This is a genomic window from Streptomyces sp. NBC_01341 (assembly GCF_035946055.1).
Classification (GTDB): domain Bacteria; phylum Actinomycetota; class Actinomycetes; order Streptomycetales; family Streptomycetaceae; genus Streptomyces.
In genome coordinates this window covers 4,055,580-4,170,922 of the sequence record NZ_CP108364.1, presented here as the reverse complement: position 1 = coordinate 4,170,922, position 115,343 = coordinate 4,055,580, and the positions used below count along the sequence as shown (strand labels likewise).

The 115,343-nt window shown below is 70.4% G+C and carries 99 protein-coding genes, 1 tRNA gene and 3 rRNA genes; 30 read left to right on the top strand and 73 right to left on the bottom strand.

Annotated features, from left to right (window positions below):
* Positions 1–77 precede the first annotated feature (77 nt).
* From OG206_RS18460 to OG206_RS18405, 12 genes are all read right to left on the bottom strand, one after another.
* Positions 78–1,124, bottom strand: coding sequence for a lysophospholipid acyltransferase family protein (locus tag OG206_RS18460; protein ID WP_327117420.1), 1,047 nt, complete (start codon positions 1,122–1,124; stop codon positions 78–80).
* A 16-nt stretch (positions 1,125–1,140) separates the two neighbouring features.
* Complete coding sequence (locus OG206_RS18455; protein ID WP_327122320.1) at positions 1,141–2,211, bottom strand: NAD-dependent epimerase/dehydratase family protein; 1,071 nt, start codon at positions 2,209–2,211, stop codon at positions 1,141–1,143.
* A 225-nt stretch (positions 2,212–2,436) separates the two neighbouring features.
* The gene (locus OG206_RS18450) at positions 2,437–2,535 is read right to left on the bottom strand and encodes a 30S ribosomal protein bS22 (RefSeq protein ID WP_003948845.1); all 99 of its coding nucleotides are present in this window, start codon (positions 2,533–2,535) and stop codon (positions 2,437–2,439) included.
* Positions 2,536–2,646: 111 nt separating this feature from the next.
* Positions 2,647–2,859 (bottom strand): helix-turn-helix domain-containing protein, encoded by a 213-nt coding sequence (locus OG206_RS18445; RefSeq protein ID WP_014046653.1) that lies wholly within the window; start codon positions 2,857–2,859, stop codon positions 2,647–2,649.
* Between the two features lie 128 nt (positions 2,860–2,987).
* Entirely contained in the window at positions 2,988–3,803 is an 816-nt protein-coding gene (locus OG206_RS18440; protein ID WP_327117418.1) for a phosphatase, read from the bottom strand.
* 76 nt (positions 3,804–3,879) lie between these two features.
* A complete protein-coding gene (locus OG206_RS18435) occupies positions 3,880–5,052 on the bottom strand; it encodes an acetoin utilization protein AcuC (protein WP_327117416.1) in 1,173 nt (390 codons plus the stop codon).
* Positions 5,021–6,226, bottom strand: coding sequence for an MFS transporter (locus tag OG206_RS18430; RefSeq protein ID WP_327117414.1), 1,206 nt, complete (start codon positions 6,224–6,226; stop codon positions 5,021–5,023). Before OG206_RS18430 ends, OG206_RS18435 begins: the two co-directional genes overlap by 32 nt.
* Before the next feature lie 42 nt (positions 6,227–6,268).
* Complete coding sequence (locus OG206_RS18425) at positions 6,269–6,916, bottom strand: HAD family hydrolase (RefSeq protein ID WP_327117412.1); 648 nt, start codon at positions 6,914–6,916, stop codon at positions 6,269–6,271.
* A gap of 72 nt (positions 6,917–6,988) precedes the next feature.
* Positions 6,989–7,105: ribosomal RNA gene (gene rrf, locus OG206_RS18420) — 5S ribosomal RNA — on the bottom strand.
* A gap of 79 nt (positions 7,106–7,184) precedes the next feature.
* Positions 7,185–10,309, bottom strand: a 23S ribosomal RNA gene (locus tag OG206_RS18415).
* Positions 10,310–10,605: 296 nt separating this feature from the next.
* Positions 10,606–12,131: ribosomal RNA gene (locus tag OG206_RS18410) — 16S ribosomal RNA — on the bottom strand.
* Together the 16S, 23S and 5S rRNA genes form the textbook arrangement of a ribosomal RNA operon.
* Before the next feature lie 657 nt (positions 12,132–12,788).
* Positions 12,789–13,781, bottom strand: a complete 993-nt coding sequence (locus OG206_RS18405) for a GlxA family transcriptional regulator (protein WP_327117410.1) — start codon at positions 13,779–13,781, stop codon at positions 12,789–12,791.
* A 74-nt stretch (positions 13,782–13,855) separates the two neighbouring features.
* Between OG206_RS18405 and OG206_RS18400 the strand changes: the two genes are divergently transcribed.
* Positions 13,856–14,440 (top strand): cysteine hydrolase family protein, encoded by a 585-nt coding sequence (locus OG206_RS18400; RefSeq protein WP_327117408.1) that lies wholly within the window; start codon positions 13,856–13,858, stop codon positions 14,438–14,440.
* Positions 14,441–14,444: 4 nt separating this feature from the next.
* Here the strand turns inward: OG206_RS18400 and proC are convergent, their stop codons facing one another.
* From proC to OG206_RS18370, 6 genes are all read right to left on the bottom strand, one after another.
* Positions 14,445–15,254, bottom strand: a complete 810-nt coding sequence (gene proC, locus OG206_RS18395; RefSeq protein WP_327117406.1) for a pyrroline-5-carboxylate reductase — start codon at positions 15,252–15,254, stop codon at positions 14,445–14,447.
* 71 nt (positions 15,255–15,325) lie between these two features.
* A complete protein-coding gene (locus tag OG206_RS18390) occupies positions 15,326–16,084 on the bottom strand; it encodes an ABC transporter permease (RefSeq protein ID WP_327117404.1) in 759 nt (252 codons plus the stop codon).
* Positions 16,081–16,863, bottom strand: a complete 783-nt coding sequence (locus OG206_RS18385) for an ABC transporter ATP-binding protein (protein WP_327117402.1) — start codon at positions 16,861–16,863, stop codon at positions 16,081–16,083. The genes OG206_RS18390 and OG206_RS18385 overlap by 4 nt, the downstream gene beginning before the upstream one ends.
* A gap of 64 nt (positions 16,864–16,927) precedes the next feature.
* Positions 16,928–17,716 carry a class I SAM-dependent methyltransferase gene (locus tag OG206_RS18380; RefSeq protein ID WP_327117400.1) on the bottom strand — a complete coding sequence of 263 codons (789 nt, stop codon included), beginning with the start codon at positions 17,714–17,716 and terminating at the stop codon, positions 16,928–16,930.
* Between the two features lie 48 nt (positions 17,717–17,764).
* The gene (locus OG206_RS18375; protein WP_327117398.1) at positions 17,765–18,304 is read right to left on the bottom strand and encodes a hypothetical protein; all 540 of its coding nucleotides are present in this window, start codon (positions 18,302–18,304) and stop codon (positions 17,765–17,767) included.
* A 34-nt stretch (positions 18,305–18,338) separates the two neighbouring features.
* Complete coding sequence (locus tag OG206_RS18370) at positions 18,339–18,653, bottom strand: SH3 domain-containing protein (RefSeq protein WP_327117396.1); 315 nt, start codon at positions 18,651–18,653, stop codon at positions 18,339–18,341.
* 124 nt (positions 18,654–18,777) lie between these two features.
* Between OG206_RS18370 and OG206_RS18365 the strand changes: the two genes are divergently transcribed.
* Complete coding sequence (locus tag OG206_RS18365; RefSeq protein ID WP_327122319.1) at positions 18,778–20,928, top strand: serine/threonine-protein kinase; 2,151 nt, start codon at positions 18,778–18,780, stop codon at positions 20,926–20,928.
* Between the two features lie 36 nt (positions 20,929–20,964).
* On the opposite strand, the gene ilvD is transcribed toward OG206_RS18365, so the two are convergent.
* The 4 genes from ilvD to OG206_RS18345 form a co-directional block, all read right to left on the bottom strand.
* Positions 20,965–22,815, bottom strand: coding sequence for a dihydroxy-acid dehydratase (ilvD, locus tag OG206_RS18360; RefSeq protein ID WP_327117394.1), 1,851 nt, complete (start codon positions 22,813–22,815; stop codon positions 20,965–20,967).
* 137 nt (positions 22,816–22,952) lie between these two features.
* The gene (locus OG206_RS18355; protein WP_327117392.1) at positions 22,953–23,576 is read right to left on the bottom strand and encodes a TetR/AcrR family transcriptional regulator; all 624 of its coding nucleotides are present in this window, start codon (positions 23,574–23,576) and stop codon (positions 22,953–22,955) included.
* Positions 23,573–24,397 carry a sugar phosphate isomerase/epimerase family protein gene (locus OG206_RS18350; protein WP_327117390.1) on the bottom strand — a complete coding sequence of 275 codons (825 nt, stop codon included), beginning with the start codon at positions 24,395–24,397 and terminating at the stop codon, positions 23,573–23,575. The genes OG206_RS18355 and OG206_RS18350 overlap by 4 nt, the downstream gene beginning before the upstream one ends.
* A gap of 82 nt (positions 24,398–24,479) precedes the next feature.
* Positions 24,480–25,427 (bottom strand): Ppx/GppA phosphatase family protein, encoded by a 948-nt coding sequence (locus OG206_RS18345; RefSeq protein ID WP_327117388.1) that lies wholly within the window; start codon positions 25,425–25,427, stop codon positions 24,480–24,482.
* Between the two features lie 32 nt (positions 25,428–25,459).
* Between OG206_RS18345 and OG206_RS18340 the strand changes: the two genes are divergently transcribed.
* On the top strand, positions 25,460–26,302 hold the full coding sequence (locus OG206_RS18340) for a hypothetical protein (RefSeq protein WP_327117386.1): 843 nt from the start codon (positions 25,460–25,462) through the stop codon (positions 26,300–26,302).
* 90 nt (positions 26,303–26,392) lie between these two features.
* On the opposite strand, the gene OG206_RS18335 is transcribed toward OG206_RS18340, so the two are convergent.
* Positions 26,393–28,135, bottom strand: a complete 1,743-nt coding sequence (locus tag OG206_RS18335; protein WP_442805863.1) for a BACON domain-containing protein — start codon at positions 28,133–28,135, stop codon at positions 26,393–26,395.
* A gap of 186 nt (positions 28,136–28,321) precedes the next feature.
* Here OG206_RS18335 and radA point away from each other — a divergent pair, with 186 nt between their 5' ends.
* Together radA and disA are read left to right on the top strand one after the other, a co-directional pair.
* Positions 28,322–29,734, top strand: coding sequence for a DNA repair protein RadA (radA, locus tag OG206_RS18330; protein WP_327117382.1), 1,413 nt, complete (start codon positions 28,322–28,324; stop codon positions 29,732–29,734).
* Positions 29,735–29,814: 80 nt separating this feature from the next.
* The gene (disA, locus tag OG206_RS18325) at positions 29,815–30,939 is read left to right on the top strand and encodes a DNA integrity scanning diadenylate cyclase DisA (RefSeq protein ID WP_327117380.1); all 1,125 of its coding nucleotides are present in this window, start codon (positions 29,815–29,817) and stop codon (positions 30,937–30,939) included.
* A 174-nt stretch (positions 30,940–31,113) separates the two neighbouring features.
* Here disA and OG206_RS18320 read toward each other — a convergent pair whose 3' ends face one another.
* The gene (locus OG206_RS18320) at positions 31,114–31,938 is read right to left on the bottom strand and encodes a hypothetical protein (RefSeq protein ID WP_327122318.1); all 825 of its coding nucleotides are present in this window, start codon (positions 31,936–31,938) and stop codon (positions 31,114–31,116) included.
* A 261-nt stretch (positions 31,939–32,199) separates the two neighbouring features.
* Here OG206_RS18320 and OG206_RS18315 point away from each other — a divergent pair, with 261 nt between their 5' ends.
* The 5 genes from OG206_RS18315 to cseC all read left to right on the top strand — a co-directional run bounded on the left by OG206_RS18315 (position 32,200) and on the right by cseC (position 36,613).
* Entirely contained in the window at positions 32,200–33,102 is a 903-nt protein-coding gene (locus OG206_RS18315) for an A/G-specific adenine glycosylase (protein ID WP_327117378.1), read from the top strand.
* Between the two features lie 181 nt (positions 33,103–33,283).
* Positions 33,284–33,868, top strand: a complete 585-nt coding sequence (locus tag OG206_RS18310; RefSeq protein WP_327117376.1) for a SigE family RNA polymerase sigma factor — start codon at positions 33,284–33,286, stop codon at positions 33,866–33,868.
* The gene (locus OG206_RS18305; protein WP_327117373.1) at positions 33,856–34,560 is read left to right on the top strand and encodes a hypothetical protein; all 705 of its coding nucleotides are present in this window, start codon (positions 33,856–33,858) and stop codon (positions 34,558–34,560) included. Before OG206_RS18310 ends, OG206_RS18305 begins: the two co-directional genes overlap by 13 nt.
* A gap of 11 nt (positions 34,561–34,571) precedes the next feature.
* Entirely contained in the window at positions 34,572–35,279 is a 708-nt protein-coding gene (gene cseB / locus OG206_RS18300) for a two-component system response regulator CseB (RefSeq protein WP_327117371.1), read from the top strand.
* The gene (gene cseC / locus OG206_RS18295) at positions 35,276–36,613 is read left to right on the top strand and encodes a two-component system sensor histidine kinase CseC (protein WP_327117369.1); all 1,338 of its coding nucleotides are present in this window, start codon (positions 35,276–35,278) and stop codon (positions 36,611–36,613) included. Before cseB ends, cseC begins: the two co-directional genes overlap by 4 nt.
* A gap of 102 nt (positions 36,614–36,715) precedes the next feature.
* Here the strand turns inward: cseC and OG206_RS18290 are convergent, their stop codons facing one another.
* Entirely contained in the window at positions 36,716–38,296 is a 1,581-nt protein-coding gene (locus OG206_RS18290; RefSeq protein WP_327117367.1) for an MDR family MFS transporter, read from the bottom strand.
* Between the two features lie 132 nt (positions 38,297–38,428).
* Between OG206_RS18290 and OG206_RS18285 the strand changes: the two genes are divergently transcribed.
* The gene (locus OG206_RS18285) at positions 38,429–39,013 is read left to right on the top strand and encodes a TetR/AcrR family transcriptional regulator (protein ID WP_327117365.1); all 585 of its coding nucleotides are present in this window, start codon (positions 38,429–38,431) and stop codon (positions 39,011–39,013) included.
* 25 nt (positions 39,014–39,038) lie between these two features.
* Here OG206_RS18285 and OG206_RS18280 read toward each other — a convergent pair whose 3' ends face one another.
* The 3 genes from OG206_RS18280 to OG206_RS18270 all read right to left on the bottom strand — a co-directional run bounded on the left by OG206_RS18280 (position 39,039) and on the right by OG206_RS18270 (position 44,750).
* A complete protein-coding gene (locus OG206_RS18280; protein WP_327117363.1) occupies positions 39,039–39,761 on the bottom strand; it encodes a M23 family metallopeptidase in 723 nt (240 codons plus the stop codon).
* A 671-nt stretch (positions 39,762–40,432) separates the two neighbouring features.
* Complete coding sequence (locus tag OG206_RS18275) at positions 40,433–41,701, bottom strand: LAETG motif-containing sortase-dependent surface protein (protein ID WP_327117361.1); 1,269 nt, start codon at positions 41,699–41,701, stop codon at positions 40,433–40,435.
* Between the two features lie 520 nt (positions 41,702–42,221).
* A complete protein-coding gene (locus OG206_RS18270) occupies positions 42,222–44,750 on the bottom strand; it encodes an ATP-dependent Clp protease ATP-binding subunit (protein ID WP_327117359.1) in 2,529 nt (842 codons plus the stop codon).
* Between the two features lie 440 nt (positions 44,751–45,190).
* On the opposite strand from OG206_RS18270, the gene OG206_RS18265 reads away from it, so the two are divergent.
* Positions 45,191–45,778, top strand: coding sequence for an SCO3374 family protein (locus OG206_RS18265; RefSeq protein ID WP_327117357.1), 588 nt, complete (start codon positions 45,191–45,193; stop codon positions 45,776–45,778).
* Here the strand turns inward: OG206_RS18265 and OG206_RS18260 are convergent.
* The 10 genes from OG206_RS18260 to OG206_RS18215 form a co-directional block, all read right to left on the bottom strand.
* Positions 45,757–46,092 carry a histone-like nucleoid-structuring protein Lsr2 gene (locus tag OG206_RS18260; RefSeq protein ID WP_327117355.1) on the bottom strand — a complete coding sequence of 112 codons (336 nt, stop codon included), beginning with the start codon at positions 46,090–46,092 and terminating at the stop codon, positions 45,757–45,759. The two genes, OG206_RS18265 and OG206_RS18260, sit on opposite strands and share 22 nt — an antisense overlap.
* Before the next feature lie 144 nt (positions 46,093–46,236).
* Positions 46,237–46,854 (bottom strand): amino-acid N-acetyltransferase, encoded by a 618-nt coding sequence (locus tag OG206_RS18255; RefSeq protein WP_442805862.1) that lies wholly within the window; start codon positions 46,852–46,854, stop codon positions 46,237–46,239.
* 9 nt (positions 46,855–46,863) lie between these two features.
* The gene (locus tag OG206_RS18250) at positions 46,864–47,298 is read right to left on the bottom strand and encodes a BlaI/MecI/CopY family transcriptional regulator (protein WP_327117353.1); all 435 of its coding nucleotides are present in this window, start codon (positions 47,296–47,298) and stop codon (positions 46,864–46,866) included.
* Between the two features lie 100 nt (positions 47,299–47,398).
* Positions 47,399–47,578, bottom strand: a complete 180-nt coding sequence (locus OG206_RS18245; RefSeq protein ID WP_327117351.1) for a hypothetical protein — start codon at positions 47,576–47,578, stop codon at positions 47,399–47,401.
* 70 nt (positions 47,579–47,648) lie between these two features.
* Positions 47,649–48,236 carry a hypothetical protein gene (locus OG206_RS18240; RefSeq protein WP_327122316.1) on the bottom strand — a complete coding sequence of 196 codons (588 nt, stop codon included), beginning with the start codon at positions 48,234–48,236 and terminating at the stop codon, positions 47,649–47,651.
* 140 nt (positions 48,237–48,376) lie between these two features.
* On the bottom strand, positions 48,377–49,174 hold the full coding sequence (locus OG206_RS18235; RefSeq protein ID WP_031091045.1) for a type III pantothenate kinase: 798 nt from the start codon (positions 49,172–49,174) through the stop codon (positions 48,377–48,379).
* Positions 49,174–50,220: a carboxylating nicotinate-nucleotide diphosphorylase gene (gene nadC, locus OG206_RS18230; protein ID WP_327117347.1), complete on the bottom strand. Its 1,047-nt coding sequence runs from the start codon at positions 50,218–50,220 to the stop codon at positions 49,174–49,176. Before nadC ends, OG206_RS18235 begins: the two co-directional genes overlap by 1 nt.
* Before the next feature lie 2 nt (positions 50,221–50,222).
* The gene (locus OG206_RS18225; RefSeq protein ID WP_327117345.1) at positions 50,223–51,989 is read right to left on the bottom strand and encodes an L-aspartate oxidase; all 1,767 of its coding nucleotides are present in this window, start codon (positions 51,987–51,989) and stop codon (positions 50,223–50,225) included.
* Positions 51,986–53,002, bottom strand: a complete 1,017-nt coding sequence (panC, locus tag OG206_RS18220) for a pantoate--beta-alanine ligase (protein WP_327117343.1) — start codon at positions 53,000–53,002, stop codon at positions 51,986–51,988. The genes OG206_RS18225 and panC overlap by 4 nt, the downstream gene beginning before the upstream one ends.
* Positions 52,999–53,976, bottom strand: coding sequence for a Rossmann-like and DUF2520 domain-containing protein (locus OG206_RS18215; RefSeq protein WP_327117341.1), 978 nt, complete (start codon positions 53,974–53,976; stop codon positions 52,999–53,001). Before OG206_RS18215 ends, panC begins: the two co-directional genes overlap by 4 nt.
* 168 nt (positions 53,977–54,144) lie before the next feature.
* On the opposite strand from OG206_RS18215, the gene OG206_RS18210 reads away from it, so the two are divergent.
* A complete protein-coding gene (locus tag OG206_RS18210) occupies positions 54,145–55,365 on the top strand; it encodes a threonine aldolase family protein (protein WP_327117339.1) in 1,221 nt (406 codons plus the stop codon).
* 22 nt (positions 55,366–55,387) lie between these two features.
* Here the strand turns inward: OG206_RS18210 and OG206_RS18205 are convergent, their stop codons facing one another.
* Entirely contained in the window at positions 55,388–55,546 is a 159-nt protein-coding gene (locus OG206_RS18205) for a hypothetical protein (RefSeq protein WP_327117337.1), read from the bottom strand.
* A 104-nt stretch (positions 55,547–55,650) separates the two neighbouring features.
* Between OG206_RS18205 and OG206_RS18200 the strand changes: the two genes are divergently transcribed.
* On the top strand, positions 55,651–56,763 hold the full coding sequence (locus OG206_RS18200) for a helix-turn-helix domain-containing protein (protein WP_327122315.1): 1,113 nt from the start codon (positions 55,651–55,653) through the stop codon (positions 56,761–56,763).
* A 9-nt stretch (positions 56,764–56,772) separates the two neighbouring features.
* Here the strand turns inward: OG206_RS18200 and OG206_RS18195 are convergent, their stop codons facing one another.
* Both OG206_RS18195 and OG206_RS18190 read right to left on the bottom strand, forming a co-directional pair.
* Positions 56,773–57,444, bottom strand: coding sequence for a response regulator transcription factor (locus OG206_RS18195; RefSeq protein WP_327117335.1), 672 nt, complete (start codon positions 57,442–57,444; stop codon positions 56,773–56,775).
* 17 nt (positions 57,445–57,461) lie between these two features.
* The gene (locus OG206_RS18190; RefSeq protein WP_327117333.1) at positions 57,462–58,670 is read right to left on the bottom strand and encodes a sensor histidine kinase; all 1,209 of its coding nucleotides are present in this window, start codon (positions 58,668–58,670) and stop codon (positions 57,462–57,464) included.
* A 96-nt stretch (positions 58,671–58,766) separates the two neighbouring features.
* Here OG206_RS18190 and OG206_RS18185 point away from each other — a divergent pair, with 96 nt between their 5' ends.
* A complete protein-coding gene (locus tag OG206_RS18185) occupies positions 58,767–59,765 on the top strand; it encodes an SAM-dependent methyltransferase (RefSeq protein ID WP_327117331.1) in 999 nt (332 codons plus the stop codon).
* Positions 59,762–60,904, top strand: coding sequence for an NADH-quinone oxidoreductase subunit D (locus OG206_RS18180; protein WP_327117330.1), 1,143 nt, complete (start codon positions 59,762–59,764; stop codon positions 60,902–60,904). Before OG206_RS18185 ends, OG206_RS18180 begins: the two co-directional genes overlap by 4 nt.
* Before the next feature lie 27 nt (positions 60,905–60,931).
* On the opposite strand, the gene OG206_RS18175 is transcribed toward OG206_RS18180, so the two are convergent.
* From OG206_RS18175 to OG206_RS18160, 4 genes are all read right to left on the bottom strand, one after another.
* Positions 60,932–61,960, bottom strand: coding sequence for a hypothetical protein (locus OG206_RS18175; RefSeq protein ID WP_327117328.1), 1,029 nt, complete (start codon positions 61,958–61,960; stop codon positions 60,932–60,934).
* 104 nt (positions 61,961–62,064) lie between these two features.
* Entirely contained in the window at positions 62,065–63,045 is a 981-nt protein-coding gene (locus OG206_RS18170) for an ABC transporter substrate-binding protein (protein ID WP_327117326.1), read from the bottom strand.
* 50 nt (positions 63,046–63,095) lie between these two features.
* Positions 63,096–63,770, bottom strand: coding sequence for an ABC transporter permease (locus OG206_RS18165; protein WP_327117324.1), 675 nt, complete (start codon positions 63,768–63,770; stop codon positions 63,096–63,098).
* A gap of 3 nt (positions 63,771–63,773) precedes the next feature.
* Positions 63,774–64,493 carry an ABC transporter permease gene (locus OG206_RS18160; RefSeq protein ID WP_327117322.1) on the bottom strand — a complete coding sequence of 240 codons (720 nt, stop codon included), beginning with the start codon at positions 64,491–64,493 and terminating at the stop codon, positions 63,774–63,776.
* A gap of 141 nt (positions 64,494–64,634) precedes the next feature.
* Here OG206_RS18160 and OG206_RS18155 point away from each other — a divergent pair, with 141 nt between their 5' ends.
* The 6 genes from OG206_RS18155 (at position 64,635) to OG206_RS18130 (ending at position 69,060) form a co-directional block, all read left to right on the top strand.
* Complete coding sequence (locus OG206_RS18155) at positions 64,635–65,810, top strand: betaine/proline/choline family ABC transporter ATP-binding protein (RefSeq protein ID WP_327117320.1); 1,176 nt, start codon at positions 64,635–64,637, stop codon at positions 65,808–65,810.
* A 195-nt stretch (positions 65,811–66,005) separates the two neighbouring features.
* Entirely contained in the window at positions 66,006–66,866 is an 861-nt protein-coding gene (folP, locus tag OG206_RS18150) for a dihydropteroate synthase (RefSeq protein ID WP_327117318.1), read from the top strand.
* A complete protein-coding gene (locus OG206_RS18145; protein WP_327117316.1) occupies positions 66,863–67,345 on the top strand; it encodes a nuclear transport factor 2 family protein in 483 nt (160 codons plus the stop codon). The genes folP and OG206_RS18145 overlap by 4 nt, the downstream gene beginning before the upstream one ends.
* A 193-nt stretch (positions 67,346–67,538) precedes the next feature.
* Positions 67,539–67,898 (top strand): dihydroneopterin aldolase, encoded by a 360-nt coding sequence (gene folB, locus OG206_RS18140; protein ID WP_327117314.1) that lies wholly within the window; start codon positions 67,539–67,541, stop codon positions 67,896–67,898.
* On the top strand, positions 67,895–68,506 hold the full coding sequence (gene folK, locus OG206_RS18135; protein ID WP_327117312.1) for a 2-amino-4-hydroxy-6-hydroxymethyldihydropteridine diphosphokinase: 612 nt from the start codon (positions 67,895–67,897) through the stop codon (positions 68,504–68,506). The genes folB and folK overlap by 4 nt, the downstream gene beginning before the upstream one ends.
* 68 nt (positions 68,507–68,574) lie before the next feature.
* A complete protein-coding gene (locus OG206_RS18130; RefSeq protein ID WP_327117311.1) occupies positions 68,575–69,060 on the top strand; it encodes a DUF3180 domain-containing protein in 486 nt (161 codons plus the stop codon).
* A 60-nt stretch (positions 69,061–69,120) separates the two neighbouring features.
* Here OG206_RS18130 and OG206_RS18125 read toward each other — a convergent pair whose 3' ends face one another.
* The 7 genes from OG206_RS18125 to dacB all read right to left on the bottom strand — a co-directional run bounded on the left by OG206_RS18125 (position 69,121) and on the right by dacB (position 77,205).
* Positions 69,121–69,471 carry a VOC family protein gene (locus tag OG206_RS18125; RefSeq protein ID WP_327117309.1) on the bottom strand — a complete coding sequence of 117 codons (351 nt, stop codon included), beginning with the start codon at positions 69,469–69,471 and terminating at the stop codon, positions 69,121–69,123.
* Between the two features lie 106 nt (positions 69,472–69,577).
* A complete protein-coding gene (gene folE, locus OG206_RS18120) occupies positions 69,578–70,183 on the bottom strand; it encodes a GTP cyclohydrolase I FolE (protein WP_327117307.1) in 606 nt (201 codons plus the stop codon).
* Positions 70,184–70,366: 183 nt separating this feature from the next.
* Positions 70,367–72,415, bottom strand: coding sequence for an ATP-dependent zinc metalloprotease FtsH (ftsH, locus tag OG206_RS18115; RefSeq protein WP_327117305.1), 2,049 nt, complete (start codon positions 72,413–72,415; stop codon positions 70,367–70,369).
* A gap of 210 nt (positions 72,416–72,625) precedes the next feature.
* Positions 72,626–73,165, bottom strand: coding sequence for a hypoxanthine phosphoribosyltransferase (hpt, locus tag OG206_RS18110; RefSeq protein WP_277335916.1), 540 nt, complete (start codon positions 73,163–73,165; stop codon positions 72,626–72,628).
* 97 nt (positions 73,166–73,262) lie between these two features.
* Positions 73,263–74,336 carry a tRNA lysidine(34) synthetase TilS gene (gene tilS, locus OG206_RS18105; protein WP_327117302.1) on the bottom strand — a complete coding sequence of 358 codons (1,074 nt, stop codon included), beginning with the start codon at positions 74,334–74,336 and terminating at the stop codon, positions 73,263–73,265.
* 190 nt (positions 74,337–74,526) lie between these two features.
* Positions 74,527–75,672 (bottom strand): zinc-dependent metalloprotease, encoded by a 1,146-nt coding sequence (locus OG206_RS18100; RefSeq protein WP_327117300.1) that lies wholly within the window; start codon positions 75,670–75,672, stop codon positions 74,527–74,529.
* Positions 75,673–75,720: 48 nt separating this feature from the next.
* Positions 75,721–77,205, bottom strand: coding sequence for a D-alanyl-D-alanine carboxypeptidase/D-alanyl-D-alanine endopeptidase (gene dacB, locus OG206_RS18095; protein ID WP_327117298.1), 1,485 nt, complete (start codon positions 77,203–77,205; stop codon positions 75,721–75,723).
* An 86-nt stretch (positions 77,206–77,291) separates the two neighbouring features.
* On the opposite strand from dacB, the gene OG206_RS18090 reads away from it, so the two are divergent.
* Positions 77,292–77,786 carry an inorganic diphosphatase gene (locus OG206_RS18090; protein ID WP_018959738.1) on the top strand — a complete coding sequence of 165 codons (495 nt, stop codon included), beginning with the start codon at positions 77,292–77,294 and terminating at the stop codon, positions 77,784–77,786.
* Positions 77,787–77,982: 196 nt separating this feature from the next.
* Positions 77,983–79,695, top strand: coding sequence for a threonine/serine ThrE exporter family protein (locus OG206_RS18085; protein ID WP_327117280.1), 1,713 nt, complete (start codon positions 77,983–77,985; stop codon positions 79,693–79,695).
* A gap of 58 nt (positions 79,696–79,753) precedes the next feature.
* Here the strand turns inward: OG206_RS18085 and OG206_RS18080 are convergent, their stop codons facing one another.
* Positions 79,754–81,166, bottom strand: coding sequence for a DedA family protein (locus OG206_RS18080; RefSeq protein WP_327117279.1), 1,413 nt, complete (start codon positions 81,164–81,166; stop codon positions 79,754–79,756).
* Between the two features lie 147 nt (positions 81,167–81,313).
* Between OG206_RS18080 and OG206_RS18075 the strand changes: the two genes are divergently transcribed.
* The 3 genes from OG206_RS18075 to OG206_RS18065 are packed head-to-tail and all read left to right on the top strand — an operon-like array spanning position 81,314 to position 83,797.
* A complete protein-coding gene (locus OG206_RS18075; protein ID WP_327117278.1) occupies positions 81,314–81,679 on the top strand; it encodes a YbjQ family protein in 366 nt (121 codons plus the stop codon).
* A gap of 53 nt (positions 81,680–81,732) precedes the next feature.
* Complete coding sequence (wrbA, locus tag OG206_RS18070) at positions 81,733–82,356, top strand: NAD(P)H:quinone oxidoreductase (protein ID WP_327117277.1); 624 nt, start codon at positions 81,733–81,735, stop codon at positions 82,354–82,356.
* A 16-nt stretch (positions 82,357–82,372) separates the two neighbouring features.
* Positions 82,373–83,797 carry a glutamate decarboxylase gene (locus OG206_RS18065; protein WP_327117276.1) on the top strand — a complete coding sequence of 475 codons (1,425 nt, stop codon included), beginning with the start codon at positions 82,373–82,375 and terminating at the stop codon, positions 83,795–83,797.
* Between the two features lie 29 nt (positions 83,798–83,826).
* On the opposite strand, the gene OG206_RS18060 is transcribed toward OG206_RS18065, so the two are convergent.
* The 4 genes from OG206_RS18060 to OG206_RS18045 all read right to left on the bottom strand — a co-directional run bounded on the left by OG206_RS18060 (position 83,827) and on the right by OG206_RS18045 (position 87,500).
* Positions 83,827–84,468: a PadR family transcriptional regulator gene (locus OG206_RS18060; protein WP_327117275.1), complete on the bottom strand. Its 642-nt coding sequence runs from the start codon at positions 84,466–84,468 to the stop codon at positions 83,827–83,829.
* Positions 84,469–84,485: 17 nt separating this feature from the next.
* Positions 84,486–85,040, bottom strand: a complete 555-nt coding sequence (locus OG206_RS18055; protein WP_327117273.1) for a DinB family protein — start codon at positions 85,038–85,040, stop codon at positions 84,486–84,488.
* An 84-nt stretch (positions 85,041–85,124) separates the two neighbouring features.
* Positions 85,125–86,582, bottom strand: a complete 1,458-nt coding sequence (locus OG206_RS18050; protein WP_327117271.1) for an aldehyde dehydrogenase family protein — start codon at positions 86,580–86,582, stop codon at positions 85,125–85,127.
* A 54-nt stretch (positions 86,583–86,636) separates the two neighbouring features.
* Complete coding sequence (locus OG206_RS18045; RefSeq protein WP_327117269.1) at positions 86,637–87,500, bottom strand: helix-turn-helix domain-containing protein; 864 nt, start codon at positions 87,498–87,500, stop codon at positions 86,637–86,639.
* Positions 87,501–87,859: 359 nt separating this feature from the next.
* Between OG206_RS18045 and OG206_RS18040 the strand changes: the two genes are divergently transcribed.
* The gene (locus OG206_RS18040) at positions 87,860–88,402 is read left to right on the top strand and encodes an ATP-binding protein (protein WP_327117267.1); all 543 of its coding nucleotides are present in this window, start codon (positions 87,860–87,862) and stop codon (positions 88,400–88,402) included.
* Positions 88,403–88,531: 129 nt separating this feature from the next.
* On the opposite strand, the gene OG206_RS18035 is transcribed toward OG206_RS18040, so the two are convergent.
* The 4 genes from OG206_RS18035 to OG206_RS18020 all read right to left on the bottom strand — a co-directional run bounded on the left by OG206_RS18035 (position 88,532) and on the right by OG206_RS18020 (position 93,445).
* Positions 88,532–88,774, bottom strand: a complete 243-nt coding sequence (locus tag OG206_RS18035; protein ID WP_327117265.1) for a DUF397 domain-containing protein — start codon at positions 88,772–88,774, stop codon at positions 88,532–88,534.
* A gap of 406 nt (positions 88,775–89,180) precedes the next feature.
* The gene (locus tag OG206_RS18030) at positions 89,181–91,256 is read right to left on the bottom strand and encodes an FUSC family protein (protein WP_327117263.1); all 2,076 of its coding nucleotides are present in this window, start codon (positions 91,254–91,256) and stop codon (positions 89,181–89,183) included.
* 55 nt (positions 91,257–91,311) lie between these two features.
* A complete protein-coding gene (locus OG206_RS18025) occupies positions 91,312–92,487 on the bottom strand; it encodes a DUF2786 domain-containing protein (RefSeq protein WP_327117261.1) in 1,176 nt (391 codons plus the stop codon).
* Positions 92,488–92,515: 28 nt separating this feature from the next.
* The gene (locus tag OG206_RS18020) at positions 92,516–93,445 is read right to left on the bottom strand and encodes an NADP-dependent oxidoreductase (RefSeq protein ID WP_327117259.1); all 930 of its coding nucleotides are present in this window, start codon (positions 93,443–93,445) and stop codon (positions 92,516–92,518) included.
* A 234-nt stretch (positions 93,446–93,679) separates the two neighbouring features.
* Here OG206_RS18020 and OG206_RS18015 point away from each other — a divergent pair, with 234 nt between their 5' ends.
* Positions 93,680–95,386 (top strand): bifunctional 3'-5' exonuclease/DNA polymerase, encoded by a 1,707-nt coding sequence (locus tag OG206_RS18015; protein ID WP_327117257.1) that lies wholly within the window; start codon positions 93,680–93,682, stop codon positions 95,384–95,386.
* Between the two features lie 181 nt (positions 95,387–95,567).
* Positions 95,568–96,623: a DUF2804 domain-containing protein gene (locus OG206_RS18010; protein ID WP_327117256.1), complete on the top strand. Its 1,056-nt coding sequence runs from the start codon at positions 95,568–95,570 to the stop codon at positions 96,621–96,623.
* A 248-nt stretch (positions 96,624–96,871) separates the two neighbouring features.
* On the opposite strand, the gene OG206_RS18005 is transcribed toward OG206_RS18010, so the two are convergent.
* From OG206_RS18005 to OG206_RS17950, 12 genes are all read right to left on the bottom strand, one after another.
* Positions 96,872–97,756, bottom strand: a complete 885-nt coding sequence (locus OG206_RS18005) for a sulfurtransferase (protein WP_327117254.1) — start codon at positions 97,754–97,756, stop codon at positions 96,872–96,874.
* A 141-nt stretch (positions 97,757–97,897) separates the two neighbouring features.
* Positions 97,898–97,971 (bottom strand) — tRNA-Thr (locus tag OG206_RS18000).
* Between the two features lie 98 nt (positions 97,972–98,069).
* On the bottom strand, positions 98,070–99,599 hold the full coding sequence (locus OG206_RS17995) for an alpha/beta hydrolase (RefSeq protein ID WP_327117252.1): 1,530 nt from the start codon (positions 99,597–99,599) through the stop codon (positions 98,070–98,072).
* Positions 99,600–99,743: 144 nt separating this feature from the next.
* Positions 99,744–100,949 carry a DNA polymerase III subunit delta' gene (locus OG206_RS17990; RefSeq protein WP_327117250.1) on the bottom strand — a complete coding sequence of 402 codons (1,206 nt, stop codon included), beginning with the start codon at positions 100,947–100,949 and terminating at the stop codon, positions 99,744–99,746.
* Between the two features lie 199 nt (positions 100,950–101,148).
* Positions 101,149–104,253: a dTMP kinase gene (gene tmk, locus OG206_RS17985; RefSeq protein WP_327117248.1), complete on the bottom strand. Its 3,105-nt coding sequence runs from the start codon at positions 104,251–104,253 to the stop codon at positions 101,149–101,151.
* Between the two features lie 146 nt (positions 104,254–104,399).
* A complete protein-coding gene (gene topA, locus OG206_RS17980) occupies positions 104,400–107,270 on the bottom strand; it encodes a type I DNA topoisomerase (RefSeq protein WP_327117246.1) in 2,871 nt (956 codons plus the stop codon).
* 279 nt (positions 107,271–107,549) lie between these two features.
* A complete protein-coding gene (locus tag OG206_RS17975) occupies positions 107,550–107,747 on the bottom strand; it encodes a hypothetical protein (RefSeq protein ID WP_327117244.1) in 198 nt (65 codons plus the stop codon).
* A 267-nt stretch (positions 107,748–108,014) separates the two neighbouring features.
* Positions 108,015–109,538: a DUF7059 domain-containing protein gene (locus tag OG206_RS17970; RefSeq protein WP_327117243.1), complete on the bottom strand. Its 1,524-nt coding sequence runs from the start codon at positions 109,536–109,538 to the stop codon at positions 108,015–108,017.
* Positions 109,539–109,729: 191 nt separating this feature from the next.
* Positions 109,730–110,362, bottom strand: a complete 633-nt coding sequence (locus OG206_RS17965) for a small secreted protein (RefSeq protein WP_327117241.1) — start codon at positions 110,360–110,362, stop codon at positions 109,730–109,732.
* 282 nt (positions 110,363–110,644) lie between these two features.
* A complete protein-coding gene (locus tag OG206_RS17960; protein ID WP_327117239.1) occupies positions 110,645–113,098 on the bottom strand; it encodes a sodium-translocating pyrophosphatase in 2,454 nt (817 codons plus the stop codon).
* 516 nt (positions 113,099–113,614) lie between these two features.
* Entirely contained in the window at positions 113,615–114,082 is a 468-nt protein-coding gene (locus tag OG206_RS17955) for an NUDIX hydrolase (RefSeq protein ID WP_327117238.1), read from the bottom strand.
* A gap of 732 nt (positions 114,083–114,814) precedes the next feature.
* Positions 114,815–115,264 (bottom strand): ATP-binding protein, encoded by a 450-nt coding sequence (locus OG206_RS17950; RefSeq protein ID WP_327117236.1) that lies wholly within the window; start codon positions 115,262–115,264, stop codon positions 114,815–114,817.
* Positions 115,265–115,343: the final 79 nt, after the last annotated feature.

Genomic DNA, 115,343 nt, shown 5'->3' with positions numbered 1-115,343 from the left:
CCGTGCGTGAGGGGCCGCCCGGACCGGGCGGCCCCTCACGCCGTGCACGGGCGCCGGGCGTCAGAAGAAGACGGAACTCAGAAGAAGACGGAACGCCGCTGCACCAGCAGCTTGTACAGCGTGTGCTGGATCTGCTCCCGCACCTGGTCGGTCAGGTTGAACATCAGCATCGGGTCCTCGGCAGCCTCGGGCGGATACCCGTCCGTGGGGATCGGCTCCCCGAACTGGATCGTCCACTTCGTCGGCAGCGGCATCATCCCGAGCGGCCCGAGCCACGGAAACGTCGGCGTGATCGGGAAGTACGGGATTCCCAGCACGCGGGCCAGGGTCTTGGAGTTCCCGATCATCGGGTAGATCTCCTCCGCGCCCACGATCGAGCACGGCACGATCGGCACGCCGGCCCGCAGCGCCGTGGAGACGAAACCGCCCCGCCCGAAGCGCTGCAGCTTGTAGCGCTCGCCGAACGGCTTGCCGATGCCCTTGAATCCCTCGGGCATCACCCCGACGACCTCGCCCCGCTGGAGCAGCCGCTCGGCGTCCTCGGCACACGCCAGCGTGTGCCCGGCCTTCCTGGCCAGCTCGTTGACCACCGGCAGCATGAACACGAGATCCGCGGCGAGCAGCCGCAGATGACGCTTCGCAGGGTGGTTGTCGTGCACCGCGACCTGCAGCATCAGCCCGTCGAGGGGCAGCGTCCCGGAGTGGTTGGCAACGATGAGTGCCCCGCCGTCGGACGGGATGTTCTCGATGCCCTTCACCTCGACCCGGAAGTACTTGTCCGCCAGCGGGCGCAGCACCGACATGAGGACCTGGTCGGTCAGCTCCTCGTCGTAACCGAACTCGTCGACGTCGTAGTCACCCGTGAGCCGCCGCCGCAGAAACGCCAGTCCACCCGCGACCCGCCGGTCCCAGCCGCCCCCGGGAGCCTCTCTGCCGCTCCGGGAGGCCGCACCGGAGGCCTCGGCGGCCCCTCCGGGCACCTGGCCTCCCGGAAGGGCGCTCACGGGCGCGGGGACGGCCGTCGCGGGCGGCTGTACCCGGCCGCCGGGCACCACACCTCTGCGCCGCCCCGCGCCGGAGCGCGATCGGTCGTCGTCGAACGGAATGACCTTGGCGTCCGCCATCGTCGGTCGCGCTCCTCTACCTGGCGCCGTGAGTCGAATGTGTCGTACCGGCCCGTCCACCTGCGAGCGGCAGTTCGGCCAGTCTGCCGACCGCCCTGCCCACCCGGTCGGGCGGCAGCAGCCCCGGCCCCCTGCTCCGAGCGAACTCCGCGAACGTCTCGGCGGTGGTGAACTTCGGGCGGAAGCCCAGCGTCTCGCGCATCTGCACGGTCGAGACGACCCTGCCGTGGGTGAGCAGACGGATCTGCTCCGGGGAGAAGTCGGTCATGCCGATCGTACGGAGCGCCGATCCCACCCAGGTGACGGCCGGCAGCAGCAGCGGCACGGTGGGCCGCCCCAGCCGCCGGGAACACTGCGAGAGCAGCAGCACCCCGTCGCCTGCGATGTTGAAGGTGCCGCTGTTCAGCGTCCCGCGCCGGGGTTCACGGGACGCGATCTCCAGTACGTCGACGACGTCGTCCTCATGGACGAACTGGAGCCGGGGGTCGTACCCGAAGACCGTCGGCAGGACCGGCAGCGTCAGGTAGTCGGCGAGCGGCGAATCCGGCTCAGGTCCCAGGATGTTGGCGAACCTCAGCACGCACACGGCCACGTCGGGCCTGCGTCGCGCGAAACCGCGTACGTACCCCTCGACCTCCACCGCGTCCTTGGCGAACCCGCCGCTGGGCAGGGACTTGGGCGGGGTGGTCTCGGTGAAGACCGCGGGGTCACGTGGCGCGGAGCCGTACACGTTCGTACTGGACTTCACCACGAGCCGCTGGACGGTCGGGGACTTCTGGCAGGCACCGAGCAACTGCATGGTGCCGATGACGTTGGTCTCCTTGACCGTCGTCCGGCCCGCCGCGCCGGGCGCCTTCGCGGACACGTCCAGGTGGACGACCGTGTCGACGGAATGCTCGGCGAGGACCCTCGCGATCGCGGACTGCCGGATGTCCGCCGTGACGAATTCGGCGTCACCCAGCTGGTGCGCGGGCGCGACCGCGTCCACCGCGATCACCCGGTCCACACCGGGATCACGCTGTATCCGCCGCACGAAACGGCCTCCGAGCTGCCGGGCCGCGCCTGTGACGAGCACGATCTTCCCCAAGATCAGCGCCTTCCGTCGTTCGATCACCGAGCGGGGTCTTCCCCTGGCCGTCACCGTAGTCGGTGGACGTTGCCCTGTGACGACCCCAGGCTGGCTTTCCCGAACCGATGACCGGAATACCACCGGAACCGCACAACACCACCCCCTCGGGCACAGCCCCGGAACGCGCCGAGGCCCTCCCGCCGGATCGGCGGGAGGGCCTCGAAACTCACGAACAGCGTTCGCTTACTTCTTGTTGCGACGCTGAACGCGCGTGCGCTTGAGCAGCTTGCGGTGCTTCTTCTTGGCCATCCGCTTACGCCGCTTCTTGATAACAGAGCCCACGACTACCCTCGCTCACTTCTTCTTCACTGGTGCGGGGCGTCTGGGCCCACACGACCTACGTCGGCCTAGCCTACCCGCCACTCGGTGAGGGGCGTAATCCGAGGGCGACGGTCAGGCCGACTCCACCCCCACGAAGGACTCGCGGAGATACTCGTGAACCGCTTGCTCCGGGACCCGGAAGGACCTTCCCACCCTGATCGCGGGCAGATGACCACTGTGCACCAAGCGGTACACGGTCATCTTCGACACCCTCATGACCGAGGCGACTTCCGCCACGGTCAGAAACTTGACCTCGTTGAGAGGCCTCTCGCTGCCAGCAGCCATGACCCACCTGTACCTTCCGCACGAGACGCGCACCGGCTTCCCCTCCGGTGACTCTTCGTCGTTGTGCGCTCACTCCCCAGATTAGGGGCGGGTGATGCGAGTGGGGAAGAGGTGAGACGATCGGCCGCCTACTGGGACAGACAGGCCCTATTGAGCACATACCGTGTGAGAGGCCGGTAGTAGTCCGACCGCACGGCGTCATCAAGCGGAACGGCGACGGACACCAGCCCCTCCGCCTCACCCACGAACAACGCCGGGTCGTCCGTGTCGGCCAGACCGATGGCCTCGATACCCAGCTGACCTGCGCCGCAGACCCAGCCGTGGTCCCCGACCACGAGCTCCGGCAGCACCCCGCCGGCCCCCACCGCCTCCTCCAGCACGGCCCGAACCGGCAGCGGGGAATGGGTATGTGCGCCGGTCGCACTCCCGGGGACCCGCACGCCCGGTTCGCGCACCAGCGCGACGCCCCGTACGTAGTCGAGGTGGTACGTGCGTACGCCAAACCGGGTCGTTATGTCGACACATCGGCCCTGCGCCGGGGTGAGCACCATGCACCCCGCCGCCGACATGGCGTCTGCCAGCCCGGCGTAGAACCCGAGCAGCCGGTGCGGGTGTCCCGTGCCGAACAGCACGGGTGCCCGCCTCTCCGCCGCCCCGGACAGCCGCTCCGCGAACGCGTCCAGCGCGGCCACCGTCCGCTCCGGATCGATCACGTCCGGCCCCGAGACATGGCCGGGATCACCCGAGACCCCGCACTTCTCCGCCATCAGCCCCAGCAGGTCACGCTCCCGCCACGCCCGGCCGGGATCGAGCCCGAGCAGGACCCGGGGATCCCGCGCCGCGAAAAGCCGGTAACTCCGCAGACTGGTCTCCCGCGGCGTCGCCACGGGCCCGGCGAGCCGGGCCGCCAGCAGATGAGCGCGTAACGCTCCGGTGCTCAACACCCTCCCGATGCTGCCGCACCCACGGCGCCCCGGGGCCGGAACCCCGATCGTGCCCCACAGTTGGCGTAACCCGCACTCAGGCCAGCAGCCCCCGCAGCGGAAACGCCGCACGCCTCGTCGCCAGCACCGCCTGGTCCAGCCGGTCCGCCGGGTCGTACCCGCCCTCCCACGGCTGCCACGACGGCTCACGGCCGTCCGTCATCCGCCAGGGGCCCAACTGCCGCGTCCTGGCGTACACCTCGTCCCGCCACGACGACGGGATCACCGCCTCCGGATCCACCGGCGCGTGCGCGGCGATGCCCACCAGGTGGGTCCAGGACCGCGGCACCACGTCCACCACCGCGTAACCGCCCCCGCCGAGCGCCACCCAGCGGCCGCCCTCCACACAGGAGTGCGCCAGATCGTGACACGCCGTCATGATCTCCCGCTGGGCGTCCAGCGACACCGCGAGATGGGCCAGCGGATCCTCGAAATGCGTATCGGCACCGTGCTGCGTCACCAGCACCTGCGGCCGGAAATCCGCCAGCAGTTCGGGCACGACCGCGTGGAACGCCCGCAGCCACCCCGCGTCGCCCGTACCCGCCGGCAGAGCCACGTTCACCGCACCGCCCTCACCCGCGCCCTCACCGGTCTCCTCCGGCCACCCCGTCTGCGGGAAGAGCGTGCGCGGATGCTCGTGCAGCGAAACGGTCAGGACCCGGGGGTCCTCCCAGAACGCCGACTGCACCCCGTCACCGTGGTGGACGTCCACATCGACGTACGCCACCCGCTCCGCGCCCAGTTCGAGCAGCCGGGCAATGGCGAGCGCCGGGTCGTTGTACACACAGAAACCCGACGCGCTGCCCGGCATCGCGTGGTGCAGCCCGCCGGTGAAGTTCACGGCGTGGGCGCTCTCCCCCTGCCACACGGCCTCCGCGGCGCCCACCGAGAGCCCCGAGATGAGCGCCGACGCCTCGTGCATCCCCGCGAAGGCCGGATCGTCGACCGTCCCCAGCCCGTACGCCGGGTCGGCCGTACCGGGGTCGGCGGAAGCCGCCCGGACCGCCTGGACGTAGTCCTCGCGGTGCACCAGCCGCAGCGTCGAGTCCCCGGCGGCCTTGGCCGACCGGACGTCCACCGCCGCGTCCAGACCGAAGGCCCGCACCAGCCCCATCGTCAGGTCGAGTCTGACCGGGTCCATGGGATGGCCCGCCCCGAAGTCGTACCCCGTTACTGCCTCATCCCACATCAGCCGCGCGCGCCCGCTCATGCCCGCCACCGTATCGGGCGGGCTCCGCACCGAACGACCGGGCGTACACGAGCGTCGCCAGCACCAGCACCATGGGCACGAGCATCGCGCCCCGGTAGCTCCACGCGTCCCCGAGAGCCCCCACGAGCGGCGACCCGACGAGGAACCCCACATAGTTGAAGACGTTCAGCCGGGCCACGGCCACATCGCTCGCCCCGGGGAACATCCGCCCGGCCGCCGCGAACGTCTGCGGGACGATCACGCACAGCCCCAGCCCGAGCAGCGTGAAGCCGAGCATCCCCCACCAGGCCCCCGGCGCGGCCGCGACCACCCCGAATCCCAGGGCGGCCAGCACACTCCCGCCCCGCACCACCGCCACCGCACCGAACCGCCGCACCCCGAGGTCCCCCACGGCACGCCCCAGCAGCGTCGTCACCATGTAGACGTTGTACGGAACGGTCGCCAGCTGCTCCGAACCGCCCAGCACGTCCTGCAGATACTTCGCACTCCAGTTGGAGACCGTCGAGTCACCGATGTACGCGAACGCCATCACCAGGCAGAGCGGCATCAGCAGTCCGAACGGCACCGACGCGCCCTTGCCCCCCGGCTCCCCCGCCGGCACGTCGCCCCCGGCCCCGCCCTCCGTGTACCAACGGCTCCCGATCAGAGCCGCGGGCAGCAGGACGAGGACCGCGGGCAGATAGGACACCAGCAGCGACAGATCCCAGTGGGCCCCGGCCCACGCCAGCGTGGCCCCGGCGATGCCGCCGAGACTGTACGCGGCGTGGAACCCCAGCATGATGCTGCGCCCGTACGCCCGTTGCAGGCTGACGCCCATCATGTTCATCGAGGCGTCCAGTGCCCCCACAGCCAGCCCGAAGACACCGAGGGCCAAGGCGGCCTGCCACACCTCACTGCCGGCGCCCACGCCCAGCAGCGCCAGCATCACGACGGGCTGGGCCCACCTCAGCACGACCCCGGGGCGTACCCGCGCGACCAGCTTCTCGGTCGCCACGCTGGCGGCCCCCGCCAGGACGGGGACCGCGGCCAGGAACACCGGCAGCAGGCCGTCGGATATCCCGTAGCGGTCCTGCACGGCGGGGATGCGCGTCACGAGCAGTGCGAAGGTCACCCCCTGCACCAGGAAGCTCAGGGCGAGGGAAGCTCTGCCGTACCGCAACCGCGCATCCGTCATGGCCGCGAGCGTAGAGCCAGGAACTACTCCTGGGTAGATCGGTCAGGCCAGCAGTTTGAGGAGCTGCGACATGTCGGAGAAGTGCCCGGTCACCCCGACCAGCCGGTCCGCCGGCATCATCGACGTGAACCCGTACACGTCCATGCCGGCCGCCCGTGCCGCCTCGACGCCGAGCGGGCTGTCCTCGATCACGACACACCTCTCGGGGGCGACGCCCATCCGCTCGGCGGCGTGGAGGAACAGGTCCGGCGCGGGCTTTCCCTGCCCCACGTCCTCGGAGCTGAAGATCCACTCCTCCTCGAACCACTGGTCGAGACCGGTGTTCCGGTGTCCGGCCGCGATCTTCTGGTGGCTCCCGGACGAGGCCACGCAGTACGCGACCCCGTCGGCGACGAGCTCACCCAGCAGCTCGTCGACCCCGTTCACCGCTGCCAGCCGCTCCTGCTGGAACACGCTGAGGGTCCGCCGGTGGAGCTCCTCGTCGAAGTCCGCGGGCAGCTTCTGGCCGGTCCGCTCCTCCACCAGGTCATGGACCCGGTGGATGGCGGCACCCATGTAGTCGCGGAGGGACTCCTCGTACGAGGTGGGGTGGCCGAGCTCGGTGAGGTAGCCGGCCAGGACGGAGTTGGAGATCGGCTCACTGTCGACGAGCACGCCGTCGTTGTCGAAGATGACCAGTTCGTAGCGCATGGTCCGACCCTAGACGCTCGGAACGCAGAAAAGCCCCGTGCCACAAGGGCACGGGGCTTTCCCGGAATAATTGTTCGGCGGCGTCCTACTCTCCCACAGGGTCCCCCCTGCAGTACCATCGGCGCTGAAAGGCTTAGCTTCCGGGTTCGGAATGTAACCGGGCGTTTCCCTAACGCAATGACCACCGAAACACTATGAAATTAACCAACACCGGATGAAAACACGGCCGTTCGTTATTTCAGAACTAACACAGTGGACGCGAGCAACTGAGGACAAGCCCTCGGCCTATTAGTACCAGTCAGCTCCACCCGTTACCGGGCTTCCACATCTGGCCTATCAACCCAGTCGTCTACTGGGAGCCTTAACCACTCAAGGTGGTGGGAATACTCATCTCGAAGCAGGCTTCCCGCTTAGATGCTTTCAGCGGTTATCCTTTCCGAACGTAGCCAACCAGCCATGCCCTTGGCAGGACAACTGGCACACCAGAGGTTCGTCCGTCCCGGTCCTCTCGTACTAGGGACAGCCCTTCTCAATATTCCTACGCGCACAGCGGATAGGGACCGAACTGTCTCACGACGTTCTAAACCCAGCTCGCGTACCGCTTTAATGGGCGAACAGCCCAACCCTTGGGACCGACTCCAGCCCCAGGATGCGACGAGCCGACATCGAGGTGCCAAACCATCCCGTCGATATGGACTCTTGGGGAAGATCAGCCTGTTATCCCCGGGGTACCTTTTATCCGTTGAGCGACAGCGCTTCCACAAGCCACTGCCGGATCACTAGTCCCGACTTTCGTCCCTGCTCGACCCGTCGGTCTCACAGTCAAGCTCCCTTGTGCACTTACACTCAACACCTGATTGCCAACCAGGCTGAGGGAACCTTTGGGCGCCTCCGTTACTCTTTAGGAGGCAACCGCCCCAGTTAAACTACCCATCAGACACTGTCCCTGATCCGGATCACGGACCCAGGTTAGACATCCAGCACGACCAGAGTGGTATTTCAACGGCGACTCCACAACCACTGGCGTGGCTGCTTCAAAGTCTCCCACCTATCCTACACAAGCCGAACCGAACACCAATATCAAACTATAGTAAAGGTCCCGGGGTCTTTCCGTCCTGCTGCGCGAAACGAGCATCTTTACTCGTAGTGCAATTTCACCGGGCCTATGGTTGAGACAGTCGAGAAGTCGTTACGCCATTCGTGCAGGTCGGAACTTACCCGACAAGGAATTTCGCTACCTTAGGATGGTTATAGTTACCACCGCCGTTTACTGGCGCTTAAGTTCTCAGCTTCGCACACCCGAAAGTGCACTAACCGGTCCCCTTAACGTTCCAGCACCGGGCAGGCGTCAGTCCGTATACATCGCCTTACGGCTTCGCACGGACCTGTGTTTTTAGTAAACAGTCGCTTCTCGCTGGTCTCTGCGGCCACCCCCAGCTCATGGAGTAAATCCAATCACCAGTGATGGCCCCCTTCTCCCGAAGTTACGGGGGCATTTTGCCGAGTTCCTTAACCATAGTTCACCCGAACGCCTCGGTATTCTCTACCTGACTACCTGAGTCGGTTTAGGGTACGGGCCGCCATGAAACTCGCTAGAGGCTTTTCTCGACAGCATAGGATCATCCACTTCACCACAATCGGCTCGGCATCAGGTCTCAGCCTTAATGTGTGACGGATTTGCCTACCACACGGCCTACACCCTTACCCCGGGAACAACCATCGCCCGGGTTGGACTACCTTCCTGCGTCACCCCATCGCTTACCTAGTACAAGTCTGGTTCGTCGGCTCCACCACTACCCTCAACTCCGAAGAGATCGGGCCGGCTTCACGGACTTAGCATCGCCTGATTCAGTATTGGGCGTTTCAAAGCGGGTACCGGAATATCAACCGGTTGTCCATCGACTACGCCTGTCGGCCTCGCCTTAGGTCCCGACTTACCCTGGGCAGATCAGCTTGACCCAGGAACCCTTAGTCAATCGGCGCACACGTTTCTCACGTGTGTATCGCTACTCATGCCTGCATTCTCACTCGTGAACCGTCCACAACTCGCTTCCGCGGCTGCTTCACCCGGCACACGACGCTCCCCTACCCATCCACACAGGCGTTGGCCCTATATGTGTGAATGACACGACTTCGGCGGTACGCTTGAGCCCCGCTACATTGTCGGCGCGGAATCACTTGACCAGTGAGCTATTACGCACTCTTTCAAGGGTGGCTGCTTCTAAGCCAACCTCCTGGTTGTCTCTGCGACTCCACATCCTTTCCCACTTAGCGTACGCTTAGGGGCCTTAGTCGATGCTCTGGGCTGTTTCCCTCTCGACCATGGAGCTTATCCCCCACAGTCTCACTGCCGTGCTCTCACTTACCGGCATTCGGAGTTTGGCTAAGGTCAGTAACCCGGTAGGGCCCATCGCCTATCCAGTGCTCTACCTCCGGCAAGAAACACACGACGCTGCACCTAAATGCATTTCGGGGAGAACCAGCTATCACGGAGTTTGATTGGCCTTTCACCCCTAACCACAGGTCATCCCCCAGGTTTTCAACCCTGGTGGGTTCGGTCCTCCACGAAGTCTTACCTCCGCTTCAACCTGCCCATGGCTAGATCACTCCGCTTCGGGTCTAGAGCGTGCAACTCAATCGCCCTATTCGGACTCGCTTTCGCTACGGCTTCCCCACACGGGTTAACCTCGCTACACACCGCTAACTCGCAGGCTCATTCTTCAAAAGGCACGCAGTCACGACTGTTGTTCCGAAGAACAACAGCGACGCTCCCACGGCTTGTAGGCACACGGTTTCAGGTACTATTTCACTCCGCTCCCGCGGTACTTTTCACCATTCCCTCACGGTACTATCCGCTATCGGTCACCAGGGAATATTTAGGCTTAGCGGGTGGTCCCGCCAGATTCACACGGGATTTCTCGGGCCCCGTGCTACTTGGGTGTCTCTCAAACGAGCCGTTGATGTTTCAGCTACGGGGGTCTTACCCTCTACGCCGGACCTTTCGCATGTCCTTCGCCTACACCAACGGTTTCTGACTCGTCTCACAGTCGGCAGACTATGAAAGAGAGATCCCACAACCCCGCATGCGCAACCCCTGCCGGGTATCACACGCATACGGTTTGGCCTCATCCAGTTTCGCTCGCCACTACTCCCGGAATCACGGTTGTTTTCTCTTCCTGCGGGTACTGAGATGTTTCACTTCCCCGCGTTCCCTCCACACTGCCTATGTGTTCAGCAGCGGGTGACAGCCCATGACGACTGCCGGGTTTCCCCATTCGGAAACCCCCGGATCAAAGCTTGGTTGACAGCTCCCCGGGGACTATCGTGGCCTCCCACGTCCTTCATCGGTTCCTGGTGCCAAGGCATCCACCGTGCGCCCTTAAAAACTTGGCCACAGATGCTCGCGTCCACTGTGCAGTTCTCAAACAACGACCAGCCACCCATCACCCCACCCTTACAGGTGAGTGCACTGGGGCCGGCAACCGAAGGCAGCCTCACGGCCATACCTTCAGATACCCAACAGCGTGCCCGACCCGACCAACCCGTTCCCGTTTTCCACGCCGAAGCAGTACTCACAAAAACTTGCCGATCGTGCCGAATAGTCAACGTTCCACCCATGAGCTAACCACCGTCGAACATTTGCCGACGTAGTGGCTCTGGATTCCTTGCGGAATCTAGATGCTCCTTAGAAAGGAGGTGATCCAGCCGCACCTTCCGGTACGGCTACCTTGTTACGACTTCGTCCCAATCGCCAGTCCCACCTTCGACAGCTCCCTCCCACAAGGGGTTGGGCCACCGGCTTCGGGTGTTACCGACTTTCGTGACGTGACGGGCGGTGTGTACAAGGCCCGGGAACGTATTCACCGCAGCAATGCTGATCTGCGATTACTAGCAACTCCGACTTCATGGGGTCGAGTTGCAGACCCCAATCCGAACTGAGACCGGCTTTTTGAGATTCGCTCCGCCTCGCGGCATCGCAGCTCATTGTACCGGCCATTGTAGCACGTGTGCAGCCCAAGACATAAGGGGCATGATGACTTGACGTCGTCCCCACCTTCCTCCGAGTTGACCCCGGCAGTCTCCTGTGAGTCCCCATCACCCCGAAGGGCATGCTGGCAACACAGAACAAGGGTTGCGCTCGTTGCGGGACTTAACCCAACATCTCACGACACGAGCTGACGACAGCCATGCACCACCTGTATACCGACCACAAGGGGGGCACCATCTCTGATGCTTTCCGGTATATGTCAAGCCTTGGTAAGGTTCTTCGCGTTGCGTCGAATTAAGCCACATGCTCCGCTGCTTGTGCGGGCCCCCGTCAATTCCTTTGAGTTTTAGCCTTGCGGCCGTACTCCCCAGGCGGGGAACTTAATGCGTTAGCTGCGGCACCGACGACGTGGAATGTCGCCAACACCTAGTTCCCAACGTTTACGGCGTGGACTACCAGGGTATCTAATCCTGTTCGCTCCCCACGCTTTCGCTCCTCAGCGTCAGTAATGGCCCAGAGATCCGCCTTCGCCACCGGTGTTCCTCCTGATATCTGCGCATTTCACCGCTACACCAGGAATTCCGATCTCCCCTACCACACTCTAGCTAGCCCGTATCGAATGCAGACTCGGGGTTAAGCCCCGAGCTTTCACATCCGACGTGACAAGCCGCCTACGAGCTCTTTACGCCCAATAATTCCGGACAACGCTTGCGCCCTACGTATTACCGCGGCTGCTGGCACGTAGTTAGCCGGCGCTTCTTCTGCAGGTACCGTCACTTTCGCTTCTTCCCTGCTGAAAGAGGTTTACAACCCGAAGGCCGTCATCCCTCACGCGGCGTCGCTGCATCAGGCTTTCGCCCATTGTGCAATATTCCCCACTGCTGCCTCCCGTAGGAGTCTGGGCCGTGTCTCAGTCCCAGTGTGGCCGGTCGCCCTCTCAGGCCGGCTACCCGTCGTCGCCTTGGTAGGCCATTACCCCACCAACAAGCTGATAGGCCGCGGGCTCATCCTTCACCGCCGGAGCTTTTAACCCCGCCCCATGAGGGACAGAGTGTTATCCGGTATTAGACCCCGTTTCCAGGGCTTGTCCCAGAGTGAAGGGCAGATTGCCCACGTGTTACTCACCCGTTCGCCACTAATCCACCCCGAAAGGCTTCATCGTTCGACTTGCATGTGTTAAGCACGCCGCCAGCGTTCGTCCTGAGCCAGGATCAAACTCTCCGTGAATGTTTTCCCGTAATCGGGATCACAACACGAGAGCGGAACAACCAGGTCGGAATATGACCGGTTGTTCACAGCGTCCTCGCTGTTGTTGCCTACCGGATCCGAAGATCCCGCAGGACTTTTCAAAGGAACCACCAACCTGCCGAAGCAGGCCGGGGTATCAACATATCTGGCGTTGACTTTTGGCACGCTGTTGAGTTCTCAAGGAACGGACGCTTCCTTCGGTCCCGTTTCACCGGGGCCCTCCGGGCGCTTCCCTTCGTTCTTGCGTTTCCGACTCTATCAGACTCTTTCGTGTCCGATTCCCGGTCGAAGCGGGCTACTGCTTGTTTCGCTTTCCAGTTCTTCGCTTTCGCGTTTCCCTTTCCGGCGAGTCCGACTCTATCAGATCCTTTCGGGCCTGATTCCCAGTCAGTGGGGCTTGCCATCCGGGCTGTTGGGCCCTTCCGACGAGTGAGACTTTAGCGGAATCCCCGGCCCCGACGCTAATCGGGGTTCCTTCGAACATTGATTCCTCATTTCGCACGCGTGCACGCAAAAACGCCGCGACAGATGTCGCTGGTTTTCGGTGGTTACTGCGGAATGGCTGTCCGGGGACCGACCGGGGTCGGCGCTCACGTCGGACAACTCGGAGCACACTACGGACCCGCAACCGGCGTGTCAACCCCTGACCTCGTCGTCCCGCGCACGGAAGGCCAGCCGGTAGTCACGCGGGCTGGTGGCCATGTGCGTCGCGAAGTGCTGGCGCATGGTGATCTCGCTTCCGAAGTCGGCGCGTCGCGCCACCTCGGGCAGGGCCAAGTCGGTGCGTTCCAGCAGCTTCTGGGCCGCGGCGACCCGCTGGGTGATCAGCCAGCGCATCGGCGTCGTACCGGTGGTCGCCTGGAAGTGGCGGGCGAAGGTGCGGGCGGACATGCCGGCCCGGGCCGCCAGTGCCGCCACGGTGTGCGGTTGTGCCAAATGGGTCAGCGCATGGGTACGGACCTCGGCCAGCGCGTCGGCGTCGCGGTCGGCGCGCGGGGTGGGGTGCTCGATGAACTGTGCCTGCGTGCCCGTGCGGAACGGCGCCGTGACCATCGAACGTGCGATCGTCGCCGCGGCCTCGGCACCGTAGGCCGTCCGCACCAGGTGGAGGCAGAGGTCGATGCCCGCGGCGGTGCCGGCCGAGGTCCAGATGTTGTCCTCGTGGACGAAGAGGGCGTCCGGCACCACGGTGACTCCCGGATGGCTGGTCGCCAGCAGATCGGTGAGGTTCCAGTGGGTGACGGCCCTGCGGCCGTCCAGGAGTCCGGCCTGGGCGAGGGTGAACGCACCGCCGCAGAGTGCCGCGAGGGGCGTTCCCCGCTCGTGGGCGCGGCGGAGTGCGTCGAGGACGGGTTCCGGCGCGGGGGTCTCGTGGTCGTGGAGACCGGGGATCACGATCAGGTCGGCCCGTGCGAGCCAGGACAGGGTGCGGTCGGGACTGAGGGACAGACCGCCGCGGAGCCGGACGTCCGCGGTGCTGTCCGCGACCCGGCGCAGCTCGAAGGCGGGTACCCCACGATCGGTGCGGTCGACGCCCCAGACCTCGGTGATGACCGAGACGTCGAAGGCCCGGATCCCCGGGAACGCGACCAGGGCGATACGGCCGGGGTGGTGCGCGGGGGCGGTCACCGTGGCAGTAAAGCATCGATCGATGGCTTTCGTGGTCCTGGCAGCGGGCGACGCCCACCAGGAGAGTGGTGGGCATGGAGATCGCGGAGAACGCAGCGCTGGTGGTCGTCGACGTACAGCAGGGATTCGAGGAGGAGGACTACTGGGGGGCGCGCAACAACCCCTGGGCGGACCGGAACATCGCGGAGCTCCTGGACGCGTGGCAGGCGAGCGGACGGCCCGTCGTCTTCGTGCGGCACGACTCTCCGAAGCCGGACTCGCCGCTGCGCGCGGGTCACCCGGGAAACGCGTTCAAGGGGTACGTGGAGGAGCGGCGGGGAAAGGGCACCGGGCCCGAGCTGTTCCTGACCAAGTCGGTGAACTCGGCTTTCTACGGAACCCCGGGTCTCGATGCCTGGCTCCGGGAGGCCGGGGTGCGACAGATCGTGGTGGCGGGCATCCAGACCAACATGTGCGCGGAGACGACGGCGCGCATGGGTGGCAATCTGGGCTACGAGGTGTTCTTCCCGCTCGACGCGACGTACACCTTTGATCAGGTGGGGCCGTGGGGCTGGAAGCTGAGCGCCGACGAACTGTCGCGCGCCACCGCCGTGACGTTGCACGGCGGTGGGTTCGCGAGCGTGGTGCGCACCGAGGAACTGGTGGCCGCGGTGGGGTAGCGGGTCAGCCGTTGCCCGTGGCCAGCTCACGGCTGCGGTCGCGAGCGGCTTCGAGCGCCGCGATGAGCGCTGCCCGTACGCCGTGGTTCTCCAGTTCCCGGATGGCGCTGATGGTGGTTCCGGCCGGGCTGGTGACTGCCTCACGGAGTTTGACGGGGTGTTCGCCGCTGTCCCGGAGCATCACCGCGGCGCCGATGGCGGCCTGCACGATCAGGTCGTGGGCCTGGGCGCGGGGCAGTCCGAGGAGGATGCCGGCGTCGGTCATCGCCTCGACGAGGAAGTAGAAGTAGGCGGGGCCCGAGCCGGAGAGGGCGGTGGCGGCGTCCTGCTGGGACTCCGGAACGCGGAGGGTCTTGCCCACACCGCCGAAGATGGCCTCGGCGTGGCCCAGGTGCTGGGGGGTGGCGTGCCGCCCGGCCGAGATGACGGACATGCCCTCGTCCACCAGGACGGGGGTGTTCGGCATGACGCGTACGACCGGGGTTCCTTCGGCGAGGCTGTCCTCGATGAATGCCGTCGTGATGCCCGCGGCCGCGCTGATGACGAGGCGGTCGGCGGTGAGGTGGGGGGCGAGCTCGCCGAGGAGCGTCCCCATGTCCTGGGGCTTGACCGCGAGGATGAGGATGTCGGCGTTCTTGGCGGCTTCGGCGTTGGTGACGGCCTCGACGCCGTAGCGGGTGCGGAGTTTCTCGGCGCGTTCGGGACGGCGTGTGGTCACCAGCAGGTCGGCGGCCCGCCAGCCGGCCCGGATCATCCCGCTGAGCAGGGCTTCGCCGATCTTTCCTGTACCGAGGACTGCGACTGTCTGGGTCATGCGGTTCATCCTCCGGGAGGCGGTGCGCGGTACGCGGTACGTGTGGTGGCCGCCATCCTCGCACCGCCCCGTCACACGGTGCGGCGGCGGAGTGTGGCGGCGCCCAGGCAGAGGACGAGCAGGGCGCAGCCCGCCACGATCAGGACGTCGCGGGAGAAGTCGGCCGTGACGTCGGTGTGGCTGAGGACCTGGTTCATCCCGTCGACGGCGTAGGACATCGGCAGTACGTCGGAGGGGGCTTCGAGGACCGGGTGCATCTGGTCGCGCGGGGTGAACAGTCCGCACAGCAGCAGTTGCGGGAAGATCACGGCCGGCATGAACTGGACGGCCTGGAACTCGGACGCGGCGAAGGCCGAGACGAACAGACCGAGTGCGGTGCCCAGGAGTGCGTCGAGCAGGGCGACCAGGAGCAGCAGCCAGGGCGAGCCGACCACGTCGAGGCCGAGGACCCAGACGGACGTGGCCGTGGCCAGGAGCGACTGGGCGACGGCGATCGCGCCGAACGCCAGGGCGTACCCGGCGATCAGGTCGGCTTTGCCGAGGGGCAGGGCCAGGAGGCGTTCGAGGGTTCCCGAGGTGCGTTCGCGGAGGGTGGCGATCGAGGTCACCAGGAACATCGTGATCAGCGGGAAGATGCCGAGCAGGGAGGCTCCGATGGAGTCGAAGGTCCGGGGGTTCGCGTCGAACACGTAGCGCAGCAGCGTGATCATCACGACGGGGACGATCAGCAGCAGCGCGATGGTGCGGGGGTCGTGGCTGAGCTGTCGCAGGACGCGGGCGGCGGTCGCCAGGGTCCTGGCCGGGGTGAGTACGGGGGCGTCGGTGCTCATCGGGCTGTCTCCCGGGGGGTGGCGGCGGCTCGGTCCACGAGGTGGAGGAACGCCTCCTCGACGGTGGTGGAGCCCGTCGCGGTGCGAAGGGTTTCGGGGGTCTCGTCGGCGAGGATCGCGCCCTCGCGCATCAGCAGCAGCCTGTGGCAGCGCTCGGCCTCGTCCATGACGTGCGAGGAGACGAGGACGGTGGTGCCCCGTTCGGCGGCGAGCGTGTGGAAGAGGTTCCACAGGTCGCGGCGGAGTACGGGGTCGAGACCGACGGTCGGCTCGTCGAGGACCAACAGCTCGGGGGTGCCGAGCAGGGCGACGGCGAGGGACACCCGGCTGAGCTGGCCGCCGGAGAGGTTGCCCGCCAGGGCGTCTGCGTGACCGGTGAGATCGACGTCGGTGATGGCGCGGGTGACGGTGTCCTCGCGGTCGCCGCGGTGGCGGCGGCCCGGACGGAGTACGGCCGCGAAGTAGTCGAGGTTCTGCCGGACGGTGAGGTCCGTGTAGACGGACGGGGCCTGGGTGACGTATCCGACGCGGGGGCGCAGGGCCGGGTGTCCGGCGGGCCGGCCGAGGACGTTCAGCGTGCCCGTGGTGTTGGCCTGGGTGCCGACGACGGACCGCATGAGCGTGGACTTGCCGCAGCCGGAGGGGCCGAGCAGGCCGGTGATCCTGCCTGGCTCGATGGTGAAGTCGAGGCCGCGCAGGACGGTGCGGTCTCCTCGTACGACGGTGAGGGCACGGGCCTCGACGGCCCCCGCGTTCGCGGCACCCGAATAATTCATCATGCGATGAATATTGATCCCGTCGAAGCGGCCACGTCAAGGGATGCGGCATGTCCGACCGGAGGATTCAGCGGACGAGCACGCCGAGCTCGACGACGTATCGCTCCTCGACCATGCCGTCGGGGAACACGGCCGCCAGATGGCGGCGCTCCTCGTCCATGAACCCCTGGGTGGACTCCTCACCGTCGGCGCCGAGCACGAGGAAGGCGGAGTGGCTGGAGAGGTTGGCGAGATGCGTGTCGACCGGCACGGTCCGGGACCACGGCAGCAGTCGTCGCGCGAACTCTCCGCCGGACAACCGCGCGAGGTTCCGTGAACCGGCGCCGGCCGGCGTGCCGTGAGCGCTGTCGCCCGCGCCGAGGTGACGGCGCAGCCGCTCGCCCTGGTCCACGACCCAGGGGACGGAGTAGTCGGAGACGTTCCACCAGAGCGCCAGGGCTCCGCCGGGGCGCAGGACCCTGAGCGCCTCGGGAAGGGCGCGGTCCGGGTCGGTCCAGTGCCATGCCTGCGCATAGGTGATCAGGTCGGCCGACGCGGTGGCGAGGGGCAGGCGGTCGCCGTCACCCCGGACGACCGGGACCGAGGGCAGCGACCTGCGCAGTTCCGTGGCCATGCCGGGACCCGGTTCGACTGCGGTCACCCGTGCGCCGCGGGTGTGCAGAAGCCGGGTCGCGATGCCCGTCCCCGCAGCGACGTCCACAGCGCGGATGCCGCTCAGGGGCCGGCCGGACAGTTCCTCGACGGCATCGAGGACACCGGGCGGATAGGAGGGGCGCGCCGCGGCGTACCGCCCGGCGGCGCTGTCGAAGGAGAGGGCACGGGGAACGGAGTGGGCGCGGGGCGCGGACGAGGTCATGCCTCATCTCTCTCCGCCCCGGCGCGCGCGGAAGCGGATCCGCCGCCGCTATCGGCGCCCGGGGCGCTTCCCCTTCGCCTTGGTGCGCGAGCCGGGGTGGCCGGCGCGGTTCGAGCGGCGCTTCTCGTACTGGGCGAGCGCCGTCTCGTACTCCGTGCGCCGCAGCTTCTCGCCCGGCGCCTCACCGAACGAGCGGAGGAAGTAGGCGAGGAGCGAGCCGATGAAGCCGATGGACTTGAGCCCGCGCAGCCTGTCGTCCTGGGACGGGTCGGCGGACCGGCTGCCGAAGCCCTCCCAGGTCTTGCGGAAGGCGATGGCGCTGCAGACCGCGAACATCAGCACCACCAGCAGGCCGACGAAGCCGCCGACCTCGGCGATCTCCAGGCCCTGGTACGCGAAGCGGAGGACGAAGCACGAGGCGACGGCCGCCGCGAGCGAGCCGACGGTCACCCCCGCGCGCCGCAGTCCGTAACCGCCGTCGTGGTCGACCCAGGTCGTACCGAAGAAACGGAGGGATTCGGGCTGCGGCCCGGGGGCACTCCCGTCCCGCGCCGGGCTGCCTGAAGGTGCTTCGTTTTTCTCGCTCACGGGATCGATTGTCCCAGGGCGGGCGCGTGCTCCGTCAGTCGCAGCGCGGCGCGATGTAGCCGTCACTGCCCGTGTGGACGTAGGCGTCCGACACGAACTCGCCCGAGGCGATGTTGTCCCAGAGGTTCGACGTGCCGTACGGCCCTGACACCCGCTCCCCCGGCTTCTGGCAGTAGACCGGGACGCTCATCCCGTACGGAAGGGTCCGCACGATGCCGTACTGGGTGCCGGGCCCCTTGCGGACGTTGACGCGGTAGCCGGGTGCGATCGGGTAGCGGACGACATCCGCCGCGAGCGCCGCCGCCTCCGCGCCGCCCCCTGTGGTTCCTGTGGTCTCTCCAACGCCCATGAGGGCCTCCCCCGTCGAGCAGCGAACATGACGACGCGCAGGCTAACAAGCCCCACGCTCCTCGCACGCACCATCGACTAGGCTCCGTGCGTCGCGCATGCGCACGAATACACGGGGGTGGGCGATGCCGCCGCTGCGAGGGACCGGATCACATCCGGAAGCGGAGCATCCTGAGTACGCCGGGCAGTACCGTCTCGAGGCATGTCTCGGATCGGGTGGCATGGGTGTGGTGCACCTGGCGCGCTCCGCGTCCGGGCTGCAGCTCGCGGTCAAGGTCGTGCACCGTCAGCACGCCGCGGACCCCGAGTTCAGGGCTCGCTTCCGGCAGGAGGTCGAGGCGGCACGGCGGGTCAGCGGGGCGTTCACAGCCCCGGTCGTGGACGCCGATCCGGCGGCCGCCCTGCCCTGGATGGCCACCCTGTACGTGCCCGGCCCGACGCTCTCCGCGCAGGTCAAGCGGAACGGCCCGATGAGCCCCGCCGAGCTGCGCAGACTCACGGCCGGGCTCGCCGAGGCGCTCCGCGACATCCACCGTGCCGGTGTCATCCACCGGGACCTCAAGCCGAGCAACGTGCTGCTCCCCGACTCCGGACCCAAGGTCATCGACTTCGGGATCTCCCGGCCGTACGACAGTGATCTGCGCACCGAGACGGGCAAGTTGATCGGCTCGCCGCCCTACATGGCACCCGAACAGTTCCAACGGCCGCGGGAGGTCGGGCCGGCCGCCGACGTGTTCGCGCTCGGCGCGGTGCTGGTCCACGCGGCGACGGGCCGGGGCCCCTTCGACTCGGACAGCCCGTACATCGTGGCGTACCAGGTGGTGCACGACGAGGCGGACCTCGCGGGGGTGCCGGCGGACCTCGCTCCGCTGGTAGGGCGGTGCCTGGCGAAGGACCCGGCGGACCGTCCCACGCCGGACGAGATCATGGCCGCGCTGCACCCCCCGTCGTACGAGGCGGCCGCGTTCATACCGGCCCAGCGGCGGCCCGTCGCCCTCGAAACGGCGGCTGCCGACGGGGGCGGTCCCGGAGAGGGGCCCACGCACGTGCGGTCCGCCGAAGGGCCCCCGCCCTCGACGCGCACGGGGAAGGGCAGGCGTGCCGCCCTCCTGTCGGCGGGCGCCGTGGTGCTCACACTGGTGGCCGGCGGACTGTGGGCCGCGACAGCGGGAGACGGTTCCACCACACCGGGGCAGGGCGGGGGCGAGGCCGGGCTCCGGGCCGCCTTCGTACCCTGGCGGGCGGTACTCAGCTCGGAGTCCGGGTCGACCCCGTCGTGCTCGCCCGCGGGTTCCGCCCTGTACTGCGTGGCCGCCGGATACGGGACGGCACGGCTGGACCCCGCCGACGGACGGGTGATCTGGGCGCACCGGGAGGACTCCGCCGAGGCGCCGGAGCTCGGTGCGTCACCGGGCGGGCCGGCGTACACGGCGTCGCCGGGCGGGCCGCTGAGGGCGTACGCCGCCGAGGGTGGGGACCCGGTCTGGCGGGCGGAACTCTCCGGATACCAGGACGTCCCCTTCCCGGCGGGCGCCACCCTGCTGATGGTCCGGCAGGACGGCACGGCGGAGGGCCTCGACGCGGCGACCGGCACGTCCCGCTGGCACCACTCGCTGCCCGGCATCGAGCGTCCGTCCTACGCGTTCCACGATGCGGCGACGGGACTGGCGTACGCCTTCGAGCACGCGGCGGACGGGACCGCGACGCTCGTCACCGCGATCGGGGCGGACACGGGCCGCACCGTGTGGCGGCACCGGCTGGACGGCATGCTCACCCCGGCCGGGACGTCCGGCGGGGAGCTCGTGCTGACCGCGATGAACAGCGACGCCCAGATCACCGGACTGGTCCGCTACGACCCCGGGCGCCGGAGCGCGGTGCGGGTCGCCCTGCCGTTCCGCATGAACGGGCCCGAGGTCGTGGTGGCCGGCGACACCGCCTATCTGCTGGAGCGGGGCGGAACCCTGCTGGCCGTCGGAATCCGGGCGGGCGGCCGCAAGCCCGCACGGTGGCGCCTGGAGACGGCCGTCGGACTGACCTCCGCCCCGGTGCTCGGCGCCGGGGACCGGCTGTACTTCTCGGCGGCCGACGGGCGGCTCCTGGCCGTGGACACGGTGCACGGGACGCTGCTCGGTCAGACGCGGCCCCGGCTGAGGGAGGGCAGGCTCGGCCTCGCCTCGTCACTGCCCGCCCCCGTCGTGCTCGGACGGAGCGTCGTGGCGACCGCCCCGGACGGGTCCGTGTTCGCCGTGGACGCGGACGGCCCCGCCCACTGGTGAGACCAGGGACGGGGCCGGACGGGAAGGGGTCGCGGGTCAGCCGAGCTTGGAGACGTCGCGGACCGCGCCCCGGTCCGCGCTCGTCGCCATCGCCGCGTAGGCGCGCAGGGCCGCCGACACCTTGCGCTCACGGTTCTTCGGCGCGTACACGCCGTTGAGCGCCTCGCGCCGGGTGGCGAGCTCCGCGTCGGGGACGAGGAGGTCGATCGAGCGGTTCGGGATGTCGATCCGGATCCGGTCGCCGTCCTCGACGAGGGCGATCGTGCCGCCGGACGCCGCCTCGGGCGACGCGTGCCCGATGGACAGGCCCGACGTGCCGCCGGAGAAGCGGCCGTCGGTGACCAGGGCGCAGCTCTTGCCGAGGCCGCGGCCCTTCAGGAACGACGTCGGGTAGAGCATCTCCTGCATGCCGGGGCCACCGCGCGGCCCTTCGTAGCGGATGACGACGACGTCGCCCTCCTTGATCTCCTTGCGGAGGATCTTGTCGACGGCGTCCTCCTGCGACTCGCAGACGACGGCCGGGCCCTCGAAGGTCCAGATCGACTCGTCGACGCCCGCCGTCTTCACGACACAGCCGTCCACGGCGAGGTTCCCCTTGAGGACCGCGAGGCCGCCGTCCTTGGAGTACGCGTGCTCCAGGTCGCGGATGCAGCCGCCGGCCGCGTCGAGGTCGAGTGTGTCCCAGCGCTCGGACTGGGAGAAGGCTGTCGCGCTGCGCACGCAGCCGGGGGCGGCGTGCCAGAGCTCCACGGCCTCGGGGGACGGGGAGCCGCCCCGGACGTCCCATTCCTTGAGCCATTCGGCGAGGGTGTCGGAGTGGACCGCGTGCACGTCCTCGTTGAGCAGCCCGCCGCGGTGGAGTTCGCCCAGGAGCGCGGGGATGCCGCCGGCCCGGTGGACGTCCTCCATGTAGTACGTCCCGCCGGGGGCCACGTTGGGGGCGACCTTCGAGAGGCAGGGGACGCGGCGCGAGACCTCGTTGATGTCGTCGAGGGTGTAGCGGAGCTCGGCCTCCTCCGCCGCGGCGAGCAGGTGCAGGATCGTGTTGGTCGAGCCGCCCATGGCGATGTCGAGCGCCATGGCGTTGTCGAACGCGGCGCGGGTGCCGATGGAGCGCGGCAGGACGGTCTCGTCGTCCTGCTCGTAGTAGCGCTTGGTGATCTCGACGACCGTGCGGCCGGCGTTCTCGTACAGCGCCTTGCGGGCGGTGTGGGTGGCGAGGACGGAGCCGTTGCCGGGGAGGGAGAGGCCGAGGACCTCGGTCAGGCAGTTCATCGAGTTGGCCGTGAACATGCCGGAACAGCTGCCGCAGGTGGGGCAGGCGTTCTCCTCGATGCGCAGGATGTCCTCGTCGGAGACGCTCTCGTCGACGGCGTCGCTGATCGCGTTGACCAGGTCGAGCTTGCGGACCGTGCCGTCGACGAGGGTGGCCTTCCCGGCCTCCATCGGGCCGCCGGAGACGAACACCGTGGGGATGTTGAGGCGCATGGCGGCCATCAGCATGCCGGGGGTGATCTTGTCGCAGTTGGAGATGCAGATCAGGGCGTCGGCGCAGTGGGCCTCGACCATGTACTCGACGCTGTCCGAGATGAGGTCGCGGGAGGGAAGGCTGTAGAGCATGCCGCCGTGTCCCATGGCGATCCCGTCGTCCACCGCGATGGTGTTGAACTCGCGGGGCACCGCGCCCGCCGCCTTGATCGCCTCGGAGACGATCCGGCCGACGGGGGCGAGGTGGGTGTGCCCTGGCACGAACTCGGTGAAGGAGTTGGCCACCGCGATGATCGGCTTGCCAATGTCCTCACTGGCTACGCCGGACGCCCGCATAAGGGCGCGGGCGCCCGCCATGTTGCGGCCGTGGGTGACAGTGCGGGACCTCAGCTGGGGCATCGTCGCTCGCTCCTTCGACAGAAAAGACTGCTCCCGAGCGTACGCCTACCGTGCCAAGATCTGGACAGACCGTCCGATATGCGGGACGGAGTGCTCGAAGCGCGGGCGGGACGGAGGGCCGGCCGGGCGCCCCGGGCTCAGTCCTCGGCCAGGTACCGCTGGAGCGTCGGGGCCACCATCGCGATGATCTTCTCCGGATCGGCCGACGCCAGCGGCTCCGCCTGGATCACGTACCGCAGGATCGCGATACCGATCATGTGGGAGGCCGCGAGCTCCGCCCGGAAGGTCGGGTCGGGCACGTCGAGGTCCGCCGCGATCCGCTCCAGCAGCCGGCGCAGCACGAAGCCGCGCAGCACCTTCGCCGCCGCTTCGTGGGTGAGGGCGGACCGCAGGATCGCCAGCAGCGGCGCCCGGGACGCGGGGTTCTCCCACACGCCGATGAAGTAGCGGGCCAGCCGCTCCCCGACATCCTCCGAGGGGCCGCCCAGGATCGAGGGGATGAGGAGCGCCGGCTCGAAGGAGACCTCGACGGCGGCGGCGAACACCTCGTCCTTCGTACCGAAGTAGTGGTGCACCAGGGCGGAGTCCACACCCGCCGCCTTCGCGATGCCGCGGATCGACGTCTTGTCGTAGCCGCGTTCGGCGAATTCCGCGCGGGCCGCCTCCAGGATGCGGGTCCTGGCGTCGGGGCCCTCGCCGTGCGCCGTGCGGGAGGGGCGGCCCCTGCGCCGCGGGGCCGGTCCTTCGGCGCCGGACGTCACGAGCGGGGCGCCCGCGCCGACGAGGCCAGGTGGAGCCGGGTGAAGGCCAGTGCCTCCGCGAGGTCCGCCTCGCGCTCCGCGGACGACATGGCCCGGCGGGTGTTCACCTCGATGACCACGTGGCCGTCGAACCCGGTACGGGCCAGGCGCTCCAGCAGTTCCGCGCACGGCTGGTCCCCCCGGCCGGGCACCAGGTGCTCGTCCTTGCCGGAGCCCTTGCCGTCGGCGAGGTGGACGTGCGCGAGCCGGTCGCCCATCCGGTCCACCATCGCGAGGCTGTCGGTACGCGCGGTCGAGGTGTGGGAGAGGTCCACGGTGAAGTGCCGGTAGTCGTCGTTGCTGACGTCCCAGGCCGGTGCGTACGCGAGCATCTCCCGGTCCCGGTAGCGCCACGGGTACATGTTCTCCACGGCGAAGCGCACATCGGTCTCGTCGGCCATGCGCCAGATTCCGCTGATGAAGTCGCGGGCGTAGTTGCGCTGCCACCGGAACGGCGGGTGCACCACCACCGCGGAGGCCCCGAGCTTCTCCGCGGCGTCCCTGGCCCGCTGGAGCTTCACCCACGGATCGGTGGACCAGACCCGCTGGGTGATCAGCAGACACGGCGCGTGCACGGCGAGGATCGGCACCTGGTGGTAGTCCGACAGCCGCTTCAGCGCCTCTATGTCCTGGCTGACGGGGTCGGTCCAGACCATGACCTCCACGCCGTCGTAACCGAGGCGCGCGGCGATCTCGAAGGCCGTCGCCGTCGACTCCGGATAGACGGAGGCCGTAGACAGGGCGACCTTCGCATCCGGGATGCGCACCACTGGTTCTGCCACCAGGACAGCGTACGGGCAGCGGAGCGCCTCCTTCAGGGACCCCGGCGGAAAGTGAGAAGGACCATGACCGCCCCCGGCGGGATCAGGCCAGGACCGCCTGCGCCGTCGGCAGGTGGTCCAGACGCCGCAGGATGACGCCCTCGCGCAGCGCCCAGGGGCAGATCTCCAGCTCCTCGATCCCGAAGAGGTCCATCGCCCCCTCCGCGACGAGCGCCCCGGCCAGCAACTGCGCGGCGCGTCCCTCGGTGACCCCGGGCAGGTGCCCGCGTTGCTCGACGGTCATCGCCGTCAGCTTCGGCACCCATTCCTCCAGCGCCTTGCGGGTGAGGAGGCGCTGCACGTACAGCCCCTCGGCGGAGCGGGCGGCCCCCGTGATCCGGGCGAGCTGCCGGAAGGTCTTGGACGTCCCGACGACGTGGTCGGGCGGTCCGAGCCGGGTGAACTCGCCGACCGAACGGGCGATGCCGGCACGGACGTGACGGCGCAGAGCGCGTACGTCCGTCGGGTCCGGCGGATCGCCCGGCAGCCAGCCGGCGGTGAGGCGCCCCGCGCCGAACGGCAGCGAGACGGCCGCGTCGGGCTCCTCGTCCAGGCCGAAGGCGACCTCCAGCGAACCGCCGCCGATGTCCAGGACCAGCAGCTTCCCGGCGGACCAGCCGAACCAGCGGCGGGCTGCCAGGAAGGTCAGCCGGGCCTCCTCCTCACCGCTGAGGACCGCCAGGGCCACCCCGGTCTCGTCCCGGACACGGGCCAGGACCTGGTCGGCGTTGCCCGCCTCGCGCACGGCGGAGGTGGCGAATGCCAGCACGTCCTCGCAGCCCTTGTCCTCGGCCGCCTGGAGGGCTCCGGCGATCGTCGACACGAGGCGGTCGATGCCGTCGGGGCCGATCGCCCCATTCTTGTCGAGGAGTTCGGCGAGCCGCAGCTCCGCCTTGTGCGAGTGCGCGGGCTGCGGTCGCGCACCGGGGTGGGCGTCGACCACCAGCAGATGCACCGTGTTCGAACCCACGTCGAGGACTCCGAGTCTCATACGGAAACGCTACTGCGGCTTACTCTGGGCGCGTGCCAAAGACGAAAAAGGCGAAGCCGGACAAAGCCACGAAGAAGCAGCCGAGATCGAAGCAGGAGATGCCGCAGCCGGAAACGACAGGGCCGGGCGGGCCCGACGAGAAGGAGCTCGACTTCGCGCGGGCCTGGGTCGAGTTCCCCGACCCGACCGACGACGAGCAGATCTACCGCTGCGACCTGACCTGGCTCACGTCCAGGTGGAACTGCATCTTCGGCAGCGGCTGCCAGGGCATCCAGGCGGGCCGCGCCGACGACGGCTGCTGCACGCTCGGCGCGCACTTCTCCGACGAGGACGACGAGAAGCGGGTGGCCGGACACGTCGCACGGCTCACACCGGAGATCTGGCAGTTCCACGACGTCGGCGCGAAGACCGGCTGGGTCGGCGTCGACGAGGACGGCGAGCGTCAGACCCGGCGCTGGGAGGGCTCCTGCATCTTCCAGAACAGGCCCGGATTCGAGGGCGGCGCCGGCTGCTCCCTGCACATCCTGGCGCTGCGGGAGGGCAAGGAACCGCTGGAGACCAAGCCCGACGTGTGCTGGCAGCTGCCGGTCCGCCGGACGTACGACTGGATCGAGCGGCCCGACGACACCCGCGTGCTCCAGGTCTCGATCGGTGAGTACGACCGCCGCGGGTGGGGCCCCGGCGGTCACGACCTGCACTGGTGGTGCACCTCGGCGACCTCCGCGCACGGTGCCGGTGATCCGGTCTACGTGTCCTACCGGCCCGAGCTCACCGAGATGATGGGCAAGGAGGCGTACGACCGGCTGGCCGAGCTGTGCGAGCAGCGGCTGGCGTCGCTGCTCCCGATGGCCCCGCATCCGGCCGACCCGGCCTGAGGCGGTCCGGCTCCCGCCCGCTCCGACGGCGGCCCGGTGTGCGGTGTGAGCTCCTCGCCCCGCGGACCGGGCCGCCGTCGCGTGCGGGCTTCAGCCGGCCGGTTCCGAGGGCTCGTCCGGAGGCGTCGAGCCGGACGAGGGCTCGGGCGGCGACGGCTCGCCGGTGGGTGACGGCGTCGGGTCGGTCGGATCCGTCGTGGGCGTCGGTGTGGGCGTCGGGTCCGGCGACTGCGTCGGGTCCGGGGTCGGATCGGGCGTCGGGGGCGGCGACGAATGCGTGGGGCCCGGTGGTTCGGAGGACGGCCCGGGAGACGGGCTCCCCGGATGCGGGGTGCCCGCGCCGTAGCCGGTGACCGCGACGGCGGAGCCCGAGGGTGCGAGGACGACACGGGCGGTCCAGGGGCCGCGCGGTTCGGCCGCGCGGTCGACGAACACCTGGAGGGTGACGCTCCGGCCGGGCGCGACCGTGCCGGACGAGCGGCTGAGGCGGAGCCACGGGGCCTGGGCCCGCGCCGACCAGGAGACCGCGCGGGTGCCGGTCGCCGTCAGGGTGATCGTCGTACGGCCCCCGGCCGAGCGGGCCGAGACGGCGAGCGTGCCCGCCGCGTCCGGGGAGGCCCCGACGCTCACGACCTCAGCGGAGACGTCGGGCCTGCGGGCACTGTCCGTGAAGCTGTCGTCCGCCTCGGGCCGGGCATTGCCCGCGTTCTCGTAGTGGTCGTACGCCTCGTCGCCGGGACCCGGTTCCACGTCCACGTCCGTCGCGGTGACCGATGTGTCCCGCCCCTCCCCCGTGTGCGGGGCGCCCCGGTAGGCGGCCCACAGGGCGATCACCGGAGCGGCGACGACCGTCGCCACCACCGTCGTCGTCACGACCCGGGCACGCAGCCGGTCCCGGCGGGCGGCATGGTCCTTCGGGTCCAGCGGGAAGCCCGTCCTGCCGAAGCGCGGGGCGCCGGACCTGGAGCGCCGGGCGTGAGCCAGGGCGACGCGGACGGAGGGGCGGGGTGCCTCGACGACCGGAAGCGACGCGACGGGGCCGACGGCCGTCCCCGGCCAGGGCCCGGCAGCCCCCGCCCGTTCGGCGGCCCGGCGGCAGCGGGGACAGTCGTCGACGTGCCGGACGAGTTCGCTGCGCAGGACCGCCGAGAGCAGCGCCTGGTGCGTGCCGGTGAGCCTGGCCACGGCGGGGCAGTCGCCCTTCTCCACGACGGCGAGCGCGGCGCGGGTGCGCTCCACCTCGCAGGCGGCCCCGGCCAGGAGTTCCCGGGCGCTGCCGACGTCCAGGCCGAGGACCGCGGCGACGGCGCGCGAGGTGAGCCCGTGGCGCACGGCGAGCTCCAGCGCCTCGCGCTGCTCGGGTGTGGTGCCCGCGGCCTCCGGCCAGGCCAGCTGGGCGAGTTCCCGCCGGCGCGCCTCGGACGCCGGGGACTCCGCGTGACGGCCCGGGTCCGCCGCCTCCTCCGGGGAACCGTGCGTGACGGCGGGAGGCGGGGAGGGGACGGACTGCCGTCGGTGGGCCTGCCGGCCACGGCGCTGCTCGGTGAGCACACGCAGGCAGGTCCACCTGGCCAGGGCGTACAGCCAGGATTTACGTTCCTCCTCGGCCTCGGGGCACCGGCCGTGCTGCCGTTCGGCGATGGCCAGGACGAGCCCCAGGGCGTCGGTCGCCGCCTCGTGGTCGCAGAGGACGGAGAGGCAGTAGGTGAACAGGCCGTCGAGGTGCGGCTCGTAACGTGCGGACGGTCGCTGCGCCGACGGGTGCGCCGCGCGTCGGTGCGCCCGGTGTGCGCCGGTGGTGCGTTCGGAGGTCTCCAGCCTGCTGCTCGTCACCTTGCGACCGTAGGCAGACGAGGTCGAACCTCTGACGGCACTTTCCGACATTTAATCCTTACGGGTGATGCTCTCCTTCCAAAGCGGACGGGAATTCCGCATTCCCCCGGAATCGGCGCATCGGGCACATGTTCGTCCACCGCTCCCACGGCCGGTGCTGTCGGACCTCACCTATACGGTGACGCCATGGCTGCCCGTACGAAATCCGCGAAGGACCGCCCGTCCTACCGTTGCACCGAGTGCGGCTGGACGACCGCCAAATGGCTCGGCCGCTGCCCGGAGTGCCAGGCATGGGGGACGGTCGAGGAGTTCGGCGGCGCCCCCGCCGTCCGCACGACCGCGGCCGGCCGGGTCTCCACCGCGGCCGTGCCGATCGGCCAGGTCGACAGCCGCCAGGCCACGGCCCGCTCGACCGGGGTCGGCGAGCTGGACCGGGTGCTCGGCGGAGGGCTGGTGCCCGGCGCCGTCGTGCTGCTCGCGGGCGAGCCGGGCGTCGGCAAGTCGACGCTGCTGCTGGACGTCGCGGCGAAGGCGGCGAGCGACGACCACCGCACGCTCTACGTCACCGCCGAGGAGTCGGCGAGCCAGGTGCGCATGCGGGCCGACCGCATCCGGGCGATCAACGACCACCTGTACCTGGCCGCCGAGACCGATCTCTCCGCCGTCCTGGGGCATCTGGACGCGGTCAAGCCGTCCCTGCTCGTCCTCGACTCCGTGCAGACGGTCGCCTCGCCGGAGATCGATGGCGCGCCCGGCGGAATGGCGCAGGTCCGTGAGGTCGCGGGCGCGCTCATCAGGGCGTCCAAGGAGCGCGGCATGTCGACGCTCCTGGTCGGCCACGTCACCAAGGACGGCGCCATCGCCGGACCGAGGCTGCTGGAGCACCTCGTCGACGTCGTACTGTCCTTCGAGGGCGACCGGCACGCGCGCCTCAGGCTCGTGCGCGGTGTCAAGAACAGGTACGGCGCCACGGACGAGGTCGGCTGCTTCGAGCTGCACGACGAGGGCATCACCGGTCTCGCCGATCCGTCGGGGCTCTTCCTGACCCGCCGCGACGAGCCCGTCCCCGGCACCTGTCTGACGGTCACCCTGGAGGGCAAGCGCCCCCTGGTCGCCGAGGTGCAGGCGCTGACGGTCGACTCGCAGATCCCCTCACCCCGGCGCACCACCTCGGGCCTGGAGACGTCGAGGGTCTCGATGATGCTGGCGGTCCTGGAGCAGCGGGGCCGGATCAGCGCGCTCGGCAAGCGGGACATCTACAGCGCCACCGTGGGCGGCGTGAAGCTCACCGAGCCGGCCGCGGACCTCGCGATCGCCCTGGCACTGGCCAGCGCGGCGAGCGACACACCGCTGCCGAAGAACCTGGTCGCGATCGGTGAGGTGGGGCTAGCCGGTGAGGTCAGGAGGGTGACCGGGGTGCAGCGCAGACTGGCCGAGGCATACCGTCTGGGGTTCAAGCACGCCCTGGTCCCCAGGGACCCGGGACAGGTTCCCGCGGGCATGAAGGTCACGGAGGTCGCCGACATGGGAGACGCTCTGAGAGTCCTTCCGCGCCGGTCTCGCCCGGACGGACCACAGGACGACGGCGCACGCCGGTAGACTTTGCCCTGGTCTCGCCCGTCCGTACGAACGGTATGAGGGACGCAAGGGCACCGCAAACCTGTGACCGGAGGAGTGCAGTGGCAGCCAACGACCGGGCAGCAACGCCCGGAAAGTCCGGCCAAGGCACGGGGAACGAGGCGCTGATGCGCGCCTCCTTGAGCGCGGTCGCGCCCGGAATGGCCCTTCGTGACGGCCTGGAACGCATCCTGCGCGGCAACACCGGCGGGCTGATCGTTCTCGGTATGGACAAAACCGTCGAATCCATGTGCACCGGTGGATTCGTGCTCGATGTGGAGTTCACCGCGACGCGCCTGCGCGAGCTGTGCAAGCTGGACGGCGCGCTGATCCTCGACAAGGACATGACCAAGATCCTGCGGGCCGGCGTCCAGCTGGTCCCGGACGCCTCGATCCCGACCGAGGAGACGGGCACCCGCCACCGCACCGCGGACCGTGTCTCCAAGGCCTGCGGGTTCCCCGTGGTGTCGGTCTCCCAGTCGATGCGCCTGATCGCGCTGTACGTCGACGGGGAGCGCAGGGTCCTGGAGGAGTCATCCGCGATCCTGTCCCGCGCCAACCAGGCCCTCGCCACGCTGGAGCGCTACAAGCTCCGGCTGGACGAGGTCGCGGGCACGCTCTCCGCGCTGGAGATCGAGGACCTGGTGACCGTCCGGGACGTCACGGCCGTCTCGCAGCGGCTGGAGATGGTGCGCCGGATCGCCACCGAGATCGCCGAGTACGTCGTGGAGCTGGGCACCGACGGGCGTCTTCTGTCGCTCCAGCTGGACGAGTTGATCGCGGGCGTGGAGCCGGAGCGGGAACTGGTCGTGCGCGACTACGTGCCCGAGCCGACCGCGAAGCGGTCCCGCACGGTCGCCGAGGCGGTGGCGGAGCTGGACACCCTGACGCACACCGAGCTGCTCGAACTCCCCGTGGTGGCGCGGGCGCTGGGCTACAGCGGCTCGCCCGAGACACTCGACTCGGCGGTCTCACCGCGCGGCTACCGGCTGCTCGCGAAGGTGCCGCGGCTGCCCGGAACGATCATCGAGCGGCTGGTGGAGCACTTCGGGGGCCTCCAGAAGCTGCTCGCCGCGAGCGTGGACGACCTGCAGGCCGTGGACGGCGTCGGCGAGGCGAGGGCCAGGAGCGTGCGCGAGGGCCTTTCCCGGCTGGCCGAGTCCTCGATCCTGGAGCGGTACGTCTGAGGGATACGCGGGAGCGTTCCGGGTCCGCGCGGAACGCCTGCCGCGGTCCTGACGGCTGCCGCGCTTCCTGACGCCTGCCACCGTCACCCGGACGACGCCTGCCGCCGCCCTGACGGATGCCCCTGCGGCTGCCGCGCCCGGACCCATCGCCCGGGCGTCGCCCTCGGCCGGGAATCAGTCCTTGGCCAGGACGAACGACGCCCGCTGCACACTCTCGCCGGGGATCCTGGCCTCCAGCAGATACGTGCCAGGTGCCGCGGCTCCGGGAGGCGGTGTCGCGCACTTGGGCGCGCTCCGCCGCCGGTCCCACTCCACGGTGTGGACGACCGTCGCTCCCGCGGGGATCCTCAGGAACACGGCCCCGGAACGGGGGCAGTCCCGGGACGACCACAGCTGCTCGTCGTCCTCTCCCGCCGCCGTGATCGTGAGCACGGCGTTCTTCGGCCCGAAGTCGGCCTTGCAGTCCGCGGCCGAGGTGTTCCTGGCGGTGAGCCGGAAGCGCGGCTTGTCGTCGGGACCGAAGCTGTTGTCCGTCCTCACGCTCAACTGCAGCGCCGTCGGCTTGCAGTTGGGGAGCGAGGAACCCGCGGGCACCTGCTGGCCCGCGCTTCCACCGACCGCGCCGGCACTCGAACCCGTCGAACCTTCCGCACCCGCGGAACCCGCCGCGCCAGTGGAACCGCCCGCGCCGGTGTCCGATCCCGCCGCGCCGCCGGTACCGGCACCCCCGCCGGTACCACCGTCCGTGCCGGAGCCGCCCGACTCGTCGCGTCCGCCCGGAGGTTGGCCGACGATCGGACCCGAACCCGAGGGCCCGGGTGTGATGGACGGTGCGGGGCTCGTGCCGCCCGGCTTGCCGTCGTCCGTGCCCGGTCCGCCGCCGCCACCCCGGGTGACGGCCCATGCGGCCAGCGCCGCGAGCAGCGCGATCACGAGCACCGCTACTGCTCTCCGACGCCAATAGATGCTGGAGGGAAGCGGCCCGACCGGATTGCGCATAGAACCCACGCACCGAACTGTACGAGAGTTCCCGCCCAACTCCGGCCCCCAACCGCCGCTCTGATCGACAAGTTTTCCGGATCATCATCACGGAGCGGTCGTTGCGGGGCGCTTCCAGCCACTTTGCACCGGCTCGGACTTCGTCCGCACCGTACGAAGGGACAGAACGGGTGGCGATATCACCCCGTGAGCCGTCGGCCGGGGCGACACCCCCGTAGCGTGCGCGCCGATCCCGCCTTCCGTGCCAGGATCGTAGGTGCGATGACTGCCACGACTTCGACACAGACGCCCCCCGCCTCCCTCCACGCGCCCGTCATCGGGTGGTTCGAGCAGCACGCCCGCGATCTGCCCTGGCGCCGCCCCGAAGCGGGCGCCTGGGGCGTGATGGTGAGCGAATTCATGCTGCAGCAGACCCCCGTGAACCGCGTCCTTCCGGTCTACGAGCAGTGGATGGCCCGCTGGCCGCGCCCCGCCGACCTGGCCGCCGACGCACCGGGCGAGGCCGTCCGCGCCTGGGGCCGGCTCGGCTACCCCCGGCGCGCGCTGCGCCTGCACGGGGCCGCCCAGGCGATAACGGAACGCCACGGCGGAGACGTGCCGAGCGAACACGGCCAGTTGCTCGCACTGCCCGGTATCGGTGAGTACACGGCCGCGGCCGTGGCCTCGTTCGCGTACGGGCAGCGTCACGCGGTACTGGACACCAACGTCCGCAGGGTGTTCGCCAGGGCGGCCACCGGCATCCAGTACCCGCCGAACGCCACCACCGCGGCGGAGCGCAAGCTCGCCCGTGCCCTGCTCCCCGAGGAGGACGAGCGCGCCGCGCGCTGGGCGGCGGCCACGATGGAGCTCGGCGCCCTGGTGTGCACCGCGAAGAACGAGGACTGCACCCGGTGCCCCATCGCGGAGCAGTGCGCCTGGCGGCTGGCCGGGAAGCCCGCCCACCAGGGGCCGCCCCGCCGCGGCCAGACCTACGCCGGTACGGACCGGCAGGTGCGGGGACGGCTGCTCGCGGTGCTGCGGGACGCGGTCACCCCGGTGCCGCAGTCCGCGCTGGACTCGGTGTGGGAGGAGCCCGTGCAGCGGGCACGGGCCCTGGACGGGCTCGTCGCCGACGGTCTGGTCGAGCCCCTGGCGAACGGCCGGTACCGGCTTCCCCTGACCTGACCCCACACACCCGGCGGACCGGCTGCCCATCGGCTGTTACACAACCGATGGGCAGCCGTGCGTCCGCGTACGGCTGCTCCGCACAACCCCGTGACAACGCCTCCGTAACGTCACCGGACGTCGGCAGAACACCTGGCCGGCGGCGGTACCACGGGGATTCACGGGGACGGAGGCGGTTGTTATGGCGCAGGGCGAGGTGCTCGGCTTCGAGGAGTACGTACGGACCAGGCAGGACGCGCTGCTGCGCAGTGCCCGCCGTCTCGTGCCGGATCCCGTGGACGCGCAGGACCTGCTCCAGACCGCCCTGGCCCGCACCTACCGCCGCTGGGACGGCATCGCCGACAAGTCCCTGGCCGACGCCTACCTGCGCCGCGTCATGATCAACACGCGTACGGAGTGGTGGCGGGCCCGCAAGCTCGACGAGGTCCCCACCGAGCAGCTCCCCGACGCGAGCATCGACGACGGTTCCGAGCAGCGCGCCGACCGTGCCCTGCTGATGGACGTCCTCGGTGTCCTGGCTCCGAAGCAGCGCAGTGTCGTCGTGCTGCGACACTGGGAGCAGATGAGCACGGAAGAAACGGCCGCGGCCCTCGGCATGTCGGCCGGCACGGTAAAGAGCACGCTGCACCGCGCCCTCGCGCGCCTGCGCCAGGAGCTGGAGGACCGCGCGGCGCACAGCCGTGAGGCCGAGGGCGTTCTCGCGCGGATACCCGCCCAGCGGGACCGGCGTCACGACGGGCGGGAGCGGGAGCGGTGCGCGGCCTGAACGGCGAAGGCACGGGCGGCGGCAGGACGGCGGGACGGGGCCGCAGGCTCGGTGCCGGCCTCGCGGCGGGGAGCACGGCGGTTGCCGGGCTCGCCGCCTTCGCGCTGTTGTGCGCCGGCTGCACCTCCGGCGGCACCGGCACCCGTGACGAGGGCCCCGCGGGTACCCGGCCGGTCACCCGGGCCTCGGCGCAGGACGCCGTCCCCGCGGGGACGGCGAAACCCGCGCCGCGCATCGACGCGGTGGAGCTGGTACAGGCGGACCCGAAGGTCAGCGCCCGGTTCAAGGACGACCTCAAGCCCTGCACCGGTGACGAGTACCCGATCGACACCTCGTACGGCACGCTCACCGACGGCCCGGCGGCCGACGTCGTGGTCAACGTGATGACCTGTGGCGACTCGGTGGGCGTGGGCACCTACGTCTACCGGCAGCGCGCAGACGGTTCGTACGGCAACGTCTTCGCCGCCGAGACGCCCGCCGTCTACGGCACGATCGACCGGGGGGACCTGGTGGTGACGACCCAGGTGTACGGGTCCAAGGACGCGGTCGCGTACCCCTCCGGCGAGGACATCGTCACGTACCGCTGGACGGCCGGCCGGTTCGCCGAGACCGACCGGGTGCACAACGACTTCAACCGGGCCGTCGGCAACGGGGAGGGCACCCTTCCCGTACCGCCGACTGCGAAGAACTGAGAGCCGCCCGTATGGCCGAGACCCACGTCCTCTTCGTCGAGGACGACGACGTCATCCGTGAAGCCACCCAGCTCGCCCTGGAACGGGTCGGCTTCACGGTCACCGCTGTGCCCGACGGCCTGCTGGGCCTGGAGGCCTTCCGGGCGGACCGTCCGGACATCGCGCTGCTGGACGTGATGGTGCCGGGGCTGGACGGCGTCAGTCTGTGCCGCCGCATCCGCGACGAGTCGACCGTGCCGGTGATCATGCTGTCGGCGCGGGCCGACGCGATCGACGTCGTGCTGGGCCTGGAGGCCGGGGCCGACGACTACGTCACGAAGCCGTTCGACGGGGCGGTGCTCGTCGCGCGCATCCGCGCGGTTCTGCGGCGCTTCGGCCACGCGGCCGGCCCCCACGGTGCCGCACCCGGCGAAGGACCTCCGGGCGAGGCGGACGGTGTGCTGGTCTTCGGCGACGTGGAGATCGACACCGAGGGCATGGAGGTGCGTCGCGGGGGCGACCACGTGGGCCTCACCCCGACCGAGATGCGGCTGCTGCTGGAGTTCTCCTCGGCACCGGGCACGGTCCTGTCGCGGGACAGGCTCCTGGAGCGGGTGTGGGACTACGGCTGGGGCGGGGACACCCGCGTCGTCGACGTCCACGTCCAGCGGCTCAGGACCAAGATCGGGCAGGACCGGATCGAGACCGTCCGCGGCTTCGGCTACAAACTCCGCGCATGAGGCGGCTGGCGCTGCGGACCGGTGTCCGCTGGAAGATCAGCATCGCGATCGCGGCCGTGGGCGCGCTCATCGCGCTGGCCCTGAGCCTCGTCGTCCACAACGCCGCCCGCGCCTCGATGCTGGAGAACGCGCGCGAGGTACAGCTGGAGCGGCTGCTGTTCGCCCAGCGGCTCTACGAGGCGACGAACACCCAGAAGCCGTCCCCGAAGTTCGGCGCCAAGATCAACGACCCCGCGCTGCCGAAGAGCCTGCGTGAGAGGACCCGGGAGAACCGGCGCGCCACCCACGTCGACGAGTACGCGGACGGGGTACCCGACGTCTGGGCGGCCGTACCGCTGGCCAACGGCGACGTCCTGTCCCTGCACACCCGCTTCGCCGACCGCAACGCCACGGTGATGGGCGACCTCGACCGCGCGCTGGTCATCGGCTCGGTCTCGGTCGTCTTCGGCGGCTGCGCCCTGGGGGTGCTCATCGGCGGCCAGCTCTCGCGGCGGCTGCGCAAGGCGGCGGCAGCGGCCGGCAAGGTCGCCCAGGGCAACACGGAGGTACGTGTCCGGGAAGCCGTCGGCGGCGTCGTACGGGACGAGACGGACGAGCTGGCCCGAGCCGTGGACGCGCTCACCGACGCGCTGAACGAGCGGATCGAGGCCGAGCGCCGGGTCACCGCCGACATCGCCCACGAGCTGCGCACCCCCGTGACCGGGCTCCTCACGGCCGCCGAGCTGCTGCCCCCGGGACGGCCGACGGAGCTCGTACGGGACCGGGCCCAGGCGATGCGGACACTGGTCGAGGACGTCCTGGAGGTGGCGAGACTCGACAGCGCCTCGGAGCGCGCCGAACTGCAGGAACTGCGGCTGGGCGAATTCGTGGGGCGCCGGATCGGACTGCTGGATCCGGAGATCACGGTGCGGGTGCTGCACGAGTCCCAGGTGTCCACGGACCCGCGGCGGCTGGAGCGCATCCTGGGCAATCTGCTGGGCAACGCGGCCAAGCACGGCGCGGGCCCGGTCGAGGTCACGGTCGAGGGCCGGGTGGTACGGGTCCGCGACCACGGACCTGGCTTTCCCGAGGCACTGCTGCGGGAAGGGCCGAGCAGGTTCCGTACCGGGAGCGCCGACCGGGCGGGGCGTGGTCACGGGCTCGGCCTGACCATCGCGGCCGGACAGGCACGGGTCCTCGGCGCCCGGCTGACCTTCCGCAACGCGGGGCCGGCCGGGAGTGCCGACGGCATGGGCGGGGCCGTCGCGGTGCTGTGGCTGCCGGAACACGCTCCGACGAACACCGGCAGCTTCCCCATGCTGCGCCAGGACGACATGGAGCGAGGCCGGGACTGAGCCACGGGGCTCAGGCCTCCGCCGTCCTTCGCCGCAGGGGCGTACGGGCCGACGCGAAGGGCCCCGGAGGCACGACGCCTCCGGGGCCCTTCGCGTGCGCGCTCAGACGGCCTGAGACTCCTTGGCCCCCGCGGGAAGCGCCGTGCCCTCGGCCTCCGGCCCCTGCGGCTTGGCGGTACCCCGCAGCGGGACCTCCTTGACGAAGAGCGACGCCACCAGGGCGATCACCGCGACCGAGCCGCCCACGAGGAAGGCGATGTGCGTCCCCGAGGCCACGGCGTACTCGTACGCCTCACGGACCGGGTCCGGGAGCTTCGCCAGACTCGCCGCGTCCAGCTGCGCCGGCATCCCGGTCGCCGCGGCGCCGCCCCGCTCCGCCATCTCGTCCTGTACGCGCCCGGTGAACAGTGCGCCCATGATCGCCACTCCGAAGGAGCTGCCGAGCGTCCGGAACAGGGTCGTGGCGGACGAGGCGACTCCCATGTCCTTGAGCTCGACGCTGTTCTGCGCGACGAGCATCGTGATCTGCATCAGGAAGCCCATGCCCGCGCCGAGCACCGCCATGTAGACGCCGGAGGTGAAACGCGTGGTGCCGGTGTCCATGGAGGCCAGCAGGAACAGGCCGACGACCATCAGGATGCTGCCGATGATCGGGAAGACCTTGTACTTCCCGGTGCCGGTGGTGACCCGGCCCGCGATCAGCGAGACGACCATCATCGAGAGCAGCATCGGCAGGAGCAGGAGTCCGGAGTTGGTCGCGGACGCGCCCTGCACCGACTGCTGGAACAGCGGCAGGAAGAGCACCGCTCCGAACATCACGAAGCCGGCCATGAACCCGACGACCGACATGAGGGTGAAGTTGAGGCTGCGGAAGATGTGAAGCGGGATCACCGGCTCGGCGGCCTTCGTCTCGACGAAGACGAAACCGACGAGGGAGGCCACGCCGAGCGCGACGAGCTCCATGATCACGGCAGAACCCCAGGCGTACTCCGTACCGCCCCAGGTGGTGACCAGCACGACCGCGGTGATACCCACGGTGAGGAGGGCGGCGCCGAGGTAGTCGACCCTGGCCTTCCCACGCTCCTTGCGGGGCAGGTGCAGCACGGCGGTGACCATCGCCAGCGCGAGCACGCCGAGCGGGATGTTGATGTAGAAGCTCCAGCGCCAGCCCAGGTGGTCGGTGATGGTGCCGCCGACCAGCGGTCCGCCGATCATGGCGATCGCCATGACGCCGGCCATCATGCCCTGGTACTTCCCCCGCTCGCGCGGGGGCACCAGGTCACCGAGGATCGCCATGACGCCGACCATCAGGCCGCCCGCTCCGAGGCCCTGGACCGCACGGAACCCGATCAGCTGACCCATGTCCTGGGCCATACCGCTCAGCACCGAGCCGATCAGGAAGATCACGATGGACGTCAGGAAGATGCCCTTGCGTCCGTACATGTCGCCGAGCTTGCCCCAGATGGGGGTGGAGGCCGCAGTGGCGAGGGTGTAGGCCGTCACCACCCAGGACAGGTGTTCCAGTCCGCCCAGGTCACCGACGATGGTCGGCATCGCGGTGCCGACGATCAGGTTGTCGAGCATGGCCAGCAGCATCGTGATCATCAGCGCGAGTACCACCACCCTGACGCTGCGCGCCTGCGGTTCGGCCGGGCCGGCCGCCGCCTTCTTCAGTTCCGCCATGTCGTCATTCCCCTGATCCCCTGGTGCCCGGTCCGCCGACCCGGCACTTACTTGCCGCCCGGCTAGTTGGCTACACTGAGGAAAGTAGACCCGTAACTAGCCGGGCGTCAAGTAAGTTCTTGGGAGAGTCGCATGGGCAGCACGCCGCAGCCGCGCCGGGGCAACACCCGCCAGCGCATTCAGGACGTCGCCCTGGAGCTCTTCGCCGAACAGGGCTACGAGAAGACGTCGCTCCGCGAGATCGCCGAGCACCTGCAGGTCACGAAGGCGGCGCTCTACTACCACTTCAAGACCAAGGAAGACATCCTCAACAGCATCTTCGAGGACCTGAACCGGCCGGTCGAGGAGCTGCTGGAATGGGGCCAGGAGCAGCCCCGCACGCTGGAGACGAAGAAGGAGATCCTGGTCCGCTACAGCGAGGCGCTCAGGGCCGCCGCACCACTGTTCGTCTTCATGCAGGAGAACCAGGCGACGGTGCGCGAGCTGAGCATCGGCCACACCATCAAGCACCGCGTCATCGCACTGGTCGACCTGATCAAGGAACCGGACGCCCCGCTCACCGACCAGGTGCGCTGCTTCACCGCACTGATGGCCATGCACGCGGGGGTCTTCGCCCTCAGAGACGCCGAAGGCGACCCCGAGGAGAAGCGCGAAGCTGCTCTCGAGGTCGCCATCGAGCTGGTGACCAGGGCCCATGACCCGGGATCCGCCGCTTAGCGGCAGGAATCACGCGTCAGGCGTCTCAGACGTGGACGTGTTCGGCGTGCAGGTAGGAGACCGGGTTGATCGCGGAACCGTAGTTCGGGGTGTTGCGGATCTCGAAGTGCAGGTGAGGACCGCTGGAGTTACCGGTGTTGCCGGACTTGGCTATCTCCTCGCCCGTCTTGACGCGCTCGCCGACCTTGACCTCGATCTTCGACAGGTGCGCGTACTGCGAGTACTTGCCGTTGGCGTGCTTGATGACGATGGCGTTGCCGTACGCGGGACCGTCACCGGCGCCGTTCGGGCCCGCCTTGACGACCCGGCCGGTGTGCGCGGCCTCGACCTTGGTGCCGATCGGCACCGCGAAGTCCTGACCGGAGTGCTTGTGGGCCCAGCGGTCGCCGCCCACACCGAAGGTGGCGCTCAGCTCGTAGTGGCGGACCGGGACCTCCCACGACACGGCCTTCTTCTTCGCGGCGGCCTTCTTCTTGGCAGCCGCCTTCTTCTTGGCGGCGGCCTTCTCGGCCTTGTCGGCCTTCGCCTTGTCCGCGGCCTTGGTCTGGGCGGTCGCCTGCTGAGCGATCGAGGTGGCGGTGGCCGCGCCGGCGAGGGCCGCGGTGTCCGCAGTGCCCGTACTGCCGGACGCGAACGCCGCGCCCGCGCCGAACACCATCGACGCACCCAGGCCGACGGCCACGACGGCGCCACTGACGCGGGGCATGGACGGGCGGCGGGAGTGCTGGAACGTTACGCGCTTCGACATGCGGTGAGTACCTCCGGGGTGACTGGACCCGGTGCTCGACCGGGCTTGCTCCACCTTGGTAACCCGCACCCCCAGCAACACTCAAACGCCCCATCTACGATCAAAAGCCGTAGTTGAAGGGCGGGGGAATTACCGTGACTGCCGACCGGAATCGCCGTGGGCGATCTTCCGGGCAAAAATCGCAGATCGGGTTTAACCCCAGCTCCAAAGCCATCCTTCCTGGGCACGGACTATCAAACAGGGCAAATCACCACATACGCCGAAAGGCTCAGCCGACGCGGGCCGAAAGTCCCTGCGCCACCCCCCAGGCGTACTCCTAACGGCCGTAGTAGACCCAAAACGGCTGTGCGCCTTGTCACCGCCAGTGGGCCCGAAGCCTGTCCGTTTCGGGACCTTCGGCCCCATGCTCCTTACGCCGACGGACGCGTACCGGCCAGGGGCTCACCGACCGCGGGTGAAGGCCGGAGCCCGGCTACGGCTACGGCTACGGCTACGGCTACGGCTACGGCTACGGCTACGGCTACGGCTACGGCTACGGCTACGGCTGAACGCCCTGGCCTGTGGCCGGAACCGGGCTGGTCAGCATGACGGGCCTGACACCGGTAGGTGTCGGGCCCGTCGGGCGTTCAGTGCGCGGGGCGGGGCGCCCGGCGGGCGCCCCGCCTCACGCGTCAGGCGTGCGCGCCGGCCTTGCGGCGGCGGGCGGCGAACACCGCGCCCGCACCGATCGCCAGGGCGGCGCCACTAGCGAGGGCGAGCTGCGATGTCGCCGAGGACGAGCCCGTGGCGGCGAGGCTGCCGCCCACGGGAGCGGACGACCCGCCGCTCTGGGGCTTGATACCCGAGTCGGCCGGCTCGGTGGTGCTGGGCTTGGCGTCACCGGTGGCCGGCTTGCTGCCCTTGGCGGCGATCAGGAACTCGTAGCCCTCGAGGTCGGGGCTGCCACCGCACGTGCCGTTGTCGTTCCAGTAGTCACCGGCGACGAAGGTGACGCCGTTGCCCGCAGGGGCCTTGGCGTCGATCGTGAGCCGCATCTTGATGTCCGCGTGGGCGCCGGCCTTCAGCGGGCTGATGGCGTCCATGTAGTGCTCGTTGTCGACGTTCTTCCACGTGCCGGAGGATCCGGGCGACCACTGCAGGTGCACCAGGTCGCCGAGGTCCTTGATGCCGCTCTTGTCGGTCGCGTGGACGTAGGCGAACGGGTACACCTCGTCCATCGTCCTGCCGGTCCCGTTGGTCACCCGGAGACGGAAGTTGACCTTCGTGCCGGCGACGACCGTGGACGGCAGGCCCGTGACGACCGTCTTGAGCTTGGCCTCGGGGACGCACTCCTCGTCGTCCTCGCCCTCCTCGATCGCCTTGGCCAGTGCCTCGTCGGCGGCGGTCTTCTGGGCGAGCGCCTCCTCGGTGGCCTTCTGTGCCTGGCCGATCGCCCGGGCCGCGGCCACCCGCTCGTCGTCAAGCGTGTCCTGGGCCTCCAGGACCTTGGCGTCGGCGTCCTCCTTGGCCGTGGCGGCGGTGCCGGCGGCCGTCTCGGCCTCGGTGACAGCTGCCGTCGCGGCGGCCTTCTGCTCCTCTGTGGCGTCGTCCGGGAGCGCAGCCAGCGCCGCCCGCGCGTCGACGAGCGCCTGGTCGGCGGCGTCCTTCTCGGTACCGGCCGCGACCGCTGCGGCCTGAGCCGCCTTGACCGCCACGACGAGCGGAGCGGTGTCGGACGCGAGCGCCTCCAGAGCCGCCTCAGCGGCGTTCTCGGCCTCCACGGCGCTGTCATACACGGCCTTCGCCGCAGCGGCGGCCTTCTCCAGCTCCGCGATGGACGGCTTCTCCTGCGTCTGTGCCGCCGGCTTGCCGTCGGCGAACGCGGGGGTGACGGACAGCAGGAGCACGGGGGTGGTCACCGCGGCGGCGACGGCTGTGGCAAGAATCCGGCGAATCTTCACAAGAGCCCTTCGGGGTCCGGAGAAAGAGATGAAGGGGTCGCAGCGGAATGGGACACGCAGACGCGACTCGGAGTGATCGTATGGCCGGGACAGCGGTCGCTCGTCACAGTTTCTTCACCCCTTCCGGTCAGCAGCCGAGCACAGGGGGAGACAGAAAAGACGAAAGGGTGCAGTTGCTTTCACTGCGTGCACTTTCGGTGTGAGGAACACCACACGAACCTGAAAGCGCCCCTCCACGTATCCGCGCCCGCCCGCCGGGCATCGCCCCGGCACGGCAACGGAAATTCCTTACCCGCAGAGCCTCATCGGGATCGGTGGCCCGCGCGAGAGGTGTGTACGAGCCCGGCGACGACGCCCCGGGGGTTGTCACTCGCCATCGCTTCCTGCACCGGTCCCGGCCCGGCACAGAACCGATAAGAAAAGGGGCTGCCCCGGACGATGACCGGTCAAAAAAAAGGGGCTGCCCCGGACCGTTCATCGGTCCGGGGCAGCCCCTTCGACGCTCAGGCGCTTGGCGCCATCACGCTTCCTTCGTCAGATTCGGGCCGGCGCCACCTGCCGCCTGCTCGATCGGCGGGACGTCGGGCAGTGCCGACTTCTCCTCGCCACGGAAGGAGAACTTCTTCTCCTCGCCCTCACCCTCGGTGTCCACGACCACGATGTGACCGGGGCGCAGCTCGCCGAAGAGGATCTTCTCGGAGAGGATGTCCTCGATCTCGCGCTGGATCGTCCGGCGCAGCGGCCGGGCGCCCATCACGGGGTCGTAACCCTTCTTCGCCAGGAGCGACTTGGCTTCCGAGCTGAGCTCGATACCCATGTCGCGGTCCTTGAGACGCTCATCCACCTTGGCGACCATCAGGTCGACGATCTGGATGATGTCTTCCTCGGTGAGCTGGTGGAAGACGACCGTGTCGTCGACACGGTTGAGGAACTCGGGCCGGAAGTGCTGCTTGAGCTCTTCGTTGACCTTGACCTTCATCCGCTCGTAGTTCGTCTTCACATCGCCCTGAGCGGCGAAGCCCAGGTTGAAGCCCTTCGAGATGTCCCGCGTCCCGAGGTTGGTCGTCATGATGATGACCGTGTTCTTGAAGTCCACGACCCGACCCTGGGAGTCGGTCAGGCGACCGTCCTCCAGAATCTGGAGCAGGGAGTTGAAGATATCGGGGTGGGCCTTCTCGACCTCGTCGAAGAGGACGACGGAGAACGGCTTGCGGCGCACCTTCTCGGTGAGCTGGCCACCCTCTTCGTAGCCCACGTAACCGGGGGGCGAACCGAAGAGGCGGGAAACCGTGTGCTTCTCGCTGAACTCCGACATGTCGAGGGAGATCAGCGCGTCCTCGTCGCCGAAGAGGAATTCGGCGAGTGTCTTGGAGAGCTCCGTCTTACCGACACCGGACGGGCCGGCGAAGATGAACGAGCCACCGGGACGCTTCGGGTCCTTCAGGCCGGCCCGCGTACGGCGGATCGCCTGCGAGAGGGCCTTGATGGCGTCCTTCTGGCCGATGACGCGCTTGTGGAGCTCGTCCTCCATGCGCAGCAGACGCGAGGACTCCTCCTCGGTCAGCTTGAACACCGGGATGCCGGTCGCGGTGGCGAGGACCTCGGCGATGAGCTCGCCGTCGACCTCGGCCACGACGTCCATGTCGCCGGCCTTCCACTCCTTCTCCCGCTTGGCCTTCGCAGCCAGCAGCTGCTTCTCCTTGTCGCGGAGCGAAGCTGCCTTCTCGAAGTCCTGGGAGTCGATGGCCGACTCCTTGTCGCGGCGGACGCCCGCGATCTTCTCGTCGAACTCGCGGAGGTCCGGCGGCGCGGTCATCCGGCGGATGCGCATCCGGGAACCGGCCTCGTCGATCAGGTCGATCGCCTTGTCCGGCAGGAAGCGGTCCGAGATGTAGCGGTCGGCCAGGGTGGCGGCCTGGACCAGCGCCTCGTCCGTGATGGAGACCCTGTGGTGGGCCTCGTAGCGGTCGCGCAGGCCCTTGAGGATCTCGATGGTGTGCGGCAGCGACGGCTCCGCGACCTGGATGGGCTGGAAGCGGCGCTCGAGCGCGGCGTCCTTCTCCAGGTGCTTGCGGTACTCGTCGAGCGTCGTGGCACCGATGGTCTGCAGCTCGCCTCGCGCCAGCATGGGCTTGAGGATGCTCGCGGCGTCGATCGCGCCCTCGGCGGCACCCGCACCCACGAGGGTGTGGAGCTCGTCGATGAACAGGATGATGTCGCCGCGGGTGCGGATCTCCTTGAGGACCTTCTTCAGGCGCTCCTCGAAGTCACCGCGGTAGCGGGAGCCGGCCACCAGCGCGCCGAGGTCGAGGGTGTAGAGGTGCTTGTCCTTGAGGGTCTCGGGCACCTCGCCCTTCACGATGGCCTGGGCCAGGCCCTCGACGACGGCCGTCTTGCCGACGCCGGGCTCGCCGATGAGCACCGGGTTGTTCTTCGTGCGGCGGGACAGCACCTGCATGACCCGCTCGATCTCCTTCTCGCGCCCGATGACCGGGTCGAGCTTGGACTCACGAGCGGCCTGGGTGAGATTCCGGCCGAACTGGTCGAGCACCAGGGAAGTGGAGGGCGTGCCCTCCGCAGGGCCGCCCGCGGTGGCCGCCTCCTTGCCCCCCGAGTACCCGGAGAGCAGCTGGATGACCTGCTGCCGCACCCGGTTCAGGTCGGCACCCAGCTTCACGAGGACCTGGGCGGCGACGCCCTCGCCCTCGCGAATCAGGCCGAGCAGGATGTGCTCCGTGCCGATGTAGTTGTGGCCGAGCTGAAGGGCCTCGCGGAGCGACAGCTCCAGGACCTTCTTGGCCCGGGGCGTGAAGGGGATGTGACCGGACGGGGCCTGCTGGCCCTGACCGATGATCTCCTCCACCTGCTGGCGGACCGCCTCGAGCGAAATCCCGAGGCTCTCCAGGGCCTTAGCGGCGACACCCTCACCCTCGTGGATCAGGCCCAGGAGGATGTGCTCGGTGCCGATGTAGTTGTGGTTGAGCATCCGGGCTTCTTCCTGAGCCAGGACGACAACCCGCCGCGCGCGGTCGGTGAACCTCTCGAACATCGTTAATCGCTCCTCAGAGCGGTCAGGCAGTAAGGGGTCGGTCCCCTCCCTGTCCTTCCGCAGCTTAGTCCCGCAAGCGGGGACCGCTCATTTCAACTGCCGACACCCGGCCTGCTTCCCGGGGGGATCTCCTGCCCCGAACGCCGACAACTGCTCCAACCCGATGGTGCGAGACGATGTTCCCGCAGGCCAGGCAGATAGCCCTTTCGCCAGTACGCCGATGGCGAACGTGAGACGCTTTTGCCCGCGTGTCGCCCCTTCCCACTAGGGATGTCTTACCCGCACTCACTGACAGTCCATGCGGCGCACCCCCGTTTCCTCCGCTACGGGCGAACAACTTCGTGCTGCCGGGTGCTCCCGCGCGCCCCCACCGACCGCACGCAGCGCACCCGATCATGAGCGGTGCGTAACTTCGAGGTGGGCTCGGCAGTTCATCGGACATGGCTTCCCTCGTCCCGCCGCCCCGCTCGTCGTCCGAGTCCGAGGGCTGGGCCCGGTGGTACGCCCAGGAGCTCGGCTGGGCCACGACGGGCACCTCGCCGCTGCGGCTTCTGACGGGGCTGCACTTCGACGTACTGGAACTGCCTGCCGCGGCAGGTCACGCGGCACTGAGCCGGGTGGGGCGCACGGGCCCCGTCGCGTTGGCGGGGCAGCGGATGCTGCTGCTGGTCGCCGCGGGCGGCGCCGACGAGCTGCCGGGGCTGCTCGACTGGCTGGAATGGGGCGGCATCGCTCTCGACCTGACCGCTGTCGGTCCGGGCGGGCACATGATCGCCCCGGCGCCACCCGGGGTGGCGTCAGCGGGCTCACCGGGGGCCGCGGTCTGGCTGCGGCCACCCGGATCCGGCCAGGGGGCGGAGGCGTCGCTCCCGGCCCTGGGCGGCTTCGGGAGCAGGGGTGGGGATGCTCCCGATCTCGTACGGCTCGTGGACGCGGCGGCGACGGAGTGCCACCGGGCCAGGCTCACGCACGCCCGGACGAACCTGCGGGCCCATCGCCCGACAGGTCAGCCGTTGGCCTTCTCGTAAGCCTCACGGATCTCGGCCGGGACACGGCCGCGGTCATTCACGTTGTGGCCGTTCTCGCGGGCCCACTTGCGGATCTCGGCGGTGTCCTTGTTGCCACCCGCGACCGCACGGCCCTTGCCGCGGCCGGTCGCTGCGCGGCCACCGGTGCGACGACCACTCTTGGTGTACGGCTCGAGAAGACCACGGAGCTTGTCCGCGTTCGTCGTGGTGAGGTCGATCTCGTAGGTCTTGCCATCCAGAGCGAACGTCACTGTCTCGTCCGCCTCGACACCGTCGAGGTCATCAACAAGAAGGACCTGAACCTTCTGTGCCACCGGATTTCCTTTCATCGAAAATGCAGTACGCGGAAAGGAAACCGCTTTTCCCCGGAAAACACAAACCCCTGGGAGAGGTTCAGGAGCGCAAGAACGCGGGAAACATGCGCGATTCGGACATAGGGCTCCGCCCACTTCCCCCGGTCACAGGTGCAGAAGCATCCGGCTGTTGCCCAAGGTGTTCGGCTTCACTCGTTCGAGACCCAAGAACTCCGCGACACCCTCGTCATAGGAACGAAGCAGCTCGCTGTAGACATCTCCGTCGACCGGCGTCTCTCCGATCTCCGTGAAGCCGTGCTTCGCGAAGAACTCGACTTCGAAGGTGAGGCAGAAAACCCGGCGGACACCGAGCCAGCGCGCGGTCTGCAACAGCTTGCCCAGAACCTGGTGTCCGACTCCGGCGCCCTTGATGCCGTGGTCGACGGCGAGAGTACGGACTTCCGCGAGGTCTTCCCACATCACGTGGAGTGCGCCGCAGCCGATGACACGGGCGTCCTCGTCGCGTTCGGCGACCCAGAACTCCTGGATGTCCTCGTAAAGCGTCACCGTCGCTTTGTCGAGCAGGATGCCTTCGGTGACGTAGCCGTCAAGGAGTGCGCGGACCGACGCGACATCACTTGTCCTGGCGCGCCGGACGGTGATGGCCGGCCCAATTACCGACGGGTCGGTATGAACTTCTGGTGCGGATCCTGTTTCCGGCCGGGTACGGGCTCCGGTTCGCGTCTCGTTCCGGTGCTCGGTTCGCGGTTGCTCAGAGGACATCCCCCGACGCTATCGCCCGCTCTGCGGCGGCGCTTCATCGGCCGCCCCACCGTCTCCGGACGGACTCTCGGCAGGTTCGGGCAGGGTGGGCGCGACGACGCGCATGGCATCCCCGAGCGCCTCCCGCTGCTCCGCCGACATCATCCCGAAGAACGCGACCAGAGCCGCTGCGGGGTTGTCGCTGTGGGACCAGGCTTCGTTCATCAGTGCGGCCGAGTATGCGGCGCGGGTGGAGACGGCCGTATATCGATATGCCCGGCCGTCGACTTCCCGGCGCACCCAGCCCTTCTGATGGAGATTGTCCATTACCGTCATCACGGTCGTGTAGGCGATGGAACGTTCCTGTTGCAGGTCCTCGAGAACTTCCCGCACGGTGACCGGGCGGTTCCATTGCCAGACCCGTGTCATCACGGCGTCTTCCAGCTCTCCCATTTGGCGAGGCACAGCGCCACCTTAGTGCTAGATGTCTGGAATGGGATAATTCCGGAACGACAAAAGGGCGCACGGCTCCGAGGAGCCGTGCGCCCTTCATGTCAGGTACGAGTCAGACGCCCTCGGGCCGCGGGGCCTGCTGCACCGATTCGGCCCGGGCGATCGCCGCGTCCACGGCGGCGTCCTCCTTGGCCTTGTTCGGGCCGCCCTGGCTCTTGATGATCGTCACGACGAGACCGATGAAGAAGACGGCCATCACCACGGGGGGCAGGAGCGCGGAGAAGTATTCCATGCCTCCAGAGTAGCGAGCCCGGCATTCCGGCCACTCCCGGGCACCCCGCGAGTCGCGGCGCGCAGGCCGGTCAGGACACCGCGCGCTCCTCCGGCGGCGGCGCGGGCGCGGGACGGCGGCGCGGCGGGAAGACCTCGGAGGGCTTGGGCATGGGCCGCTCCCCCGGGCCGGCCGGCTGCTTGGGACGGGGCGGCACGGGCGGCCGTTCCGGCTCCTTGGCCGCGGCCAGTCCGCCGGGAAGCGCCAGCAGGCGACGCCGGGGTGCGGGTGCCGTGACCGCTGCCGCGCGCCCCGCGAGCCGCGCCCGCACGGAGCGCTCCGCGAGCACCTGGCAGCGCTCCAGGAGCGCCGCGGCGACCGGCCCGGCGCGCAGGGCACGCAGGGCGGCGAGGTCGTCGGGGCGGGGGTCGTAGCCGGCCGCGAGGGCGTCCTGGAGGAGCTCCAGATAACCGCTGAGCGACCCGGGGAGGGCGTCGCGGTAGCGGGCGAGATCAGCGAGGAGGAAGGCGCGCAACCGTCCCGCCTCGCTCACCGCCTCGTCCACCGCGCCCGCGAGTCGCAGGCAGTCCTGGACGTCTTCTTCCGGCAGGGGCGTGGGGTGGAGGGCGTTGGCGAGAGCGCGTCGGAGCACCCGGAGCTCGTCCGCGCTGAACGCCATGCCGCCGCGTGATCCGTAGGGCGTGGGCATGACGCGACAATACGTGCTAAATGGACAAAATCCGCTTAACTGGCCGCCCGGCGGCGCGGCGTCCCACTCCGTGCCGCCGGACTGTTCCCGCAGGTGGCCGCAGGCGGGAGCTACATCCGGGCGATGTTGCGCTCGTAGACCAGACGCAGCCCGATCAGCGTCAGCCAGGGCTCGTGCTCGTCGATGACGGAGGACTCCCCCAACACCATCGGAGCAAGGCCACCCGTCGCGATGACCGTCACCTCGTCCGGGTCCGCCGCCAGCTCCTTCTTCATGCGCTCGACCACGCCGTCGATCTGGCCCGCGAAGCCGTACACGATGCCGGACTGCATGGCCTCGACCGTGTTCTTGCCGATCACACTGCGCGGCCTGGCCAGCTCGATCTTGCGCAGCTGCGCCCCTTTCACGCCGAGGGCCTCGACCGAGATCTCGATACCGGGCGCGATCACGCCGCCCGTGTACTCACCGCGTGCCGAGACCGCGTCGAAGGTGGTGGCCGTGCCGAGGTCGACGACGATGGCCGGGCCGCCGTAGAGCTCGACCGCCGCGACCGCGTTGATGATGCGGTCCGCGCCGACCTCCTTCGGGTTGTCGGTCAGGACGGGCACGCCGGTCTTCACGCCCGGCTCCACGAGGACCGCGGGGACGTCGCCGTAGTAGCGCCGGGTGACCTCGCGGAGCTCGTGCAGGACGGCGGGGACCGTCGAGCAGATCGCGATGCCCTCGATGCCGTCACCGAGCTCGACACCGAGCAGCGGGTGCATGCCCATCAGGCCCTGGAGCAGCACGGCGAGCTCGTCGGCGGTACGGCGGGCGTCGGTGGAGATCCGCCAGTGCTCGACGATCTCCTCGCCGTCGAACAGGCCGAGGACGGTGTGCGAGTTCCCGACGTCGATCGTGAGCAGCATCAGCCGTCGGCCCCGTCGGTCGGCGCCGCCTCACGGAAGTCGAGGCCGATGTCGAGGATCGGCGAGGAGTGCGTGAGCGCGCCGACGGCCAGGTAGTCGACACCCGCCTCGGCGTAGGCACGGGCGGAGCCCAGGGACAGCCGGCCGGAGGACTCCAGCAGCGCACGGCCACCGACGAGGGCGACCGCCTCGGCGGTGGCGGACGGGGTGAAGTTGTCCAGCAGGATCAGGTCCGCGCCGGCATCGAGCACCTCACGGACCTGCTCCAGGGTGTCGACCTCGACCTCGATCGCGAGCTCCGGGAACGCCTTCCTGACCCGCGTGAACGCCTCGGCGACGCCCCCGGCCGCGATGACGTGGTTGTCCTTGACCAGGGCCGCGTCCACCAGTGACATGCGGTGGTTGACGCCGCCGCCGCAGCGCACGGCGTACTTCTCCAGCGCGCGAAGCCCCGGGGTCGTCTTGCGGGTGTCGCGGACCTTGGCCTTCGTGCCTTCGAGCACGTCGGCCCACGCGCGGGTGGCGGTCGCGATGCCGGAAAGCCTGCACAGCAGGTTGAGCGCGCTGCGCTCGCCGGTGAGCAGGTCACGGGTACGGGTGGTGACCGTGAGCAGCTTCTGGCCGGGCACGACGCGGTCGCCGTCCTCGACGTGCCGCTCGACCTCGAACTCGTCGGTGCAGACGATGGAGAGGACGGCCTCCGCGACGCGCAGTCCGGCGACGACGCCCGCCTCGCGGGCGGTGAAGTCACCGGTGGCGACGGCGTCCTCGGGGACGGTCGCGACGGTGGTGACGTCCTCTCCCCCGTCGAGGTCCTCCTCGATCGCGACGTGGGCGATGTCCTCGACCTGGACGGGGTCCAGTCCGGCGTCGGCCAGGAGCTGGGCCAGGGCGGGGTCGAGACCGCACTCCAGGCCGTCGGGGTCGTAGCCGTCATCACAGCCGCAGCCGTCGCCGCAGCCACCGCCGGACGCGGCGGGGGCGCCGATGTGGATCAGCGGTACGTCCACAGGCGTGGGGCGCGGATTCTCTTCGGGCGTGCTCACGGTTACGGCTCCTCGGGGGCGTCGGCGGGGTGGTTCGGGAGGCCTGCAGGCAGTGCGGAGTCTGCCGGGTCTCCGGGGCGTACGGGCGGGAACGCGGAACTGTCCGTCGTGCGGACGACGGGCAGCAGGTCCTGGTCGACGCGGACGACCAGGTGACGGCGCCAGGTGTCGTCGTCGCGGTCGGGACGGTCCTCGCGCCAGTGGCAGCCCCGGGTCTCCTCGCGCTCCCGGGCGGCGGCCACCAGGACCTGTGAGACGAGGAGGAGGTTCGTGGCCTCCCACGCCTCCACCCCCGGCACGGCGTCCTTGCGACCGCCCTCGTCGGCGGTCGCGGTCCGGCCGAGCGCATCCAGTTCCCCGGCCGCGGTGGTGAGGCTCGCTGCCGAGCGGATGACTCCGGCGCCCTTCGTCATGATCCGCTGGATCGTGGTCCTGGACTCCGCGGTGAGCAGTGGCACGGCGCGCGATCCGGCGGGGTGCGCCTCGGGGGCGGGCCCGTCGGCGGCGCCGTTCCGGGGGATGTGCGCGGAGCCGGTGATGTCGGCCGCGATGCGTTCGGCGAAGACCAGTCCCTCCAGGAGGGAGTTGGACGCCAGTCGGTTGGCCCCGTGGACGCCGGTGCAGGCGACCTCACCGCAGGCGTAGAGCCCCGGCACGGTCGTACGGCCCCGCAGGTCGGTGCGCACGCCGCCGGAGGCGTAGTGGGCAGCCGGTGCGACGGGGATCGGCTGCGTCACGGGGTCGATGCCGTGGCTTCGGCACGCGGCCAGGATCGTCGGGAAGCGCTGCTCCCACATGGCGGCACCGAAGTGCCGGGCGTCGAGGTACATGTGCTCGGCGCCCTGGAGTTGCATCTGGCGGGTGATGGCCTTCGCGACGATGTCGCGGGGTGCCAGCTCGGCCAGCTCGTGCTGCCCCAGCATGAACCGGGTGCCCGTGGCGTCGACGAGATGGGCGCCCTCGCCCCGGACCGCCTCGGACACCAGCGGCTGCTGGCCCTCGGAGCCGGCACCGAGAAACAGGACGGTCGGATGGAACTGGACGAATTCGAGGTCCGAGACCTCGGCGCCGGCACGCAGTGCGAGGGCCACTCCGTCGCCCGTGGAGACCGGCGGATTGGTCGTGGCGGAGAAGACCTGGCCCATGCCACCGGTGGCGAGCACGACGGCGGGGGCGCGGACGGCGCCGACGCCGTCGTGCTGGCCCTCGCCCATGACGTGCAGGGTGACGCCCCGGGCGCGGCCGTCGGCATCCGTGAGCAGGTCCAGGACCAGGGCGTTCTCGATGGTCTGCAGGGCCGCCGAGCGGACCGCCTCGACCAGGGCGCGGGAGATCTCCGCCCCCGTCGCGTCGCCGCCGGCGTGCGCGATGCGCCGGCGGTGATGGCCGCCCTCGCGGGTCAGGGCGATCGCGCCGGTGTCCGTCGTGTCGAAGTGCGCGCCGGTGCCGATGAGCCGCCGGACGGCGTCGGGGCCCTCGGTGACCAGGGCACGCACCGCGGTCTCGTCGCACAGTCCGGCACCGGCGACCAGGGTGTCGTCCAGGTGCTGTTCGGGGGTGTCGCCCTCGCCGAGGGCGGCCGCGATGCCGCCCTGGGCCCAGCGGGTGGAGCCGTCGTCGAGGCGGGCCTTGGTCACGACGACGGTGGCGAGACCAGCGGCGGCGCAGCGCAGGGCGGTGGTGAGACCGGCCACGCCGGAGCCGACCACGACCACGTCCGCGTCGATGGCCCAGCCGGGGGCGGGGGCGGTCAGCCGTATTCCGGTCATGTGAGGGCTCCGAGGGTCAGCGGGATGTTGTCGATCAGGCGGGTGGCGCCCACCCGCGCCGCGACGGCGAGGACCGCGTCGCCGCTGTCCCGGTCGTCCGGGATCTCGGTGAAGTCGGCGGGGTCCACGAGCGCCACGTAGTCCAGGTCGAGTGGCACCGCCTCCCCGGCCGCCTCTTCCAGGACGGCCTGCGCGGCGGCCCGTACGTCGGCGGGCGCGACGGTCGGCCGTGCCAGTGCGACCGCCTGGGAGTCGGCCGCGGCACGGGCCTCGCCGAGCCGGGTGAGGGCCGCGGCCCTGCCGCCGTGCTCCGGGAGCGCCAGGGCGCGGACGTGGAGCGCCTTCTGTGCGGCCAGCCGGTCACGGGCGGCGAACAGGGCGCGGGGCAGTGCCAGCGCGGTGCGGCGCTCGTCGGCGGAGAGGAAGCGGTTACGGCTGGACAGCGCCAGGCCGTCGGGGTCCCGGACGGTCGGCACGGCGACGATGTCGATGCCGAAGTTCAGGTCGCGCACCATGCGGCGCACCAGCGCGAGCTGCTGGGCGTCCTTCTGCCCGAAGTACGCCGCGTCCGGCCGGGTGAGGTGGAGGAACTTCGCGACGACGGTGAGCATCCCGTCGAAGTGCCCGGGGCGGGAGGCGCCTTCGAGCCGCTCTCCCATGGGGCCGGCGGTGATCCTGACCTGGGGGTCCCCACCGGCGTAGACCTCGTCGACGGCCGGGGCGAGGACGGCGTCGGCGCCTGCCTCCGAGGCCAGCGCGAGGTCGGCGTCCAGCGTGCGGGGGTAGCGGTCGAGGTCTGCGGCCTCGCCGAACTGGAGCGGGTTCACGAAGACGGTGACGACGACCTGGCCGTCCGCCCCCGCGGCGGCGCGGGCCGCCCGGATCAGGGTGGCGTGGCCGTCGTGGAGCGCCCCCATCGTCATGACGACGGCACGGTGGTGACCGCCGGCGGGCCGGCCGAGCGCATCCAGTTCGGCCGCGGTGCGCAGCAGGGTGGCGGGTGCGGTGGTCATCGCTTCTCCCCCGGTCCGGAAGCGTCCGGACCTTGTGTGCCGTTCTTCCCGTACGCCGCGTTCGCGCTGTCCGACAGGACGACGAGGAGGTCCTCCGCGGACTCGGGCTTGAGAAGGCCGTGGTCCAGCGCCCGGTCGGCCGTGGCGCGGGCCATGGCGAGGTAACCGGCCACGGCCTGCGGGGCGTGCGTCCGCAGCTCGCTGACGTGTGCGGAAACGGTTCCGGCGTCGCCCCGGGCCACGGGCCCCGTCAGCGCCGCGTCTCCGGAGCGCAGGGCGTTGTCGAGTGCGGCGCCGAGCAGCGGGCCGAGCATCCTGTCGGGTGCGCCCACCCCCGCCTTGTGGAGCAGTTCCATGGACTGCGCGACCAGCGTGACCAGGTGGTTCGCGCCGAGGGCGAGTGCGGCGTGATAGAGCGCCCGGGACTCCTCCGCGATCCACTCGGGCTCGCCGCCCATCTCGATGACGAGCGCCTCGGCTGCGAGCCTGAGCTCCTCGGGGGCGGTGACACCGAAGGAGCAGCCGGCCAGGCGCTGGACGTCGACGGGGCTGCCGGTGAAGGTCATCGCGGGGTGCAGCGCGAGCGGGAGGGCGCCCGCCCGCAGGGCGGGGTCGAGGACCCGGGTCCCGTAACGCCCGGAGGTGTGGACGATGAGCTGGCCCGGCCGCACGGCGCCTGTCTCGGCGAGACCTTCGACCAGGCCGGGCAGCGCGTCGTCCGGGACGGTCAGCAGGACGAGCTCGGCCCGCGCGAGGACCTCGGCGGGCGTCACCAGCGGGACGTCGGGGAGCAGCGCGCCGGCCCGTCGCACCGAGGCGTCGGACACGCCCGACACGGCGACCGGACGGTGCCCGGCGAGCTGCAGGGAGGCGGCGAGGGCGGGCCCGACCCTGCCCGCGCCGACCACGCCGACGGTGAGGCGTGCGGGGCGGTCCCTCGCGTCGAGGGATTCCTTGGAATCTGATGCGTTCACGCGGCTAAGGCCTTCCGTTCCAGTCCGCGGGGGGTACCGGACGATTCCTCTGAATGCTACGCCAGCGTTCCGGTTCACCCCACGGTCGTCCACATCCTGTGGATAACTTCTGGCGGGGCACGGGGACCCGGAGTGGGCCTGGCCTGCGGTCCGGGTGATGATCGTCCCATGGGAGCCACCGATGAGCAGAAGCAGCGGCACCGCAGGCTGGCCGCCTGGCGGGCGTCCGGAAAGGTCCTGGCGCGGGCGTCCGCGGACCACACCCTGGCCGAGCGGCTGACCGCACTCGCAGCCGACGCCGGCACGGTCCACGACCTGGACGAGTGGACGGACGTGTACGGCGACGGGGTGGTCGCCGAGGTCGAGCGGCGCACCGCCGACCTGCTCGGCATGGAGGCCGCCGCGTTCTTCCCGACCGGGACGATGGCCCAGCAGGTCGCGCTCCGCTGCTGGGCGGCGCGCACCGGCAGTCCGGTCGTGGCGCTGCATCCGCTGTCCCACCCCGAGGTGCACGAGCGGGGCGCGCTCACCTCGGTGAGCGGACTGCGCACGGTGCACCCGGTGACCGGCCCCCGCCAGATGACCGCGGAGGACGTGCGCGGCTTCCCCGAGCCGTTCGGCACCCTGATGCTGGAGCTTCCGCTGCGCGACGCCGGCTTCGTCCTGCCCGCCTGGGAGGAGCTGGAGGCCGTCGTGGCCGCCGCGCGCGAACGCGACGCGGTGGTACACCTGGACGGGGCCCGGCTGTGGGAGTGCACCGAGCACTTCGGGCGGGGACTGCAGGACGTGGCCGCGCTCGCCGACAGCGTGTACCTGTCGTTCTACAAGTCCCTGGACGGGCTGTCCGGCGCGGTGCTCGCCGGCTCCGAGTCCCTGGTCGACGAGGCACGGACCTGGCGCCACCGGTACGGCGGGCAGCTCTTCCAGCAGCACCCGGCGGCCCTCTCCGCGCTGCTGGGCCTGGAGCGGGAGCTGCCGAGGCTTCCGTCGTACGTGGCGCACGCGAAGGTCGTCGCCGGAGCACTCGCGGACGGCTTCGCCGAGTCGGCGGTGCCGTGGTCCCGGGTGCACCCCCGGCCGCCCCACACGCACCAGTTCCAGGTCTGGCTGCCGTACGCCCCCGACGTACTGGACGAGGCATCGGTGCGGCAGGCCGAGGAGACGGGCACGACCCTCTTCCGCCGCTGGTTCCCCGCCCCGGCGGGACCGCCCGGGCTCTCGTTCACCGAGGTCACGGTCGCGGCGCCGGGGCTGGAGTGGACGGCGGGCGACGTACGCGAGGCGGTGGCGGACTTCGCCGTACGCCTGCGGGAAACGGCCGCCGCCCAGGCGCAGGACGGGCCCGTCCCGGGGGACGTCGGGTCTCAGGGCCTGTCGGGTGACCTCTGATCGAAGGCCACCCGACAGGCTCTCAGGCGTAGGGCGGCCGGTGGGCCGCGGCCCAGACGCGGATACGTCTGCTGATCGCGCGCAGGACCTCCCCGTCGTGCCGGCCGGGCGGCGGGGGAGGCCTCAGCCCGTGCGTCGCGGCGCGGTAGCTGTCGAGCATGTGCTGCTGAACGCTGTCCATGCATCCAGCCTGACCCCGGTCGGACGGGTCCGCCCGTGGATTGACGGCCGCCGTCAAGTGACGCCGGATCCCCGCCGCTCACCCCGCACTATGGAGGGGTGAGCGTGCACATCGACATCGCGGGCCTGCCGCCCGAGCGCATAACCTTCGAGATCTCGCCCCTCGCCGAGCTGGGGCTCGCCCTGCACGCCCTGTCGGAGCCGGGACATCACCCCGGCCTCCACGGCTGGACGACGGCGACGGCGGCGGCCCTGGAACCGGACCTCGCGGACCGGCTGCACGAGGCGGAGTTCCTGTGGCGGAACACCTTCTCCGACATCTTCATGCCCTTCGCCGGCGTCCGGGGCGGGGACGGCAGGACCGGGTCGACCCTCGCCGAGGACCTGGACATCCTGGACAGGCTCGACGACGAGCGGTTCGTCTCGGCCGCCCTGGAGTTCACCTGTTCGAGCCTCTACGACACGGGGGCGCCCTCGCCCCTCACCGACGCCGGGACGCGGTCGCGGGCGCTCGAGATGGCGACGGCCAGGGGACCGGAGCAGCTGGACTTCACCCGGCAGCTGCTGGCCGACCCCGCTCCCGTACGCACATGGGTCAGGCGCCTCTTCGAGGACTGCGACGAGGCCTTCTTCGCCGACACCTGGCAGCGCGCCCAGGTCCAGCTGGCCGCCGACGCCCGGCACAAGACCGAGGTGCTGCGGCGCAAGGGCCTCGGCGCGGCCCTGGGCGCGGTCTCGGCGGCCCTGTCGCTCGACGAGGAGGCCGGCAGGATCAGCGCCGACAAGCTGTCCACGGGCCGGACCGACGCCACGGGGTCCGCCGCGGGAACCGGTCTCACCCTCATCCCGACCAGCTTCGGCTGGCCTCACCTGATGGTGCTGCACGCCCCCGGCTGGCGCCCGGTGATCCACTACCCGGTCCACCGCCCCGAACTGCCCTCCCCCGCCTCCGTCGAGCTGCTCCGGCTCCGGCTGGAGGCGCTGGCCCACCCCGTGCGGATGCGGATCTGCCGCAACCTGGCCCGTTCGCCGTACACCACGGGCGAACTCGCCGACTCCCTCGGCATCACGCCGCCCGAGGTCTCCCGCCACCTCGGTGCGCTCAAGAAGGCGGGGCTGGCCACCACCCGACGGCGCGGCCGGTATGTGCTGCACTCGCTGGACCTCACCGTCGTGGCCCGGCTGGGCAGCGACTTCCTGGAGGGCGTACTGCGGTGACCGCCGGGGTCAGCCCGTGCCGCCGGCCCTGACCAGCCCCGTCTCGTAGGCGAGGACGACCACCTGGACGCGGTCGCGCAGGGCCAGCTTGGTGAGGATCCGCCCGACGTGCGTCTTGACCGTCGCCTCGGAGAGCACCAGGCGGCCGGCGATCTCCCCGTTCGACAGGCCCTGGGCCACCAGCAGCATCACCTCGCGCTCGCGCCCCGTCAGCTTCTCGACGGCCTTGTGCTGGGGCTCCTTCGTGCTGCTCGGCAGCATCGGCGAGAAGCGGTCCAGGAGCCGGCGCGTCGTGGACGGTGCGACCACGGCGTCGCCACTGTGCACCGAGCGGATCGCGGAGAGCAGTTCGGCGGGCGGCACGTCCTTCAGCATGAAGCCGCCCGCCCCGGCCTTCAGACCGGAGAAGGCGTACTCGTCCAGGTCGAAGGTCGTCAGGATCAGCACCTTGGGCGGGTCCTCGGCCGCGCAGATGCGCCGGGTCGCCTCGACGCCGTCGAGCCTCGGCATGCGGACGTCCATCAGCACCACGTCGACGGCGGTGGACCGCAGGACCTCGATCGCCTCGGCCCCGTCCCCGGCCTCGGCGACGACCTCCATGTCCGGCTGCGCGGCGAGCACCATGCGGAAGCCGGTGCGCAGCAGCACCTGGTCGTCGACGAGCATCACGCGGATCGTCATGGGGTCCTGTCCTTCTGTCACTGGTTCGCCGGCTTGAGCGGAAGCAGGGCACTGATCCGGAAGCCGCCGCCCTGGCGGGGACCCGCGTCCAGCGTGCCCCCGACCATGCCGACCCGCTCCCGCATGCCGATCATTCCCTGGCCCGCGCCGTCGGCTCCGCCGTCCTCGTACAACTCGTGCGGTGCGCCCCGCCCGTCGTCCTCGACGAGCAGACCCAGACCGTCGTCGAAGTACACCAGGCGCACACTCGCACCGACGTCCGGGCCGCCGTGCTTACGGGTGTTGGTGAGTGCTTCCTGAACGATGCGGTACGCGGTCAGCTCGACCCCGCTCGGCAGGGGACGCGGGGTGCCCTCGATCTTGAAGTCCACCGCCAGGCCGGTCTCCCTCACCTTCGTGACGAGCTCCTCGATCTGCTCGACATCGGGCTGCGGGACGTACTCACCGCTCTCCTGGGCGTCACCGGTCCGCAGCACACCGAGCAGCCGGCGCATCTCGGCGAGCGCCTGGCGGCCCGTGCCGGAGATCGTCTCCAGGGCCTGCCGCGCCTGGTCGGGGGAACTGTCCATGACGTAAGCCGCGCCGTCGGCCTGGACCACCATCACCGACACGTTGTGCGCGACGACGTCGTGCAGCTCGCGGGCGATGCGGGCCCGTTCGGCGGCGACGGCCACCTTCGACTGGGCCTCGCGCTCCCGCTCAAGCCGGGCGGCCCGCTCCTCCAGCTGGCTGAAGTACGCCCGCCGGGTGCGTATCGAGTCACCGAGCACCCAGGCCAGGACGAAGGGCACGGTCATGACGACGACGTAGAAGAACGTCTGCGCCCAGCCGCCCGAGGGGGCGTCGTCGGGCCAGCGCAGCCGCGAGACCGCCGCCGCGCCCAGGCTGCACCCCAGGGCGAGCCGGGAGGCCCAGCGCTCCCCCACCGTGGCCACCGTGTACGTGATCACCAGAAGGGCGAAGTCCGCCACGTCGGGGCGCACCCCCAGCAGCAGCTGCACGAGCCCCATCACGATCGCGAGAAGCAGCATCTTCTCCGGTGCGCGGCGGCGCAGCGCGACCACGACGCACAGGCCGACGGCCACCGGCACCGCGGCGACGCGTTCCCGGCCCCCGCCGACCTGGCCGGCCACGATGGACACGCCGGAGAGCCCGAGGAGGAAGACAGCCCAGAGGGTGTCGACGCCCGTCGGGTGTCTGCGGATGAAATCGTAGAAGCGCTGCACGTTACCCAGCGTAGGGACAGCCGATCGGTGCCCGGGTCAGCCGAAGGGCCGATCCGGGTCCTCGGACCGTACTCCCCAAGGTGGAGACTTGCCCATGTGACGGATGACTGGCGCCTGTGGCGGGAAGCGGCTGATACCGCTTTGTACGGGGAAGACGGCTTCTACCGGCGGCCGGAGGGCCCCGCCGGTCACTTCCGCACCTCGGTGCACGCCTCCCCTCTGTTCGCCACCGCCGTCGCCCGGCTGCTCGCCGCGACGGCCCGGGAGCTGGGCACGGACACGGTCGACCTGGTGGACGTCGGGGCCGGCCGCGGTGAGCTGCTGACCGGAGTGCTGGCGGCGTTGCGGGACGGCGCCGCCACCCCCGGACTCACCGTGCGGGCCTACGCCGTGGAGATCGCCCCTCGCCCGCCCGGACTGCACCCTGGGATCGAGTGGAGCACCGAACTCCCGCCCGGCGCCCGGGGGCTGCTGTTCGCCAACGAGTGGCTGGACAACGTCCCGACGCAGATCGCGGAGGCCGACGAGGACGGGGTGGCGCACTACGTCCTTGTACGGGAGGACGGCACCGAGCGGCTGGGGGACGCGGTGACGGGGCCGGATGCCCGGTGGCTGAGCCGCTGGTGGCCGCTGTCCCGGCCGGGCGACCGGGCGGAGATCGGCCTGCCGCGCGACGAGGCCTGGGCGCGCGCCGTCTCCTCGATGGCCGGCGGGACGGCAGTGGCGGTGGACTACGCGCACGTACGGGGATCGAGGCCGCCGTTCGGGACGCTGACCGGATTCCGGGAAGGGCGTGAGGTACGGCCCGTACCCGACGGGCGGTGCGACCTGACCTCGCACGTGGCCCTCGACGCGTGCGCGGCCGCTGCCGGCGGTCCGGCGGAACTCCTGGACCAGCGGACGGCCCTGCGGGAACTGGGGATCAGCGGCGAGAGGCCCCCGCTGGCGCAGGCGTCCGCCGACCCCGCGGGCTATGTGCGGGCGCTCGCGTCGGCGGGGGAGGCGGCGGAGCTCACGGCCCGCGGCGGGCTCGGCGACTTCGGCTGGCTGCGGCAGCGGGTCCCCGTTCGCGAAGGGGGATACTGTCCCGCATGACGGAGACGATGATCGGTATCGGCGGCGCGGCGGAGAGCACCGACATGGTGCTGAACATCGGTCCGCAGCACCCCTCCACCCACGGTGTGCTCCGGCTGCGACTCGTCCTGGACGGCGAGCGGATCGAGCAGGCCGAGCCCGTGATCGGTTACATGCACCGCGGTGCCGAGAAGCTCTTCGAGGCCCGCGACTACCGGCAGATCATCATGCTCGCCAACCGCCACGACTGGCTGTCGGCGTTCTCCAACGAGCTCGGGGTCGTCATGGCCGTCGAGCGCATGCTCGGGATGGAGGTCCCGGAGCGCGCGGTCTGGACGAGGACGCTGCTCGCGGAGCTGAACCGGGTCCTCAACCATCTGATGTTCCTCGGCTCCTACCCGCTCGAACTGGGCGGGATCACCCCGGTGTTCCACGCATTCCGGGAACGCGAGGAACTCCAGGCCGTGATGGAGGAGGTCTCCGGCGGCCGGATGCACTACATGTTCAACCGGGTCGGCGGCCTCAAGGAGGACCTGCCGGCCGGCTGGCTCGGCCGCGCCAGGGACGCCGTGGCGTCCGTGCGTTCGCGGATGGACGTGTACGACCGGCTCGTGCTCGGCAACGAGATCTTCCGCGCCCGCACCCGCGGCGTGGGGATCCTGTCCCCCGAAGCAGTGCACGCCTACGGGGTGTCCGGGCCGATCGCCCGCGCGTCCGGTGTCGACTTCGACCTCCGGCGCGACGAGCCGTACCTCGCCTACGGGGAGCTCCAGGACACCCTCGCGGTCGTCACCCGGACCGAGGGCGACTGCCTGGCGCGCTTCGAGTGCCTGCTGGAGCAGACGCACAACGCGCTGGCCCTCGCGGACGCCTGCCTCGACCGGATGGCGGACCTGGCACCCGGCCCCATCAACCAGCGGCTGCCCAAGGTGCTGAAGGCGCCGGAGGGCCACACCTACGCGTGGACCGAGAACCCTCTCGGCATCAACGGCTACTACCTCGTCTCCACGGGCGAGAAGACGCCGTACCGGCTGAAGCTGCGCTCCGCGTCGTACAACAACATCCAGGCGCTGACCGAACTGCTGCCGGGCACGCTCGTCGCCGACATGGTGGCGATCCTGGGTTCGCTCTTCTTCGTCGTGGGGGACATCGACAAGTAGCGCCCCCGCGGGCGGAGCCGCCCCGGGCTACGAGGAGACGGCGCTGCGCAGTTCGACGACGTCCAGCTGCTCGGTCTCGTCGTGGGCGGTCAGGTCGATGACCTTGCCGACCGCCCGGTTCTCGGCCGTGCCCGTGCGGTGCGCCGCCAGTGCCTCCTCGCCCACCACGTCGGCGAGGTCCTCGTTCTGCACGGACTCGATCGCCGCGTCGGCCTTGTGCGTGCCGAAGAAGTCGAAGCTCCCCTGCGGGACGAGGTGGCGGCGCGACGCGGCGTAGGGGACGACGGCCGAGGCCGCGGGGACCGCGCGGGGCGGACGGGGCGACGGCAGCTGCCTCTGCTCGGCCGGTGCGGGAGCGGTGGGACGGCGGTGCTGGAGTTCACCCGCTCCGGCGACCGCCGCGTGCTTCCCCTTGGGCCCGTCGCCCTCCGTGTCGCGGTCGGCCGACCGCTCGGCGAGGTCGCGCTGCCGGGCCAGCTCGGCGGTACGGCGGGCCTCCTGGAGAGCGGCGTTGCGCGGCAGGTCCCGCAGGGCCCGGGCAGCGCGCGCGTAGGCGTCCGGTGTCGGTGTCGAGCGGGCGGGGAGGAGTTCGCGCGGCGCCGACGCCTCGATGGCGAGCTGCCTGCGGCCCTCCAGCGCGCTGGCACGCTCCGTCTCCGCGTTGGCGTACCGGCGCAGCAGCGCGGCGTGTTCGCCCCGCAGCCCGGCGAGCTCCACCCGCTTGCGGCGGAGCCTGGTCTCCATCCGGGTGCGCAGCTCCCTTGATTCCTCGAGGTCCGCCTCGAGTTCGGCTATGCGCTCCTCGGTCTTCCACTCGTCGCTGAGCCGAGCCCGGTTCAGCTCGGCGACACGCAGCCCGGCGGCCCGGTCCCAGCTGCGCATCAGGTAGGCGCCGGTGAGGGCGGCAGCGGCTGTGGCGGCCACCAGGGCACGCAGGGCCAGGGGTTCCGCGAGGAGCCAGGCTCCGGCGGCACACACGACCGGCACTCCGGCCACCAGGGCGGGCGGCAGGATTCTGTGGAGGGGCGGCGAATGGCGGTGGCGTCCTCGTGGCATGGCTCGAAATTTACCGTGCGTACGAGTCACTTGGGAGGCCACCCGGCAATCTGTTCCCCGCCGGTTACCTTGCGGCCTCCCAAGCGCCCCTTCCAGAGGTTCTCCTACTTCTTGATCAAGCCCCTCGACTGCAGATATTCCCTGGCGGCGTCGGCGGGCTTGGCGCGCTCGGCGTCGACCTTGCGGTTCAGTTCCGCCAGATCCTCGGTGGTGAGCACCTCCGTGAGCTTCCCGAGGGCCTCGGCGATCTCCGGCGCACCGGCGTCCTCGGCATTGACCACGGGAAGGACGTTGTCCGCGTTCTGCAGCTTCTTGTCGTCCTCCAGGAACACCAGCCCGTACGAATCGAGCACCGCGTCCGTGGTGGTCGTGAGGACCAGTTGGTCCTTGCCGTCCTTGACCGCCTGCTTGGCCTGCGGGGTGCCGACACCCTTCGGGTCGATCCCCGTCACATCGATGCCGTACGTCTTCTTCAGCCCGGGGGCGCAGAACGGACGCACCTCGCACTCGTCGCCCGCCGCGATCTTCACCTTGATCTTCGACCTGCCGAGATCGGAAAGCGTCTCGAGGCTGTTCTTCTCCGCGAATTCCTTCGACACCGCGAAGGCGTTCTGGTCGACGGCCGGGCCTGCCGGAAGGACCTTCAGTCCGAGCGGGGCGGCGAGCTTCTCCAGCGCGGTCACGGTGGCGGTCACGTCACCCGAGGCGACCGGGGTCTTCTCGGCCTCCTTCGCGCCGTTGGTCTTGGCGTTGAGGAATTCCGCGATGGTCGCCGCGTATTCGGGGACGACGTCGATCTCGCCCTTCTCGAGAGAGGGCTCGTACAGCTCGCGGTTCTTCACCGTGGTGACCGAGGTGTCGTAACCGGCGCCGCCCAGCACCTGGGCGTAGAGCTCGGCGAGCACCTTGGACTCGGTGAACGCGGCGGCACCCACGACGAGCGAGCCCTTCTTGGAGCCGCCCCCGGCGCCCGAGTCCGAGCCGCTCTTCCCCTCCTCCAGGCTGTCGCCGCCGCAAGCCGCGAGCGATCCTGCCAGCACGACCGCTCCGACGACCGCACCCGCTATGCGCGAGGTCCTGCTCATGTTCTTCTCCGTCCGCGAAAAAATGATGTGCACAGTCCGAAATTCCCGCGTCACGCGGTCCGGCGGCGGCGCAGAGGCGACAGCAGCCGGTCCAGCGCCACGAGAACGCCCTCCACCACCAGGGCCAGGAGGGCGACGAGCACAGCACCGGCGAAGACCTGTGCCGTGTCGTAGGTATTGAATCCGGCGGTGATGATCCGCCCCAGGCCGCCGAGGCCGACCATGGCCGCGATCGACGCGGTGGCGACCACCTGGACGGCCGCGGACCGCAGGCCGGTCATGATCATCGGGTAGGCCAGGGGCAGCTCGACCCGCAGGAAGAGCTGCCCGCCCGACATCCCCATGCCGCGCGCGGCCTCCCGCACCGACCGGTCCACCTCGGTCATCCCGACGTAGGCGTTGGTCAGCAGGGGCGGGACGGCGAACAGCACCAGGGCGATGACGGTGGGCAGGTAACCGGAGTTGCGCAGGGGCGTCAGCATGAAGAGCGCCAGCACCGCGAACACCGGAACCGCCCGGCCCACGTTGGACACGTTGACCGCGAGCGCGCCGCCCCTGCCCGAGTGCCCCAGATACAACGCGACCGGCAGGGCGATGGCGCAGGCCACCGCCAGGGCGAGCCCGCTGACGTACAGGTGCTCACCCAGCCGCTGCGCCGCACCGCCGTCCCCCGACCAGTTGGCGCCGGTGGTGAGCCAGGCCCAGGCCTCTCCTACGACTCCCATGGATCAGCCGGCCTCCGTCGTGACGATGCCCGGCCCGCCGGGCGCCCCTGCGGGCTTCCGTGTCCGGGTCCAGGGCGTGAGCAGGCGCTGAAGGCCCAGCAGCAGCAGATCGGCGGCCACCGCGAGCAGCACGCAGAGCACGGACGCGGTGAGCACCTGGGCCTTGAAGAAGCTCGGCAGCGCGTCCTCGATGAGGTTCCCGAGTCCGCCCTTGCCGACCAGCGAGCCGACCGTGGTCAGCGCGACCGTCGACACGGTGGCGATCCGCAGACCGGCCATCAGCGCGGGCAGCGCGAGGGGGAGCTCCACCTCCCAGAGGAGACGGGCCGGTCCGTAGCCCATGCCCTTCGCCGCTTCCCTGGCCTCCTCCGGCACGGCTTCGAGGCCGGCGAGGATGTTGCGCACGAGGATCGTCAGCGAGTAGAGCACCAGGCCCGTGACGACGAGCGCCGACGAGAGCCCGAAGACCGGCAGCAGCAGCGAGAACATCGCCAGCGACGGCACGGTGTAGAGCACCGTCGTCAGGCCCAGCACGGGCCCGGCGAAATGCCGGCCCCTGCGCGCGAGCAGCGCGAGGGGAAATGCCACCGCGAGGCCTATCAGCACCGAAGCCGCCGTGATCCAGATGTGCTGGAGCGTGGCATCCGTCAACTCATGGCTGCGGGAACGCAGATACTCACCGCAGATCCAGTCGTTCGCCACCAGGCAGTTCTGCTCGGCCATCCGTCCCCACCTCCTGTTCACCCACGCGATGCCGTCACGGCTCCGGTCCCCGGTGACCCTATCCTCGACCACCGACAATCGCCGAGGCTGTCGTATTCCGGCAACATGGCCTTCACAGAACCCGCGTCACAATGGGGAATCATGATCCGTTTCGAGCACGTCACCAAGCGGTACGCGGACGGCACCACCGCCGTCGACGACCTTTCCTTCGAGGTCGCCGAGGGTGAACTGGTCACGCTCGTCGGACCTTCCGGCTGCGGCAAGACGACCACCATGAAGATGGTGAACCGCCTGATCGAACCGACCGAGGGCCGGATATTCCTCGACGGGGACGACATATCGGCCATCGACCCCGTCCAACTCCGCCGCCGTATCGGTTATGTCATCCAGCAGGTGGGACTCTTCCCGCACAAGACGGTCCTGGAGAACACCGCGACCGTTCCCCATCTCCTCGGCTGGAAGCGGGGAAAGGCGCGGGAACGCGCCGCCGAACTGCTGGATCTCGTCGGACTCGATCCGTCCGTTTACGGCAGCCGCTATCCGGAGCAGCTCTCCGGCGGTCAGCGCCAACGCGTGGGCGTGGCACGGGCGCTCGCCGCGGATCCGCCGGTTCTCCTCATGGACGAACCTTTCGGGGCGGTCGACCCGGTCGTACGGGAAAGGCTGCAGAACGAATTCCTGAAACTGCAGGCGCGCGTGCGCAAGACCGTGCTCTTCGTCACTCACGACATCGAGGAAGCCGTCCGGCTCGGCGACCGCATCGCCGTGTACGGCCAGGGGCGCGTCGAGCAGTTCGACACCCCCGCCACGGTGCTCGGGGCCCCGTCCACTCCCTACGTCGCCGACTTCGTCGGGGCCGACCGGGGCCTGAAGCGGCTCTCGGTCACGCCCATCGAGGAGAGCGATCTGGAACAGCCCCCGGTCGTCCACCTCGACGACTCCCTGGCAGGGGCGACCGAACGGCTGCGGGCGGACGGCGCCCGCTGGGCCGTCGTGCTGGACAGCCAGGACGAGCTGCACGGCTGGATTCCCGCGGGTGACGCGCTGACGGCCAAGGGCACGGTCCGCGAGCACGCGCGGCGCATGGAGGCCTGGCTGCCGCTCGGCGCACCGCTCAAGCAGGCCTTCTCGACGATGCTCCAGCACGACGCGGGCTGGATAGCCGTCATCGACAAGGAGAGTGCCGGCCGCTTCCTCGGCGTGCTCACCCCGGCACGCCTGCACGAGGCACTGCGCCGCTCCATCGACGCGGACGCGCAGGACGTGCCCCGCGCCGAGGTCGCCGTGGAGACCGTGGCCGGTGTCGGCGCCTCCTGAGGGCCCGCCCCGTGCGGCCGGACGCCACGCCCCGCGCCCGTCCGGCTGAATCCCGCGCGGGGAATCCGGTTCCCGGCGACGGCGACGGCGGGGCCCGGCCGGACAGGCACCCGCCCCGGGGCCCCGGGCCGCCGGGGAGAGCGCCCTGGCTCCGGTACGGCCCGACCGGGCGCTTGCCGGGCCTAGGCTGGTCGTATGAGTACGTTGCGAGGACGGGGCACAGTGCGGGGCCTGCCGGAGTGGGACCGCTGCGCGGTCATGGGTGTCGTCAATGTGACGCCCGACTCCTTCTCCGACGGCGGCCACTGGTTCGACACCACGGCGGCGATCAAGCACGGCCTCGAACTGGTGGCCGAAGGGGCGGATCTGGTCGACGTCGGCGGCGAGTCGACCCGCCCGGGCGCGAGCAGGGTGGACGAGGCGGAGGAGCTGCGGCGGGTGATCCCCGTCGTACGGGGACTGGCGTCCGAAGGGGTCACGGTCTCCGTCGACACCATGCGGGCCGGCGTCGCCGAGCAGTCCGTCGCCGCCGGTGCCGCCATGGTCAACGACGTGAGCGGGGGCCTCGCGGACCCGGGCATGATCCCGGTCGTCGCCGACGCCGGAGTGCCGTTCGTCGTCATGCACTGGCGGGGCTCCAGCGAGTCCATGAACAGCCGCGCGGTCTACGGGGACGTCGTCGGCGAGGTCGTCGCCGAGCTGCGCGCCCGGATGGAAGCCGTGATCGACGGCGGGGTGGACCCCGAGAGGCTCGTGATCGACCCCGGGCTCGGCTTCGCCAAGAACGCCGCCCAGGACCTGACGCTGGTCGCCCACCTCGACCGGCTCCACGACCTGGGCAGGCCGCTGCTCGTCGCCGCGTCCCGCAAGCGGTTCCTCGGTCATGTCCTGGCGGACGGGGGAGGGACCCCTCCGCCGGCCAGGGAACGCGACGCCGCGACGGCGGCCGTCTCGGCGCTCTCGGCCGGGGCGGGCGCCTGGGCCGTCCGGGTGCACGCCGTACGGCCCACCGCGGACGCGGTGCGGGTGGCCCGCGCGGTCGAGGGAGCGGCGTGAGCGCCCCGCGGGACGAACACGAGGCCGCCGCCGCCGACATCGCGGCGGTCGAGCAGGCCAACACCGCCTTCTACGAGGCGATGGAACGCGGCGATCTCGACGGGCTCTCGGCCCTCTGGCTGCCCGGCGAGGACCTCACCGTCTCCTGCGTCCACCCCGGCTGGCCGGTGCTGACGGGCCGCGGCGAGGTGCTGCGGAGCTACGCGCTCATCATGGCGGACACCGAGTACATCCAGTTCTTCCTGACCGACGTCGGGGTCTCGATGACCGGTGACACCGCCCTGGTGACCTGCACCGAGAACATCCTGAGCGGTGGTCCCGCGGAGGAGGGCAACGACCTCGGGCCGCTCGTCGGCCAGCTCGTCGTCGCCACCAATGTGTTCCGTCGCACACCGGAGGGCTGGAAGCTCTGGTCGCACCACGGCTCACCCGTACTGGCGGACACGGGCGAGGAAGAGGACGAGGACCCGGCCTCCTGACCTGTCGGGACGCCACATCGATGATTGGGCTTCCCGATCACCGGGTATACGCGGCTACCAACCCCCTGCCGGGCTACCCGCACGCCCCGCGGGCAGGATCTGTCGGTGCCCGCGGGTAGATTCGAAAGACGGCGCTCCTCCGCCCGCACGCGGACGGGTGCCTCCAGAGACGACAACAGCAGGAGTGATTCGCGTGGATCGTGTCGCGCTGCGCGGCCTCAAGGCCCGTGGGCACCACGGTGTCTTCCCGAAGGAACGCGAAGAGGGACAGACCTTCATCGTGGACCTGGTGCTCGGCCTCGACACCCGCCCCGCGGCAGCCGCGGACGACCTCACCAAGACCGTCCACTACGGCGTGGTGGCGGAAGAGGTCGTCGACGTCGTCAAGGGTGAGCCCGTCGATCTGATCGAGACCCTCGCGGAACGCATCGCGCAGCAGTGCCTCAAGCACGAGGGGGTCCAGGAGGTCGAGGTCGTCGTCCACAAGCCGGACGCGCCGATCACGGTCCCCTTCGACGACGTGACCATCACCATCACCCGGAGCCGAGCATGACTGCATTTTCCACCGAGGGGCAGAGCGACCCGACCGTCCAGCCGGTTCCCACGTCCGTGGTCGAGCAGGTCGACGCGGCGGACGTCACCCTCTCCAACCCGAAACGGGCCGTGATCTCCCTCGGCTCCAACCTCGGTAACCGGCTCGAGACGCTCCAGGGTGCCATCGACGCCCTGGAGGACACCCCCGGCCTGCGGGTCAAGGCGGTCTCCCCGGTCTACGAGACCGAGCCCTGGGGCGTCGACCCCGGATCCCAGCCGTCGTACTTCAACGCGGTGATCGTGGTGAAGACGACCCTGCCCCCGTCCTCGCTGCTGGAGCGAGGCCAGGCCATCGAGGAGGCCTTCGACCGGGTACGCGAGGAGCGCTGGGGACCGCGCACCATCGACGTCGACATCGTGTCGTACGCCGATGTGGTCTCCGACGACCCGCTGCTCACGCTTCCCCACCCGCGCGCACACGAGCGCGCCTTCGTCCTCGCACCGTGGCACGACGTGGATCCGGAGGCACAGCTGCCGGGCGCGGGCGCGGTCGCCGACCTGCTGAACGGTGTCGGGCGCGACGGGGTTCTTCCCCGGCCCGACCTGGAACTCCGTCTCCCCGAGTAATCGTTAGGCTCAAGGACGGACACGGCAACGGACGACACGGGCCACGGCGGCGAAGGGCGGCACTCTCGGTGAAGCAACTACGGCTCAGGCTGCTGGTCGCACTCTTCGTCGGAGCCGGCGTGCTGTCCTGGGGGGCGGCCCGCCTCTGGGATTCGCTGGGCACCCTGCCGAGCGTGCCGCTCGCCGCGCCCATCGTGCTGGCCGCGATCGCCGCGGTCCTGCTCGCCGCCGCCCTGTCCATCCGGGCCCGGCTGCGCGCGCAGCGGGAGCGGCGGCCCGGTGCGAAGGGCGTGGAACCGCTGATGGCTGCGCGCGCCCTGGTCTTCGGGCAGGCGAGCGCACTCGTCGCCCCGCTGGTGGCCGGACTCTACGGCGGCACGGGCGTCTTCCTGCTCGGCTCCCTCGACGTACCGCCGCGACGCGATCAGGCCATCTACGCCGGCTTCGCGGTCCTGGCCGGGGCCGCGGTCGTCGCCGCCGCTTTCTTCCTGGAGCGCGTCTGCCGGCTCCCGGACGACAAGGACGACGACAGGCACGGTGCTCAGGCCGCCTGAGGCATGCCCGGTCCGGCACGGCATGGCCGGGAGGGCGGGGCTTTTCCCGGTGACAGGCTCTCAGCCGGCCACCGGGTTCTCGATCAGGGTGACCCGGTTGCCGTCGGGATCGTGGACGGCGGCGAAGCGCACGCGGCCCGAACCCGGCTGAGTCCCGCCGGCGATGATCCCCCGGCCGGCGAGGTCCGAGAGCGCCCGGTCCAGATCGTCGACCACCAGGTTCACCAGGGCGCCGCCCGCGTGCTCGGGCGAACGGAAGACCTGGAGCCAGGCGTCCGGGGAGATGTGCCAGTCCGCCAGCCCGTCCATGGGCCGGGTGTCCGCCGGGCGCCCGAAAAGGCGCTCGTACCACTCCAGCGCGGGCCCGAAGTCCGTGACGGGTGCCACCGCGAGTACATGCGTGAACGACATGAGAACTCCTGTCCGTGTGAGTGTGGCCTCTCGGCCACCCTCACTAGGGTCGACTCCCCCCGCCGCCCGGACTCATCGGCACTCCGCGCCCGCGCCGGACTCCGGGTCAGCGCGCCATGATGAGGCTCATCGCCTCGGCGCGCGTGGCCGAGTCCCGCAGCTGGCCGCGCACCGCGGACGTGATGGTCTTCGCCCCCGGCTTGCGGATGCCACGCATGGACATGCACATGTGCTCGCACTCGACGACCACGATGACCCCGCGCGGCTCCAGGATCGCCATCAGCGACTCGGCGATCTGGGTGGTGAGCCGCTCCTGCACCTGCGGCCGCCGGGCATAGACGTCGACCAGCCTGGCCAGCTTGGACAGCCCCGTGATCTTGCCGCTGGTCGCCGGGATGTATCCGACGTGCGCGACACCCCGGAAGGGCACCAGGTGGTGCTCGCAGGTACTGAACACCTCGATGTCCTTGACCAGCACCATCTCGTCGTGGCCGAGGTCGAACGTCGTGGTCAGCACGTCCTCGGGCTCCTGGTGGAGACCCGCGAATATCTCCTTGTACGCACGTGCCACCCGGCCCGGAGTCTCCCGCAGCCCTTCACGGTCCGGGTCCTCTCCGACCGCGATGAGGAGCTCCCGTACAGCGGACTCGGCCCTCTTCTCGTCGAATACGCCGATCGAACCCTGCCCGTCCAGCGTCACCGGGTCGGTCATCTGTGCCTCGTTCCTCTGTGCAGTCACATGCGCGGGCCCGCCCTGACTCACGGAACACGGCAGGCACTGCGCGGGCCGTACGAAAAAGCCGCGCCCCCACAGGCTAGAACCTGGGGGGCGCGGCATCCATTCCGGGCCCGGTGGAGCCCCCGTGACAGGGGCCGCAACCGGATCGGGCAGGGGCTAGCTCTCGGGGCGGTCCTCGGGGAGGGCCTCGGTGGACGTGCCGTTGTTCTTCGACATGTCCGTCGGGGCGATCTCCGGGGTGGCCGACCCGTTGGCGCTGCCGTTGGTGAGGGCCAGCTCCTTGGGTGAGAGCACGGGCGGTCGCGTCGACGGGGTACGCCGGGCCGAGCCGGTCCACGCCGGACGGGCCGGACGCTTCACGATCGGGGCGAAGATCTCGGCGATCTGCTCCTTGCCGAGCGTCTCCTTCTCGAGAAGCTCGAGGACCAGGGCGTCGAGGATGTCGCGATTCTCGACGAGAATCTCCCACGCGTCGTTGTGCGCGGTCTCGATGAGCTTCTTGACCTCTTCGTCGACGAGCGCCGCGACCTCTTCCGAGTAATCGCGCTGGTGGCCCATCTCACGGCCCACGAAGGGCTCGGTGTTGTCGCCACCGAACTTGATCGCGCCCAGACGCTCGGTCATGCCGTACTGCGTGACCATCGCGCGGGCCGTGGCAGTGGCCTTCTCGATGTCGTTCGCAGCGCCGGTCGTCGGGTCGTGGAAGACCAGCTCCTCGGCCGCACGCCCGCCCAGCATGTACGCCAGCTGGTCGAGCATCTCGTTGCGGGTCGTGGAGTACTTGTCCTCCTCCGGGAGCACCATCGTGTAACCGAGGGCGCGGCCGCGGGAGAGGATCGTGATCTTGTGGACCGGGTCCGACTGGGGGGAAGCCGCCGCGACCAGGGCGTGTCCGCCCTCGTGGTACGCGGTGATCTTCTTTTCCTTCTCGGACATGATCCGGGTCCGCTTCTGCGGGCCCGCCACGACGCGGTCGATGGCCTCGTCCAGCATGGAGTTGTCGATCAGCTTCTTGTTGCTGCGCGCCGTGAGGAGCGCCGCTTCGTTCAGCACGTTCGACAGGTCCGCACCGGTGAAGCCGGGCGTCCGACGCGCGACCGCGTTGAGGTCGACGTCATCCGCGACCGGCTTGCCCTTCTTGTGCACCTTGAGGATCTCGAGACGGCCCTGCATGTCCGGGCGGTCGACGGCGATCTGCCGGTCGAAGCGTCCGGGACGCAGCAGCGCCGGGTCCAGGATGTCCGGCCGGTTCGTGGCGGCGATCAGGATGACGCCGCCCTTCACGTCGAAGCCGTCCATCTCGACGAGCAGCTGGTTGAGCGTCTGCTCGCGCTCGTCGTGACCGCCGCCCATTCCGGCACCGCGGTGCCGGCCGACTGCGTCGATCTCGTCGACGAAGACGATCGCCGGGGCGTTCGCCTTGGCCTGCTCGAAGAGGTCACGGACACGGGAGGCACCGACACCGACGAACATCTCGACGAAGTCGGAACCGGAGATCGAGTAGAACGGCACACCCGCCTCGCCCGCGACGGCGCGGGCGAGCAGCGTCTTGCCCGTACCGGGCGGCCCGTACAGCAGGACACCCTTGGGGATCTTGGCGCCGACGGCCTGGAACTTCGCCGGCTCCTGGAGGAATTCCTTGATCTCGTACAGTTCCTCGACAGCCTCGTCCGACCCCGCCACATCGGCGAACGTCGTCTTCGGCGTGTCCTTGGTGATCAGCTTCGCCTTGGACTTGCCGAACTGCATGACCTTGGAACCGCCGCCCTGCATCTGATTCATCAGAAACAGGAAGACGACCACGATCAGTACGAAGGGCAGCAGGGAAAGAAGGATCGACACGAACGGGGACTGCTTCGACGGCGAGACCGTGTAGCCCTTGTCGATGTCACCGCTCTCGAACTTCTTCTGCAGCGTGTCGGCGAGCTGGACACCCTGGTCGCCGATGTAGCTCGCCTGGAACTTGCTGCCGGACTCGCCCTCGAGTTTCTGCTTGTCCTTCAGCTCGATCTTCAGGATTTGTTCGTCACCGGTGGTCAGCTTGGCCTGCTCCACCTGGTTCTTGCTGATCGCCTGGATCACCTTGCCGGTGTCCACCGTCTTGTAGCCGCCGGACGAGCCGACGACCTGCATCAGCACGACCACGGCGAGGACGGCCAGCACGATCCACATGACCGGCCCACGGAAGTATCGCTTCACGTCCATCCATACGGAGCGAAGTCGCCCCGTCCCTCCTGCCCGTAGGTAAATGCTGCTGTGAGAAAAGACTGTTCTTCGGACGGTACCCCAGCATTGTCACCCGCGACCGCAGGGGACGTCCGGCAAACTCGTCTTCAGGGGATCCAACGGCCCGAACGCCGCAAGTGTTCCCGGGAGTCCGGCCGGATTCGGCCGGGCCCCCGGGCGCCCGGCGTATCAGCCTCCGTAGACGTGGGGGGCCAGCGTGCCGACGAAGGGGAGGTTGCGGTACTTCTCCGCGTAATCCAGGCCGTAGCCGACGACGAACTCGTTGGGAATGTCGAAGCCGACCCACTTCACGTCGATCGCGACCTTCGCGGCGTCCGGCTTGCGGAGCAGGGTGCAGACCTCCAGGCTCGCGGGCTCGCGCGAGCCGAGGTTGGTCAGGAGCCAGGACAGCGTCAGACCGGAGTCGATGATGTCCTCGACGATCAGGACGTGCTTGCCCTTGATGTCGGTGTCGAGGTCCTTGAGGATCCGGACGACGCCCGAGGACTGGGTGCCCGCGCCGTAGGACGAGACTGCCATCCAGTCCATGGTGACGGGGGTGGACAGCGCGCGGGCCAGATCCGCCATGACCATCACCGCGCCCTTGAGCACGCCGACGATGAGCAGGTCCTTGCCCGCGTACTCCGCGTCGATCTTCGCTGCCAGCTCCGCGAGCTTCGCGTCGATCTCTTCCTTGGTGAGGAGCACCGACTGAAGGTCGGTGCCCATGTCCTTCTCGTTCACCCGCGTCTCTTTCTCTGCCTGCCGCTCCGGACTGTTCCCCGGGCCGGACCGGCGTCTCGCCTGCACGTCAGCCGCTTGCGCATCAGCTCTGCCGGATGACCAGTCTGCCACCCTGGCGCCGGACCTCGACGCGTCCGGGCAGGTTGATGCCGCCCTGGCCCCGCCAGCCGGTGATCAGCCGGTCGACTTCCTCGATGTGGCGGGCGAAGAGCGAACCCGCCGGGGACCCCGCGTCGATGACCGCCCGGCGCAGCACCCGGCGGCGCACCGCGGGGGGCAGGACCGAGAGCTTGGCGCACTCCAGCCGTCCGGCGTCGTCCAGGACCGAGCGGGCGGCCTCGGTGGCCCAGGTGTCGAGGGCGTCCGCGTCGTCGCGGGAGAGCTGGGCCGTGCGGGCGAGGGCCTCCACCACTCCCTTGCCCAGCGCCTTCTCCAGCGCGGGCAGACCTTCGTGGCGGAGCCGGGAGCGGGTGTACGCGGGGTCGATGTTGTGAGGGTCGTCCCAGACGGGGATCGACTGGACCAGGCAGGCTTTGCGGGCGGTCTGCCGGTCGAGCTGGAGGAAGGGCCGGCGGTAACGGCCGGCGGGGCCGGAGGCCGCGGCCATCCCGGAGAGCGAGCGGATGCCCGAACCGCGGGCCAGGCCCAGCAGTACGGTCTCGGCCTGGTCGTCACGGGTGTGCCCGAGGAGGACGGCGGCAGCGCCGTGACGCTCGGCGGCGGCGTCCAGGGCGGCGTAGCGGGCGTCACGGGCGGCGGCTTCCGGACCGCCGTCACGGCCCACCCGCACGGCGACGGCCTCGACGGGGTCGAGGTGCATCTCGGCGAGCCGGGCGACGACCTCGTCGGCCCGGAGGTCCGAGCCGGGCTGGAGGTTGTGGTCGACGGTGATGCCGCCCGCGCGGACCGGGAGTTTGCGCGACTCGAAGGCGAGGGCGGAGGCGAGGGCCATGGAGTCGGCGCCGCCGGAGCAGGCGACGAGCACCAGCGGGGTGTCGGGCCGCTCGGGGAGCCCGGAACGCCTCCCGCCCGCACCGGCCTCGGCGAACTCGGCGTGGCCGGTCTGCCCGGCGTGACGGTTGTGTTCGGTGACGACGTCGTGGAGTACGCGGCGGACCGCCAGGCGTATCGCCGCGACCGCAGGATGGGGACCCATGTCCGGTGCCCTTCGGGTGAGGTTTTGGGGGGCGCCTCGGAGCGTGGCCGGGACGGGGTCCCGTCACTCAGAGTGCGTCGATGGTGACAGAGCCAAGCTGTCCATCGAGCATTGCACGCCTTCCCATGCCCCCATGGTCCCTCGGATGGGTGATAAGAGGGTCAATCTCATGCAACCCGAGGGGCCATGATCACGAATCTGCCTTACGGTGCACCCGCGCCACCCAGTCCGCCGGAGCGGCGATCTCGGCCTTCGTGGGAAGGGTGTTGGGCGACGTCCACACCCGGTTGAACCCGTCCATGCCGACCTCCTCGACGACGGCCCGGACGAACTTCTCGCCGTCGCGGTACTGCCGCAGCTTCGCGTCCAGCCCCAGGAGTTTGCGGAGCGCCATGTCGAGCCGGCTCGCCCCGCGCGCCCTGCGCTGCTGGAACTTCTCCCTGATCTCTGCGACGGAGGACACCACGTCGGGGCCCACACCGTCCATGACGAAGTCCGCGTGCCCTTCGAGCAGGGACATCACCGCGGTGAGCCGGCCCAGGATCTCCCGCTGGGAAGGGGTCTGGACGAGCTCGACGAGACTGCGGCCGCTGTCGTCGCCCTCCTCCCCCCGCTCGCCCTCGGGACGGCTGCCGCCGGAGAAGGTCTGCACGGCCTCCCGGAGTCGTTCGAGGACGGTCATCGGGTCGACGTCGGTCTCGTCGAGGAAGGACTGGATCTCGCCCCGCAGGTGGTCCCGGAGCCAGGGGACCCCGGTGAACTGGGTGCGGTGGGTCTCCTCGTGAAGGGCCACCCAGAGCCTGAAGTCGTGCGGATCGACCCCGAGTTCACGCTCGACGTGGACGATATTGGGGGCCACGAGCAGCAGTCTGCCGCCGCCCTTGGACGACGCGGGGAACTCCCGGGTGGCCGGGGCGAACGTCTCGTACTGTCCGAGGACCCGGGAGGCGAGGAACGACAGCAGCATGCCCAGCTCGACGCCGGTCACCTTGCCGCCGACCGCGCCGATAACGGCTCCGCCGGGCCCTCCGCCGCGGCGGTCCTGCATCTTCGCCAGCAGCGGTCGCAGCAGTTCGCGGAACCCCGCGACGTTGGCCCTGATCCATCCGGCCCGGTCGACGACCAGGACCGGTGTGTCCTCGGGCTCGTGGCCCTCCGGGATCATCCGCGTGAACGAACGGACGTGTTCCTCCGAGGCCTTGGCGTGCCGACGGAGTTCGGCGACGACGGCGCGGGCCTCCTCACGGCTGATCTCGGGACCCGGCCTCACGAACCTGGTCGCGGTCGCGACCGCGAGATTCCAGTCGACCATCTCGGCACCACCGATGCTCGTCATGCGTCAACCGTACGTGAGGTGGTCGTCCCGTGGTGGGGTGTCAGCCGCTCACCGGGTGCCTTTGACGAGCGCGGTGGCCAGTGCGTCCAGAGAGGCCTGTGCGCCGTCCGGGGACGTGGTGCCCGAGGCCAGGAAGGCGAAGGCGAGGAGCCGGCCCTTCGCGTCGACCACGGTGCCGGCGAGGCTGTTGACTCCGGTCAGGGTGCCCGTCTTGGCCCGGATCAGGCCGGTGCCGCCGGACGTGGGCGTGTAGCGGGCCCCGAGGGTGCCGCTGAATCCGGCGACGGGCAGGCCCGTGAGGACCGTGCGCAGTTCCGGGTGGTCCGGATCGGCCGCGCGGGCGAGCAGCCCGGCCAGGAGGCCCGCCGTCACCTTGTCGGCCCGGTCGAGACCGCTGCCGTCGGCGAGGGCCGCGCCGCCCATCGGCAGCCCGAGCGCCTTCAGCCGGGCGGTGACGGCCCGGCGGCTCCCGGCGAAGGAGGCGGGCTCCCCGGCCTTCAGCGCGGTCTGACGGGCCAGGGCCTCGGCGATGTCGTTGTCGCTGTTCGTCAGGGCGCGCTCGACGAGCGCGGAGAGCGGCTTCGACAGGTGGGTCGCCACGGTCCGCGAGCCCGCTACCACCCGTCCGGACGAAGGTGTGGAGCGGGTGGCGACACCCGCCTTCTCCAACGCGGCGGCGAAGGTGTCAGCGGTGTCGCGGGCGGGATCGTCCGTGCGGGGCGCGGGTCCCCGGTCGCTGCCGTCGAGGCGGCCCTCGTCGGTCATGAGCGCGCTGACGGGGGCGATGTTCTCGTTGGGGCCGATGGAGTGCAGCGCGGGGCCGGAGTAGCGCGAGGTGTCGTACGTCAGCCGGACGGGCCCGGCTCCGGCGTCCCGCAGGGCGCGCGCCGCGTCGGCGGCCAGGGAGCGCAGGGCCGTCCTGTCGAGCGTGGGGTCGCCGCCGCCCACGAGGGTGAGGGTGCGGGCATCCGGTGACACGCGGACCGTCGTGGCGATGCGGTGATCCGGCCCCAGGGCCGAGAGGGCGGCGGCGGTCGTGGCGATCTTCACCGTGGACGCGGGGGTCATGGGGGTCGTGGCGCCGCGGGCGTACAGCTGTTTGCCGGTCGCCGCGTCGATGACCACCCCGCTGCGTACGGTCCCGAGGTCGGGTACGTCCAACAGGGGGGTGAGCACGGCCTCCAGGCCCTTCGCACCCGCCGGGGTGGTGAGGCCCGCCGTGTCGCCCAGAGCGCTCAGGACGGCCGGGGCACTGGCCGCCGGGGCCGGCCCGTCGGGCGAGTCCCCCTGGTGATGTACGCCACCTGAGTGCCGCTGGACGGCTGCACGGTCCCGCTCGGCCTTACGCTGACCGGAGTCCCAGGGGCCGGCGGCCAGCACGGCACCGGCTGCGACCACCAGGCCGAGCACCGCGGAGCCTGCGACGAGCAGGCGGTCCCCGGACGCGCGCCCGCGCTTCAGGAAGTGCGGGGCTTTCCACCCGCCCCACCTGCTCAGCGGTTCCTCCGTCGGTTTACGCACCGGCTCGGTCACCGTTGACCAGCCCCTTTCGCGAGCACTCGTCTGCGTGAGGGACACTTAACCACCAGTCGTATGTGTTGATCATGGAGGAGCCACCCGTGGAGTTCGACGTCACCATCGAGATCCCGAAGGGTTCGCGGAACAAGTACGAGGTGGACCACGAGACCGGTCGGATCCGCCTGGACCGTCGACTCTTCACCTCGACCAGCTACCCGGCCGACTACGGCTTCGTCGAGAACACCCTCGGCGAGGACGGCGACCCGCTGGACGCGCTGGTCATCCTGGACGAGCCGACCTTCCCCGGATGCCTCATCAAGTGCCGTGCCATCGGCATGTTCCGGATGACCGACGAGGCGGGCGGCGACGACAAGCTGCTGTGCGTCCCCGCGTCCGACCCCCGGGTGGAGCACCTCCGGGACATCCACCACGTGTCGGAGTTCGACCGCCTGGAGATCCAGCACTTCTTCGAGGTCTACAAGGACCTGGAGCCGGGCAAGTCCGTCGAGGGCGCCGACTGGGTCGGCCGCACCGAGGCCGAGGCCGAGATCGAGGCCTCCTACAAGCGTCTCGAGGCGCAGGGCGGCGCGCACTGACGTGATCCTTCCGGTTCCGCTTACCGGCGGGACGGCAGGGATCGCGGAGCTCGGGGCCGATCAGGCCCGCTGACCGCACTACCGACGGGCGGCACACTTCACCGGTGTGCCGCCCGTCGCGCGTGACGGCCCATGTCCGTGCACATACTGGGCAGAAGCGCTCCCAGGACGGGCGGTCGAGAAGGAACGAGGTCGAGTGGTGGCGGAACAGGGCGGTCCCGAGGACCAGAAGCCCCAGTCCGACGAGGCACGCAGCGCCTTCGTCCCACCGGCCGGTATGGAGCAGCCGGCGGCCCCGCAGGAGGACGACCACCCCACGTCGGAATTCGCCCTTCCAGCGGGTCTGCACACCGATCCCTCGGCGTCCTCGGGATCGGGTCAAGGTTCCGCTTCGGGGGCCGCGGGAGGTTCGGCGTCCGACTCGCTGTCGTCCGCGTTCGTTCCGCCGAGCGGGTACAACGCGCAGCAGCAGCCCGCCTTCACCCCCGCGCACGGCATTCCGATGGTCCGGCTGACCAAGGAGGCCCCCTGGCAGGACCGGATGCGCACGATGCTGCGGATGCCGGTCTTCGACCGTCCGGCTCCCGAGATGGTGCAGAAGACCGACGACTCGGGTCCCGCCGTACCGCGCGTGCTCGACCTGACGCTCCGTATCGGGGAGTTGCTGCTCGCCGGTGGCGAGGGGGCCGAGGACGTGGAGGCCGCCATGTTCGCGGTGTCGCGCTCCTACGGGCTCGACCGCTGCGAGCCGACCGTCACCTTCACCCTGCTGTCGATCTCGCACCAGCCGTCGCTGGTCGACGACCCCGTGACCGCGAGCCGGACGGTACGCCGCCGGGGCACCGACTACACCCGGCTGGCCGCGGTGTTCCAGCTGATCGACGACATCACGACGGCGGAGCACGTCGAGGTCTCGCTGGAGGAGGCCTACCGCCGCCTCGCCGAGATCCGGCGCAACCGCCACCCCTACCCGGGCTGGGTCCTGACCGCCGCCGCCGGTGTCCTCGCCGGTTCGGCATCGGTACTGGTCGGCGGCGGCGTTCTGGTCTTCGTCGTGGCAGCGGCCGGCGCGATGCTCGGCGACCGGCTGGCCTGGCTCTGCGCGGGGCGCGGACTGCCGGAGTTCTACCAGTTCACGGCGGCGGCCATGCCCCCGGCGGCGATGGGCATCCTGCTGACCCTCACCCATTCGACGGACATCCGGCCGTCCGCGGTGATCACCGGTGGTCTCTTCGCGCTGCTGCCGGGGCGGGCCCTCGTCGCCGGCGTGCAGGACGGCCTGACCGGCTACTACCTCACCGCGGGGGCCCGGCTCCTGGAGGTCATGTACTTCTTCATCGGCATCGTGGCGGGCGTGCTGCTGATGCTCTACCTGGGCGTACAGCTCGGCGCCCAGCTGAACCCGGAAGCACGGTTCGTGCCCAACGACCGGCCCGTGCTCCAGATCCTCGCCTCGATGACCCTCACCCTGGCCTTCGCGATCCTGCTCCAGCAGGAACGTTCCACGGTCCTCGCCGTGACCCTCAACGGGGGCGTCGCCTGGATCATCTACGGGGCGATGGCCCGCACCGGTGGCATCTCACCGGTGGCGGCGACAGCCGTCGCCGCGGGTCTGGTGGGCCTGTTCGGCCAGCTTTTCTCCCGCTACCGGTACACCTCGTCGCTGCCGTACATCACCGCGGCGATCGGCCCGCTGCTGCCCGGTTCGGCGACGTACTTCGGGCTGCTGGGCGTGGCGCAGAACGAGGTCGACGCGGGGCTCGCCTCGCTGTCCACCGCCGTCGCCACGGCGCTCGCCATCGCCATCGGGGTCAATCTGGGAAGTGAGATCTCCCGGCTGTTCATGCGGGTGCCGGGTGCGGTCGAAGGCCCGTCCCGCCGCGCGGCCAAGCGGACCAGGGGCTTCTGACAGACAACGGCGCCCCGCTCCTGCGAGGGAGCGGGGCGCCGTTCGCGCGTGTTCCGGGTCAGCGGCCTTCCTGCCAGCCGTACCGGGCGGCGTCGTCCTCCTGGACGTCGCCGGGGCGCTCGCCGCGACGACCGGCGCCCTGGCCGCCGTAGGGATCGGCCTGACCGTCGCCGTACGGGCCCGCCTGGTTCCCGCCGCCGTACTGCTGCTGCCCGGCGGCGTCGTACCGTCCGTCGGCGCTGCCGTACGGGGCTCCCTGGCCACCTCCGTACGGCGACGCCTGGCCGCTGTCGTACTGACCTTGCTGAGGGGCGCCGTACTGGCCCTGGTGGCCCCCGCCGTACTGGCCGCCCTGTCCGGCGGCGTAGGGGTCCTGCTGCGGAGCGCCGTACTCCTGCGGAGCGGCGCCGTACTGACCCTGCTGGGGCGCCCCGTACTGACCCTGCGGAGCGGCGCCGTACTGACCCTGCTGGGGCGCCCCGTACTGACCCTGGTGACCGCCGTCGTACTGGCCGCCCTGGCCGGTGCCGCCGTACTGGCCCGAGCCGTACTGGTCCTGCTGTCCGCCGCCGTACTGGTTGCCGCCGTTGCCGTACGGGCCTGCCTGGCCGGCGTCGTACGGGCCTGCCTGGCCGGCGTCGTACCGGCCGTTGCCGTACGGGGCCGTCTGTCCGGCGTCGTACCGGCCACCGGGCGCACCGCCGCCGTACGCGCCTGCCTGCGGACCGCCTTCGTTGGGGCCGTTGCGGCCGTCGTCGAACGGATCGGCGTGGGAGCCGTCACCACCGTCGCCGTAGGGGCCGTCGCCCGAGGAGCCGCTGCCGTCCCGCTGCCCCGCCGCTGCCTCCTTCTTGGACCGGCTCCGCGCCCTGAGGAACTCGATGAGGATCGGCACCACGGAGACCAGAACGATCAGGATGAGGATCAGTTCGATGTGCTTGTGGACGAATTCGATCTTGCCGAGGCCGGCGCCGAGCAGCGTCACGCCGACGCCCCAGAGGACGCCCCCGATGATGTTGAACGTGATGAACGAGCGGTAGTTCATCCGGCTCACACCGGCGATGATCGGCGTGAACGTCCGGACGATGGGCACGAAGCGGGCCAGCACCAGCGACTTCGGTCCGTACTTCTCGAAGAACTCGTGCGCCTTCTCGACGTTCTCCTGCTTGAAGAGGCGGGAGTCCGGGCGCTTGAAGAGCGAGGGTCCCACCTTCCGGCCGAAGAGGTAACCGACCTGGTCGCCGATGATCGCCGCCAGCGCGACCAGCACGCAGACCAGCCACAGCGGGTATGTCAGGTCGCCCGTGGTCACCAGGAGGCCCGTGGTGAACAGCAGCGAGTCACCGGGCAGGAAGAACCCGATCAGCAGTCCGGACTCGGCGAACACGATGAGCAGGAGGCCCGGTAGCCCGAAGGTGTTGAGCAGGTGATCCGGGTCCAGCCAGCTCGGGCCGAGCGCAATCGTATTCAAGGGTCCGGGCTCCAGTTGGTCGGTGTGCGCGGCTGCGTGGCCGCCCCAAGTTATCAACGCCGTGGCGGACCCCTGGGTTCCACTGGCGTAAGCGAGGATGCGCACGGCTCGAACGGGGGCGAGGCTTTCCGCAGGAGGTGCCACACCATGGGCATTGAGGACTACGGCGGCGGACAGACACCGAGGGCGGACGTCCTGGTCGTCACGACGAACGACGTACCCGGCCATCAGGTGACCGAGGTCATCGGTGAGGTGTTCGGGCTCACGGTCCGCTCGCGCCATCTCGGCAGCCAGATCGGTGCGGGGCTGAAGTCGATGGTGGGCGGCGAGCTCAAGGGGCTGACGAAGACCCTCGTCGAGACCCGCAACCAGGCCATGGAGCGGCTCGTCGAGCAGGCCAGGACGCGTGGCGCGAACGCGGTGCTGATGATGCGGTTCGACGTGAGCGAGGCGGCGGACGTGGGCACCGAGGTCTGCGCCTACGGAACGGCGGCCGTGATCAACAGGATCTGACACCGTCCTCGCCCCCGCGGTACGGCCGCGCCCCCTCACCGGAGGTTTTCCGCATGCCCCCGTCCGTCAACGTCGCCGTCGTCTACTACTCCGCCACCGGCACCGTCTCGGCCATCGCCGACGCCCTCGCGAAGTACGCCGAGAACGCCGGCGCCCAGGTACGGCTGCGCAAGACCGCAGAGCTCGCCCCGCAGGCCGCCATCGACGCGAACCCGGCCTGGGCCGCTCATGCGACGGCGACCGCCGGCGTCCGCGAGGTGTCGCCGGACGACATGGTCTGGGCGGACGCGGTGATCTTCGGTTCACCGACCAGGTACGGCAACGTCGCCGCCCAGCTCAAGCAGTTCCTGGACACGCTGGGCGGCCTCTGGCAGGCGGGGAAGCTGGCGGACAAGGTCTACAGCGGCTTCACGGCCAGCGCCACGGCCCACGGCGGGCAGGAGTCGACCCTGCTGGCGCTGTACAACACGATTCACCACTTCGGCGGCATCCTCGTCCCGCCCGGCTACACCGACGCGTCGAAGTTCGCCGACGGCAACCCGTACGGCACGTCCCACGTGGCCGGTCAGGGCGACATCCCGGTCGGCGAGCAGACGCTGACCGCCGCGCGCGTCCAGGCGGAACGCGTCGTGAAGTTCACCCGGGCCATCAAGGCCGGACTCGCGGCAGAGAACTGAAGGGGACGACTCACCGATGCCACTGCACCAGGGTTCGCACAGCAAGGCGGCGCCCTCCGAGGAGCACCGCAGACTGGCCCTCAACCCGTTCTTCGGGGAGGCCGATCCGACCGCGGAGATGGTCGCGGCGCCTCCGACCCACCAGCTCCCGGACGGGCCGCTTCCCCCGCTGACGGCTTACCGGCTCGTCCACGACGAGCTGATGCTCGACGGGAACTCACGGCTCAACCTCGCCACGTTCGTCACCACCTGGATGGAGCCCCAGGCCGGCGTGCTGATGAGCGAGTGCCGCGACAAGAACATGATCGACAAGGACGAGTACCCGCGTACCGCCGTGCTGGAACGGCGCTGCGTGGCGATGCTCGCCGATCTCTGGAACGCACCCGATCCGATGACGACGGTGGGGTGCTCGACCACGGGCTCCAGCGAGGCCTGCATGCTGGCCGGGCTGGCGCTCAAGCGGCGCTGGTCCAGCAGGAACTCCGACCGCTATCCGGCGTCGGCCCGGCCCAACCTGGTCATGGGCGTCAACGTCCAGGTGTGCTGGGAGAAGTTCTGCACGTTCTGGGAGGTCGAGGCCCGCCAGGTCCCCATGGACGGTGAGCGGTTCCACCTGGACCCGCAGGCCGCTGCCGAGCTGTGCGACGAGAACACCATCGGCGTGGTCGGGATCCTCGGCTCGACGTTCGACGGTTCCTACGAGCCGATCGCCGATCTCTGCGCCGCGCTGGACGACCTCCAGGAGCGCACGGGGCTCGACATCCCCGTCCATGTGGACGGCGCGTCCGGGGCGATGGTGGCCCCGTTCCTGGACAAGGACCTGGTGTGGGACTTCCGGCTCCCCCGGGTGTCCTCGATCAACACGTCCGGGCACAAGTACGGCCTGGTCTACCCGGGCGTCGGCTGGGCGCTCTGGCGATCGCCGGCCGAGCTGCCGGAGGAGCTGGTCTTCCGGGTGAACTACCTGGGCGGCGACATGCCGACCTTCGCGCTGAACTTCTCGCGGCCCGGCGCGCAGGTGGTGGCGCAGTACTACACGTTCCTCAGGCTGGGCCGGGAAGGCTTCCGGGCCGTCCAGCAGGCGTCCCGGGACATCGCGATGAGACTGGCCGAGGGGTTCGAGGCGCTCGGGGACTTCCGGCTCCTGACCCGGGGTGACGAACTGCCGGTGTTCGCCATGACGACCAAGCCCGAGATCACGGCGTACGACGTCTTCGACGTCTCGCGGCGGCTGCGGGAGCGCGGCTGGCTCGTGCCCGCGTACACCTTCCCGGCCAACCGCCAGGACCTGTCCGTGCTCCGGGTCGTCTGCCGCAACGGCTTCTCGTCGGACCTCGCGGAGCTGCTGCTGGACGACCTGCGGAGCCTCCTGCCCGAACTGCGCGCCCAGTCCCACCCGTTGCAGCGCGACAAGGCGGCCCAGACGGCCTTCCACCACTGACCGCCCGCCGGCCGGGCTCCGGGTGACGGTCAGCCGAGGTCCCCCGGGTCGGGGGTGCCCGTCGCGTACGGGTTCTCCTGACCCTCGGCGAGCACTCCGACGAAGGGCTCGCCCTCGCCCGCGAAGGTGTACGCACCGGCCTCGACCCGCGCGATGAGGCCGCGGGTCCATTCGGCGCCGGCATCGGCCGAGTGGACCCACAGGTTCATGATCTCGCCGATGTGCCCGAGGGATTCGGGGCCCTCGGCGGGTGTGTAGTGCTCCGTGACCGACGCGCGCCAGCCCTCGATCGCGGTGATGCGCCGGCGCAGGAGCGCCAGCGCCTCCTGCCGCTGCAGCTCTACGACGAAGCCGATGCCCGCCGAGAGCACGTCCACACCCGGGTCGTACGAGGTCAGGGCGGACCTCAGCAGTGCGAAGAACTCCTGGGTGCCCTGCTCGGTGACCTCGTACTCGGTGCGGGGCGGGCCGCCGGCCGTGGACGGGGCGATCTCGTGGGCAAGCAGCAGTCCCTGCTTCGCCATCTGCTTGAGCGCGTGGTAGATCGATCCGGGCTTGGCGTTGGACCACTCGTGGGCGCCCCAGTACTCCAGGTCGTTGCGCACCTGATAGCCGTGCGCACGGCCGTGCTGACGCACGGCGCCCAGGACCATGAGACGGATCGCCGACATGCGTCCACCCTATGTATTCAGCTCCTGCCGGGGGAACCCGCCTCCTGGGCGACCAGGTCGAGGGCCTTCCTGCCGTCCAGCGACTCACGGAGGATGTCGGCGTGACCGGCGTGGCGGCCGATCTCCTCGACCAGGTGGACCAGGAGCCAGCGCATCGAGCAGCGCTCGTTCTCGGGGTACCAGGGCGCGGGCGGCAGCGGGAAGGTGTCGCTCATGTGGCCGACCTCGTGGTGGATGAAGGTCTCGGTCTCAGAGGCGACCTTCTTCCAGAACTCGAGCATCCGGGGGACGGTCTCGTCGCCGACGAGCCGGAAGCTGTCGGCCCAGGTGGTCTCGTCCCGCTGCCGGTCGTTCGGGCGCTGCTGGGCCATCCGCAGCCAGTTCAGCTCCGTCTCGGCGGCGTGTTTCAGCAGCCCGGACAGGGAGAACTCGCTGGTTGTGGGGCGGCTCGCCGCCTGTTCCTCGGTGAGTCCGAGCACGGAGCGACGGATCGCGCCCCGCTGCGCCTCGACGAAGGCGAGGAGCATGCCCCGCTCGTCGTCGGGGTCGCCTGCGGGAACGTGCGTGACCATGGTGCCTGCCTTCGGTCGTACGTGACGGTGTGCTCCGTCAACGTACGGAACCTCCGGGCCTGGATCCGTCTTCAGCCGCGGGTGTCAGAAGGGAAAAACCGTTCGCCCGTGCTGTACCGAGATCCACTGCTGGGTGGTGAAGGCCTCCACGGCGGCCTCGCCGTTGAGCCGTCCCATGCCCGACCTCTTCTCGCCGCCGAACGCGACGAGCGGATCGTCCTGCACCGTGGGTCCGTTGACGTGGAACATCCCGCAGGTGATGCGCCGGGCGAACCGCACGCCGCGTTCGGCGTCCGCCGTGTGCACGGCGCCGCTCAGTCCGTACGGACTGTCGTTGACGATCCGTACGGCCTCGTCCTCGCCGTCGAACGGCAGCAGCAGGGCAACGGGGCCGAAGATCTCCTGCTCCAGCAGCGGTGAGCCCTCGGGCAGTCCGGTCAGCACGGTCGGTTCGACGAGTGTGCCGCGGGTACGGCCCCGCACGAGGGCCGTGGCCCCGTCGGCGAGCGCGCCGTCGACCAGCGCCGTGAGCGCGTCCGCCTGGAACTCGCTGATGACCGGCCCGATCCGGGTGCCGGGATCGCGCGGATCGCCCACCTCCAGGGCGGACACCTCGGCCGCGAGACGTGCCGAGAACCGCGCCTCCACGGACCGGTCGACCAGGATGCGGTTCGCGGCCATGCTGACCTGCCCCTGGAACAGGAAGCGGCTGAAGACGGCCGCCCGGACCGCGTGGTCGAGGTCGGCGTCCTCCAGGACGACCAGTGCGCTGTTGCCGCTGAGTTCGAGCACGGTCCTCTTGAAGAGCCCGGCCGCGGTGGCGGCGACGTGCCGGCCGACCCGGTCCGAGCCGGTGAAGGAGATCACCTTGGGCACGGGGTGCTCGATGAACGCGTCGCCGATCTCGGCGCTGTCGGTGATGAGGACGTTGAGGAGGCCGGCGGGCAGCCCGGCCTCCTCGAAGATCCGGGCGACCAGCGTTCCCCCGGCTATCGGGGCGTTCTGGTGGGGTTTCACGACGACCGCGTTCCCCAGGGCCAGTGCGGGGGCGACCGTCTTCACCGTCACCAGGAAGGGGAAGTTGAAGGCACTGATCACACCCACGACCCCTACGGGCAGCCGGTGGACACGGTTCTCCTTGCCGTCCGCCATGGACGGCAGCACCCGGCCGGAGGGGCGGAGCGCCTGCCCGGCCGCGTCGCGCAGGAACTCCTGCGCGATGCGCACCTCGTACTCGGCGCGGTGACGGGTGCCGCCGAGCTCGTCGATGATCAGCTCGGCTATTTCGCCGGCGCGTTCTCCGACCAGCCGGGCGGCCTTCTCGAGAACATCTCGCCGCTCATAGGCATTGGCTGACGCCCATTCGATCTGGGCGCGTTCCGCCGCGCGGTAGGCACGGTCGACTTCTGCCGCTGTCGCCACGGTGACGGAACAGAGTTTTTCGCCGTTGAAGGGATTGAAATCAATGATGTCCCACGCACCGCCACCGGACAGCCACTCGCCGTCGATGTACTGGTGGGCCAGTTCACTGAAGAAGCTCATGCAATCCCTTACTGCAGGCGCCGACTCCTGTCAGTTCGTCATCGTACTGGCGATTCACGTCAGTTGAAGGAGTCCCCGGAGAAGATCCCGGCTCTCCTCCGGCCCCGGGCTGTCCTCGTGGAGTCGCGTCATGGCCTTTTCGTACTGGGCGACTTCTTCGGCCTTGTCCAGATAGAGGGCACTTGTCAGCTGCTCCAGATACACGATGTCCGACAGATCGGATTCCGGGAAGCGCAGCATGGTGAATGCCCCGCTCTCGCCCGCATGACCACCGAAACTGAACGGCATCACCTGAAGAGTGATGTTCGGCTGCTCCGACATGTCGATCAGATGCCGCAATTGCGCGCGCATCACTTCGCGACCGCCGTACGGGCGGCGCAGGGCCGCCTCGTCGAGCACGGCGTGGAAGCGGGGGGCGCGCTCCGAGACGAGCGCCTTCTGACGTGCCAGCCGGAGCGCGACCCTGCGGTCGATCTCGGCCGGCGGGGCACCGGGCATGCCGCGCGCGACGACGGCATGGGCGTAGGCCTCGGTCTGCAGGAGTCCGTGGACGAACTGCACTTCGTAGATCCGGATGAGCGAGGCCGCCCCCTCCAGACCGATGTATGTCTGGAACCAGCCGGGCAGCACATCGCCGTAACTGTGCCACCAGCCCGCCACGTTGGCCTCACGTGCCAGACCGAGCAGGGAGTCCCGCTCCGCCTCGTCCGTGACTCCGTACAGCGTGAGCAGGTCCTCGACGTCCCTGGCCTTGAAGCTCACCCGTCCCAACTCCATGCGGCTGATCTTCGATTCGGAGGCGCGGATCGAGTAGCCGGCCGCCTCACGGGTGATGCCGCGCGACTCGCGCAGGCGCCTGAGCTGTGAGCCCAGCAGAATGCGCCGCACCACAGAACCACTCGACTCGCCTGCCGACACTGGCTTCCGACCCTCCCCATCGCTTCCCGTGCACCGGAGCTCCCCCGAACCCCGGAGCCGGATTCTGCCACCAAAACGCTTCAGCCCGTACTCATTCGATTACAGAGATGGCAAGGCTTTCCGAAAAACCCAGAACTGTGAAGCGGAAGAAATGAGTCAGAACCGGCACGCTACCGGGCACGTCCGGCGCGTGCACGTGCATCTGCCCTTGCATCTGCCGTGCGCATTGGGAACCATGGTGCTCGCGCACCTGCGTGCTCGTTCGTGTTGTGCCGCTGTACCCGCAGTGCCCGCTACAAGCAGTGTCGCTACAGCCGCGAATCCTGGGAGTGCCTCGCATGGGGACGAATGGATCGACGATGCTCGAGCCGTTACGGCAGGGGCTTCCACCCATCGACCCCTCGGCGGTCGCGGGATCGGCCTCCTGCTCGCTGCCGGCCCGGTACGAAGCTGTGGGCGGCGCGCGGAAGTTCACCCGTACGACACTGGCCTCGTGGGACCTGGGCGACCGCTTCGACGATGTCGCCCTGGTCGTGTCCGAGCTGGTCACCAACGCTCTCCGGCACGGACTGCCGGACGAGGCGGCGCCGAGGCGCCAGGACTCCTCCGTGCGCCTGCACCTCATGCGCTGGACCTCGCGGCTGGTGTGCGCGGTGCGCGATCCGAGCGAGGAGAGCCCGATCGCGGGCGAGGCACCGGATTCCGCCGAGTCCGGCCGGGGCCTGTTCCTCGTGGAGTCCTTCAGCGACTGCTGGGGCTGGCACCCCTCACCGCTCCTCGACGGGGACACCGCGGCCGCGGCGGGCCCGCGGGGCAAAGTGGTGTGGGCGTTGTTCCGGCTGACGGACCACGCCGTACCGGCGTACCCGGTCCCGGTGGACGCGTTCCCCGACAGTCTGTAGTCACGGGCCCGGCCGCCGCAGTACGGGCGGCGCGCGCGACAGCGCGCCTCACCGGCTCCACCGTCCACGCCCAGCGCTCTCTCCTGCGCGCCGTTCCCGGGCGGGCGGCGGTGCCGCGCCGGTGTGCCGTCAGGCACCCGTCGCGAGGTGGTCGAACTCCCCGTCCTTGACGCCCAGCAGCAGCGCCTCTATCTCGGCCGGCGTGTAGACGAGCGCGGGCCCGTCGGGGTGGCGCGAGTTCCGCATCGCCACATTTCCACCGGGCAGTTTCGCGAACTCCACGCAGGAGCCCTGGGAGTTGCTGTGTCTGCTCTTCTGCCAGACGACTCCGCGGAGCTCTGTGGCCGCCATGCCGTTGTACACGTGGTGCACAGGACGCTCCCCGAGTTGCAAGGTGCAAGTGTCAACTAGCTCGGATCATAGCTGTGTTCATATGCCAATGCATGAGCAGATGCACGTGCACGGCGGGTGCGCGCACGATCACAGTCTTTCCCTCTGATCCACTCCCCCGGATCCCTCTTCATCCGCCCCTATGGGAGAGAGACGAACGGCGCGCCAATTTGGCTCCCACTTAACGAAGTTGTTCTGTTCTTCGCCGTGTGCCCGGCACCCGCTTTCGGGCTGTGAATCAGCGAGCGGGAAGTACCGTCGTCCAGGACTCCGCAGTCCGGCGCACTGATCGCCGCCCCTCACACCGCCCCGCCCGGACTCGGCGGTTGCGGCAGCGACGGCACGAAGGACAGGTGCGACGGGTCCGGTGCCCGGGCGTTCGCGGCGCCTACGGCCTCCTGGTGCCCTCCAGCGCCTGCGAGAAGTCCTCCAGAGCGTCCAGCAGCAGCAGCGCCCCGTCGCGTACGAAGGTGTCCGGCACGGGCCCCTCGGCGTCCCGGCGCCTCAGCTCGGCGCGGACCGGTTCCCAGTCGGGGACGCGGCGCTCCCGCACCGCCTTGGCCGCCTGCTCCGTGGCCCGCCGCAGCGCCACGGCCAGCCCGGCGGCCTCGGGCACGGGGTTCGCGGAGACCGCGGGCAGATGGGCCTCCATGAGCATCGCGACGCGGCCGAACTGGGCGAGGGCGTCCTCGGCGTCCGACGCGGCGGTACGGGAGATGCCCCGGTGCCGCACGGGCTCGTGGCGGGCCGTCTCCAGTGCCTCCTGCCACGCCACGCGGGCCTCCCGGGTGGTGAGCAGGGCCGCGCGCACGTCGTCCAGGCTCCGGGAGGCGGGATCGGCGTACCGGTCGAGGACCGTGGCGGCGTACCGCCCGTCCGTGACCAGCCAGCCGGCCAGCCGGTCCCGCAGCCTCGGTGTCTCCCAGGCCGGGTAGAGGGCGTACGCCACCATCGCGAGCAGCCCGCCGACGAACGTCAGCAGGACGCGCTCCGGGACGGTCTGGGCCCAGTCGTCGCCCGCCATGCCGAGCAGGAAGACGACATACGCGGAGACGCAGACCTGGCTCACGGCGTAACCGGTGCGCATGAGCAGGTACATCAGACCGGCGCTGATCACGGCGAGCGCCGCGGAGGGCCACGCGGTCGGGTGTGCCAGCTGCACGATTCCGGTCGCGCAGCCGACCCCGACCACGGTGCCGCCGAAACGGGCCACGGAGCGGGAGTACGTCTGCGTGAACTCCGGGCGCATCACCATGACGGCGGTCATCGGCGCCCAGTATCCGTGGCCGAACGGCAGCACCAGGCCGATGAGATAGCCGGCGGCGGCCACCGCGGAGACCCGGACCGCGTGCCGCAGGATCGTCGACCCGAGACGCATCTCGCGGCGCATGGCCCGGTACACGACGGGGACCAGCCGCAGCAGGGTGGGGCGGCGGCGGTGCGGGACGAGGGGCTCCCCCGGTGTCCTGTCGTCCGTGCCGGTGCCCTCGGCGATCTCGATGACGTCGGCGAGCAGCGAGACGAGCCGTTCGGCCGCCCGGCGCGGCGGCCCCACGAGGATCACCTCGGTGTCGGGGGACTTCAGTACGGAGAGCGCCTCCTCGTCGAGCTGAACCGGATCGCCGTGGCGTACCGCGTCGGCCGCGGAGTCGAGCAGCGATCCGGCGGCGCCCAGGATCTCCCGCGCCCAGTAGCGTTCCGGGCCCTCGGCGGGAACACCCAGCGCCGGATCCGCGAGCGAGGCCAGGACGGGCCGCAGCCGTTCGGCGACCCCGCGCGCCCCGTGCAGGTCGGCGGGGCGCCGCCGCGCCTGGCGCGGGGTGACTGCGGCCGCACTGCGGGCCGTCATCAGCGGTACGGGGTCGAAGGGGGCCACCGGGTCGTCCCGCAGCCTGCGGGCGTAGTCGGCCTCGGCCGCCAGGGCGTCGGCGAGCGCGTCGCGCTGGGCGCCCCATCTGCGTACGGGGAACAGCACGATGAGGGCGGCCTGGACCAGTCCGCCGAGTGCCATCATCCCGGCGTGCTCCGCGGCGTCGAGGACGGAGGTGGGCAGGGTGATGGTGACCAGCATGATCGCGACGTTGGAGCCCGCGATGATGCCGGCGGTGGAGCCCACCGCCCAGGTCAGGCCGGCGACGAACGTCCAGACCACCAGCAGCGCCAGGAACAGCATGGTGCGGTTGACGGTCAGATAGCCGATGAACGTCGACACGGCCAGGCTGAGCCCGGAGACGAGGGCCAGTACGGGCCGCGGGCGCCAGCTGCGCTGGAAGGTCGCGATCGCCGCCTGGAACGCTCCGAACGCCGATCCGGCGGCGATCACCGGGCCGAAGAACGCCAGGCTCAGCCCCACGACGAGGGCAAGCCCCGCGGCTCCGCGCAGAGCGATGAGCGGTTCGAGACTCCGCCGCTCGATCGTCAGCCCCGAGCGGGCGGTCTCCCTCAGCGCCCGGAGCCAGCTCATGGGGCGAGCGTAGCCGGATTCCACCACCAGGCCGACTTAGGCCGCATGACGGTTTCTAGCGTCGGATTTCGGGCTCTTTCCCGCCCATCCTGGCCCGGTCGGCGGCGGCAGTGCCGTGGTCCCATCCCTCGGCGTCCGTCGCCCCGCGCAGCCGGGTCGTGGTGGTCCGCGGGAACATCCGCTCGGCGGTGTCGGTGACGGCGACGTCCCTGGCCGCCAGGACCGGCAGCAGCGAGCCACGTCCGTCGTCGCCGCCCTCGGAGCCGGACTCGGAACCGGCCGCGGCGGTGACACGGGCGGTGTCGGCCGCGAGCCGGCTGCCCAGGCGCTGGGCGTACGCCAGCAGGAAGGATTGCCGGAACGTCTTGGTCCGCTTGCGCCCCGCCGCCCGCTGCCCGGCCTCCGCCTTCGTCATCGCGGCGGTGCCCTGGACGAGCAGCGAGGTGAAGAGCAGCTCCACGGCGTCGAGGTCCGGCTCGAAGCCCACGACGGTGGTGAACCCGAGGTCGCTGTTCCACACGGCACGGCAGCGGTTCGCCGACGCGACGGAGTCGAGCAGGACCGCCTTGGCACTCTCGTACGGCGCGTCGACCCCGATCCGGCGGGCGCCCGGCGCCCCGACGGCGTGCGTACGGGCGGCGAGGAGCGCCTCGTCGATGCTGTGCCGGGCCATCAGCTCCTGGGCCTTGGTGGTGAGCGCCTCGGCCTCCTCGGGGAAACCGGTCGCCTCCGCCTTGGCGAGCAGCGCCCGGATCCTGGTCAGCATGCGGGGCTCGCCGTGGGCGGGCGGCCGGTGCGAGGCGTCGGCGACGGTCCCGGGCGGCGGGCCGGTCGGCTCGATGACGGGCAGCCGCAGCAGCAGCCGGCAGAGCTCGAGGATTCCCGCGGCGTAGGTGAAGCGGTCGGGCCGGTTGCGTGGCGCGGGGGCGGGCAGCGCGGCGACCTGGTCGGCCCAGCGCGGAGGCAGTTGCCCGTAGGCGGCCGTCTCCGCCCTGATCAGCACGGCGGCCAGCGCCGCCCCGTCCTCGTCCAGCTCGCGCCGGACGGTCCGTACGACGTCGGCGGGCTCCCAGCCCCGCGCCCACGCGCGGCGGACGAACTCCTCGCCCCGGCGGTGCAGCTCTTCGTCGGCGGACGGGTCGGCGGCGAGGAGGGAGGCGCCGGCGTCCAGCCCCGCGTCGCCGTCCGAGTACAGGGCCGCGGCGCACGCCCGGTCGATCACCGATTCCATACGGCAAGCGTAGGCGGCGGACCGCCGCTCAGTGCTCCCCGGGGAGCAGCACCAGCTTGCCGCGCACGTGCCCGGCCTCGCTCAGCTCCTGCGCCCTCGCCGCCTCGCGGAGCGCGAAGGTCCGCTCGACGGGGATCCGCAGGCCGCCGACCGCCGCCGCCTGCGCGTACTCGCCGAGCCGCCTGCTCTCGCCCGGGTCCTCCCCGCCGCCCGCGGAGAACGCGACCCCGTGGTGCGCCGCGTCCGCGTCCGCGATGGTCACGATCCTGTCGGCGGTGCCGCCGCGCAGTTCCACCGAGTCGGCGAGCACGCCCTTGCCGGCGACGTCGAACACCGCGTCCACACCCTGGGGCGCGACCTCCCGCACCCGCTCCACCAGCCCGTCCCCGTACGCCACCGGAACGGCGCCGAGCACCCGCAGGTAGTCGTGGTTGGCCGGTGACGCGGTCCCGACGACCGTGGCCCCCCGCGCGACGGCCAGCTGCACAGCGGCGGAACCCACCGCTCCGGACGCCCCGTGCAGCAGCAGCGTCTCGCCCTCGGACAGCGCGAGCTCGTCCAGCACCCGGGCGGCGGTCCCCGTCGCGACCGGCAGCGCGGCGGCCTCGGGCCAGCCCAGTATCTCGGGCTTGCGGGCGACGGCGCCCACGTCGGCCAGCACGTAGTCGGCGTACGCCCCGGTCGCGCTCCGGCCGAGGACCGCGTCCCCGACCGCGAACTCCGTCACGCCCTCCCCGGTCTCGTCGACGACCCCGGAGAACTCGCTGCCCGGCACGGCGGGCAGCGGGGTCGGGAACGCCGCCTCCATCCAGCCGTTGCGGATCTTGTAGTCGACCGGATTGACCCCGGCGGCCCGGACCGCCACCCGGATCTGCCCGGGGCCGGCGTGGACGTCGTCGATGCGGGCCCGGCGCAGCACCTCGGGGCCGCCGAACTCCTCGTACACGATCGCTTCCATACCGGTTCCTCCGCGTCCTCGCCGCTCCCGGTGCGCGCGGCGCGCACCTCCCTCCGATCGTCGCCGCAGTCCGGCGCGCCCGCCCGCCGAGCCGGGGGCGCTCACGTGGCCGGTGGCGGGTGCGTGGCGGTGTGCGGGGACCCGAGGGGAGGGAGCGGTTCCGGGCACGGGATCGGCCCCGGGGCGCCCGGCGGGCCCGGGTGCACTGTCAGTGGCGGGTGCAAGACTCGGCCCATGACCGAACGTTGGGCTCTGGCCATCGCGGAGGGGGGCGGCGCCCTCGTCGCGCCGCTGGCGCGCGACGGCCTGCCCGCGGGGCCCGTCCTGGCCGAGCCCGACCTCGTGGAGTCGGTCCGCTCCCGCCCCCAGGTGACCCGCTGGGTCTGGCGCTCGACCGCGGCGGTCTACCCCCGGCTGCTCGCCGCCGGTGTCCGGGTGGAGCGGTGCTACGACATCGAGTGCGCCGAGCTGCTGCTGCTCGGCCACGAGGGAAGACTCGGCGAGCCCCGCTCCGCCCCGGCGGCCTGGGCCCGGCTGCGCAACGCCCCGGTGCCGCCCGATCCGCCGCCCCGCTCGGCCGAGCCCGGTTCGCAGTCCTCCCTCTTCGAGCCTCGCTCCGGCGTCGATCTGCCGTTCGAAGCACTGCTCGAGGTCTACGCCGAGCAACTGCGCCGCCACGCAGCGGCCGAACACCCGGACAGGATGCGGCTGCTCACGGCTGCCGAGTCGGCGGGCATGCTGGTCGCCGCCGAGATGAACCGGTCCGGCCTCCCCTGGCGGGCCGACGTGCACCGCGAGGTGCTGAACGACCTGCTCGGCGAGCGCTATGCGGGCGGGGGCGAGCCTCGCAGGCTGGCGGAGGCCGCGGACGAGGTCTCGGCGGCGTTCGGCAGACGGGTGCGCCCCGACCTCCCGGCGGACGTGGTGAAGGCCTTCGCCCGAGCGGGGATCAAGGTGCGGTCGACCCGGCGCTGGGAGCTGGAGGGAATCGACCATCCCGCGGTGGAACCGCTGATCCGCTACAAGAAGCTGTACCGCGTCTGGACGGCCCACGGCTGGAGCTGGCTCCAGGACTGGGTGCGCGAGGGGCGCTTCCGGCCCGAGTACCAGCCCGGGGGCACGGTCAGCGGCCGCTGGACCACCAACGGCGGCGGTGCCCTGCAGATCCCCAAGGTGATACGCCAGGCCGTCGTCGCCGACGAGGGCTGGCGGCTGGTCGTGGCGGACGCCGACCAGATGGAGCCGCGCGTGCTGGCGGCGATCTCCCGCGACCGGGGGCTCATGGAGGTGGCGGGTCACGACGCCGACCTCTACAGGACCCTGTCCGACCGGGCGTTCCACGGCGACCGCGACCACGCCAAGATCGCGCTGCTCGGCGCCGTGTACGGACAGACCTCGGGGGACGGCCTGAAGAACCTGGCGGCGCTGCGGCGACGGTTCCCACACGCCGTGGCGTACGTCGACGACGCGGCGAAGGCCGGCGAGGAGGGGCGGCTCGTCCGCACCTGGCTCGGCCGTACCAGTCCGCCCGCCGCCGGGGCGGACGAAGACGGGGAGGCCGGCATCCCGCAGGAGAGCGAGGAGTCACCCGCCGGGGGGAGCACCGACGGGTACGGCGTCACCCCGGGCTACGCCTCGTCGAACGCCCGGGCCCGGGGGCGCTTCACCCGCAACTTCGTGGTCCAGGGAAGCGCGGCGGACTGGGCCCTTCTGCTGCTGGCCGCCCTGCGGCGGGCGCTGGCCGCGGAGGGGATGCGCGCCGAGCTGGTGTTCTTCCAGCACGACGAGGTGATCGTGCACTGCCCGGAGGAGGAGGCCCCCGCGGTGGTGGAGGCGATCCGTGAGGCCGGGGAGCTGGCCGGGCGGGTGGCGTTCGGAGAGACACCGGTCAGGTTCCCGTTCACCACGGTGGTCGTCGGACGCTACTCGGACGCCAAGTAGCCCTGTCGCCGAGTGGCCCTCTCCGCACGGCTGCTCCTGTCGCAGCCGCACCCGCAGCCACGGCCGGGCAGACCTCCTCCCCGTCCCCCTGCTGCGCGCAGCGCGCGGCGCACCGGCGACCGCCCTCGGCACGCCCTCGTCCGTACCGGAACGGGCCCGCACGCCGCTATAGGCTCCGGCCATGGCGACGCACGAGCACGAGATCACCGAGCCCGTCGACCTGTGCCTGCCCGACGGCAGCCTGAATCCGGCGGCGGTCGGCTGGTCCAGGAAACCCCTGCACCGGGCCAATCTGCGTGGCTGGGGCAGGACGAAGCGGTGGGAGCACTGGTGCGTGACGACACCCACGCACCTGGTCGCCCTGACCGTCAGCGATCTCGACTTCCTGGCGCTGAACAGCGTCTACGTCCTGGAGTTCGAACCCGGGGGAAGGGAGTTCGAATGCTCCGCGATCGTCCCCGCCGGGCGGGGCGTCAGCCTGCCCGACACCATCGCCGGATCCCCCGGCTCCCAGGACGTGGTGGTCGGGCCCGCGCGGCCGTCCGGCGGCAAGGTGCGAGTCGAGATCCGCGACGAGAACGCCGGAACCCGCCTGCGGGCCCGCTGCCTGACGCCGGAGCGCCTGCCCCTGGAGGTCGACATCCTGGTCTCGCGGCCGGCGGGGCACGAGTCTCTCTCGGTCGTCGTCCCGTGGAGCGGCCAGCGCTTCCAGTACACCTCCAAACACACGGCTCTCCCCGCCGCCGGGCGGGTACGCGTCGGCAGGGACCTGCTCGTCTTCGGCGGGCCGCACGACGACACCTGGGCCGTCCTGGACCACGGCCGCGGGCGCTGGCCGCGCACGGTCGACTGGAACTGGGGCGCCGCGTCCGGACGGGCCGACGGGCACACGATCGGCCTCCAGTTCGGCGGACGTTGGACGCAAGGCACCGGCTCCACCGAGAACGCCCTCTGCGTCGACGGCCGGCTGACCAAGATCGGCGAGGAGCTCGACTGGCGGTGGTCGATCTCCGACCCACTGGCCCCCTGGACAATCCGTTCGCCCTCGTCCGGCCAGGTGGACCTGACGTTCGTCCCGTTCCACAACCGCTCCGTGCACACGGACGTCGGCCTGATCGCCAACCGCACCGACCAGCGCTTCGGCCACTACACCGGCAGGATCCGCACCGACGACGGCGAGGACATCGCGGTGCGGGAGCTCCTGGGCTGGGCCGAGGATGTCCACATGCGCTGGTGACTCCCCCGCGCGGGGCGGCGCGGGTAGGTTTCCCGCATGCATACAGGCCCACTCCTGGGCTCGGGACGCGCCGCCGACGTGCACGGCGGGCACCCGCGAGTGAGCGGCCATCAGGAGCGCGGGCGGGCATGCGCGGACCGCGCGGCTGGATCAGAGGGCTACTCGCACGGGCGGACCGTGCGGCCGGATCAGAGGGCCGCCGGCCCGCGCGCGCCCGGCCGGATCAGCGACGATCCACTCCGATGGGGTCAGGCCCCGCCGCGGCCGACGGGCGCCCGGCCCGTCACGACCGGGCGGTCCGACGGCAGGCCCCACTCGCCCCACGAGCCGTCGTACACGGACACGTCGCGGTAACCGGCCAGTTCGGCTCCGAGCGCCAGGACACACGCGGTGACACCCGATCCACAGCTGACGACGAGCCGTTCCCGGTTCCCGGCCGACGCTGTGAACGCCGTGCGGAGCTCATCGGCGGGCAGCATCAGGCCGTCACGCTGGAGCTCACCGAAAGGCAGGTTCACCGAGCCCGGCATATGACCGCCGCGCAGACCCGGCCGGGGCTCCGGGGCCGAACCGGCGTACCGCTCACGGGACCTCGCGTCGAGCACCACCGAGCGGGCGTCGCCCAGGGCCTCTGCGACCTCGTCGGCGCCGACGAGCATTCCGGGGCGCGGGCGGGCGGTGAAGTCACCGGTCCGTTCCGCGGTCCCGGGCTCCCGGGCTTCCACCGGGAGCCCGGCGGCCTCCCAGGCGGGCAGGCCGCCGTCGAGCACCGCGACCCGGTCGAAGCCCATGGCGCGGAGCATCCACCAGGCGCGTGCGCCGGAGTAGATCCCCGCGGTGTCGTAGACGACCACGGTGTCCGCGTCATCCACGCCCAGGGCCCTCATCGCGGCGGTGAACTCCGCCGCCCCGGGCATCGTGTGCGGCAACGGCACGGAGTGATCGGACATGGCGCCGTCGATGTCGAAGCGCCGGGCCCCCGGAACACGCCGCCCGGTGGCACGGTGCGCGCCCACGGACGCGTCGAGGACCACGGTCCCGGGCAGGGTCAGACGTTCGGCGAGCCATTCCACCCCGACGAGCGGGCCGGGCAGTGTGCCCGCGTCCGGCGTCGTACTCGCGTGCCCGGTCATGTTCTCCCTCTCGTCGGCGCCCGCGCCGCGAGGCGGGTCCGCGTCGCGAGGCGGATACGTGCCCGCCCGGCTCCCTGATCCGCTGCGCCGGGAAAAGCAGAAGCCCCAGGTCACGGCGAGTGAGTCCTGGGGCTTCGGCAGGGCCGCCTTCGGGATTCGAACCCGAGACCTACGCATTACGAGTGCGTTGCTCTGGCCAGCTGAGCTAAGGCGGCACGCCCTGTCGCACCATGGTGCGATCAGCAGCGACGCCAAGTCTACACAGTTTCCGGGGGTGCTCCGCACCGCCCGCCCCTGACGGGATAAACGCAGGTCAGGCGCACTTCTTCCCGTTCTTGGGCGGAGTGCCGTCCAGCAGGTACCTGTTGATCGCCGTGTCGATGCAGTCGCTGCCGCGGCCGTACGCGGTGTGCCCGTCGCCCTCGTAGGTGAGGAGGACGCCGGAGGACAGCTGGGCCGCGAGGGCCTTGGCCCACTTGTACGGGGTGGCGGGGTCCCGCGTGGTGCCGACCACGACGATCGGGGCCGCACCCTCGGCCACGGTGCGGTGCGGGACGCCGGTGGGGTCGACGGGCCAGGCGTCGCAGTTCAGCGCGGCCCAGGCGAAGCCCCTGCCGAAGACCGGGGACGCCTCCTCGAAGGCCGGAACCGCCTTCTCGACCTCTTCGGGGCCGGAGAAGGCGGGGGCCAGATCGAGGCAGTTGACGGCGGCGTTGGCGAACATCAGGTTGGCGTACTTACCGCTCGGATCCCGCTCGTAATAGCTGTCGGCGAGCGCGAGCAGGCCGGACCCGTCGCCGCGCTTCGCACCGGCGACGGCCTCCCGCAGCTGGGGCCAGGCGGCCTCGTCGTACATCGCGGCGATCACACCGGTGGTCGCCAGGGACTCGGTGAGCTTCCGGGTCTCACCGGTCGGCACCGGCTCGGCGTCCAGATCGGCGAAGAGCCTCTTCAGCGCGGTCGCCGCGTCGGCCGTGGACGTGGTGCCGAGGGGACAGTCCGACTGCTTCACACAGTCCGCGGCGAACGACTGGAACGCAGTCTCGAAGCCCGCGGTCTGGTCCCGGTTGATCTCCACCGCGGGAAGCGACGGGTCCATAGCCCCGTCCAGGACCAGGCGGCCCACCCGGGCGGGGAACAGGTCGGCGTAGGTCGCGCCGAGGAACGTGCCGTACGAGGCGCCGACGTAGTGCAGCTTCTCGTCACCGAGCAGCGCGCGCAGGATGTCCATGTCGCGGGCCGCCTCGACCGTGGAGACGTGCGGGAGGATCGTGCCGGACCGCTTCTCACAGCCCTCGGCGAACTTCTTGAACGCCTCGTTCAGCCGGTTGGCCTCGCTCTGGTCGTCGGGGGTCTGGTCGACCTGCGTATAGACGTCCATCTCCTTGCCGGTGAGGCATTCGACGGGCTCGCTGCGGGCCACCCCGCGCGGGTCGACGGCCACCATGTCGTACCGCGCGCGGACGGGCGCGGGGTAGCCGATGGCCGCGTACCCCTGGAGATATCCGACGGCCGAGCCGCCCGGGCCGCCCGGGTTCACCAGGAGCGATCCGATCCGCTTGCCCGGTCCGGTGGCCTTCTTGCGGGACACGGCGAGCTTGACGTCCCCGTCGTCCGGCTTCCCGTAGTCCAGCGGGGCCTTCATCGTGGTGCACTGGAAGCCCTCCACGCCGCAGTCCCGCCAGCGCAGCTTCTGCGCGTAGTACGGCTCGAGCTCCTCGGTGGCGGCCGAGCCCGTCGCCGAGGCACTGGGCGCCGAACCACCACTGCTGCAGCCGGAGACGAGCACGCCGGCAGTGCCGAGCGCGGTGGCGAACGTACGGAGCAGGCGCCTGGTGTCCATCCCAGGAGCGTAGCGGCAGGGTGACGACTCGATCGATTTCCGGCTCATACGGGTGAATTCACTCATCCCGTGGACGTCTTGACGAGACGTCAGAACTCCTCGCCCGCTCACCGTGGGACGAGGCAGGCCGACTGCTCCCGGGATTCAGCCCGCCCGCAGTGCCACGGCCATCGCCTCGACGGCGAGCAGGGGGGCGACGTTGCGGTCGAGGGCGCGACGGCAGGCGATCACCGACTCGATCCGCCGCAGGGTGCGCTCGGGCGTGGACGACTCGGCGATCCTGTCGAGCGCGTCCCGCACGTCCGTGTTCGCCAGGGCGATACGGGAGCCCAGCTGAAGTGCCAGTACATCGCGGTAGAAGCCGGTGATGTCGCTGAGCGCGAGATCCAGGCTGTCGCGCTGCGTACGCGTCCTGCGGCGCTTCTGCTTGTCCTCCAGTTCCTTCATCGCCCCCGCGGTGCCGCGGGGCATGCGCCCTCCGGCGACACCGCCGAGCGCCGCCTTGAGGTCCTCGGTCTCCTTGACGTCGACCTCCTCCGCGACCTGCTTGGCGTCCTCCGTGGCCGTGTCGATCAGCTCCTGGGCAGCCTTGAGGCAGCCACCGACGTCATGAACGCGCAGCGGGAGCTTCAGCACGGCCGCACGGCGGGCACGCGCCCGCTCGTCCGTGGCCAGGCGGCGCGCCCGGCCGATGTGCCCCTGCGTGGCGCGGGCGGCGGAAGCGGCCCGTTCGGGGTCGATGCCGTCACGCCTGATCAGCACGTCCGCGACGGCGTCCACCGGCGGCGTACGCAGTGTCAGATGGCGGCAGCGGGAGCGGATCGTGGGCAGCACGTCCTCGAGGGACGGCGCGCAGAGCAGCCACACGGTGCGGGGGGCGGGCTCCTCCACCGCCTTCAGCAGGACGTTCCCCGCACCCTCCGTCAGGCGGTCGGCATCCTCCATGACGATGACCTGCCAGCGGCCCACGGCCGGCGACAGCTGGGCACGGCGGACCAGCTCACGGGTCTCCTTCACACCGATGGAGAGCAGATCCGTGCGGATCACCTGCACGTCCGCGTGCGTCCCGATCAGTGCGGTGTGGCAGCCGTCGCAGAATCCACAGCCCGGCGCGCCCCCCAGTGCCCGGTCGGGGCTGGTGCACTGGAGAGCGGCGGCGAAGGCCCGGGCGGCTGTGGACCGGCCGGATCCGGGCGGGCCCGTGAACAGCCAGGCGTGGGTCATCTTCGATCCGGACGGCACCGCCCCGCCCTCGGACTGCGCGGTGACCAGCGCATCGGCGTCCCGGGCGGCGGCACCGAGCTGCTCCTGCACCCGGTCCTGTCCGACCAGGTCGTCCCATACGGTCATGGTCACCGCCCTTCCGGTGGTGTGTGGTGCGGGAAAGCCGGCTTTCCCGTCGGCCTCCCATTGTGCGGGAAGGGTCCGACAGTTCCGGCGTTCCGTCGCCCGGGCCCCTCACCCTCCGGCCGCCGGACGATCGTCCAAAAACCGCCGGGCCCGCCGTACCACCGGTGACCGGCGGTGCGACGGGCCCGGCGCCGGACCGTCAGCGACGTGGCGGACGGCCGCCGGAGCCACGCTCGTCGTCGTCGTGCCCGCCGAGCAGTTCGTCGGCCAGTGACGGCAGGTCGTCGAGGGGTGTCTCCTCGGCCCAGTCGGGCCTCGGCCGCTTCCGCTGAGCGGAACCGCCCTGCGCCGCCCGCCCCGCCTGCGGGTCGTCAGTGACCTGGGGCAGCTCGCGGGTCCGCTCGTTCTCGCTCTCGGCCGGCTGGGCGCGCGGCTCGTCACGGAAGACGCCCGGGGGCACCCGGTCCGACGGCCTCTCGCCCCGCACGGGCGGCAGGACAGCGGTCTCGTCCGCATCCCTTACGGACGGCAGGACCGTGGTCTCCTCCGCGTCGCGCGGCGGGACGTCGGGCAGTGCGACCGGCACCGGCTGCGTGATCTCGTTCGGATTCACGACGGGGGTCGGCACCGTGAGCTCGTTGTCCGGTACGGAAGAACCGGATCCGGACCGCCCCGTGTCGCGGGAACGCTTCGCGGCAGCGGCGGCAGCGGCCTCCTCCGCCCGTGCGGCGGCCTCGTCCTCGGCACGGCGACGCGCCTCCTCGGAACGGATCAGCGCCTCCTCCGCCCTGCGCTGCTTCTCCAGGCGAAGTTCCTCGGCCTCCTTGCGGAGCCGCGCCTCCTCCTGGGCCTGCAGCCGCAGCCGCTCCTGCTCGGCGTCGCGTACCCGCTCCTCCGCCTCGAGCCGGGACCGCTCCTCCTCCGCACGGCGGCGGGCCTCCTCGGCGCGCTGCCGGGCCTCCTCCGCCTGGCGTTCGGCCTCACGCTGCCGGGCCTCTTCCTCCTCGCGGCGCCTGCGCTCCTCCTCCTCGGCGCGGAGCTTGGCGAGCTGAGCCTCCCGCTCGCGCTCCAGCCGCTCCTCCTCGGCCTTGCGGGCCGCCTCTTCCTCGGCCTTGCGCCGGGCTTCCTCCTCGGCCGCCCTGCGCGCCTCCTCCTGGGCCTTGACCTCGGCCTCGGAGAGCGGGAGGAGCCGGTCGAGCCGGTGGCGCACGACGGTGGTGATGGCCTCCGGCTCCTGCCCGGCGTCCACCACCAGGTAGCGGGCCGGGTCGGCTGCGGCGAGGGTCAGGAAGCCGGACCGTACCCGGTTGTGGAACTCGGCCGGCTCGGACTCCAGCCGGTCGGGGGCCTCGGTGAACCGTTCCCTCGCGGTCTGCGGGTCGACGTCCAGAAGCACCGTCAGATGCGGTACGAGTCCGCTCGTCGCCCAGCGCGAGATACGGGCGATCTCGGTGGGAGCGAGGTCCCGGCCGGCGCCCTGGTAGGCGACGGACGAGTCGATGTAGCGGTCGGAGATGACGATCGCGCCGCGCTCCAGCGCGGGACGGACGACGGAGTCGACATGCTCGGCGCGGTCGGCGGCGTACAGCAGGGCCTCGGCACGGTTCGACAGTCCCGCCGACGACACGTCGAGCAGGATCGAGCGCAGGCGCTTGCCGATCGGGGTGGCCCCCGGCTCGCGCGTCACGACGACCTCGTGCCCCTTGGCACGGATCCAGTCGGCGAGCGCCTCCACCTGGGTGGACTTGCCGGCCCCGTCGCCGCCCTCGAGGACGAGGAAGAAGCCGTTGTCGGCGGGCGAGACGGCCGGGTCGCCGCCGCGCAGCGCCTCGCGCAGGTCGCGGCGGAGCGGCACCCCGGCGCGGTCGTCGGTCTTGGCGAGGACGATCACCGCGACGGGCAGCAGCAGCGCGCCGATGAGCATGAGCGCGAACGCCGCTCCGCCGTGCGCGAAGACGAAGTCGCCCGATCCCAGACGATGGCGTCCGATGGCGGCGGCCAGCAGCGGACCTCCCACCGCGCCGAGCGCGACCAGCACCCGGACGACGGCCTGGAGGTGTTCTGTGTTCCTGGCCTGGCGGAAGGCTTCCGTCTCCTGGTCGATGACCGCGTGCCCGATGTGGGCGGCGACACCGGCGGCGTAACCGGCGACGAGGGCGATCAGTACCCCGGTGGCCGTGTCCGGCACCAGGCCGAGGGCGAGGAGGGCCACGCCCGTGACCGCGGTGGCCAGCGCCAGCAGCCTGCGTCGCGACAGGGCGGGCAGCACCTTCCGCGCGGTACGGATACCGAGCGCGGTACCACCGGTCAGGACCAGGATCAGCAGCGCGAAGGTGACGGGTCCGCCGTCGAGGTCCGCGGCGTGCAGTACGGACACGGACGCGGCGGCCGAGATGGCCCCGGCGACCGCGGCGGACGCGGCGACGACCAGCGGGATGCTGCCGGTGCGGCCCTTGTCCGAGCCCGATTCGGCGGCCGGACGGCGCAGTCCCTCCAGCGGGGACCGGGGCCGGGGCGTCTGCGTGGCCGGGAAGTGCAGGAAGTACAGGGTCGAGATCGATGCGGAGAACAGCCCCGCCGCGACGTACGACCCGAGGGCCGCCTGGTGGAAGGAGAACCAGTCCAGGCCGGTACCCAGCAGTTCGCCGATCAGCGAGGCGACGACGAGGACCGCCGCGGCCGCCGGGACGGCGAGGAAGTTCGTGCGCAGGGACAGCCTGCGCAGCGCGTCGAGGTGATCGGGCAGCGGGCGCACGGCGGCGCCCTCCGGCGGCGGGGCGGGGAGCAGCGCGGGCGCCGCACTCTCCTTGGCCACCGCCCACAGCCGCTCACCCGCACCGGCCACGAACACGGTGATGAGGATCATCAGGAGTGCCTTGTCCGGCGTCCAGTCGATCCAGAGGGGCGCGACGACCAGCAGGGCGAGCCGGAGCCCGTCCGCCCCGATCATCAGCCAGCGGCGGTCGACGGGACCGCCGGGCGATGTCAGTGCCGTCAGCGGCCCCAGGAGTACGGCTCCGAAGAGCACGGTGGAAAGAATCCGGGCGCCGAACACGGCGGCGACGGCGAAGGCCGCCCCGCGGTACCCGGCCCCGAAGGAGCCCTCGACGACCGCCGCCTGCAGCGACAACAGCACAAGCACAAGAAGGGCGAGTGAATCGCCGATACTGCCGACGGCCTGGGCGCTCCACAACCGCCTGAGCGGGGGAACACGCAACAGGGCTCGTACGGCGCGCTCGCGTGAGTCTGCGGCAAGTGTGTCGGAGGTGGGGCTCACGACCGGTGGCTGCTCGGCTCGCGTCATCCGCCCAGCCTATCGGGAGCGGTGCGGTGACCGGGGGCCCGGTCCGAACATATGCCCGCGGGAATGCCGATCACCGCACGCACGAACGCCGGAGGAGCTGGTCGTCCAGCTCCTCCGGCGTTCGTGCACGGCCCGTGGCCGAGAGGTCAGCTCTCGTCCTGCGAGGCAGGAGCCGCCTTCCGCGCCGTGGCGGTCGCCCGCTTCGCGGGTGCCTTCTTGGCCGTGGTCGTCTTCTTCGCCGCTGTCGCCTTCGTGGCGGTCGTCTTCTTGGCCGTGGCCTTCTTGGCCGTGGTGGCCTTCTTGGCGGTCGCCTTCTTGGCCGGGGCCTTTTTCGCCGTCTTCTTCTTCGCCGGCCCCTTGGCCCGCTTCTCGGCCAGCAGTTCGTAGCCGCGTTCCGGCGTGATGTCCTCGACGCTGTCGTCGGTCCGCAGCGTCGCGTTCGTCTCGCCGTCCGTGACGTACGCGCCGAAGCGGCCGTCCTTCACGACGACCGGAGCACCGCTCACCGGGTCCGTGCCCAGTTCCTTCAGCGGCGGCTTGGCGGCGGCCCGCCCGCGCTGCTTCGGCTGGGCGTAGATCGCGAGCGCCTCGTCGAGGGTGATGTCGAAGAGCTGGTCCTCGGACGTCAGCGAGCGCGAGTCCGTGCCCTTCTTCAGATACGGGCCGTAGCGGCCGTTCTGCGCGGTGATCTCGACACCCTCGGCGTCCTCGCCGACGACGCGGGGCAGGGACATCAGCTTGAGCGCGTCGGCCAGCGTCACCGTGTCGAGGGACATCGTCTTGAAGAGCGAGGCGGTACGCGGCTTCACCGCGTTCTTCCCGGTCTTCGGGGTCCCCTCGGGCAGCACCTCGGTGACGTACGGGCCGTAACGGCCGTCCTTCGCGATGATCTGGTTGCCGCTGACCGGGTCCGCACCGAGCTCGAAATCGCCGCTCGGCTTGGCCAGCAGCTCCTCCGCGAGCTCCACGGACAGCTCGTCGGGCGCCAGTTCCTCGGGCACGTCCGCGCGCTGATGGCCCTCGGAGTCCTTCTCGCCACGCTCGATGTACGGCCCGTAGCGGCCGACACGGAGCTTGATGTCGTTGCCGACGGGGAACGAGGAGATCTCCCTGGCGTCGATCGCGCCGAGGTCGGTCACCAGTTCCTTGAGGCCTCCGAGGTGGTCCCCGTCGCCGTTGCCCGCGTCGGACGCCGCACCGGCACCGGCCGTCGTGTCGTCACCGGCGCCGAAGTAGAAGCGCCGCAGCCACGGCACGGACTGGGCCTCGCCCCGCGCGATGCGGTCGAGGTCGTCCTCCATGCGGGCGGTGAAGTCGTAGTCGACGAGCCGGCCGAAGTGCTTCTCCAGCAGGTTGACCACGGCGAACGAGAGGAACGACGGCACCAGGGCCGTGCCCTTCTTGAACACGTAGCCGCGGTCCAGGATCGTCCCGATGATCGAGGCGTACGTCGACGGGCGGCCGATCTCGCGCTCTTCGAGCTCCTTGACCAGCGACGCCTCGGTGTAGCGGGCCGGCGGCTTGGTGGCGTGCCCGTCGACCGAGACCTCGTCCGCCGTCAGGGCGTCGCCCTCGGCGACCTGTGGCAGACGGCGCTCGCGGTCGTCCAGCTCGGCGTTCGGGTCGTCCGCGCCTTCGACGTACGCCTTCATGAAGCCGTGGAAGGTGATGGTCTTGCCGGAGGCGGAGAACTCCGCCTCACGGCCGTCGCTCGCCCGGCCCGCGATCTTGACGGTGACGGAGTTGCCGACCGCGTCCTTCATCTGGGAGGCGACGGTGCGCTTCCAGATCAGCTCGTACAGCCGGAACTGGTCACCCGTGAGACCCGTCTCCGCCGGCGTGCGGAAGCGGTCGCCCGAGGGGCGGATCGCCTCGTGCGCCTCCTGCGCGTTCTTGACCTTCCCGGCGTACGTGCGCGGCTTGTCCGGGAGGTAGTTCGCCCCGTACAGCTGCGTGACCTGCGCCCGGGCCGCAGAGATCGCGGTGTCCGAGAGGGTCGTGGAGTCCGTACGCATGTAGGTGATGAAGCCGTTCTCGTACAGCTTCTGCGCCACCTGCATCGTGGCCTTGGCCCCGAAGCCCAGCTTCCGGCTCGCCTCCTGCTGGAGGGTCGTGGTGCGGAAGGGCGCGTACGGCGAGCGACGGTACGGCTTCGACTCGACCGAGCGGACCGCGAACGTGGAGTCGGCGAGCGCCGTGGCCAGCGCGCGGGCGTTCGTCTCGTCCAGGTGCAGGGTCTGGGCGGAGCCCTGCTTGAGCTGCCCGTCGGGGCCGAAGTCGCGGCCCTGGGCGATACGGCGTCCGTCGACCGCGCTGAGGCGGGCGATGAGCGTCGAGGGATCGGAGGTGTCACCGGTTCGCCCGGTGGCGAAGGTGCCCGTCAGGTCCCAGTACTCGGCGGAACGGAAGGCGATGCGCTCGCGCTCCCGCTCGACGACGAGGCGGGTGGCCACGGACTGCACACGGCCTGCCGACAGCCGCGGCATGACCTTCTTCCACAGGACCGGCGAGACCTCGTAGCCGTAGAGGCGGTCGAGGATACGGCGGGTCTCCTGCGCGTCGACCATCCGCTGGTTGAGCTCGCGCGGATTGGCGACGGCCGCCCGGATGGCGTCCTTGGTGATCTCGTGGAAGACCATCCGGTGGACCGGGACCTTGGGCCTGAGGACTTCCTGCAGGTGCCACGCGATGGCTTCGCCCTCGCGGTCCTCATCGGTGGCGAGGAAGAGTTCGTCGGATTCGGCGAGGAGCTGCTTGAGCTTCCTCACCTGGGCCTTCTTGTCGGCGTTGACGACGTAGATCGGCTGGAAGTCGTTCTCGACGTCCACACCCAGGCGGCGGACCTCACCGGTGTACTCGTCCGGCACCTCGGCGGCGCCGTTCGGCAGGTCGCGGATGTGCCCGACGCTCGCCTCGACGACGTATCCGGGGCCGAGGTAGCCCTTGATCGTCTTCGCCTTGGCAGGCGACTCGACAATGACGAGTCGGCGGCCTGCGGTCTCGCTGGTCGGGGACAACTTCGCTCTTCTCTCCGGTCGGCACTCGTGGGCATCCGAGCAGCGCTCTGCGCTGCCAGCGGTGCTGTCGCTGCGGAGTGTGACGGTACAACCCGCCCCCGTGTCAAACGGCAAAAGCCCGCAACGGCCACTCGAACGGTAACCCGACTTCCGCCATTCCTGCCGCCCGGACCGCCCGGTCCGCTCTTCGCGATGCTGTCGCCTGCGGCTTTCGGGCCACTGCCGTGGAGTGCGCCCAGGGGGTTCCCGGCGGGTGGCCGGACCGGTCGGCGAAGTGGATCAGATGCGGGTGAAGCACCACACGCCGAGGACGAGGAAGAGTACGCCGAAGAGCGTGGCGAGTGCGGTGGAGGCGACGGGGCTCACACCGAGCGCCACCGGCGCGCGCTGGACCGTGCGCGCCCCCGTCCAGACGAGGAGGGCGGCGCCGAACAGGGCGAAGGCCGTACCGGCGAAGAACGCGGCCGTGCTCTCCATGTCCGTACCCCTCACGTTCGTCCCCTCGGCTGCCGGCGCACGGACGAGGCCCACGGGCGTGTCCCGGCAGAGGGGAGGCTGCCACCCCGGGGCGTCACCGGCACGAACCCCGGATGAACGCCGCGCAGCGCGCCGGGGAACGGCCTGGACGCAAACGGGGGCATCGCTTCGTCCACACCGGCAGGCGTACGGGGATACGGGGATACGGGCATGCTGAAGCGGAACCCGGCGGTCACCCCCCGGCAAGCAGGCCGGACGGCGGCCGGATCAGCGCAGCGGAGCGCCGTCACGCACCGGTTCGAGGAAGCCCTCCTCGACCAGGAGCCGGATCGCCTGCGGAGTGCGGTCACGCAGCAGGACCGGGTCCTCAGCCATCAACTGGGCGATGGCGTCGAGGATCCGGCCGGCAGGAAGCGAGCCGTCGCAGACCCCGGCGAATCCGGCGCCCACCGCGTCAACCTTGGTCGCCCGCCGCATCCCTCGGTTCTGACGCAGCACCACATGCTCCGGGTCCTCGGCGCCCGGCATCCCGACCTGCTCCTGGACGACCTCCTCGGACAGCGTGAAGTGCGCGGCGAGCAAAGCCGCGTCGTCGTGCTCACGGAGATAGTCCTGCCGCGCGAAGTGCGCCTCGACGGCCGGTCCGAGGGGCTGCTCCACCGCGTGCGGCCACTCCTCGGCCACGACGGAAGGATGTCCGGCAGCCGCCGACGCCGACTTTCGGAGCGTGATCCAGCCGAAGCCCACGGCCCTGGTGCCGCGCGCCTCGAACTCGTCCAGCCAGGACTCGTAGCGCTGGGCGTACACGACGGGGTCGGTGCGGTGATCGCCGCTGTCGCGCAGCCACAGTTCGGCGTACTGCGTGACGTCCTGAACGTCGCGCTGCACGATCCAGGCATCACAGCCCGCCGGCACCCAGGAGCGGACCCGGTCCTGCCACTCCTCGCCGTCCACGTGCTGCCAGTTGGCGAGGAACTGCGCGTAACCGCCCTCGTTCAGCCGGTCCCCGGCCTGCCGCACGAGGGTGCTGCACAGGTCGTCGCCGCCCATGCCTCCGTCGCGGTACGTCAGCCGGGCGCCGGGCGAGATGACGAACGGCGGGTTGGATACGATCAGGTCGTACGTCTCCGTGCCCACCGGTTCGAAGAGGGAGCCCTCCAGCAAATCGGCCGGGGCGGCGCCCGACAGGGCGAGCGTCAGACGGGTGAAGTCCAGCGCGCGCGGGTTGACGTCCGTGGCGGTGACCCGGGTGGCGTGCTGGGCGGCGTGCAGCGCCTGGATGCCGGAGCCCGTACCGAGGTCGAGGGCGGAGGCCACGGGCCTGCGGACGGTGATACCGGCCAGCGTGGTGGACGCCCCGCCGACGCCCAGGACGACGCCTTCCTCGCGCGAGCCGATGCCCCCGGCACCGCCGACCGCGCAGCCCAGGTCGGAGACGATGAACCAGTCCTGGGCCTCGGGCCCGCCGTAGGGGCGAACGTCGACCGTCGCCCTGACCAGGTCGCCCTCGCGGACCACCCAGCCGTCCTCGACGCACTCGTCGAGGGGCAGGGCGGCAGCGGCCGCTGCGACCGGGACGGGGCGCTGCAGGAGGAACAGCCGCACCAGCGTGTCGAGAGGCGAATCCTCACGGGTGGCCCGGAGCGCGGGGACGGTCTCACTGCGTGCCAGCGCGGCGTACGCGGGCGCGCCGAGCTGTTCGAGGAGGCCGTCGGCGGTGAACGCGGCGGCGATCAGGGCTTCGCGGAGCCGGGGAGCGCGGTCGGATGCGGGAAGGCAGGTCGTACTCACCCACCCATTGTGTCCGCTCCCGCCGACAAAGGCAGCGGCCCGGTGGCCACGAATGGCCACCGGGCCGGTGCACGGGCTGTTCCCGGCTCATGCGCCGGGCGGGGCCAGGGCGGCCGTTCCTGCCCCGGATGTCGCCGGCGGCCGCCGAAGAGACGCCCCTGTCAGTCCTTCGCGGTCAGGCCTCGCGGCGGTCAGGCCTTCGCGGTCGCCGAAGCCGAGGGCGACGCGGGCTTCGACGCGGGAGCGGGAGCGGACGGCGCCGCAGCGGGCGGCGCGGAGGCCGTCGGCTTCTGGCATCCCTTCTGCTTCGCCATCGCGGACCCGACCTCGCCGGACTGCAGCTTGTTCAGCGCCTGGTCGCCGTTGGTGCTGATCTTGTTCAGCTCGTCGGCGATGCCCTTCAGACCGTCGGCGAACTTCGCCTGGTCCTTCGTGTCGAGCGCGTCGACCTTCGTCTTCAGGTTCGCGTAGGCCACGGAGGAGGCGTTGAGTTCCTTCACGGCCTCCTTCTGCGTGGTCTCGCCGCCGTCCACGGGCGGCGCACCCGCCGACTCAACTGCTGAACCCAGTGCCTTGTACGCCTGCGAGATCTGCTGGAAGGCGGCCGAGTCCGTCTTCTGGACATCGACGGGCTTGCTGTTGTCGGCCGTCTGCTGCTGGATCGCCGCATTGGCGTTGGCGATCTTCTGGAGCTGCGGCTGGACCTGGTCGCAGACCTTCTTCGCCCAGTCGTTCACCTTGTTGTCGCTGTCGTCGCTGCAACCCGACAGTGCCAGTACGAGTACCGCACTGCCGGACAGTGCGGCTGCAAGCTTCTTGTTCACCGGTTTGGATCCCTTCCAAGGCTCTCGGCCCCGGAACTTACACGCCAAGTGGGCGACATTCAGGCGCCCGGCGTCCGATATGCATTCTTTTGCAGCCATTTGCACCAAGGGAAATGAGGGAAACACAACTCACCCGCCGAGTCGGACATGCGCCCGTATCCGCTCCAGAGGTAACGGCAACCACCGCATACGAGGACGGCGGACGACACGTCAGTTCATGTCGTCCGCCGTACCCCTGAGTTGGTGACACTCAGGGATTTCCCCTGGAGGGAGGCCCGAATCTCATGAAACGGCGGCAGGATCGGTGGACTTGACCGGACCCTCCCCGCCGTTCCCGCCGTTCCCGCCGTTCCCGCCGGAAGCATCGTCGTCTCCCACCGTGATGCCCCGCCGCTTGGAGACGTAGACCGCGCCGACGATCACGGCGATCGCAATGACGGCCACGAGAGCCCGGATCCAGGGGCTCGCGTCATCGCCGTAACTGAACTGCACCACCGCAGGGGCGATGAGCAGTGCGACGAGGTTCATCACCTTGAGAAGCGGATTGATGGCCGGGCCGGCCGTGTCCTTGAACGGGTCGCCGACCGTGTCCCCGATGACCGTCGCCGCGTGGGCCTCACTGCCCTTGCCGCCGTGGTGACCGTCCTCCACGAGCTTCTTCGCGTTGTCCCAGGCCCCACCGGAGTTGGCGAGGAAGACGGCCATGAGCGTGCCCGTGGCGATCGCCCCCGCGAGGTACGAGCCGAGAGCGCCCACGCCCAGCGTGAACCCCACCGCGATGGGAGCCAGAACGGCGAGGAGACCGGGCGTGGCCAGCTCACGCAGCGCGTCCTTGGTGCAGATGTCGACCACCCGGCCGTACTCCGGCTTCTCCGTGAAATTCATGATTCCCGGGTGCTCACGGAACTGCCGCCGCACCTCGTAGACCACGGCTCCGGCAGAGCGGGAGACCGCGTTGATGGCCAGGCCGGAGAAGAGGAAGACGACTGCGGCACCCAGGATCAGGCCGACCAGGTTGTTCGGCTGCGAGATGTCCAGACTCAGCCCGAGTTCACCGGCCCGGGCACCCACGTCGTCGACCGCCGTCGCGATGGCGTCCCGGTAGGAGCCGAAGAGCGCCGCAGCCGCCAGGACGGCCGTGGCGATGGCGATGCCCTTGGTGATCGCCTTGGTCGTGTTGCCCACGGCGTCGAGGTCGGTCAGTACCTGGGCACCCGCGCCCGTGACGTCTCCCGACATCTCGGCGATGCCCTGGGCGTTGTCCGAGACCGGGCCGAAGGTGTCCATCGCGACGATGACGCCCACGGTGGTGAGCAGACCGGTACCGGCCAGGGCCACCGCGAAGAGCGCCAGCATGATCGACGTGCCTCCGAGCAGGAACGCCCCGTAGACCCCGAGACCGATCAGGAGCGCGGTGTAGACGGCGGACTCCAGGCCGATGGAGATGCCGGCCAGAATGACGGTCGCCGGACCGGTCAGCGAGGATTTCCCGATGTCCCGGACAGGGCGCCGACTGGTCTCGGTGAAGTAGCCGGTCAGCTGCTGGATCAGGGCGGCGAGCACGATCCCGATGGTCACGGCGACGAGGGCGAAGACTCGCGGGTCACCGCCGTGCGAGGTGATGGCGGTGTCGGTGACCCCGGCGAGGCCGGAGTACGAGGACGGCAGGTAGACGAAGGCCGCCACGGCCACCAGGACCAGGGAGATCACGGCGGAGACGAAGAACCCGCGGTTGATGGCACTCATCCCACTGCGGTCCGCCCGCCTGGGGGCCACAGCGAAGATCCCGACCATCGCGGTGACCACACCGATCGCCGGAACGATCAGCGGAAAGGCGAGCCCCGCGTCCCCGAAGGCCGCCTTGCCCAGGATGAGCGCGGCGACGAGCGTGACGGCGTACGACTCGAAGAGGTCGGCCGCCATGCCGGCACAGTCCCCGACGTTGTCGCCCACGTTGTCGGCGATGGTGGCGGCGTTGCGCGGATCGTCCTCGGGGATGCCCTGCTCCACCTTGCCCACGAGGTCGGCACCGACATCGGCTGCCTTGGTGAAGATTCCGCCCCCGACCCTCATGAACATAGCGATCAGCGCGGCACCGAGGCCGAACCCTTCCAGCACCTTGGGCGCGTCGGCGGCGTACACGAGGACCACGCAGGAGGCGCCCAGCAGACCGAGACCCACCGTGATCATTCCGACCACGCCACCCGTACGGAAAGCGATCTTCATCGCCTTGTGCGAAACGGTGGTCAGATCTTTCTCCGGTTCTCCTTCGGCGGGAGTCGCCTCACGCGCGGCGGCGGCCACGCGCACATTGCTGCGGACGGCGAGTCGCATGCCGATGTATCCGGTGGCCGCCGAAAAGAGCGCACCCACCAGGAAGAACAGTGAGCGCCCCACACGCTGCGACCAGTTGTCGGCCGGGAGCAGCATGAGCAGGAAGAACACGACGACGGCGAAGACACCGACCGTTCGCAGTTGCCGGGCCAGATAGGCGTTGGCGCCCTCCTGGACGGCTGCCGCGATCTCTTTCATGCGTTCGGTGCCCTCACCGGCTGCCAGGACCTGGCGTACGAGCAGCTGGGCGACGACCAGCGCGGCGAGTGCCACCACCGCGATGACCACGACGATCAGCCGGTTGTCCTGGGTCAGCACCGCTGCGGCGAGTGAGGTGGGCCGGCTGGAAGGTACGGAAACGTGCGTCAGTTCTGCCATTGGGGTGTTGAAGAACTCCGCCATACGTCCTCCTTGACGCTCAGCGCTCAAGACGTGGACGGATTGTAGGGAGCTGAGGCTGATCAAAACAGTGGGTGGTCAATGAAATCGACTTTCGTCCACCCAATGACAAATGATCTCCTCCCGGAAAGAACTCGAACGCAGTAATGGGACGAGGGCGTGACGGCTGCAAATTTCCGGAGATCACCGATCAAGAAAAGCGGAGAGTTTCCCTGTTCAGGGGGGTTGATTCATGGTCTCCGGCCAACGGCTGTTCCGTGGCTCCGGTTCCGTGGCTCCGGTCCGTCTCGCCGGTCTCGCGGCTTCGGTCTCGTGGCTCCGGTTCCGTGGCTCCGGTCCGTCTCGCCGGTCTCGCGGCTTCGGTCTCGTGGCTCCGGTTCCGTGACTCCGGTCCGTCTCGCCGGTCTCGTGGCTCCGGTTCCGTGGATTAATGCCGCAGGCCGGGCGGGACGGGCGGACGGGACGGGCCTTTCTCGAGCGTCGCCGAGGCGAGTCAGGCCAGGCAGGCGCGAGCCATGCCTAGTGCCGGATCAGGCCACCGACCGGGACAGGATCGACGTGGCCGGTTGCCGGAAGAGCCTCGGCCAGGGAGAGGCCGGTGTCGACCAGCGACGACCGGCGCAGAGCGGTGACGTCGGCGATCTTCGTCCATACCGACTCGGCGATCTCGCCGTTCGGCTCAGGTCGAAGCCGGCCACCGGTGATGTGAACGCGGTAGAAGACGCCGACATTCTGATGCTCGACCCCCGCACGCGCTTCGGCCGCTGGGATGACCCGGGAGTCCACGCCCAGCAGCCGATCCGCCGCCGCGCTGAAGCCTGTCTCCTCGGCGACCTCCCGGATCACCGCATCGAACGGATCTTCGCCGTGCTCGACCCGGCCGCCCGGAAGAGTCCAGGTGCTTTCGCCCACCGGTGACACGTGACGGGCGAGCAGCACCCGCCCGTCCTCGATGCACACGGCATACGCCGCCAACCGAAAACTCATCCCCATATCCTCCCGCCCGGACCCGACCGGACCATGTGCAACGTCCTGATCCCGGGCAGACGGCTGCGTGGGAGGCTCCAGTCCGCCGCACGGCGGAGAGCCGTACCGCAGTGGCACGGGAGTACGCCGCAGGCATCGCGTCTGCAGCATCGGGGAGGTGCGCGTCGCACAAGCCGAGGCCACGCGGTCCTCGGATCACCGCACAGCGGCGGGCTGGACTCAAGGAGCGGACGGTCCAGGCAGCTGGGTGTTTGCGCCGACGGGGGTGGCCACGCGATCGGGATGGCCGCACCAACCGAGTGGCCGCGCGATCGGGAACGGCAGCCCCTGTGGGGTGACCGCGCGTGGCCGCGCAAGGTGGATGGACCGCAACACGCCGGACGCAATCCACGGTCTCGCGGTACGAGGTCTCGCGATACGGAGCCCAGAGACAGCCCACGCTCCGATGCAGGTGAGCACTCCGGGCGACGGACGTCTCGTGGCTCGATGCCGCGACATCGCGCAGACGGGGCTCCCGGCCGAGGCGTGTACGGGGCAGGGGCACGGGAGGCTCCGGAGGAGGCGGCCCGGGCGCTGCTCAGGTCTACCCGGCTTTCGGCCAAGAGGAGCCAAGGGAACCAAAATGCTGCCCCGGCTTCGCTACCAGCGCGGGCGAAGAAAGCACTGGAAGGCAAGACCCCGAGGTCGGGCCCCGGCTTCGGTCAGAGGCCGTTCGGCTGAGAAAACGGAGGCTCAGGGAAGAACTGTGGCGGGAGTGGTCGGCCATGTCATGCGGATCACGCCGCCGTCCTCGCCCGAGAGGACCTCCATGTCGTCGACCAGCCCGCTGATGACGGCAAGGCCCATCTCGTCCTCGCTGTCGGCGTCGACCTCCGGATCATCGGGGCCGCCACCACTGGAAGCACCTGGGGCCGTGGCTGCACCGCCCGAGCTGGGCAGCCCGTCGCCGACCTCGATGGAGAACGCTTTCTCCTCCTCCGTCAGGATGACCGTCACCGGAGCAGTGATGTCATGACTTCGGTGGAGGCCGACAGCGCGACTGCACGCCTCACCGACGGCCAGTCTGACCTCGTCGAGCACCGCCTCGTCGACGCCTGCCCTACGTGCCACGGCGGCCGCAACAAGGCGAGCCGTCCTGACGTGTTCGGGCTGAGCGCTGAAGCGGAGTTCAACGGTTGGCATGCCATCCCCCTCGAACGTACGGGCGTGCTTCTCAGGGGCCCGGGCCTGACGCCCGGTACCCCTGCTCTCATTCTCTCCG

Bases quoted from the DNA above. Each gene is read 5' to 3' on its own strand.
- OG206_RS18460 (WP_327117420.1), bottom strand. From the start codon at position 1,124: ATGGCGGACGCCAAGGTCATTCCGTTCGACGACGACCGATCGCGCTCC.
- OG206_RS18445 (WP_014046653.1), bottom strand. From the start codon at position 2,859: ATGGCTGCTGGCAGCGAGAGGCCTCTCAACGAGGTCAAGTTTCTGACC.
- OG206_RS18435 (WP_327117416.1), bottom strand. From the start codon at position 5,052: ATGAGCGGGCGCGCGCGGCTGATGTGGGATGAGGCAGTAACGGGGTAC.
- OG206_RS18430 (WP_327117414.1), bottom strand. From the start codon at position 6,226: ATGACGGATGCGCGGTTGCGGTACGGCAGAGCTTCCCTCGCCCTGAGC.
- OG206_RS18425 (WP_327117412.1), bottom strand. From the start codon at position 6,916: ATGCGCTACGAACTGGTCATCTTCGACAACGACGGCGTGCTCGTCGAC.
- OG206_RS18400 (WP_327117408.1), top strand. From the start codon at position 13,856: ATGGAGATCGCGGAGAACGCAGCGCTGGTGGTCGTCGACGTACAGCAG.
- proC (WP_327117406.1), bottom strand. From the start codon at position 15,254: ATGACCCAGACAGTCGCAGTCCTCGGTACAGGAAAGATCGGCGAAGCC.
- OG206_RS18390 (WP_327117404.1), bottom strand. From the start codon at position 16,084: ATGAGCACCGACGCCCCCGTACTCACCCCGGCCAGGACCCTGGCGACC.
- OG206_RS18385 (WP_327117402.1), bottom strand. From the start codon at position 16,863: ATGATGAATTATTCGGGTGCCGCGAACGCGGGGGCCGTCGAGGCCCGT.
- OG206_RS18380 (WP_327117400.1), bottom strand. From the start codon at position 17,716: ATGACCTCGTCCGCGCCCCGCGCCCACTCCGTTCCCCGTGCCCTCTCC.
- OG206_RS18370 (WP_327117396.1), bottom strand. From the start codon at position 18,653: ATGGGCGTTGGAGAGACCACAGGAACCACAGGGGGCGGCGCGGAGGCG.
- OG206_RS18365 (WP_327122319.1), top strand. From the start codon at position 18,778: ATGCCGCCGCTGCGAGGGACCGGATCACATCCGGAAGCGGAGCATCCT.
- ilvD (WP_327117394.1), bottom strand. From the start codon at position 22,815: ATGCCCCAGCTGAGGTCCCGCACTGTCACCCACGGCCGCAACATGGCG.
- OG206_RS18345 (WP_327117388.1), bottom strand. From the start codon at position 25,427: ATGAGACTCGGAGTCCTCGACGTGGGTTCGAACACGGTGCATCTGCTG.
- radA (WP_327117382.1), top strand. From the start codon at position 28,322: ATGGCTGCCCGTACGAAATCCGCGAAGGACCGCCCGTCCTACCGTTGC.
- OG206_RS18320 (WP_327122318.1), bottom strand. From the start codon at position 31,938: ATGCGCAATCCGGTCGGGCCGCTTCCCTCCAGCATCTATTGGCGTCGG.
- OG206_RS18315 (WP_327117378.1), top strand. From the start codon at position 32,200: ATGACTGCCACGACTTCGACACAGACGCCCCCCGCCTCCCTCCACGCG.
- OG206_RS18310 (WP_327117376.1), top strand. From the start codon at position 33,284: ATGGCGCAGGGCGAGGTGCTCGGCTTCGAGGAGTACGTACGGACCAGG.
- cseB (WP_327117371.1), top strand. From the start codon at position 34,572: ATGGCCGAGACCCACGTCCTCTTCGTCGAGGACGACGACGTCATCCGT.
- cseC (WP_327117369.1), top strand. From the start codon at position 35,276: ATGAGGCGGCTGGCGCTGCGGACCGGTGTCCGCTGGAAGATCAGCATC.
- OG206_RS18290 (WP_327117367.1), bottom strand. From the start codon at position 38,296: ATGGCGGAACTGAAGAAGGCGGCGGCCGGCCCGGCCGAACCGCAGGCG.
- OG206_RS18285 (WP_327117365.1), top strand. From the start codon at position 38,429: ATGGGCAGCACGCCGCAGCCGCGCCGGGGCAACACCCGCCAGCGCATT.
- OG206_RS18280 (WP_327117363.1), bottom strand. From the start codon at position 39,761: ATGTCGAAGCGCGTAACGTTCCAGCACTCCCGCCGCCCGTCCATGCCC.
- OG206_RS18270 (WP_327117359.1), bottom strand. From the start codon at position 44,750: ATGTTCGAGAGGTTCACCGACCGCGCGCGGCGGGTTGTCGTCCTGGCT.
- OG206_RS18265 (WP_327117357.1), top strand. From the start codon at position 45,191: ATGGCTTCCCTCGTCCCGCCGCCCCGCTCGTCGTCCGAGTCCGAGGGC.
- OG206_RS18255 (WP_442805862.1), bottom strand. From the start codon at position 46,854: ATGTCCTCTGAGCAACCGCGAACCGAGCACCGGAACGAGACGCGAACC.
- OG206_RS18245 (WP_327117351.1), bottom strand. From the start codon at position 47,578: ATGGAATACTTCTCCGCGCTCCTGCCCCCCGTGGTGATGGCCGTCTTC.
- OG206_RS18240 (WP_327122316.1), bottom strand. From the start codon at position 48,236: ATGGCGTTCAGCGCGGACGAGCTCCGGGTGCTCCGACGCGCTCTCGCC.
- OG206_RS18235 (WP_031091045.1), bottom strand. From the start codon at position 49,174: ATGCTGCTCACGATCGACGTCGGGAACTCGCACACCGTCCTCGGCCTG.
- OG206_RS18225 (WP_327117345.1), bottom strand. From the start codon at position 51,989: ATGACCGGAATACGGCTGACCGCCCCCGCCCCCGGCTGGGCCATCGAC.
- panC (WP_327117343.1), bottom strand. From the start codon at position 53,002: ATGACCACCGCACCCGCCACCCTGCTGCGCACCGCGGCCGAACTGGAT.
- OG206_RS18210 (WP_327117339.1), top strand. From the start codon at position 54,145: ATGGGAGCCACCGATGAGCAGAAGCAGCGGCACCGCAGGCTGGCCGCC.
- OG206_RS18205 (WP_327117337.1), bottom strand. From the start codon at position 55,546: ATGGACAGCGTTCAGCAGCACATGCTCGACAGCTACCGCGCCGCGACG.
- OG206_RS18195 (WP_327117335.1), bottom strand. From the start codon at position 57,444: ATGACGATCCGCGTGATGCTCGTCGACGACCAGGTGCTGCTGCGCACC.
- OG206_RS18180 (WP_327117330.1), top strand. From the start codon at position 59,762: ATGACGGAGACGATGATCGGTATCGGCGGCGCGGCGGAGAGCACCGAC.
- OG206_RS18175 (WP_327117328.1), bottom strand. From the start codon at position 61,960: ATGCCACGAGGACGCCACCGCCATTCGCCGCCCCTCCACAGAATCCTG.
- OG206_RS18170 (WP_327117326.1), bottom strand. From the start codon at position 63,045: ATGAGCAGGACCTCGCGCATAGCGGGTGCGGTCGTCGGAGCGGTCGTG.
- OG206_RS18165 (WP_327117324.1), bottom strand. From the start codon at position 63,770: ATGGGAGTCGTAGGAGAGGCCTGGGCCTGGCTCACCACCGGCGCCAAC.
- OG206_RS18160 (WP_327117322.1), bottom strand. From the start codon at position 64,493: ATGGCCGAGCAGAACTGCCTGGTGGCGAACGACTGGATCTGCGGTGAG.
- OG206_RS18155 (WP_327117320.1), top strand. From the start codon at position 64,635: ATGATCCGTTTCGAGCACGTCACCAAGCGGTACGCGGACGGCACCACC.
- folP (WP_327117318.1), top strand. From the start codon at position 66,006: ATGAGTACGTTGCGAGGACGGGGCACAGTGCGGGGCCTGCCGGAGTGG.
- folK (WP_327117312.1), top strand. From the start codon at position 67,895: ATGACTGCATTTTCCACCGAGGGGCAGAGCGACCCGACCGTCCAGCCG.
- OG206_RS18125 (WP_327117309.1), bottom strand. From the start codon at position 69,471: ATGTCGTTCACGCATGTACTCGCGGTGGCACCCGTCACGGACTTCGGG.
- folE (WP_327117307.1), bottom strand. From the start codon at position 70,183: ATGACCGACCCGGTGACGCTGGACGGGCAGGGTTCGATCGGCGTATTC.
- ftsH (WP_327117305.1), bottom strand. From the start codon at position 72,415: ATGGACGTGAAGCGATACTTCCGTGGGCCGGTCATGTGGATCGTGCTG.
- hpt (WP_277335916.1), bottom strand. From the start codon at position 73,165: ATGGGCACCGACCTTCAGTCGGTGCTCCTCACCAAGGAAGAGATCGAC.
- tilS (WP_327117302.1), bottom strand. From the start codon at position 74,336: ATGGGTCCCCATCCTGCGGTCGCGGCGATACGCCTGGCGGTCCGCCGC.
- OG206_RS18100 (WP_327117300.1), bottom strand. From the start codon at position 75,672: ATGACGAGCATCGGTGGTGCCGAGATGGTCGACTGGAATCTCGCGGTC.
- OG206_RS18075 (WP_327117278.1), top strand. From the start codon at position 81,314: ATGGGCATTGAGGACTACGGCGGCGGACAGACACCGAGGGCGGACGTC.
- wrbA (WP_327117277.1), top strand. From the start codon at position 81,733: ATGCCCCCGTCCGTCAACGTCGCCGTCGTCTACTACTCCGCCACCGGC.
- OG206_RS18065 (WP_327117276.1), top strand. From the start codon at position 82,373: ATGCCACTGCACCAGGGTTCGCACAGCAAGGCGGCGCCCTCCGAGGAG.
- OG206_RS18060 (WP_327117275.1), bottom strand. From the start codon at position 84,468: ATGTCGGCGATCCGTCTCATGGTCCTGGGCGCCGTGCGTCAGCACGGC.
- OG206_RS18055 (WP_327117273.1), bottom strand. From the start codon at position 85,040: ATGGTCACGCACGTTCCCGCAGGCGACCCCGACGACGAGCGGGGCATG.
- OG206_RS18050 (WP_327117271.1), bottom strand. From the start codon at position 86,582: ATGAGCTTCTTCAGTGAACTGGCCCACCAGTACATCGACGGCGAGTGG.
- OG206_RS18040 (WP_327117267.1), top strand. From the start codon at position 87,860: ATGCTCGAGCCGTTACGGCAGGGGCTTCCACCCATCGACCCCTCGGCG.
- OG206_RS18030 (WP_327117263.1), bottom strand. From the start codon at position 91,256: ATGAGCTGGCTCCGGGCGCTGAGGGAGACCGCCCGCTCGGGGCTGACG.
- OG206_RS18025 (WP_327117261.1), bottom strand. From the start codon at position 92,487: ATGGAATCGGTGATCGACCGGGCGTGCGCCGCGGCCCTGTACTCGGAC.
- OG206_RS18020 (WP_327117259.1), bottom strand. From the start codon at position 93,445: ATGGAAGCGATCGTGTACGAGGAGTTCGGCGGCCCCGAGGTGCTGCGC.
- OG206_RS18015 (WP_327117257.1), top strand. From the start codon at position 93,680: ATGACCGAACGTTGGGCTCTGGCCATCGCGGAGGGGGGCGGCGCCCTC.
- OG206_RS18010 (WP_327117256.1), top strand. From the start codon at position 95,568: ATGGCGACGCACGAGCACGAGATCACCGAGCCCGTCGACCTGTGCCTG.
- OG206_RS18005 (WP_327117254.1), bottom strand. From the start codon at position 97,756: ATGACCGGGCACGCGAGTACGACGCCGGACGCGGGCACACTGCCCGGC.
- OG206_RS17995 (WP_327117252.1), bottom strand. From the start codon at position 99,599: ATGGACACCAGGCGCCTGCTCCGTACGTTCGCCACCGCGCTCGGCACT.
- OG206_RS17990 (WP_327117250.1), bottom strand. From the start codon at position 100,949: ATGACCGTATGGGACGACCTGGTCGGACAGGACCGGGTGCAGGAGCAG.
- tmk (WP_327117248.1), bottom strand. From the start codon at position 104,253: ATGACGCGAGCCGAGCAGCCACCGGTCGTGAGCCCCACCTCCGACACA.
- OG206_RS17975 (WP_327117244.1), bottom strand. From the start codon at position 107,747: ATGGAGAGCACGGCCGCGTTCTTCGCCGGTACGGCCTTCGCCCTGTTC.
- OG206_RS17960 (WP_327117239.1), bottom strand. From the start codon at position 113,098: ATGGCGGAGTTCTTCAACACCCCAATGGCAGAACTGACGCACGTTTCC.
- OG206_RS17955 (WP_327117238.1), bottom strand. From the start codon at position 114,082: ATGAGTTTTCGGTTGGCGGCGTATGCCGTGTGCATCGAGGACGGGCGG.
- OG206_RS17950 (WP_327117236.1), bottom strand. From the start codon at position 115,264: ATGCCAACCGTTGAACTCCGCTTCAGCGCTCAGCCCGAACACGTCAGG.